The 105,474-nt window shown below is 67.6% G+C and carries 78 protein-coding genes and 1 riboswitch (1 of these 79 only partly in view); of the genes, 41 read left to right on the top strand and 37 right to left on the bottom strand.

Annotated features, from left to right (window positions below):
- Positions 1 to 374: transposase (locus C1931_RS20560; protein ID WP_234412919.1), on the bottom strand; the 374-nt coding region annotated here is incomplete at its 3' end.
- A 528-nt stretch (positions 375 to 902) separates the two neighbouring features.
- On the opposite strand from C1931_RS20560, the gene C1931_RS15310 reads away from it, so the two are divergent.
- The gene (locus C1931_RS15310) at positions 903 to 2,969 is read left to right on the top strand and encodes an ATP-dependent DNA helicase (protein ID WP_108756953.1); all 2,067 of its coding nucleotides are present in this window, start codon (positions 903 to 905) and stop codon (positions 2,967 to 2,969) included.
- Positions 2,970 to 2,978: 9 nt separating this feature from the next.
- A complete protein-coding gene (gene tsaB, locus C1931_RS15305) occupies positions 2,979 to 3,692 on the top strand; it encodes a tRNA (adenosine(37)-N6)-threonylcarbamoyltransferase complex dimerization subunit type 1 TsaB (protein WP_108756952.1) in 714 nt (237 codons plus the stop codon).
- Positions 3,693 to 4,187: 495 nt separating this feature from the next.
- Here tsaB and C1931_RS15300 read toward each other — a convergent pair whose 3' ends face one another.
- Entirely contained in the window at positions 4,188 to 5,072 is an 885-nt protein-coding gene (locus C1931_RS15300; RefSeq protein ID WP_108756951.1) for an energy transducer TonB, read from the bottom strand.
- Positions 5,072 to 6,019, bottom strand: a complete 948-nt coding sequence (gshB, locus tag C1931_RS15295) for a glutathione synthase (RefSeq protein WP_108756950.1) — start codon at positions 6,017 to 6,019, stop codon at positions 5,072 to 5,074. The genes C1931_RS15300 and gshB overlap by 1 nt, the downstream gene beginning before the upstream one ends.
- Before the next feature lie 254 nt (positions 6,020 to 6,273).
- Between gshB and pilG the strand changes: the two genes are divergently transcribed.
- From pilG to C1931_RS15260, 7 genes are all read left to right on the top strand, one after another.
- A complete protein-coding gene (gene pilG / locus C1931_RS15290; RefSeq protein WP_042614342.1) occupies positions 6,274 to 6,675 on the top strand; it encodes a twitching motility response regulator PilG in 402 nt (133 codons plus the stop codon).
- 18 nt (positions 6,676 to 6,693) lie between these two features.
- Positions 6,694 to 7,056: a response regulator gene (locus C1931_RS15285; protein ID WP_108756949.1), complete on the top strand. Its 363-nt coding sequence runs from the start codon at positions 6,694 to 6,696 to the stop codon at positions 7,054 to 7,056.
- The gene (locus tag C1931_RS15280; RefSeq protein ID WP_108756948.1) at positions 7,056 to 7,586 is read left to right on the top strand and encodes a chemotaxis protein CheW; all 531 of its coding nucleotides are present in this window, start codon (positions 7,056 to 7,058) and stop codon (positions 7,584 to 7,586) included. Before C1931_RS15285 ends, C1931_RS15280 begins: the two co-directional genes overlap by 1 nt.
- Before the next feature lie 41 nt (positions 7,587 to 7,627).
- Positions 7,628 to 9,664 carry a methyl-accepting chemotaxis protein gene (locus C1931_RS15275; protein ID WP_108750814.1) on the top strand — a complete coding sequence of 679 codons (2,037 nt, stop codon included), beginning with the start codon at positions 7,628 to 7,630 and terminating at the stop codon, positions 9,662 to 9,664.
- A gap of 100 nt (positions 9,665 to 9,764) precedes the next feature.
- Complete coding sequence (locus C1931_RS15270) at positions 9,765 to 16,388, top strand: Hpt domain-containing protein (protein WP_108756947.1); 6,624 nt, start codon at positions 9,765 to 9,767, stop codon at positions 16,386 to 16,388.
- The gene (locus C1931_RS15265) at positions 16,375 to 17,718 is read left to right on the top strand and encodes a chemotaxis protein CheB (RefSeq protein WP_108756946.1); all 1,344 of its coding nucleotides are present in this window, start codon (positions 16,375 to 16,377) and stop codon (positions 17,716 to 17,718) included. The genes C1931_RS15270 and C1931_RS15265 overlap by 14 nt, the downstream gene beginning before the upstream one ends.
- Positions 17,715 to 18,179, top strand: a complete 465-nt coding sequence (locus tag C1931_RS15260) for a chemotaxis protein CheW (RefSeq protein WP_108756945.1) — start codon at positions 17,715 to 17,717, stop codon at positions 18,177 to 18,179. Before C1931_RS15265 ends, C1931_RS15260 begins: the two co-directional genes overlap by 4 nt.
- 106 nt (positions 18,180 to 18,285) lie before the next feature.
- On the opposite strand, the gene C1931_RS15255 is transcribed toward C1931_RS15260, so the two are convergent.
- Together C1931_RS15255 and bioA are read right to left on the bottom strand one after the other, a co-directional pair.
- Positions 18,286 to 19,023, bottom strand: a complete 738-nt coding sequence (locus tag C1931_RS15255; protein WP_108756944.1) for a 16S rRNA (uracil(1498)-N(3))-methyltransferase — start codon at positions 19,021 to 19,023, stop codon at positions 18,286 to 18,288.
- Positions 19,014 to 20,405 carry an adenosylmethionine--8-amino-7-oxononanoate transaminase gene (gene bioA / locus C1931_RS15250; RefSeq protein WP_234412833.1) on the bottom strand — a complete coding sequence of 464 codons (1,392 nt, stop codon included), beginning with the start codon at positions 20,403 to 20,405 and terminating at the stop codon, positions 19,014 to 19,016. Before bioA ends, C1931_RS15255 begins: the two co-directional genes overlap by 10 nt.
- Positions 20,406 to 20,482: 77 nt before the next feature.
- Here bioA and nudE point away from each other — a divergent pair, with 77 nt between their 5' ends.
- The 4 genes from nudE to C1931_RS15230 are packed head-to-tail and all read left to right on the top strand — an operon-like array spanning position 20,483 to position 23,019.
- A complete protein-coding gene (gene nudE, locus C1931_RS15245) occupies positions 20,483 to 21,046 on the top strand; it encodes an ADP compounds hydrolase NudE (RefSeq protein ID WP_108750809.1) in 564 nt (187 codons plus the stop codon).
- On the top strand, positions 21,043 to 21,846 hold the full coding sequence (cysQ, locus tag C1931_RS15240) for a 3'(2'),5'-bisphosphate nucleotidase CysQ (protein WP_108756942.1): 804 nt from the start codon (positions 21,043 to 21,045) through the stop codon (positions 21,844 to 21,846). Before nudE ends, cysQ begins: the two co-directional genes overlap by 4 nt.
- A gap of 13 nt (positions 21,847 to 21,859) precedes the next feature.
- Positions 21,860 to 22,693: a nucleoside triphosphate pyrophosphohydrolase gene (gene mazG, locus C1931_RS15235; protein ID WP_108756941.1), complete on the top strand. Its 834-nt coding sequence runs from the start codon at positions 21,860 to 21,862 to the stop codon at positions 22,691 to 22,693.
- A complete protein-coding gene (locus C1931_RS15230; protein ID WP_108756940.1) occupies positions 22,690 to 23,019 on the top strand; it encodes a YnfA family protein in 330 nt (109 codons plus the stop codon). Before mazG ends, C1931_RS15230 begins: the two co-directional genes overlap by 4 nt.
- Before the next feature lie 204 nt (positions 23,020 to 23,223).
- Here C1931_RS15230 and C1931_RS15225 read toward each other — a convergent pair whose 3' ends face one another.
- From C1931_RS15225 to C1931_RS15205, 5 genes are read right to left on the bottom strand one after another with little or no spacing between them, the layout of a single operon-like run.
- Positions 23,224 to 24,411 (bottom strand): GDSL-type esterase/lipase family protein, encoded by a 1,188-nt coding sequence (locus tag C1931_RS15225; protein WP_108756939.1) that lies wholly within the window; start codon positions 24,409 to 24,411, stop codon positions 23,224 to 23,226.
- A gap of 18 nt (positions 24,412 to 24,429) precedes the next feature.
- On the bottom strand, positions 24,430 to 25,182 hold the full coding sequence (locus C1931_RS15220; RefSeq protein ID WP_108753884.1) for a glucose 1-dehydrogenase: 753 nt from the start codon (positions 25,180 to 25,182) through the stop codon (positions 24,430 to 24,432).
- Positions 25,183 to 25,224: 42 nt separating this feature from the next.
- On the bottom strand, positions 25,225 to 26,529 hold the full coding sequence (locus tag C1931_RS15215; protein ID WP_108756938.1) for an MFS transporter: 1,305 nt from the start codon (positions 26,527 to 26,529) through the stop codon (positions 25,225 to 25,227).
- A complete protein-coding gene (locus tag C1931_RS15210) occupies positions 26,526 to 28,754 on the bottom strand; it encodes an oligoalginate lyase (protein WP_108756937.1) in 2,229 nt (742 codons plus the stop codon). The genes C1931_RS15215 and C1931_RS15210 overlap by 4 nt, the downstream gene beginning before the upstream one ends.
- A complete protein-coding gene (locus C1931_RS15205; RefSeq protein WP_234412832.1) occupies positions 28,751 to 30,118 on the bottom strand; it encodes a polysaccharide lyase 6 family protein in 1,368 nt (455 codons plus the stop codon). Before C1931_RS15205 ends, C1931_RS15210 begins: the two co-directional genes overlap by 4 nt.
- Positions 30,119 to 30,431: 313 nt before the next feature.
- On the opposite strand from C1931_RS15205, the gene C1931_RS15200 reads away from it, so the two are divergent.
- From C1931_RS15200 to C1931_RS15180, 5 genes are all read left to right on the top strand, one after another.
- Positions 30,432 to 33,317, top strand: coding sequence for a TonB-dependent receptor (locus C1931_RS15200; RefSeq protein WP_108756935.1), 2,886 nt, complete (start codon positions 30,432 to 30,434; stop codon positions 33,315 to 33,317).
- 102 nt (positions 33,318 to 33,419) lie between these two features.
- Positions 33,420 to 34,163, top strand: a complete 744-nt coding sequence (locus C1931_RS15195) for a FadR/GntR family transcriptional regulator (RefSeq protein WP_108750799.1) — start codon at positions 33,420 to 33,422, stop codon at positions 34,161 to 34,163.
- A gap of 651 nt (positions 34,164 to 34,814) precedes the next feature.
- A complete protein-coding gene (gcvT, locus tag C1931_RS15190; protein ID WP_108756934.1) occupies positions 34,815 to 35,927 on the top strand; it encodes a glycine cleavage system aminomethyltransferase GcvT in 1,113 nt (370 codons plus the stop codon).
- A gap of 93 nt (positions 35,928 to 36,020) precedes the next feature.
- Complete coding sequence (gcvH, locus tag C1931_RS15185) at positions 36,021 to 36,416, top strand: glycine cleavage system protein GcvH (protein WP_108756933.1); 396 nt, start codon at positions 36,021 to 36,023, stop codon at positions 36,414 to 36,416.
- Between the two features lie 505 nt (positions 36,417 to 36,921).
- The gene (locus C1931_RS15180; RefSeq protein WP_234412831.1) at positions 36,922 to 37,704 is read left to right on the top strand and encodes a histone; all 783 of its coding nucleotides are present in this window, start codon (positions 36,922 to 36,924) and stop codon (positions 37,702 to 37,704) included.
- 274 nt (positions 37,705 to 37,978) lie between these two features.
- Here C1931_RS15180 and C1931_RS15175 read toward each other — a convergent pair whose 3' ends face one another.
- Entirely contained in the window at positions 37,979 to 39,367 is a 1,389-nt protein-coding gene (locus C1931_RS15175) for a serine hydrolase domain-containing protein (RefSeq protein WP_108756931.1), read from the bottom strand.
- A 284-nt stretch (positions 39,368 to 39,651) separates the two neighbouring features.
- Here C1931_RS15175 and C1931_RS15170 point away from each other — a divergent pair, with 284 nt between their 5' ends.
- Together C1931_RS15170 and C1931_RS15165 are read left to right on the top strand one after the other, a co-directional pair.
- A complete protein-coding gene (locus tag C1931_RS15170) occupies positions 39,652 to 40,980 on the top strand; it encodes an MFS transporter (protein WP_108756930.1) in 1,329 nt (442 codons plus the stop codon).
- 78 nt (positions 40,981 to 41,058) lie between these two features.
- Entirely contained in the window at positions 41,059 to 41,415 is a 357-nt protein-coding gene (locus C1931_RS15165; protein ID WP_108750793.1) for a DUF1304 domain-containing protein, read from the top strand.
- 338 nt (positions 41,416 to 41,753) lie between these two features.
- Here the strand turns inward: C1931_RS15165 and C1931_RS15160 are convergent, their stop codons facing one another.
- Together C1931_RS15160 and C1931_RS15155 are read right to left on the bottom strand one after the other, a co-directional pair.
- Positions 41,754 to 44,231, bottom strand: coding sequence for an acyl-CoA dehydrogenase (locus C1931_RS15160; RefSeq protein WP_108756929.1), 2,478 nt, complete (start codon positions 44,229 to 44,231; stop codon positions 41,754 to 41,756).
- The gene (locus C1931_RS15155; protein WP_108756928.1) at positions 44,228 to 45,145 is read right to left on the bottom strand and encodes an alpha/beta hydrolase; all 918 of its coding nucleotides are present in this window, start codon (positions 45,143 to 45,145) and stop codon (positions 44,228 to 44,230) included. The genes C1931_RS15160 and C1931_RS15155 overlap by 4 nt, the downstream gene beginning before the upstream one ends.
- 140 nt (positions 45,146 to 45,285) lie before the next feature.
- Here C1931_RS15155 and C1931_RS15150 point away from each other — a divergent pair, with 140 nt between their 5' ends.
- Positions 45,286 to 45,888 (top strand): TetR/AcrR family transcriptional regulator, encoded by a 603-nt coding sequence (locus C1931_RS15150; RefSeq protein ID WP_108756927.1) that lies wholly within the window; start codon positions 45,286 to 45,288, stop codon positions 45,886 to 45,888.
- Between the two features lie 162 nt (positions 45,889 to 46,050).
- On the opposite strand, the gene C1931_RS15145 is transcribed toward C1931_RS15150, so the two are convergent.
- From C1931_RS15145 to C1931_RS15135, 3 genes are all read right to left on the bottom strand, one after another.
- Positions 46,051 to 49,035 carry a TonB-dependent receptor gene (locus tag C1931_RS15145; protein WP_108756926.1) on the bottom strand — a complete coding sequence of 995 codons (2,985 nt, stop codon included), beginning with the start codon at positions 49,033 to 49,035 and terminating at the stop codon, positions 46,051 to 46,053.
- 377 nt (positions 49,036 to 49,412) lie between these two features.
- Positions 49,413 to 50,270 (bottom strand): hypothetical protein, encoded by an 858-nt coding sequence (locus C1931_RS15140; protein WP_108753870.1) that lies wholly within the window; start codon positions 50,268 to 50,270, stop codon positions 49,413 to 49,415.
- 120 nt (positions 50,271 to 50,390) lie between these two features.
- Positions 50,391 to 51,284, bottom strand: coding sequence for an Hsp33 family molecular chaperone HslO (locus C1931_RS15135; protein ID WP_108756925.1), 894 nt, complete (start codon positions 51,282 to 51,284; stop codon positions 50,391 to 50,393).
- Between the two features lie 77 nt (positions 51,285 to 51,361).
- On the opposite strand from C1931_RS15135, the gene mtgA reads away from it, so the two are divergent.
- The 3 genes from mtgA (at position 51,362) to C1931_RS15120 (ending at position 53,614) form a co-directional block, all read left to right on the top strand.
- Complete coding sequence (mtgA, locus tag C1931_RS15130; RefSeq protein ID WP_108756924.1) at positions 51,362 to 52,105, top strand: monofunctional biosynthetic peptidoglycan transglycosylase; 744 nt, start codon at positions 51,362 to 51,364, stop codon at positions 52,103 to 52,105.
- Between the two features lie 98 nt (positions 52,106 to 52,203).
- Positions 52,204 to 53,223 (top strand): glycosyltransferase family 2 protein, encoded by a 1,020-nt coding sequence (locus C1931_RS15125; protein ID WP_108756923.1) that lies wholly within the window; start codon positions 52,204 to 52,206, stop codon positions 53,221 to 53,223.
- Positions 53,183 to 53,614 (top strand): CBS domain-containing protein, encoded by a 432-nt coding sequence (locus C1931_RS15120; RefSeq protein WP_108753866.1) that lies wholly within the window; start codon positions 53,183 to 53,185, stop codon positions 53,612 to 53,614. Before C1931_RS15125 ends, C1931_RS15120 begins: the two co-directional genes overlap by 41 nt.
- Positions 53,615 to 54,178: 564 nt before the next feature.
- Here the strand turns inward: C1931_RS15120 and C1931_RS15115 are convergent.
- The 4 genes from C1931_RS15115 to C1931_RS15100 all read right to left on the bottom strand — a co-directional run bounded on the left by C1931_RS15115 (position 54,179) and on the right by C1931_RS15100 (position 59,661).
- Complete coding sequence (locus tag C1931_RS15115; RefSeq protein WP_108756922.1) at positions 54,179 to 56,152, bottom strand: AsmA family protein; 1,974 nt, start codon at positions 56,150 to 56,152, stop codon at positions 54,179 to 54,181.
- Between the two features lie 82 nt (positions 56,153 to 56,234).
- Positions 56,235 to 56,873, bottom strand: a complete 639-nt coding sequence (locus C1931_RS15110; RefSeq protein WP_108756921.1) for a hemolysin III family protein — start codon at positions 56,871 to 56,873, stop codon at positions 56,235 to 56,237.
- 232 nt (positions 56,874 to 57,105) lie between these two features.
- Positions 57,106 to 58,710 (bottom strand): peptide chain release factor 3, encoded by a 1,605-nt coding sequence (locus C1931_RS15105; RefSeq protein ID WP_108750781.1) that lies wholly within the window; start codon positions 58,708 to 58,710, stop codon positions 57,106 to 57,108.
- A 66-nt stretch (positions 58,711 to 58,776) separates the two neighbouring features.
- Positions 58,777 to 59,661, bottom strand: coding sequence for a M23 family metallopeptidase (locus C1931_RS15100; protein ID WP_108756920.1), 885 nt, complete (start codon positions 59,659 to 59,661; stop codon positions 58,777 to 58,779).
- Positions 59,662 to 59,811: 150 nt separating this feature from the next.
- Positions 59,812 to 59,930: riboswitch (SAM riboswitch) on the top strand.
- A gap of 75 nt (positions 59,931 to 60,005) precedes the next feature.
- On the opposite strand from C1931_RS15100, the gene C1931_RS15095 reads away from it, so the two are divergent.
- Genes C1931_RS15095 through C1931_RS15085 form a run of 3 tightly spaced genes read left to right on the top strand, consistent with a single transcriptional unit; the run spans position 60,006 to position 63,333 of the window.
- The gene (locus C1931_RS15095) at positions 60,006 to 61,037 is read left to right on the top strand and encodes a homoserine O-succinyltransferase (RefSeq protein WP_108754858.1); all 1,032 of its coding nucleotides are present in this window, start codon (positions 60,006 to 60,008) and stop codon (positions 61,035 to 61,037) included.
- On the top strand, positions 61,034 to 62,269 hold the full coding sequence (locus C1931_RS15090; protein WP_108756919.1) for an O-succinylhomoserine (thiol)-lyase: 1,236 nt from the start codon (positions 61,034 to 61,036) through the stop codon (positions 62,267 to 62,269). The genes C1931_RS15095 and C1931_RS15090 overlap by 4 nt, the downstream gene beginning before the upstream one ends.
- A complete protein-coding gene (locus tag C1931_RS15085; protein ID WP_108756918.1) occupies positions 62,266 to 63,333 on the top strand; it encodes a homoserine dehydrogenase in 1,068 nt (355 codons plus the stop codon). The genes C1931_RS15090 and C1931_RS15085 overlap by 4 nt, the downstream gene beginning before the upstream one ends.
- Before the next feature lie 74 nt (positions 63,334 to 63,407).
- Here the strand turns inward: C1931_RS15085 and C1931_RS15080 are convergent, their stop codons facing one another.
- On the bottom strand, positions 63,408 to 64,409 hold the full coding sequence (locus C1931_RS15080) for an alpha/beta hydrolase (protein ID WP_108756917.1): 1,002 nt from the start codon (positions 64,407 to 64,409) through the stop codon (positions 63,408 to 63,410).
- A gap of 179 nt (positions 64,410 to 64,588) precedes the next feature.
- Positions 64,589 to 65,971 (bottom strand): L-serine ammonia-lyase, encoded by a 1,383-nt coding sequence (locus C1931_RS15075; protein WP_108750776.1) that lies wholly within the window; start codon positions 65,969 to 65,971, stop codon positions 64,589 to 64,591.
- A gap of 100 nt (positions 65,972 to 66,071) precedes the next feature.
- Here C1931_RS15075 and C1931_RS15070 point away from each other — a divergent pair, with 100 nt between their 5' ends.
- A complete protein-coding gene (locus tag C1931_RS15070; protein WP_108756916.1) occupies positions 66,072 to 66,299 on the top strand; it encodes a glutaredoxin family protein in 228 nt (75 codons plus the stop codon).
- A gap of 79 nt (positions 66,300 to 66,378) precedes the next feature.
- Here C1931_RS15070 and C1931_RS15065 read toward each other — a convergent pair whose 3' ends face one another.
- Genes C1931_RS15065 through C1931_RS15055 form a run of 3 tightly spaced genes read right to left on the bottom strand, consistent with a single transcriptional unit; the run spans position 66,379 to position 68,168 of the window.
- Positions 66,379 to 66,951, bottom strand: a complete 573-nt coding sequence (locus C1931_RS15065; protein WP_108750774.1) for a YceI family protein — start codon at positions 66,949 to 66,951, stop codon at positions 66,379 to 66,381.
- 3 nt (positions 66,952 to 66,954) lie between these two features.
- Positions 66,955 to 67,527 (bottom strand): cytochrome b, encoded by a 573-nt coding sequence (locus tag C1931_RS15060; protein ID WP_108756915.1) that lies wholly within the window; start codon positions 67,525 to 67,527, stop codon positions 66,955 to 66,957.
- Positions 67,524 to 68,168, bottom strand: a complete 645-nt coding sequence (locus C1931_RS15055; protein WP_108756914.1) for a YceI family protein — start codon at positions 68,166 to 68,168, stop codon at positions 67,524 to 67,526. Before C1931_RS15055 ends, C1931_RS15060 begins: the two co-directional genes overlap by 4 nt.
- Before the next feature lie 165 nt (positions 68,169 to 68,333).
- On the opposite strand from C1931_RS15055, the gene C1931_RS15050 reads away from it, so the two are divergent.
- Both C1931_RS15050 and C1931_RS15045 read left to right on the top strand, forming a co-directional pair.
- The gene (locus C1931_RS15050; protein WP_108756913.1) at positions 68,334 to 71,882 is read left to right on the top strand and encodes an ATP-binding protein; all 3,549 of its coding nucleotides are present in this window, start codon (positions 68,334 to 68,336) and stop codon (positions 71,880 to 71,882) included.
- 96 nt (positions 71,883 to 71,978) lie between these two features.
- Positions 71,979 to 75,500 carry a hybrid sensor histidine kinase/response regulator gene (locus tag C1931_RS15045; RefSeq protein ID WP_108756912.1) on the top strand — a complete coding sequence of 1,174 codons (3,522 nt, stop codon included), beginning with the start codon at positions 71,979 to 71,981 and terminating at the stop codon, positions 75,498 to 75,500.
- A 688-nt stretch (positions 75,501 to 76,188) separates the two neighbouring features.
- On the opposite strand, the gene mdtD is transcribed toward C1931_RS15045, so the two are convergent.
- The 6 genes from mdtD to C1931_RS15015 form a co-directional block, all read right to left on the bottom strand.
- The gene (gene mdtD / locus C1931_RS15040; protein ID WP_108753854.1) at positions 76,189 to 77,613 is read right to left on the bottom strand and encodes a multidrug transporter subunit MdtD; all 1,425 of its coding nucleotides are present in this window, start codon (positions 77,611 to 77,613) and stop codon (positions 76,189 to 76,191) included.
- Between the two features lie 90 nt (positions 77,614 to 77,703).
- Positions 77,704 to 78,786: a uroporphyrinogen decarboxylase gene (gene hemE, locus C1931_RS15035; protein WP_108750768.1), complete on the bottom strand. Its 1,083-nt coding sequence runs from the start codon at positions 78,784 to 78,786 to the stop codon at positions 77,704 to 77,706.
- A 25-nt stretch (positions 78,787 to 78,811) separates the two neighbouring features.
- Positions 78,812 to 79,051 carry a WGR domain-containing protein gene (locus C1931_RS15030; RefSeq protein ID WP_108753853.1) on the bottom strand — a complete coding sequence of 80 codons (240 nt, stop codon included), beginning with the start codon at positions 79,049 to 79,051 and terminating at the stop codon, positions 78,812 to 78,814.
- An 85-nt stretch (positions 79,052 to 79,136) separates the two neighbouring features.
- Positions 79,137 to 80,249: a 3-dehydroquinate synthase gene (gene aroB / locus C1931_RS15025; protein WP_108756911.1), complete on the bottom strand. Its 1,113-nt coding sequence runs from the start codon at positions 80,247 to 80,249 to the stop codon at positions 79,137 to 79,139.
- Entirely contained in the window at positions 80,246 to 80,788 is a 543-nt protein-coding gene (locus tag C1931_RS15020; protein WP_108756910.1) for a shikimate kinase, read from the bottom strand. The genes aroB and C1931_RS15020 overlap by 4 nt, the downstream gene beginning before the upstream one ends.
- 74 nt (positions 80,789 to 80,862) lie before the next feature.
- Positions 80,863 to 81,690, bottom strand: coding sequence for a kinase (locus tag C1931_RS15015; RefSeq protein WP_108756909.1), 828 nt, complete (start codon positions 81,688 to 81,690; stop codon positions 80,863 to 80,865).
- 40 nt (positions 81,691 to 81,730) lie between these two features.
- Between C1931_RS15015 and pdxH the strand changes: the two genes are divergently transcribed.
- Positions 81,731 to 82,330 carry a pyridoxamine 5'-phosphate oxidase gene (gene pdxH / locus C1931_RS15010; RefSeq protein WP_108756908.1) on the top strand — a complete coding sequence of 200 codons (600 nt, stop codon included), beginning with the start codon at positions 81,731 to 81,733 and terminating at the stop codon, positions 82,328 to 82,330.
- A gap of 75 nt (positions 82,331 to 82,405) precedes the next feature.
- Here the strand turns inward: pdxH and C1931_RS15005 are convergent, their stop codons facing one another.
- Together C1931_RS15005 and C1931_RS15000 are read right to left on the bottom strand one after the other, a co-directional pair.
- A complete protein-coding gene (locus tag C1931_RS15005; protein WP_108756907.1) occupies positions 82,406 to 85,195 on the bottom strand; it encodes an HD domain-containing phosphohydrolase in 2,790 nt (929 codons plus the stop codon).
- Positions 85,196 to 85,315: 120 nt separating this feature from the next.
- Positions 85,316 to 86,062 carry a hypothetical protein gene (locus tag C1931_RS15000; protein WP_159095508.1) on the bottom strand — a complete coding sequence of 249 codons (747 nt, stop codon included), beginning with the start codon at positions 86,060 to 86,062 and terminating at the stop codon, positions 85,316 to 85,318.
- A gap of 411 nt (positions 86,063 to 86,473) precedes the next feature.
- On the opposite strand from C1931_RS15000, the gene C1931_RS14995 reads away from it, so the two are divergent.
- Entirely contained in the window at positions 86,474 to 86,959 is a 486-nt protein-coding gene (locus C1931_RS14995) for a DoxX family protein (protein ID WP_108756905.1), read from the top strand.
- 17 nt (positions 86,960 to 86,976) lie between these two features.
- On the opposite strand, the gene prpR is transcribed toward C1931_RS14995, so the two are convergent.
- Positions 86,977 to 88,554 carry a propionate catabolism operon regulatory protein PrpR gene (prpR, locus tag C1931_RS14990; RefSeq protein ID WP_108756904.1) on the bottom strand — a complete coding sequence of 526 codons (1,578 nt, stop codon included), beginning with the start codon at positions 88,552 to 88,554 and terminating at the stop codon, positions 86,977 to 86,979.
- A gap of 153 nt (positions 88,555 to 88,707) precedes the next feature.
- Here prpR and prpB point away from each other — a divergent pair, with 153 nt between their 5' ends.
- The 8 genes from prpB to pbpC all read left to right on the top strand — a co-directional run bounded on the left by prpB (position 88,708) and on the right by pbpC (position 102,890).
- The gene (gene prpB / locus C1931_RS14985; RefSeq protein WP_108756903.1) at positions 88,708 to 89,601 is read left to right on the top strand and encodes a methylisocitrate lyase; all 894 of its coding nucleotides are present in this window, start codon (positions 88,708 to 88,710) and stop codon (positions 89,599 to 89,601) included.
- Between the two features lie 36 nt (positions 89,602 to 89,637).
- Complete coding sequence (prpC, locus tag C1931_RS14980) at positions 89,638 to 90,795, top strand: 2-methylcitrate synthase (protein ID WP_108753844.1); 1,158 nt, start codon at positions 89,638 to 89,640, stop codon at positions 90,793 to 90,795.
- Between the two features lie 97 nt (positions 90,796 to 90,892).
- Positions 90,893 to 93,511 (top strand): Fe/S-dependent 2-methylisocitrate dehydratase AcnD, encoded by a 2,619-nt coding sequence (gene acnD / locus C1931_RS14975; RefSeq protein ID WP_108756902.1) that lies wholly within the window; start codon positions 90,893 to 90,895, stop codon positions 93,509 to 93,511.
- Positions 93,512 to 93,611: 100 nt separating this feature from the next.
- A complete protein-coding gene (locus C1931_RS14970) occupies positions 93,612 to 93,869 on the top strand; it encodes a type II toxin-antitoxin system ParD family antitoxin (RefSeq protein ID WP_108753842.1) in 258 nt (85 codons plus the stop codon).
- Positions 93,856 to 94,182 (top strand): type II toxin-antitoxin system RelE/ParE family toxin, encoded by a 327-nt coding sequence (locus tag C1931_RS14965; RefSeq protein WP_108756901.1) that lies wholly within the window; start codon positions 93,856 to 93,858, stop codon positions 94,180 to 94,182. Before C1931_RS14970 ends, C1931_RS14965 begins: the two co-directional genes overlap by 14 nt.
- A gap of 23 nt (positions 94,183 to 94,205) precedes the next feature.
- Positions 94,206 to 95,384, top strand: a complete 1,179-nt coding sequence (gene prpF / locus C1931_RS14960) for a 2-methylaconitate cis-trans isomerase PrpF (RefSeq protein WP_108756900.1) — start codon at positions 94,206 to 94,208, stop codon at positions 95,382 to 95,384.
- 167 nt (positions 95,385 to 95,551) lie between these two features.
- Positions 95,552 to 100,459: an alpha-2-macroglobulin gene (locus C1931_RS14955; RefSeq protein WP_108756899.1), complete on the top strand. Its 4,908-nt coding sequence runs from the start codon at positions 95,552 to 95,554 to the stop codon at positions 100,457 to 100,459.
- A gap of 49 nt (positions 100,460 to 100,508) precedes the next feature.
- Positions 100,509 to 102,890: a penicillin-binding protein 1C gene (gene pbpC, locus C1931_RS14950; RefSeq protein WP_108756898.1), complete on the top strand. Its 2,382-nt coding sequence runs from the start codon at positions 100,509 to 100,511 to the stop codon at positions 102,888 to 102,890.
- Positions 102,891 to 103,047: 157 nt separating this feature from the next.
- Here pbpC and C1931_RS14945 read toward each other — a convergent pair whose 3' ends face one another.
- Both C1931_RS14945 and C1931_RS14940 read right to left on the bottom strand, forming a co-directional pair.
- The gene (locus C1931_RS14945) at positions 103,048 to 103,623 is read right to left on the bottom strand and encodes a ferritin-like domain-containing protein (protein ID WP_108753837.1); all 576 of its coding nucleotides are present in this window, start codon (positions 103,621 to 103,623) and stop codon (positions 103,048 to 103,050) included.
- Between the two features lie 26 nt (positions 103,624 to 103,649).
- Entirely contained in the window at positions 103,650 to 104,132 is a 483-nt protein-coding gene (locus C1931_RS14940) for a peroxiredoxin (protein WP_108756897.1), read from the bottom strand.
- 260 nt (positions 104,133 to 104,392) lie between these two features.
- Here C1931_RS14940 and C1931_RS14935 point away from each other — a divergent pair, with 260 nt between their 5' ends.
- Positions 104,393 to 105,286 carry a DnaJ C-terminal domain-containing protein gene (locus tag C1931_RS14935; protein WP_108756896.1) on the top strand — a complete coding sequence of 298 codons (894 nt, stop codon included), beginning with the start codon at positions 104,393 to 104,395 and terminating at the stop codon, positions 105,284 to 105,286.
- A 137-nt stretch (positions 105,287 to 105,423) separates the two neighbouring features.
- Here the strand turns inward: C1931_RS14935 and pilH are convergent, their stop codons facing one another.
- Positions 105,424 to 105,474, bottom strand: partial view of a twitching motility response regulator PilH gene (gene pilH, locus C1931_RS14930; RefSeq protein WP_005410644.1) — the 3' end only. The gene runs 321 nt beyond the window's last position; only the last 51 of its 372 coding nucleotides appear in the window; the start codon falls outside the window, past its right edge; it ends in the stop codon at positions 105,424 to 105,426.

Below are 105,474 nucleotides of genomic sequence, written 5' to 3'. Positions count from 1 at the left end.
GACGAGCGGGTCTTTTTCATCGGCTTTTGAGGCGGTAATGGTGGCAGTGCCAACGCTTGGGCACCCCCGTCAGCATACAACCGCCGCCATTCACCCACCGCGCCGGCGCTGCCGATCTGGAAGAAAGTGGTGGCCTCACGCGCGGACATGCCGTCCTGACTCATCTTCTCCAAGACGGCCAGCTTGAACTGGAGATCGTAGGACCGGGGTTTGCGCTCAAACCCCGGTCGCCCATGCAGCCGGTAGGTCGCTGCCCAGCGCCTCACCGTGGAGAACTCCAGGCCATGGCGGCGGGCAACGGCCTTGACCGATGTGGAGGTGTTACAGGCCTCTTCGGCGACCTGCAATTTGAAACAAACCTCATATCTATTCATGCAAACCTCGGGGTCGGATTAGGTGTCCAACTCCCGGGGGTCACTTCACCATGGGGGCTCGTAGGCGCCATCCATGGCGCCTGCGGTCCTGCACGCCCCACCCACCCGGCCCGCCACACATTGCGCGGGCCGCAGGCAAGAACAAAATCAGAATCAAAAGCGGGTCGCGCGCTGCGCGCACTCGCCAGGGGGTCGGATCCGTTTTCCGCAGGAAAACGGATCCGACCCCTTCTTGTTCCGTTACTCACACCGCTACTGGATCCAGTCGAGCAAGCTTGACTCTACGAAGCCTGTCCGTCCGTCACCAGGAACCCGTCGAGGGCGGGGGGCTGTGGGTTTGCGGGGTGTGAGCCGCATGGATGCGGCGACCAAGCCCCCATGGACGGGTTTACGGCGTCCCCGCAAATCCACAGCCCCCCGCCATCCCTCGGTGAAACCCTGAGCCATGAACGCACGTCGTTGCTGTTGCCGTTGCCCTGGCTTGAAACGGGTGCCGGGCAGCGCCCGGCCCGGTATCCTTTCCCTCTGATGTCCGACCTTGTCCACGCCAGCCGCGAGGCCCTCAGCGACGGCGGCGCGCTCGCCTCGCACCTGGATGCGTTCGTGCCGCGCCCTGCGCAGCTGCGCCTGACCGAGGCCATCGCCGATGCGCTGCAGCAGCGCGATCTGCTGCTGGCCGAGGCGGGTACCGGCACCGGCAAGACCTTCGCCTATCTGGTGCCGGTGCTGCTGTCCGGGCTGCGCACCATCATTTCCACCGGTACCCGCGCGCTGCAGGACCAGCTCTACCACCGCGATCTGCCGCGCGTGCGCCAGGCGCTGGGCGTGGGCCTGCGCAGTGCGCTGCTGAAGGGGCGTGCCAATTACCTGTGCCGCTACCGCCTGCAGCAGGCGCGCGGCGAGCCGCGCTTTTCCAGCCCGGAACAGGCCGCGCAGTTCCAGCGCATCCTGGCCTGGTCCGGTCGCTCGGAATTCGGCGATATCGCCGAGCTGGATGGCCTGGCCGACGATTCACCGCTGTTGCCCATGGTCACCTCCACCGTGGACAACTGCCTGGGCACCGACTGCCCGTTCTGGGAGGACTGTTTCGTGGTGCGCGCGCGGCAACGCGCGCAGGCCGCCGATGTGGTGGTGGTCAACCATCATCTGCTGCTGGCCGACCTTGCGCTGAAGCAGGATGGTTTCGGCGAGCTGCTGCCGGGGGCGCAGGCCTTCGTCATTGATGAGGCCCATCAGTTGCCTGAACTGGCTGCGCAGTTCTTCGGCGAAGGCTTCGGCATGCGCCCCTGGCAGGAACTGGGGCGCGATTGTCTGGCCGAAGCGCGCGGTGTGGGCGGGGCGCAGGCCAGCCTGCAGGACGGCGTCGATCAGTTGCAGCAGGCACTGCTGGCCCTGCGCCTGGCCATGGAAGGGTTGCCGCAACGGGGCACGCAGTGGCGCGCGCTGGCGATGCCGCAGGTGCGCGACGGCTTCGACACCGTGATGCGCTGCCTGGTGGCCCTGGAGCAGACGCTGCAGCCGTTGCGCGATGCCGCGGCGGGCCTGGATGCCTGCCATGCACGGGCACGTGAAGCGGTTTCGCGTCTGGCGCGCTGGCTGGGCGAGGACGAGCCGGTGCTCGATTTCGACGCGGACCCGAACGATGCACCGGCGGCGGCCGATGTGCTCTGGTACGAGCTGACCCCGCGCGGCTTCCGCTGCCAGCGCACGCCGATGGATGTGTCCGGCCCGTTGCGCGAGCACCGCGAGCGCAGCCGTGCCGCGTGGATCTTCACCTCGGCCACGCTGACCGTGGGCGGGGGCTTCGACCATATCGCCACGCGGCTGGGGCTGGATGATCCGCATACGCTGGTCCAGCCCAGTCCGTTCAACTGGCCCGAGCAGGCGCTGTGCTACCTGCCCGAGGGCCTGCCCGATCCGGCCGCGCGGGGCTTCGGTACCGCCTTGATCCAGGCCCTGCAGCCGGTCCTGCGCGCTTCGCAGGGCAGGGCCTTCCTGTTGTTTGCGTCGCACCGCGCGTTGCGCGAGGCCGCCGAAGCGCTGCGCGATGGGCCGTGGCCGCTGTTCGTGCAGGGCGAGGCACCGCGTGCGACCCTGCTGCAGCGCTTCCGCGAATCGGGCAACGGCGTGCTGCTGGGCTCGGCCAGTTTCCGCGAAGGCGTGGATGTGGTGGGCGAGGCGCTGAGCGTGGTGGTGATCGACAAGCTCCCCTTCGCCGCCCCCGATGACCCGGTGTACGAGGCCCGCCTGGAAGCGATCCGCAGCCAGGGGGGCAATCCGTTCCGCGACGAGCAGTTGCCGCAGGCGGTGATCGCGTTGAAGCAGGGCGTGGGCCGGCTGATCCGCAGCGAGACCGATCGCGGCGTGCTGGTGCTGTGCGACCCGCGCCTGCTGAACCGGGGCTACGGCCGCGTGTTCCTGTCTTCGCTGCCGCCGTTCCGGCAGACCCGCGCGCTGGCCGATGTCCAAGCCTTCTTTGCGCCACAATGGACGCCCGTGGCCGAGGACGTTGCCCCGCCGGCGCCAAGCGCAGCGGCGCCCGAGCCTGCTGCGGGCCCACTGCCGGCCCCCGGTGCCACGTTCCCCTTGTTCTGACCTGACCCGATGAAACTGCTCGCCTTTGAAACCGCCACCGAAGCCTGTTCCGTTGCCCTGCATGTGGATGGGCAGGTGCTGGAACGCTTCGAGATCGCCCCGCGCCGGCATGCCGAGCTGAGCCTGCCCTGGGCCGAGGCACTGCTGGCCGAGGCGGGCATCAGCCGCCGCCAGCTGGATGGCATCGCGCTCAGTCGCGGTCCTGGCGCCTTCACCGGTGTGCGCCTGGCCATCGCCATTGCGCAGGGCATTGCGTTGGCGCTGGACCGCCCGTTGCTGCCGGTATCGACGCTGCAGGTGCTGGCGCTGCGCGCGCCGGCCGATGAAGCGCAGATTCTGTCGGTGATCGATGCACGGATGGGCGAGGTGTACGCCGCACGCTTCGAGCGCGTGGATGGTCTGCCGGTGGCCTGCGACGCCGAGCGCGTGTGCGCGCCGGCTGCCGTGGTGCTGCCGGATGGGCTGCAGGCGTACGGTGTGGGCAGTGGTTTCGCTGCTGCCGACGGGGCGCTGGTGGCGCAGCTGGGAGCTGGCTTGCGCGGATTCGATGCAACGGCATTGCCGCGTGCGTCCGATGTGCTGACCCTGGCGGTCCCCGCCTTCGCGCGTGGCGAAGCGATTGCCGCCGAACGCGTTGAACCGGCGTACCTGCGCGACAACGTAGCGCTGACCCTGGTCGAGCAGCAGGCCGTCCGCGAGGCGAAGGCGAAAGCCAACGGCTGAGCCCCTCGTGGCGGGGGCGTGGCGCGCAAATCCAATGCCGTGCTTGGCCGGGCGGGTGGGTTGCGCAGGGGACGCTGCAAGTACGTCCATGTAAGCTCGTAGGCGCCATCCATGGCGCCTGCGCCCCTGCGCAACCCACCCGCCCGGCCTTTGACAGTTTCCGTGCGTGTCCGCCACGGGAAATCAAAAAAAAATCAAAGTCAAAAGCGGATCGCTTCGCTCGCATCCACGCATGGCGTGGATCTACCGTGTCGACCAAGGTCGACACCCACCCACAGCAATGAGGCGCCGCGATCTGTCAGAGGTGGGGCGGTGTGGGCTTGCAGGACCGCAGGCGCCATGGATGGCGCCTACGAGCCTCCAGGGATGGATTTACGGCGTGTCCTGCACGCCCACACCGCCCCGCCAAGCCCAGGCCCTCTACCGCTGCTCTGGCTGTTGCCGTTGCCCTGGCTCTGCAGCGGGTCCCGGGCCGCAGGCCCGGGCAACAAAACCCTACCGGTCGTCGCGCAGTTCGCCGCCGGGCAGGAACACCCACGTGCGGGTTACCTGCAGGATATCCACGCCGTCATCGGTCTTCGGCAACGCGGGGAACGGCTGCGCCAGCTTCACCACCCGCAATGCCGCCTCATCCAGCAACTGCGTGCCGCTGGATTTGAGGATGCGGCTGCTTTCCACGCTGCCGTCGCGGCGCACGCCCACGCTGATCACCACCTGGCCACCCAGCCGACGCTGCCGCGCCTCGTCGGGATAATTCAGGTTGCCGACCTGCTCGGCCCGGTCCACCCAGGCGCGCAGGTAATTGGCGTAGGCGTACTCGCGGGTGCTGGCCGAAACGAACTTGCGGTTCGGCCGCTTCGCATACTGCGCCGAGCGCAGATGGACCTCGGCAGCCAGCCGGGCCATTTCCGCATCGCGCTGCTCGCGCGCGGTCATCGGCGCGTCCGGGGTCGGTTCCAGTGGGGTGGGGCGGGCCTGCGCCTGCGCCACCTGGTCCTGGCCGTTGCGGCTGCTGACCACCCGCGCCTGCGGCGGCGGCACCGCTGCGGCCGATTGCTGCTGCTGCGGCACCGGGCTCACGCCCGCCTGCGCCTGCGGCACCACGCCGGTCTGGTTATCGCGCGGGCGCTGGGCGCGGTCATGCTCGCCGCCCCCCTCCTGGTTGGCGGCGGCCAGGAAATCGGCCTGCTTGGGCGTCAGTGCCGTGCGGGTCTGGCTGAAGATCACTTCCAGGGTGGGCACCAGCGGTGCATCCCCCTTCACCGCAAAGCCCACGCCCAGGACCAGCAGCACGTGCAGCAGCACCGACAGGGCCAGGGTGGCGGCTAGCCGCTGTGCTTCGCGCGGCGGCGGGGGCAGCACGGCGGATACGGCTTCCATCAGCGCAGGCCGGCCTCGATCGCATCAAACAGGGTGCCGGCGATGTTCAGCCCGTACTGCGCATCCAGTTCACGCACGCAGGTCGGGCTGGTCACGTTCACTTCGGTCAGGTAGTCGCCAATCACGTCCAGGCCGACGAAACGCATGCCGCGGCGCTTCATTTCCGGGCCCACCTGGGCAGCGATCCAGCGGTCGCGTTCGCTCAGCGGGCGGCCTTCGCCACGACCACCGGCGGCCAGGTTGCCGCGGAACTCATCGCCCTGCGGAATGCGCGCCAGGCAGTAATCCACCGGCTCGCCGTCGACCAGCAGGATGCGCTTGTCGCCGGCGGTGATGTCGGGAATGAACTTCTGGGCCAGCGCCAGCTTGCGGCCGCCATCGGTCAGGGTTTCCAGAATCACGTTCAGGTTGGGGTCGCCCTGGCCGCTGCGGAAGATCGAGCGGCCGCCCATGCCGTCCAGCGGCTTCAGCACGGCCTGGCCATGCTCCAGCGCAAACGCCTTCAGCGCCTTGGCATCGCGGCTGACCAGGGTCGGCGGGCAGCACTGCGGGAACAGCAGGGCGGCCAGCTTTTCGTTGTAGTCGCGCAGGCCCTGCGGGTTGTTCACCACGCAGGCGCCGGCGGCGGCGGCCAGGTCCAGCACCTGGGTGTCGTAGATGAATTCGGCATCGACCGGCGGGTCCTTGCGCATCAGCACCACCTGGCCGGGGCCGAACACGGTGCGGCTGAATGCGCCCAGCTCGTACCAGCCGGCCGGATCGTCGCGCACCTGCAGCGGGGCAGTAAGGGCCACCGCCACGCCGCCTTCCAGGGCCAGCCCGCCCGGCTGCACGTAGTGCAGGGCGTGGCCACGGCGCTGGGCTTCCAGCAGCATGGCAAACGTCGTGTCCTTGGCGATCTTGATGTGGGCGATGGGATCCATCACCACGATGACATTCAACGGCATGGGCGCACCTTCAAGGCAAGGCGCTGATGGTAGCGGCAACGCCCGCCCCGTGCCTGCCCCGTGGCCTGCAACGCTGCGTCCCCGAAGCGGCGGCCGGGCCCGGTTCTGCGCAATGTCTGCCAAACCGGTCACGTTCAGCCGGGCGCCACGCCAAGCCCGGTGGGACGGCCTTGAAGCGGGCGCGGAAAGTGCGATATAGATACGCTTTCGCAGCGGCACCCAACCTAGAAGGGCCGCGCGCTTGGGGAATGGCAATGACTGAAAACATGACTGCGGGCGGGGAACTCGCAGGACTCCGGGTGATGGTCATCGATGACTCGAAGACCATCCGCCGGACCGCGGAAACACTGCTCAAGCGCGAAGGCTGCGAGGTGGTGACGGCGACCGATGGCTTCGAAGCACTGGCCAAGATCGCCGACCAGCAGCCGCAGATCATCTTCGTCGACATCATGATGCCGCGGCTGGATGGCTACCAGACCTGTGCCCTGATCAAGGGCAACCAGCTGTTCAAGTCCACCCCGGTCATCATGCTGTCCTCCAAGGATGGCCTGTTCGACAAGGCGCGCGGGCGCATCGTCGGCTCGGAGCAGTACCTGACCAAGCCTTTCACGCGTGAAGAACTGCTGGGTGCCATCCGCACATACGTCAACGCCTGACCAGGGGGGAAAGGCACAATGGCTCGTATCGTTCTGATCGAGGATTCACCGACCGACCGCGCGGTGTTCACCCAGTGGCTGCGCCGTGCCGGCCACGAGGTGCTGGAAGCGGACAACGCCGAAGATGGCCTGCAGCTGGTCCGCGACCAGGTGCCGCAGCTGGTGCTGATGGACGTGGTGCTGCCGGGCATGAGTGGTTTCCAGGCAACCCGGGCGATGGCCCGTGATGCGGCGACCAAGCACATCCCGGTGATCATCGTCAGCACCAAGGCGATGGAAACCGACAAGGCCTGGGGCCTGCGCCAGGGCGCAGCCGATTACATCGTCAAGCCGCCGCGCGAAGAAGAACTGATCGCGCGGATCAACGAACTGGTGGCCTGATGCGTTCGCCTTTCGACATTCTTGAAGCCTACGAACGGCGCAGCCTGGCCCATGCGGTGCAGCTGCCCGAACGCCGGTTCGCCCAGGACCTGTGGCGCGGCGTGGGCTACCGGGTCGGCCAGCGCCGGCTGGTGTCCGATTTCCGCGAAGTGGTGGAAATCGTGCCGATGCCGCCGGTCACCCCGGTGCCATGCGCACAGCCGTGGCTGCTGGGCGTGGGCAACCTGCGCGGCAACCTGTTCCCGGTGGTCGATCTGAAGTACTTCCTGGAAGGTGCGCGCACCGTGCAGCAGGAAGGCCAGCGCGTGCTGATCATGCGCCAGGCCGGCGGCGACGTGGCCCTGACCATCGATGAACTGTTCGGCCAGCGCAGCTTCGAGCTGGCCCAGCAGATCGATGCCGGTCGCCTAGCCGAGGGCCGCTATGGCCACTTCGTAGATCGCGCCTTCCACGCCGACGGCCACGAATGGGGCGTGTTCTCGCTCTCGTTGCTGTCGCGCACTCCTGAATTCCGGCAAGCCGCGGCCTGAGGCCGGGCAACGCCCCCTGTATTGAACCTCGAGGTTGAACGATGAGTACTGCTTCGGACGCCACCAAGACCGGCAAGCTGCGGCTGGGCGGCAGCAACCTGTGGCTGGCCCTGCTGTTGCTGTCCATGGTCCTGTTCGGCCTGAACACGGGTGTGGCCACCTGGCAGGGCAGCCGCCTGGCCGATGCCGGCTCCAAGGCCGCCGACCTGCAGGTGCTGTCACAGCAGCTGGCCAACCAGGGACGTGATGCCGTGGGCGGCAACGCCCAGGCGTTCACCGCCTTCAAGGCCACCCGCAACGCGATCGAACAGAACGTGTCCACCCTTCAGGGCCGCTACGGCAGCGAGCCGGGCGTGTCCAAGGCCATCGGCACCCTGGCCGAGACGTGGGCGCCGCTGGGCAAGCAGGCCGGCCAGCTGGTGGCCAGCGAACCGGCGGTGCTGGCCCTGGCCGGCAACGCCAACAACTTCACCGGCGCCGTGCCGGGCCTGCAGGCGCAGCTGAATGAACTGGTGCGGGCGATGTCCGCCTCGGGCGCACCGGCTTCGCAGGTGTACAGCGCCCTGCAGCAGGTGGTGGTGGCCGGCACCATGGCCCGCCGCGTGACCGAAATGCGCGCCGGTGGCAGTGGCGCAGCCACGGCCGGCGATGCGCTGGCCCGCGATATCACCGTGTTCTCGCAGGTGCTCGACGGCCTGCGCAACGGCAACGAAGAACTGGGAATCACCGCTGTGCGCGGCGCCGGCGCGGTGGCTGCGCTGGAACAGTCGCAGCAGAAGTGGGAGGCGATGAAGCAGGACGCCGACGCGATCCTGGCCAGCTCGCGCCAGCTGTTCGCCGCGCAGTCGGCCGCCACGGCCCTGGGCCAGGGCTCGGTGCGCATGCTCGACGACAGCCGCAAGCTGTTCGAAGCGTTCTCCTCGTTCGGCTCGGTGTCCGACACCCGCCTGTTCCCGAATTTCTGGATCGGCGTGGTATCCGGTGCGCTGTCGCTGATCGCGATCATCGGCTTCGTCTCCACCAACGTGCGCAGCCGTTCGCGTGAACAGGAACTGCGCTACCAGACCCAGGTGGAGTTCAACAGCCGCAACCAGCAGGCGATCATGCGGCTGCTGGACGAAATCAGTTCGCTCGGTGAGGGCGACCTGACCGTGAAGGCGTCGGTGACCGAAGACATGACCGGCGCGATTGCAGACGCAATCAACTACGCCGTGGATGAACTGCGCCACCTGGTGACCACCATCAACGACACCTCGGCCAAGGTGGCCGTGTCCACCCAGGAAACCCAGGCCACGGCCATGCAGCTGGCCGAAGCGGCCGGCCACCAGGCCAACCAGATCACCTCGGCCTCGGACCGCATTGGCGAAATCGCTGCCAGCATCGAGCAGGTGTCGCGCAACTCGGCCGAGTCGGCCGACGTGGCACAGCGCTCGGTGGTGATCGCCGCCGAAGGTGCCGGCGTGGTGCGCGAAACCATCCAGGGCATGGACCAGATCCGCGACCAGATCCAGGAAACGTCCAAGCGCATCAAGCGCCTGGGCGAGTCGTCGCAGGAAATCGGCTCGATCGTGGAACTGATCAACGACATTTCCGAACAGACCAACATCCTGGCGTTGAATGCCGCCGTGCAGGCTGCGTCGGCCGGTGAAGCCGGCCGCGGTTTCGCGGTCGTGGCCGACGAAGTGCAGCGCCTGGCAGAACGTACCTCGGGCGCGACCCGACGCATCGAAAACCTGGTGCAGGCCATTCAGGCCGATACCAACGAAGCGGTCACCTCGATGGAACAGACCACCGCTGAGGTGGTGTCCGGTGCGCGCCTGGCCGAAGACGCCGGTACGGCCCTGACCGAAATCGAGCGCGTGTCCAACGCGCTGAACACCCTGATCAAGAACATCTCGATCGCCGCCCAGCAGCAGTCCGCTGCGGCCTCGGACATCACCCGCACCATGGGCGTGATCCGGCAGATTACCGGCCAGACCTCGCAGGGCGCCGGCCAGACCGCCGAATCGATCGGCCACCTGGCACAGCTGGCCGCCGATCTGCGTCGTTCGGTGGCCGACTTCAAGCTGCCGGCGTGACCGCGGCAGGGCGGCGAGCAAGGAACCAGTCGATGAAGCATTTCCATTCCCCAGGCCACGGTCCGCGCGGTAAGCGCGCGGCGGCGACCGGAGCGCACCGATGAGCAGCAGTCTGCGCGACGCCATGAGCCATGCAGCCCTGGGCTGGGTCAAGCCCGAGCTGGACGAGACCCTGCGCCTGGTGCGCAACGAGGTCGAGTACTTCGTGGAAGACCCGGCCGATGGCAGCCGCATGCGCATCTGCGCCGGTTACCTGCACCAGGTGCAGGGCACCCTGCGCATGGTCGAACTGTATGCACCGGCGATGGTGGCCGAGGAACTGGAGCAGCTGGCCGTGGCCGTGGGCGAAGGCCGCGTTGCCGACCGCGACGAAGCCTGCGCCACCCTGATGCGTGGCAGCGTACTGCTGCCCGACTACCTGGAGCGCCTGCAGAACGGCCATCGCGATATTCCGATCGTGCTGATGCCGCTGCTGAACGAAATCCGCGCTGCACGTGGCGAAGAAGGCGTCAATGACAGCGTGCTGTTCGCCTTCGCGCCCGAGAGCGTGACCGCCACCGAGGCCGAGCTGGACCACGCCCGCGGCAGCCTGAGCGGGCGCAACCGCGAACTGCTGGATACGGTGGGCAGCGCGGTGAAGGAAGAGCTGCTGCAGGTGAAGGATGCACTGGACCTGCACCTGCGCACCGGCGGCGCGCCGCAGCAGTTGCAGGAACAGGTGACCAAGCTGGGTGCCGTGGCCGATACCCTGGGCATGATGGGCCTGGGCGCCGCGCGTGGCGTGGTCGTGCAGCAGCGCGATGCGCTGCTGGGCGTGGTTGAAGGCCGCCAGCAGATCGATGAAGACCTGCTGCTGGATATTGCCGGTGCCCTGCTGTACGTGGATGCATCGCTGGACGACCAGGTCGCCCATCTGGGCGCCGGTGGCAGTGGCGAAGACGATCCCAGCGCCGTGGAAAACCGCCGCACGGTGGAAATCCTGGCGCACGAAGCCATCGCCAACTTCGCGGCCGCGCGCGAGCATTTCGTTGCCTTCATCGAGACCAGCTGGAACCACGGCGAACTGCAGGACGTGCCGCGCCTGCTGGGCGACGTGTCCGGTGCGCTGCGCATGCTCGACCTGGGCACTGCCGCCGACTACCTGCGCGGTGTGCAGCAGTACATCGAAGCCGAACTGATCGGCCGCCAGCGCGTGCCCAGCGGGCGCCAGCTGGACACCCTGGCCGATGCCATGGCCAGCCTGGAGTACTACCTGGAAGCGCTGCGCGACCGCCGTCCGGGCCGCGAAGACATCCTGGACATCACCCGCAGCAGCCTGGAGGCGCTGCGTTACTGGCCGCTGCCCGAGCGCACTGCGCCGGCCGCTGCCGAGGCCGCTGACGCCCAGCCCGACCCGGTGCTGCGCGAGGCGGTCGCGCTGCCCGCGGCCGCCCTGCAGGTCGAGCCGGTGCAGATTCCGGTGCAGCCCGCCGCACCGGCACCGGGCGACGTGCCGGTGCCGTTGCCTGATTTCACCTTCGATCCGCCGCCGGCGCAGCCGGTTGCGGAAGCCGATGCGCAGTCGCTGGTATTCGGCGCGCTGGAACTGGCCGATACCGATGCCGTGCCTGCCGCTGCGCCTGCCGACAGCGCCCCGCTGCTGTTCGCCGCATCCAGCGCACCGCCGCCGGCAGTGCCGCAGTGGGAGCTGGGCAGCCTGGACCACGCAGCGGACAGCGTGCCCGCCGAGCCGATGGTCGAAGAGGACGCGCGTGCGCCGACCTTCGCCAGCTTCGATCCGGTCAGCTATGAAGCCGATGCGGATGCAGGCGATGCATCCATCGCGTCGCACTGGTCGCTGACGGCCGCATCGCTGCAGGTGGCCGACGGCGCTGCGCACGTCCACGGTGATGCCGAGGACAGCGTGGCCGTGGCCGAGTGGGACGACGCCCCGGCGGTGTCGTCCTCGGTGGCGTCGTCGTTCGACCCGGTGGCCGCAGAACAGGACGGCCTGGCCGTGGCAGGCGACGACGTGGTGTTCCACTTCGACGCCAGCGAACTGGACAATGCCGAGCACGTGCTGTCGCTGGATGCGATGGAGACGCTGTCGCTGGACGAAGCGCCCCGCCTGGACGCAACGCTGGACATCGTCGATGCCGAGCCGCTGGCCGACGCCACCGTGCAGGCCGAGGAAGCCGAACCGGCGATTGTCGAAGCCCTGATCGAAGCCGAAGCCGAAGCACCGGTGCTCGCCGACGCTGAACCGGTCGCCGTGGCCACCATCGACGTGGACACCATTGCGCCGATCGATTTCAGCGAGGCCGATGCGCAGTTCCTGGCCGAACTGAGTGCGGCGGCGGCGGAGTTCAATCCGCACCCGGAAGCGGCCCCGGCCGTTGAACCGGTGGCCGTTGCCACCGGCGCTGCCGAGGTCGGCATCGAAGCCGGCTTCGAAGACGATGCCGAGAACATCGACCAGGACATCCGCGAGGTGTTCCTGGAAGAGTTCGACGATGAACTGCAGAACCTGGGCACGCTGCTGCCGCCCTGGCGCATGCAGCCGGACAACATGGACCGGCTGCGGCCGATCCGCCGCATCTTCCACACGCTCAAGGGCAGCGGCCGTCTGGTCGGTGCACGTACGCTGGGCGAATTCGCCTGGAAGATCGAGAGCCTGCTCAACCGCGTACTGGACGGCACCCGCCCGGCCACGCCGGCGGTGCTGGCCATGATCGACCACGCGCACGCCGCACTGCCGCAGTTGAACGCCGCGCTGCGCCACGGCCAGCGCATCACCGTCGATCTGCAGGCCATGCAGGCCATCGCCGACCGCGTCGGCGCCGGTGAGGAAACCTTCTACGTGCCGCTGCCGGGCGCAGCGGCCCCGGTCGCCGAAGCGCCGGTGGTGGACGTGGCCAGCGAAGACACCGCCGTGCCGGTGGACGCGCTCCACAGCGACGTTGCCGAGCAGGCCGCTGAACCGGTCGCCGAGGTGGTCGAGCCGGTGGGCACCCCCGCGCAGATCGACAGCGTGCTGCAGGAAATCCTGGAAGCGGAAGTGGAGCTGCACCTGGCCACGTTGCAGGCGTGGTTGCAGGACGCGCAGCAGGCACCGCACGCGGTGACCGACGCGCTGCTTCGCGCGGTGCACACCATGAACGGTGCGTTCGCGATGACCGAGGTGCCGGAAATCACCGCCGTCACCGGGGCGGCCGAGTCGTACATCAAGCGCGCCCTGGCCGCGCAGGCCGTGCCGGCGGACGAGGGCGTGTCGGCGCTGCTGGACACCGCGTCGGCCATTGCCGGCACCATGACCGCGCTGCAGGCCGAGCAGCCGCGCATCGCGCCGCACGATGACCTGGCGCAGCGCCTGCAGGCGCTGGCTGCCGCGCTGCCCGAAGCGCGCTGGCCGGTGCTGGAAATGGAGGATGACGACGCCGACGATCTGGCCATCGATGCAGACGAAGCGGCAACCGTGCACGCCGACGCCGCGTCGGCCGATGCGCTGGGCGACATCGAACCGGTACCGCCGGTCGAAAGCGAGCTGGAACGCGTTGAACTGACCGGTGGCGAAGATCTTTCGCCGTTCTTCGATGCCGGCTGGCCCGCGCTGCCGCAGGGCGGGGAAGGCACCGATGTGGTCGAACCCGAGCGCGAAGCCCGCACGGAAGCCGACGCTGCGCTGCCAGCGGAAGCGGAGGCGGAGGCGGAAGCCGCGGTTGGTTCAGAAGTAACCGAAACGCTGCCCGATGTCCCGGCCGACGCCGAGGACGCCGATCTGACCGGTGCCGATGATCTGTCGCCCTATCTGGACGCCAGCGCGTTGCCGGTGGACGACAGCGATGTTGAAGACGTGGTCGAACCGGCGTCGATTGACGCGATCGACACGCCGGTAGCGGCGCAGGCGCACGACGACACCGCGCTGTACGACGAAGAAGATGAACAGGCGCTCGACAGCACGCTGGCGAGCCTGCACGATGATATGGCTGCGCCCGGCTTTGCCGAGCCGGTCACCCTGGAGGCGGCGCTTGAAGCCGGCCTGCATGTGATCGAGCCGGAACCGGCGCAGGACGAGCAGGCCGACTGGCCCGTGCTCGGCCTGCAGGCCAGCGAACTCGCGCCTGGTGAGGCAGATGCCTTCGCCGAGGCTGCGGACGTCGGCGGGGAGGCGGCGGTCGGTGAAGGAGAGAGCGCCGACCTGCCGTCCCCGGCGACGGTGGATGCAGACGTGACCGAAGCAGTTTCGGTCGCACCGGCACCGTTGTTCGAGCTGGAAGACGCACCGGGGCAGGGCGCGTACGTGGCTTCGGCCGTTGAAGCCGTTGCCGAGACCGGCGCAGATGTCACCGCTGCCGTGGCTGCCGCCGACGGCAACGGGCAGGAAGACGCCCCCAGCGACCAGCTCGACTTCAGCGTGTACGACCGCGAGCTGGTCGATATCTTCGTGGAAGAAGGCAACGACCTGCTCGACCATTGCGACGGGCTGATCAGCGAGCTGCGCGAAGCGCCGCAGGACCGCGAGGCTCTGGCCGGCCTGCAGCGCGATCTGCACACGCTCAAGGGCGGCGCACGCATGGCCGGCATCAACGCGATCGGCGATCTCGGCCACAGCATCGAATCGCTGCTGGAAGCCGTGGCCGCCGGCCGCACCGAGATCGAACGCCCCGACGTCCACCTGCTGGAGCGTGGCTTCGACCGCCTGCACCAGCTGCTGACCCGTACCGGCGAACACCGCACGGTGGAGCCGGCGCAGGACCTGCTGGACGCGTTCGAAGCCCGCACCCGCGTGGATGCCGGCAGCGCCGTTGTTGCTGCCAGCAACGACGCGGAATCGACCGTCGTACCCGTGGCGCCGCTCGCCCTGGCCGATGCACCGCTGTCGGCACCGCTGCCGCTGGAAGGCACGCCGGACGAAGATCCGCTCGCCCGCCCGCAGCAGGAGCAGGTGCGCGTACGCGCCGATCTGCTGGACCGCCTGGTCAACCATGCCGGTGAAGTGGCGATCTACCGTTCGCGCCTGGAGCAGCAGCTCGGGGCGTTCCGCGGTGCGATGGGCGAACTGGAGCGCACCAATGCGCGACTGCGCGACCAGCTGCGCCGACTGGACCTGGAAACCGAAGCGCAGATCGTCGCGCGTTACCAGCGTGAACAGGACCAGGCCGATCAGAAGTTCGATCCGCTGGAACTGGACCGCTTCTCCACCCTGCAGCAGCTCAGCCGCGCGCTGAACGAATCGGCAGCCGACCTTGGCGGCCTGCAGGGCGTGCTGGACGATCTGTCGCGCCAGTACGATTCGCTGCTGCAGCAGCAGTCGCGCGTCAGCTCGGAACTGCAGGATGGCCTGATGCGCGCGCGCATGGTGCCGTTCGACGGCCTGGTGCCACGCCTGCGCCGTGTGGTGCGCCAGGCCGGCATCGATACCGGCAAGCAGGTGCACCTGACCCTGGAAGGCACCCACGGCGAACTGGACCGCAACGTGCTCGACCGCATGGTCGCGCCTCTGGAACACATGTTGCGCAATTCGGTGGCCCACGGCCTGGAAGCGCCGGAGCAGCGCCGCAGCGCCGGCAAGCCGGAGGAGGGCGAGGTTGCCATCCGCCTGCACCGCGAAGGTTCGGAAATCGTGCTGGAAGTGGCCGATGACGGTGCCGGCCTGGACCGCGAAGCGATCCGCCGCCGCGCCATCGACCGTGGCCTGCTGGGCGCCGATGCGCAGCCCAACGAGCAGGAACTGGACAACCTGATCTTTGCCTCCGGCTTCTCCACCGCCGACCAGGTCAGCCAGCTGGCCGGCCGTGGCGTGGGCATGGACGTGGTGCGCAACGAAGTGCGCCAGCTCGGCGGCTCGGTCGACATCCAGTCGGTGCGTGGCCAGGGCGTGCGCTTCACCCTGCGCCTGCCGCAGACGCTGGCCGTCACCCAGGCGGTGTTCGTGCAGATCGGCGAAACCACCTTCGCCGTGCCGGTGGCTTCGGTCAGTGGTATCGGCCGCCTGTCGCGCGATCGTTTCGAAGCGGCCGACAGCAGCTACCGCTACAGCGGCGAAGAATTCCCGCTGTACGACCTGGGCAGCCTGGTCGGCCAGGCACCGGCCCGTGCAGATGGCCAGGACCAGGTGCCGCTGCTGCTGGTGCGCGCCGGCGACCTGCGCGCGGCCGTGGCGATCGACCAGGTGCTGGGCAACCGCGAAATCGTGGTCAAGCCGGTGGGCCTGCAGATCGCCTCGGTACCGGGCATCTACGGTGCAACCATCACCGGCGATGGCCGCGTGGTGGTCATCCTGGACGTGGCGCCGCTGGTGCGCCGTTACCTGGCCAACCCGATCGTGCCGGTGCAGGACAACGCACCGCGCCAGGAACGGCAGGTGCCGCTGGTGATGGTGGTCGACGACTCGCTGACCATGCGCAAGGTGACCGGCCGCATCCTGGAACGCCACAACTTCGAAGTAAGCGTGGCCCGCGACGGCGTGGAAGCACTGGAGCAGCTGGAAGAGCGCGTGCCCGACCTGATGCTGCTGGACATCGAAATGCCGCGCATGGATGGCTACGAGCTGGCCACCGCGATGCGTGCCGACCCGCGCTACAAGGACGTGCCGATCGTGATGATCACCTCGCGCAGCGGTGACAAGCATCGCCAGCGCGCCTTCGAGATCGGCGTGCAGCGCTACCTGGGTAAGCCGTACCAGGAGCTGGACCTGATGCGCAACGTGTATGACCTGCTGGGGATCGCCCGTGTCCGTGAGTGATGTGAATCCGGTTCCGGCCGTTGCCCTGCTGGCCCGTCCGGGCGCGGCGCGCGAACGCCTGCGCGAAGCCCTGGCCCATGCCGATGTGCAGATCGTGCTGGAAGATGATCCCAGCGGCCTGGAACCGCAGGCGCTGGCCGATGCACAGCCGCAGTTCGTGGTGATCGCCCTTGAGGCGGCCATCGAGGACGCCCTGGAGCGCCTGGAGCCGGCCTTGTCCGCGCCGGGGCTGACCCTGGTGTTCGACGAGGCCGAACTGGCCGCGCGCCGTGACGGCTGGGAAGCTCAGCGCTGGGGCCGCCACCTGGCGGCCAAGCTGCACGGCCACCAGCAGGTATTGCCGCCCGGTGCCGAAGACGAGCCCAGCCTGCAGCTGCAACCAGGCCTGCCGTCCACGCCGCCGCAGCCGCAGGATGCCGCGCTGCAGCCGCACCTGGACCAGGCGCTGTCGTGGGCCGACGACGTGCCGGCCGATGGCCTGTACTCGCCTCCGGCCGACCTGCATGAACCCATCGCGCTGGAACAGGCGCTGGCCGCGCTGCAGCCGGTGCTGCCCGAGCCGCCGCCGTCGGCCGAGGCTGTAGAAGACATCGCTGCGCCGGTGATCGAACCGCCGCCGGTGCCGTCGGCTGCGCTGGGCGATCACACCGCCTGGTCGCTGGTGGATGAGCCTGCCAGCGCGCCGGCCCCGACCACTCCGGCGGCCGACGCTGCATCACCGACCACCTTCGATACCGACCACCTGAGCCTGGTGGACCTGGATGCAGCACTGCCCGCCGGCGCCCGCGCCGGTGCGCTGCTGGTGCTGGCCGGTATCGGCGGTCCCGATGCGCTGCGTCGCCTGCTGGGCGCGCTGCCGGCCGACCTGAGCGTGCCGGTGCTGGTACACATGCGCCTGGACGGTGGCCGCTACGGCAACCTGGTCAAGCAGATGGCGCGCGTTTCGCCGCTGCCGGTGCAACTGGCCGAACCGGGCCAGCGCGCCGTACCCGGTGAAGTGCACGTGCTGGCTGATGATCTGGGCGTGCAGGCGGCCACGGACGGGCTGTACTTCCAGACCCGTGCGCAGGGCATCGCGATCGACGCCCTGCCGCCGGCGCACACCGCGGTGGTGCTGCTCAGCGGCGCCGACCTGGCCCATGTGGGGCCGGCGCTGGACCTGGCCGCCGCCGGCGCCTGGGTGGCAGGGCAGGTGGGCGAAGGCTGTTACGACCCGGCTGCGGCCACGGCCGTGGTGGCCGCCGGCATGGTCGCCGGTGAACCGCAGGAGCTGGCGCAGGCGATTGCCGCGCGCTGGGGCCGGCACGAAGATGACGGAGACGCAGCATGAGTTACGCCAGCAATGACGAGATCCGCGGCGTCCTGATCCAGGCCGGTGGCGAGCGCGTGCTGCTGCCCAACGCCACCGTGGCCGAAATGATGTCGCGCGTGGCGATCGAACCGGTTGCCGACGCACCGCGCTGGCTGCTGGGGCAGATTGCCTGGCACGGCTGGCAGGTGCCGCTGCTGTCGTTCGCGCGCCTGACCGGCCTGGGCGATGAAGTGGTGGGTGCGCACAACAAGGTGGTGGTGCTGAAGGCACTGAGCGGCAACGCCCAGCGCCCGTACTACGCGCTGCTGACCCAGAACTTCCCGCAGCTGATCTCGGTGCCGCGCGACGGTCTGCTGGCCGACGCCTCGGAAGAAACGCTGCCCGACATCGTGCACATGCGGGTGCTGCTGGGCGAAAAGAGCGCCCTGCTGCCGAACCTGGATGCGCTGGAAAGCGCGCTGGATTCGCTGGCCGCCTGATCCGGCGGCTGCGCGCGCTCGGTAGGTGCCGACCTTGGTCGGCACTGCTTCGCCGCCCTTGGTAGGTGCCGACCTTGGTCGGCACTTCGCTCGCGGAACGCGCCCCTTACCCCAGATCCCCCAACCGCGCCTGCAATGCCGCAATCGCGGCCAGGCCGGCGGTTTCCGTGCGCAGGATCCGCGGCCCCAGCTGCAGACCCTGGAAACCGGCCTGGGCCAGCTGATCGCGGTCACGCGGCGACCAGCCGCCTTCGGGCCCGATGGCGATCACCACGCCCCCCGCCGGTGCGGCCTGCAGCGTGGACAGGCGGTGGCTGCCCAGCGGGTCCAGGGTCAAGCGCAGGGTGTCGGTCGGCAACGCTGCCGTTGCCTGTGCCAGCGACAGCGGCGTGCCCACCGCCGGAATGCGTGCACGCCCGGACTGGCCACAGGCCGAGGTCACCACGTTGTTCCAGTGCGCCACGCGCTTTTCCGCGCGGGCGGCGTCCAGCTTCACCTCGGTCCGCTCGGCATTGACCGGCACGATGGCGGCCACGCCCAGTTCGGTGGCCTTCTGCAGGATCAGGTCCATCTTCTCGCCGCGCGCCACGCCCTGCAGCAGGGTGATGGCCAGCGGCGATTCGTTGCCGACGGCCTGCACGCTGTCGATGCGCACCTGCACCTCACGCTTGCCGGCCACGGTCAGCACGGCGCTGTAGTCGTGGCCATCGCCATTGAACAGCACGCAGGTATCGCCTTCGTGCAGTCGCATCACCCGTACCAGGTGGTTGGCGGTGTCTTCGGGCAGCGTCAGGGTCTGGCCGCTGTGCAGCGGCAGGTCGATGGGACAGCGGGTCACGCGCATGCAATTGCCTCGTCGATGGCTGCCAGCGTGGTGTGGGCCAGCAGTTCCAGTTGTTCGTCGTCCACACAATACGGTGGCATCCAGTACAGCACATCGCCCAGCGGGCGCAGCACCACGCCGCGCTTCAGCGCCGCCTTGTAGGCGTGCAGGCCCAGCCGCAATGCCGGCTCGAACGGCGTGCGGCGATCGCCGTTGCGCGACAGTTCAAACGCCACCACCATGCCGGCCTGGCGTACGTCGGCCACGTGCGCATGGTCGGCCAGCGGCGCGGCCAGGGCGCCCATCACCGAGGCGATGCCGCGGTTGCGCGCAATCACGTCCTCGTCGCGGAAGATGTCCAGCGTGGCCAGGGCGGCCGCGCAGGCCAGCGGGTTGCCGGTATAGCTGTGCGAGTGCAGGAACGCGCGCTCGCGTGAATCGTCCAGGAAGGCGTCGTACAGCGCCTGCGTGGCCAGCACCGCGGCCAGCGGCAGGAAGCCGCCGGTCAGGCCCTTGGACAGGCACATCAGGTCGGGCATCACCCCGGCCTGTTCGCAGGCGAACAGGGTGCCGGTGCGGCCAAAGCCGGTGGCGATCTCATCGGCGATCATGAACGCACCGTGCGCGTCGCACAGCTCGCGCACCCGTTTCAGATAGATCGGGTCGTGCATGCGCATGCCGCCGGCGCACTGCAGGCGCGGTTCCAGGATCACCGCGCAGATTTCGCCCGGGTGCTGGTCGAACAGCGTGGCCAGGCCGTCGGCGGCCTGCAGGGCGCGCTCAGTGGCGCTCTGCCCGGGCTCGGCCAGGTAGGCATCGGGCGAGGGCGCGAACAGGCCCTCGGCCAGCAGCGGCGCATACACGCGGCGGTACAGCGGGATATCGCCCAGCGCCAGTGCGCCCAGGGTTTCGCCGTGGTAGCCGTTCTCCAGCGCGATGAAGCGCGTGCGCCGGCGCTCGCCGCGGTTCTGGAAATACTGGAAGGCCATCTTCAGCGCCACTTCCACCCCGGCCGAGCCGTTGTCGGCGAAGAACACCTTGGCGAGCGGGTCGCGCCCGGCCTGGCGCGGCGCCAGCGCCAGCAGGCGCTCGGCCAGGGTGATCGCCGGTTCATGGCTGAACCCGGCCAGCATCACCTGTTCCAGCTGCCCGGCCTGGGCGGCAATGGCGCCGCCGATGCGCGGTTCGGCGTGACCGAACAGGTTTGTCCACCAGCTGCTGACCGCATCCAGGTAGCGGTTGCCGTCGTGATCGATCAGCCAGGCGCCCTGGCCGCGCGCGATCGGCACCAGCGGCAGGGTGTCCGGGTGCTCGCGCATCTGCGTGCAGGGGTGCCAGAGCACCTGCAGGTCGCGTTGCCGCCACTGCCGGGCCAGCGGGGAAGGGGTTGGGTCTGCTAGCATTTCGGGCTCATGAACATGTTGCTGCCTGCCCATTCTATCGGCCCCGGCGCGCGCGCCGCCCGCCGTGGAGAGTCCGAATGACCGATGACCGCGCCAGCCGTCGCCTGCCGATCATCCATCGGATCACCGACGAGGAAAACGGCCCGTTCCAGCGCCAGCACCTGGACCTGGAGTTTTCCAATGGCGAACACCGGCGCTTCGAGCGCCTGGTCAGCCGCGGCCATGGCGCGGTGGTGGTGGTGCCGATGCTGGATGACCAGACCGTACTGCTGGTGCGTGAATACGCCGCCGGCGTACACCGCTACGAGCTGGGCCTGGTGAAGGGCCGCATCGATGCGGGCGAAACCCCGGAACAGGCTGCCGACCGCGAGCTGAAGGAAGAGGCCGGTTACGGTGCGCGGCGCGTGGATGTGCTGCGCGCGATGACCCTGGCGCCGACCTACATGAGCCACCAGTCCTGGCTGGTGGTGGCACGCGATCTGTACCCGGAAAAGCTGGCCGGTGATGAGCCCGAAGAGCTGGAAGTGGTGCCGTGGAAGCTGGCCGAGCTGGACCAGTTGATGCTGCGCGAAGACTTTTCCGAAGGCCGTTCGCTGGCCGCGCTGTTCATCGCGCGGCAGTGGCTGCAGGCGGCGCGATGATCAAGCTGACCACCGAACTGCGCGAGACCGCCATTGCCATTGCCCAGGAAGCCGGGCAGGCGATCATGCAGGTCTACAGCAGCGGTTTCGACGTGACCCTGAAGGCCGACGACAGCCCGGTCACCGCGGCCGACCTGGCCGCCGACCGTGTCATCCAGCAGGGCCTGCGCCAGCTCACCCCGGATCTGCCCATCCTTTCCGAAGAATCGGCGCTGGTGCCCTGGGAACAACGCCAGCACTGGGGCGCTTACTGGCTGGTCGATCCGCTGGACGGCACCCGCGATTTCGTCAAGCGCAACGGCGAGTTCAGCGTCAACATCGCGCTGATCTACCAGGGTGCACCGGCGTTCGGCGTGGTGCAGGCGCCGGTGACCGGCATCGTCTGGCACGCCATGCGCGGCGAACTGGCCTACCGCCGCCAGGGCCTGCACGACACCGTGCTGCGCACGCGCAGCCCGGCGACCACGCCGCTGCGGGTGGCGGCCAGCCGTTCGCACCGCTCGCCGGAAACCCTTGCGCTGCTGCAGCGCATGGGCGACATCGAAACCGTGGTGCAGGGCTCGTCGCTGAAATTCTGCCGCATTGCCGAAGGCGGGCTCGACGTCTACCCGCGGCTGGGGCCCACCTCGGAATGGGACACCGCCGCCGGCCAGTGCGTGCTGCACGCCGCCGGCGGTGCCGTGCTGTCGGCGCGTACCGGCAAGCCCTTCCGCTACAACCGCCGCAGCACGCTGCTCAATGGCGATTTCATCGCCCTGGGCGACACCAGCCTGCCGTGGCGCGACTGGTTGACCGACTGAACCTGGAGGCTGCATGAGCGATACCCCCACCGTCGGCAGTGCCGCCAGCACCGAACTGGAGCGCCTGCTGGGCATCATGGCGCGCCTGCGCGATCCGCAGGGCGGCTGCCCGTGGGATCTGCAGCAGGATTTCAGCACCATTGCGCCGTACACCATCGAAGAGGCCTATGAAGTAGCCGATGCCATCGATCGCGGCGACTTCGATGATCTGTGCGATGAACTGGGCGACCTGCTGCTGCAGGTGGTGTTCCATGCGCGCATGGCCGAAGAGCAGGGCAGCTTCGCCTTCGCCGATGTCGCCCGCGCGATCAGTGACAAGATGCAGCGCCGCCACCCGCACGTGTTCGCCGATGTGGACGTGGACGACGCCGATGGCGTGATGCGCAACTGGGACGCGATCAAGCGTGCCGAACGTGCGGCCAAGGGTGACCAGGATGGCTCGGCCCTGGCCGGCATCTCGCGCGGCCTGCCCGAATGGCAGCGTGCGGTGAAACTGCAGGCACGTGCCGCGCGGGTCGGCTTCGATTGGCCGGGCCCGTTGCCGGTGCTGGACAAGGCCGCCGAGGAACTGCAGGAACTGCGCGAGGAATTCGAGCGCGGCGATGTTGCCGGCAACAAGGCACGGCTGCAGGAGGAACTGGGCGACCTGCTGTTCGTCTGCGCCAACCTGGCCCGCCATGCCGACATCGACCTGGGCGCGGCACTGCGTGGGGCCAACCACAAGTTCGAGCGACGCTTCCGCGCCATGGAAGCGCAGGCCGAGGCACAGGGGGAAGCGCTGGCGGGGTTGGACCTGGATGCGCAGGAAGCCCTCTGGCAGCACGCCAAGGCCGCGGAAAAAGCGTGAAAACGCTGGGTCTGTTCCTGCTGACCGCGCTGGCCGAGATTGTCGGCTGCTATCTGCCGTGGCTGTGGCTGCGCAAGGGCGGCAGCGCATGGCTGCTGCTGCCGGCGGCGGCCAGCCTGGCCCTGTTCGCCTGGCTGCTGACCCTGCACCCCACCGCCAGCGGGCGCGTGTACGCCGCCTATGGTGGCGTGTACATCGGCACCGCGCTGTTCTGGCTGTGGCTGGTCGACGGCATCCGCCCCAGCCGCTGGGATCTGCTGGGCGCCGCCCTGTGCCTGGCCGGCATGGCCGTGATCATGTTCGGCCCGCGCGCCGCCGCCCCGTGAACGGTAGAGTCGAGCCATGCTCGACTTTTTTTTGCTGCGGCCTCGAACCCTGCTCGGCCGCTTCTGCTCTTCCGTAGAGTCGAGCTTGCTCGACTGCTTCTGCTCTTCTGTAGAGCCGAGCCATGCTCGGCTGCTTCCAGCAAGAGCAGTCGAGCAAGCTCGACTCTACCGAAGCGTTGAAGCAGTCGAGCAGGCAACAGCGGTTCAGCGCGGGGGCTGGCAGCCCAGCATGCCCAGGTCGATTGCTTCGGCCATGCGCCGGTAGCCCTCATCATTGGGATGCAGGTGGTCGCGGGTGATGTTGGCCGGCAAGGCTTCCGGCGCCGCCGGATCACGCAGCGCCGCATCGAAATCGACCACGCCATCGAAGCCGGTGTCCTTGCCACGCGCCCACTGGTTGATGGCCGTGCGCGTCGCTGCCGATACCGGCTCGTAGCGCTCGGAACCGCCAAACGGGGTGAGCGTGCCCAGCCACGCGCGGATGCCATGCGCCTGCACCCGCGCCGCCACCTGCCGGTAGCCCAGCAGCATGTCCGCTGCGTTGCGCCCCGGCAGGGGTTTGGCGCCCCCGCCGTTGCGGATGTCATTGATGCCTTCGAACAGGATGACCTGATCGGCATCGGCCACCGCGATCACGTCGCGATCCAGTCGCGACAGCGCGCTGTGGCTGCGGCCGTGGTCCAGCAGTTTGTTGCCGCTGATGCCCTGGTTGAGCACCACGAAACGGTCCGGACAGGCCTGTTGCAGGCGCTCGCCCAGCCGCTCGGGCCATTGGTTGAACGAGCCGCGCCGGGCGGTGGCCCCTTCGGTGATCGAATCGCCCAGGGCCACGATGACCTGCGGTCGGTCGGCGCGTTGCACCAGTACGGCGGAAAACACGTTCTGCTGGTAACTCACCTTCACCGTGTCGGCCACGCGATCCTGCTTGCCATCCACCACCCGCACCACCGTGCGGCGCACCGCCGGCCGTGTCGGCTGCGGGAACCACGCAGTCACGCTGATCTCCTGCAACGCCCCCAGCCGCAGCGGCAGCGTATCGCTCAGCAGCGCTGCGCCCACCGGCACCTCGATCGCGCTGCGTCCATCCACCGTCACCGCCAGTGGCGAGGCCTTTCCACCCTTCACCTGCACGCGTACATCTTCCACGCGCAGCGGCGTGGTGCCCAGTTCATTGCTGATGCGCAGCCGCAGTGCTTCGCCACGGCTGCCCACGCGCATGTCCTGGCGCACCGTCTGCGCGGCGAACTGCACCGGCGCCTCGGCCGTGCCGTCCTTGCGGTCCGGTGCCGGTGAAGCGGTCCAGGCGGTCACCCAGACCGGTGCGGCCTGGGCGACGGGGGTGGCCACGGCAGCGCCGAGAGCCAGCGAAAGCAGGGTGATCCAGCGCTGCATGGGAAGGGTCCGCTCAGGTCAGGAGAAGTAGGTGCCGCCGTTGACGTCCAGGTTTGCACCGGTGATGAAGGCCGCTGCGTCCGAGGCCAGGAACACCGCCGCATCCGCCGCCTCTTCCGGCACGCCCTGGCGGCGCAGCGGGGTCGCACCGGCGACCGCCGTGCGCACTTCCGGCTTGGTGAATTCATCGTGGAAGCGGGTGGCGATCATGCCGCAGCACAGTGCATTCACGCGGATGCCCTTCGGCCCCAGTTCCTTGGCCATGGCGCGGGTGAAGGTCATCACCGCGGCCTTGGCCGTGGCATAGATCGAAGCGCCCGGGCCGCCGCCATCGCGCCCTGCCTGCGAGGCAAAGTTCACGATGGCCGCGCCTTCGCCCATGTGCGGCACCACCGCGTGGGTGGTCAGGTAGGTGGAGGTGAGGTTCAGGTCCATCACGGTGTGGAAGAACGCCGGGTCGATGTCGGCCAGCGGGCGGCGCTGCACCATGCCGCCGGCCACGTTCACCAGCAGGTCGATGCGCTCACCGAACGCGGCCTGGGTGGCGGCCACCAGGCCGGCCACCGCAGCGGCGTCGGTCACGTCGGCGCGGTGCACGATGGCCTGGCCACCGGCGGCCTGGATGGCGGCCAGCGTGTCCTGCGCGCTGGCTTCGTCGTTGGCGTAGTTGATGCACACGCGTGCACCGGCGGCGGCCAGCTTGATCGAGACGGCGCGACCGATATCACGGCCACCACCGGTGACGATGGCCACCTTGTCCTTGAACGACATGCGGGAAACTCCTTGGTTTGCGGGGGAATGAAAAACGTGGGCTCAACGGCCGGGGCGGTCGAGCTTGTGGATCGGGCCGGTCCACCACCACAGCGCAGCCAGCGACAGCGGCACCAGGGCGGCGACAAGAATGAAAATGGGCGCGTAGGAATGGCGGGTCAGCACCGGCACCAGCCAGGTGGTGATCAGGGTGCCGGCCACGGCGGCCAGCCCACCCAGGCCGGCCAGGGTGCCCACCGAACGACCATCGAACAGATCGCCCGGCAGGGTCTGGATGTTGCCGATCGCCACCTGGAAGCCGAACAGCACCGCGGCAATGGCCAGCACCGCCAGCAGCGGCTGGTTGGCCAGCACTGCGCCCAGCAGGGCCGGGGCCATGATCACGCAGCCCAGCGAGATGGACAGCTTGCGCGCGCGGTCCACGCTGTGCCCGGCGCGGATCAGGCGCCCGGACAGCCAGCCACCGCTCAGGCTGCCCAGCATGGCGCCGACGAAGGGCACCCAGGCGAACAGACCGATCTGCTTGATGTCAAAGCCGAACGTTTCGGCGAGGTAGATCGGCAGCCAGGAAACGAACAGCCACCAGATCGGGTCCAGCAGGAAGCGGCAGGCCAGCATGCCCCAGCTCTGCCGATGGGCAAGCAGCGCACGCACGCTCACCTTCGGCGCGGCCACTGCCTGCTGCCCGGCCTGGTCTTCCTGGATCAATCGGCGTTCGGCGTCGCTCACCCAGGGGTGCTTGTCCGGCCCGGCGCGGTAGACGAACAGCCACGGCAGCAGCCACAGGAAGCCGATGGCACCGACCAGCACGAAGGTGCCGCGCCAGCCCAGCCACAGGTACAGGCCGGCGATGGCCGGTGCCGAGACAATCGCGCCTACCGACGCACCGGCGTTGAACACGCCCTGCGCCAGCGCCCGTTCGCGCGCCGGGAACCATTCCGCATTGGCCTTCACCGCGCCCGGCCATGCACCGGCCTCGCTGATGCCAAGCATCGCGCGCACCAGGCTGAAGGACAGGATCGAATGGGTGACTGCATGCAGGGCAATCGAGATCGACCACACGCTGATCGACAGCGCAAAGCCCAGCCGCGTGCCGATCATGTCGAACAGGCGGCCGAACAGGAACTGGCCGGCCGCGTAGAACAGCATGAACACCGTTACCAGCAGCGCGTAATCATCCTTGGTTGCGCCCACTTCCTTGGCGATCTCTGGCCACATCACCGCCAAGGCGTTGCGGTCGATGTAGTTGATCACCGTGGCCACGGCAATCAGGCCGACGATCAGCCAGCGCACCGCCGAACGTACCGGCACCTTGCGCAGGGTGGATACCACCGCCGGGCCGTTCATCGCGCGTCACCCTTGCTGCGGTCCATGCGCGCGTGGCTGCCGCTCCAGCGGTAGGCGTGGCCATCAACGGTCACGCTGTGCTCGCCCTTGGCGGTGCTGTCGTCGGCCACGCCCAGGGCGATGCGGGCGCCGCTGGCCAGGCGCAGTTCAATCACCTCGGCATCGCTGCCACGGCTGCGCACGATCTCCTTGATGCGGCTGTCGGCGCCGTGCACGTATTCGGCGGTGCCGTTGTACTCGCCATGCGGCTCCAGCACGCTGTAGAAGGTCACGTCCTTCTGCCCTTCCACGCGTTGCAGCAGGGCCGGTTCGCGGCGCAGGTTGAACTCCGGATCGTTGGCGCCGCTTTCCACCAGCAGGGCTTGTGCTGGCGCACTGCTGCCGAAGCGATAGGTGTAGAAGCGCCCATCGAGCAGCCAGGCCAGCGTGCGCGGTTCGCTGCCGGCCTTGCTGCGCGCATCCAGCCACAGGTGCTGGTAGCCGTTGTCGCTGCCCAGCACCGGGCGCTGCGCCGGGAAATGCTCGGCCTCGAAGCCGGTGGTGACGATGTGGCCGTTGAAGTGCAGCGGCAGGTCGTAGCGCGCGGCCTTGTCGCCGTGCACCTGCAGCAGGTCCAGCACCACCGGCAGGCCCAGTTCAGGATGGCGCAGCAGCGCCTGGGTGCGGGTGAACACCACGCCGGGGTAGGCATCGCGCATGCTGGCCGAGGCAATCTGCGTGTCGGCGTCGGCCTGGAAGAAGCGCACCTGCGGTGCAAGCTCTTCGCCGCGCTTCCAGTCGCCCTTGAAGTGGCTGGTCTCGTTCACCACCAGGGTGTTGTGGGCCACGGTCTGCTTGGCCCAGCTGCGGTTCTCGGCCAGGTAGATGCCGCCGCGCTTGGCTTCCACGTTCAGGAAGCGGGCCGCGCCGTAGTCGGTCACCACCGGGTTGCCGTTGTCGTAGAACAGCCAGTTGAGCTTGTCGAAATGCCCATGGCCCATGCCCTGCATGGTGTCCTTCTGCACCAGCGCCTGGCCGCGCTCACCGTTCATGCGCAGGATCGCCAGGCCACCGCGGTCGCCGGCCGGGCCATCGCGCAACAACAGGGGCCGGAAGTCGAAGGGCTTGGCCTTGTTGGCCGCCAAGGCCTGCGCCACCTGCAGGCCCTCGGGCGAAAGCAGCAGCCGTTTCTGTTTCTGCGCTACCGACAACAGGCGATCATCGCCGCTGCGCGCATAGGCAATGCCGATGCCGGCCACCAGTTCTTCGGTGTCGATGCCCTTGTCCAGGATCGCATCGTTGATCGGGAAGAACAGGCCGTCATAGCTGGTCTGCACCAGCACATCGACCGCCTTCAGCAGCACGCCATCGCGGCGCTGGAAGATCTTCCGCTGCGGTTCGTTGCGTTCGATGGCATTGGCGAACAGCAGGAACGGCGCCAATGCATAGCGCTGGTAGTACGGGCCTTCTTCGTAATAGCCATCGGGCGAGAACAGCAGGTCGACCTGGCGCAGGAAGCCGAACTGGTCATTCTTCTGGCTGCCGCGCAGCGATTTCTCCACCAGTTCCTGGTCACGCAGCACATAGCCGGTCATGCCGGTGGCCGCGACCGCCCAGGTCGCATGGTTGTGGATCTGGTCGTAGTTCTTCGGCTCGCTTACCAGGAACTCGGCCATCGGCCGGAACACCTGCGATTCGATGGTCTGGCGGTCGGCGGCGGGCAGCGCATCGCGGATCGCGTCGTAGCCCTGGATCGCGTTCACCAGCCACACCGAATCGTTCAGCACCTGCCAGAACACGCGGCCGGGAATCTGTCCGCGGCCTTCGGGGTGCGGGCCCAGGGTGGGGTAGAGCTTGGCGTACTGCAGCAGCATGTCGCGCGCGTAGTCGACATAGGCCTTGTCACCGGTCAGCCGGTACAGCGTGCCGGCCGCCAGCAGTGCCTGGTAATTGCGCTTGTGCTGTTCGTGGGTGCGGCCGCCGCCCTTGTCCTTCGGCACCGGCACGTCGATGCCGGCCTTCATCATCTTCTTCAGCGTTTTTTCCGCACGCGCCTGCTCCTTGGCGAACCAGGGGTAGCGGCTGCCCTCGCTGGCCATCTGCTGCCATTGCGCAGCGGTCACCAGCACCGGTGGGGTGTCGGCTTGGCGTGCGCTGGCCGCCGGTGCCGCCTGCAGCGGCAGGGCCGGCATCACGGCAGCGGGCAGGGCCAGGGCCAGGGAAACGAACAGCGGCTGCAACCTCATCGATCAACTCCGGTGTTGGTGCGTGACAGGGCAACCTCGCCCACCTTGGGGTACCAGTCCACCCCGGTTGCTTCGCGCGCGGTCATCGTCAGTGCCGCCTCGGCACCCACGGCCGGCAGGGCAGGGCTGGGCGCCCACAGGCCGCCGGCGGCCTGTTGCAGGGTGACGGTGGCGCTGGCCACCCCGCCGGGAAACACCGTGCTGGCCTGCGGTGACTGCACGTTGCCGGCGAAGGTGATGCCCGCCAGCGAACTGGCGGCGGTGGGCGGATTTTTGCTGTTGCGGTTGACGATCAGGTTGGCGCTGAAGCGGCTGTTGCTGGCGGCCACGTCCAGGCCCTTGGCCGGATCGTGGCCGACGCCGAAGCTGATTCTGGCCACATCGACGAAGGTGTTGCGGCTGATCGTGGCGTTCACTACCGGCGCGTAGCCGGACAGTGGCGGGTTGGCCTGGGCGTCCATCACCGCCAGCGCGGCGCGGTTGCTGGAACCGGCCAGGCGCTCGAAGTAGTTGTTGCTGACGGTCTGGTCGGCGTTGATCACGCGCACGCCGCCGGTACCGGCCTTGTCATCGCCCAGGAACACGTTGTCCAGTACACGGTTGCCGTTGCCATGGCGCAGGGTGAGCGCACCGGCCGAACGGTAGAACACGTTGCCGCGATAGGTATTGCCGCCGGACTTGTTGCTGATGATCTCGGTTTCGCCGTCGCAGCCTTCGAACCAGTTGTTCTCGATGGTGCTGTTGGAATCGCTCAGCGAGGTATCGCTGGTGCCCACGCGTATCGTCTCGCCACCGTTCACGCCCAGCGCCGGGCGCGGCCCGAACCAGGTGTGGTCGATGCGGTGCTGGTTGTCCAGGCCCTGGGTGGCATCGCGCACCACCACCACGGTCGGGCCGGCATTGGTCTTGCCGCGCAACTGGCTGTGGTCCAGGCGGTTGTGGCTGCCGTACAGCGATACCCAGTAGTCCTGGTCGCTGGCATCGGGGTTGCTGTAATCGTCGATCACCAGCCCGGTCACCCGGCTGTGGGTGGCCACGGCCTTGCTCGATTCGCGGAAGGCCACCACCGAATCCCCGGGGGTGTAGCCATCGCGGAACACCAGGTTGGACACCTGCAGGTAGCTGCCCGCCAGGCGAAGGTCGGAGCGGCCGCTCAGGATCACCTTGCCCGGGGTCTGTGCGCGCAGCACGATCGGCGCCGCCGCCGTGCCCTGTCCCTTCAGCAACAACCGGGTATCGGTCCAGGTGCCATCGGCCAGCACGATCTCGTCACCGGGCTGCAGCGCTGCGGCCGCGGTGGTGAACTCGGCGGCGTCGTGCACCAGCCAGCTGGCGGCCTGCGCCGAAAAAGTGGACAGGCACATTGCCAGTCCAGTGGTCAGGCAGGAAACCGAAAATGGTTTGGAACGGCGGTGCGGTAGCGATAAGAGGCGCATGCGAACCTTCCAGGGACAGTGTGAGTGTCGTTTCGGGGCGGGTATGTATACCACTTCGAGGTCTTTTGTAAGCCAGATTTCGCGCAAAGTCATGCTGCATCAGCACATAAGTTGACCGTGAATTGGTCTGAAACAAAGGTATTAAGAAAAACCCAGTCCAATTGGTTGACAACTTGCCATCGGCGTGCCGAAGCTGCGTCCCACGCCTGCCATCCAGGCGATCCTTTGGGAGGAGGAGACCATGCGGCGAACCGCCGGAGCAGTACGCAACACCTCGTTGTGCCCCACGCCACTGATCGTGGCACTGCTGGCAGCGCTGGCGGCCGTGCCCACCGTACAGGCGCAGTCGGCCGCGCAGGACCAGGATGCGACCACGCTGGACCAGGTGCAGGTCACCGGCATCCGCGAATCCATGCAGAGTTCGATCAACAAGAAGCGCGACGACACGGTCATTGCCGATGTGCTGTCGGCCGATGACATCGGCGATCTGCCGGCACCGTCGTTGGCCGATGCCATCGAAACCCTGACCGGCGCCGCGTCCACCCGTGACAAGACCGGCGCTTCTGAAATTTCGATCCGCGGCCTCGGCGCGTTCCTCAGCAGCACCAATTTCAACGGTCGCGAGATCACCAACGGCAGTGGCGATCGTTCGGTGAACTTCAACATGTTCCCGGCCGAGCTGGTCAACACGGTGGCCATCTACAAGACCCAGCGTGCGGACATCATCGAGGGCGGCGTGGCCGGCACCATCGGCCTGGAGACCGTACGTCCGCTGGAATATGGCAAGCGCGCGGCGCAGATCGACCTGCGCGGCAGCTGGGCCGAGTATGACAAGAAGTACCGCGACGACGATGGCATCGGCTACCGCGGCACCGCCAGCTATATCGATCAGTTCGAATTCGGCGATGGCCAGAAGCTGGGCATCTCGCTGGGCTTCCAGCGGCTGGACGGCACCGACCCGGAAGAAAGCATCACCAGCGGCTCCACCTGGTACGCCTGCAACGGCGCGCAGAACGTGGCCAACGCCAACTGCAACGAAGTGAGCGCGCAGGCCATCGCCAACGGGGCGCCGTACTACCTGGTGCCCAGCAGCCGCATCTATCGCTTGAAACAGGAACGCAACGATCGCCAGAGCGAGTTCGCCGCGATCCAGTGGCGGCCCAACGATGTGGTCGAGCTGAACGTGGACTTCGAGCATACCGACCGCAACTGGTATGAAAACCGCAGCGACCTCAGCCTGTCCAACGCCCGCCGCGGCATCACCCAGCGCGAGGTGGACGAGAACGGCATCGTGCGCCACCTGCACGGCAGCACCTCCATCGATTCCACGTCCAACCGCTACTGGCGCGGCGAGGAGTACACCGGTGGCGGCCTGAACCTGATCCTGCGCCCCAGCCCCGCCTGGGAACTGACCACCGATCTTTCCTACTCGCACACCAACCGCCTGGACAGCGAGCGCATGACCCGCCTGCGCGCCAACCAGCGCGACGTCAACAACGCCGTGGTGCCGGGTATCAGCAGCGGCGCCACCGGCTACGTGGACTACGACTGGGATTGGCACGGCGAGGTGCCCAGCATCGCGCTGGCGCCCAACTTCGATGTGAACAACTGGGATGCGTATTCGGGTGCGGCGCGGGTGACCTCCAGCGCCACCGAGAACGATCACAAGATCAAGGCCGGCCGCTTCGATACCAGCTTCACGCCCGAGTCGGGCTTCTTCACCCGCATCAAGGGCGGGCTGCGCGCCAGCCAGGCCGACTACCGCCTGCGCGACAACACCTTGGTCACCGACTACGACCAGCGCGTGGCCGCCGACAAGGCGAAGATCATCGCGGCGAACAAGGCGTGTCGTGCGCCGTTCCCGCAGGACGACTTCATGGACGCCTCCAGTGGCAACACGATCTCGTCGTGGGCGTACTTCGATCCGGACTGCCTGTACCAGTCGTTCCGTGGCAGCCTGGCCAGCGGCCTCGATCCGGATTTCCAGGATCCCAACAACGTCGATGTCACTGAAAAGACCCGCGCGCTGTACCTGATGGGCGAATTCAGCAGCACCCTGCTGGGCCTGCCGGTCAGCGGCAACGTCGGCCTGCGCTGGGTGAAGACCGATGTGCGTTCCGAAGGCGTGCGCACCGATCTTGTGGTGCTGGACAACGGCGATGGCACCCTTCGCCTGCAGCCCACCGGCAACTACACCACGCAGGTGTTCAAGGCCGGCAATGACAAGCTGCTGCCCAGCCTGAATGCCGCTTTCGAACTGCAGCCGGACCTGCTGCTGCGGGTGGGCGCCTACCGGGCGATGTCGCGTCCGGATATCGCCGCGCTGGGGGCAGGGCGCACCATCAATGTCAGCAGCGATGCCACCTACAGCGACCTGGCCGACGCGCTGGATGACATCAGTGCCAGCGGCAACCCGGCCGCGCAGCCGTTGATGTCCTGGAACGGCGATCTGTCGCTGGAGTGGTACCCGAACCCGGACACGATGCTGGCCGGTGCGGTGTACTGGAAGCAGTTCAACGGCGGCACCGCCACCGCGCTGGTGCCGGAAACCTACACCCTCAACGGGCAGACGGTGACCGTACCGGTGCGCCAGCAGGTCACCACCGATGAGGACAGCACGCTGACCGGCTTCGAGCTGACTGCCACCCACCGCCTGTCCTATCTGCCCAAGCCGTTCGACGGGCTGGGTTTCAAGGTCAGCTACAACTACGCCGATGCCGATTACCAGACCCAGGATTCGCGGTTGGGCGAGCAGGTAGCCGCCGATGGCAGCATCATTCCCGCCATCGTGCCGCCGGCCGGGCTGAGCGGTTTCTCGCGGCACGTGCTGTCCGGCTCGATCTACTGGGACGTCGGCCGCTTCAACATCCAGGCCATCGGCAAGTTCCGCTCGCACTACTACCAGGATTTCACCGGCAACACCGCGCAGCAGAACCGCTACTACGATGACAACACCAGCGTGGACCTGCGCATGCGCTACCGGGTCAGCAAACAGCTGTCGCTGTCGTTGGAGCTGATGAACCTGACCAACGAACCGCGCGTGGCCTACCAGCCGCTTTACGGCAACTTCCGTGAAGTGGTGAGCTACGGGCGACGCGCGTATTTCGGTGTACGATACAAGTTCTGAACAGGGCGGCGCGGCCACAGGTCGCGCCGTCGCTCCAACCGGACCCGCACCGCGCACGGTGGCCCGGGACGGGCCCGGAGGGAACCGCCAAGGGTCAGCCGCATGTCCGCCAACCGTCTCTACCAGACCATCGCCGCCAAGCTCCGCTCGTTGATCGAGGGCGGTGAATTCCCGCCGGGTTCGCGCCTGCCGGGCGAGCGTGAGCTGGCCGAGCGTTTCGGCGTCAGCCGGGTGACCATCCGCGAAGCCGAGATCGCCCTGGAAGCGCAGGGCTGGATCGCCATCCGCATCGGTTCGGGCGTCTACGTGAAGCCGCGCCCGGCGCAGGCCAGCGGCGGCCTGCCCGATGTCAGTGCTTTCGACCTTACCGCCGCGCGTGCCGTGTTCGAGGCCGAAGCAGCGGCGCTGGCGGCCGGCAACATCGATGACGCCGGCATCGCCGAACTGCAGGTCCTGGCCGAAGCACTGTGCCGGCGCGACCTGACCGATGCCGAGGCGGGCGACTTCGATCGCCGTTTCCACCTGACCATCGCGCGGCTGTCCGGCAATCCGGTGGTCGAGTATTTCGTGCAGCAGATCTGGCGCATGCGCAGCGAGCTGCCGCGGGTGACCGAGGTCTACGCGCGGGTCTGCCATGACGACGGCGCCAGCCGCGCCGACGAGCACATGGCCATTTTCGAAGCACTGCGCAGCCGCGATCCGGTGGCCGCGCGCAATGCCATGCGCCACCACTTCCAGCGCCTGTTCGAGGCGATGCTGGCGGCGACCGAAAGCCAGGCCCTGGAAGAAATCCGCCGCCGCACCCAGCAGGACCGCGAACGGTTCCTGGCCACCACCCGCATCTGAGGGTTCCAGCCAACGGCGCAGCCCCTCGTGGGGTGGCCGGCGGTGGAGTCGACTGGCATTGCGAGCCGGGTCGGGCGGGTTGGGTTCGCGGGCGACGCCGTGAATCCGTCCCTGGAGGCTTGGCCGCGGCATCCATGCCGCGGACACCCCCGCGAACCCAACCCGCCCGACCCCCGACAGTTTCCGTGCGCGTCCAGCCCACGGAAAAGAAATAAAGAGCGAAAAGCAAAAGCCGGCTCCCCGGGGTCGGATCCCTTTCCGCAGGAAAGGGCTCCGACCCCTCTCCATATATATATCGACATCCAAATCCGCCCTTGCCCCTGCCTTTGCCGTCCGTCACCGGTGAACCCGGAAGGGTGGGGTGGTGTGGGGTGGCGGGACCGCAGGCGCCATGGATGGCGCCTACGAGCCCCCATGGACGGGTTTACGGCGTGTCCCGCCACCCCACACCGCCCCGCCCACGCCGAATCAACCCAGAGCCGAAGTGCTCTGGCTGTGGCTCTGGCTCTGCGCTCTGGCGTATAGAAAGCGCCGCCGGCCGCAGGCCGGCCCAACACACACACACACGCCCCCCGCTGCGCTGCGGCACGCCTGCCGCCGACCGATCTGGGATAATGCGCGTTCTTGTTTCCTCTGCTGCCGGACCCGGTCATGACCCAGAAGACGCTGCTCAACGATACCCACCGCGCCCTCGGCGCCAAGATGGTCGATTTCGGGGGTTGGGACATGCCCATCCACTACGGCTCGCAGCTGGACGAACACCACCTGGTGCGTCGCCAAGCCGGCGTGTTCGACGTCAGCCACATGACCGTGGTCGACCTGCGCGGCGAGCAGGCCAAGCCGTTCCTGCGCCGCCTGCTGGCCAACTCCATCGACAAGCTGAAGGTGCCGGGCAAGGCCCTGTACTCGTGCATGCTCAATGCCCGCGGCGGCGTCATCGACGACCTGATCGTCTACTACCTGGCCGACGATTTCTTCCGCATGGTGGTCAACGCCTCCACCCGCGAAAAGGATCTGGCCTGGCTGCGCGAACAGGCCGCACCGTTCGGCGTAAGCGTGGAGCAGCGCCCGGACCTGGCCATCCTGGCCGTGCAGGGCCCGCAGGCCCGCGACAGCGTCGCTGGCCTGGTCGGCGGCGCCGACCGCGAGGCGCTGGCCAAGCTCACCCGTTTCGCCGCCCTGCAGGTCAAGGCCAACGACGGCGTTGAACTGTTCGTTGCCCGCACCGGTTACACCGGCGAAGACGGCTTCGAGATCCTGCTGCCGCAGGACGCGGTGGTCGCGTTCTGGAACCGCCTGATCGACGCCGGGGTGAAGCCGGCTGGCCTGGGCGCGCGTGACACGCTGCGTCTGGAAGCGGGCATGAACCTCTACGGCCAGGACATGGACGAAGAGATCAGCCCGTATGAAGCCGCGCTGGCCTGGACCGTGTCGCTGGACGAAGGCCGCGACTTCATCGGCCGCGATGTGCTGGAGGCGCAGAAGGCCGCCGGCACCGCGCGCCAGATGATCGGCCTGGTGATGGACGAGAAGGGCGTGCTGCGCCACGGCCAGGCGGTCACCACCGCCAGCGGCCAGGGCGAGATCCTGTCCGGCACCTTCTCGCCCAGCCTGGCCAAGGGCATCGCGTTTGCCCGCGTGCCGGCAGGCGAACTGGGCCAGGTGACCGTGGACATCCGCGGCCGCCAGGTACCGGTGCGCGTGGTCAAGTTCCCGTTCGTGCGCGAAGGCCAGGCCCAACCGGGCGTGCTTGTCGACGCGTGATGCGAACGTGCCGGTCGTCACTGACAGCAGTGGCGGCCGGTTGGTTACACTAGCCCCGTTCTTTCCACACCCCTGTATTCCTGGAGCAGTTCCATGAGCGAGATCCCCGGCGACCTCAAGTTCCTCAAGTCCCACGAGTGGGCCCGCGTCGAAGGCAATGGCCGCGTTACCGTTGGTATTTCCGACCACGCCCAGGGCCTGCTGGGTGACCTGGTCTATGTCGAACTGCCCGACGTCGGCGCCGACGCCAAGGCCGGCGAGCAGATCGCCGTGGTCGAATCGGTGAAGGCGGCTTCGGACGTCTACAGCCCGATCAGCGGCAAGGTGGTCGAGGTCAACTCGGCGCTGGCCGACAAGCCGGAAACCATCAACGAAGATGCCTACGGCGAAGGCTGGATGTTCGTGGTCGAGCTGTCCAACGCCGAAGAGCTCAACGAGCTGCTGGATCCGGACGCCTACGCCGAAGCACTGGAAGACGAGGACCACTGAGTCCTGGTTTCCGGCGAACACCAGCGGCCACCTTCGGGTGGCCGTTTTCGTTTCTGCACCCGCGTCAGCCAGGACCGAAGGTGCGTGTGCCGGGTGCGCGTGGCGGCCATCGCTGCGCGCGAACGATGCGTTCGGGCTTGCGCAGTTTTGCGCAAATCCGTGTTTCGGCACCCGCGGAACTGCACCCGGATGTGAAAAGTTTTTACCCCCGTTGCGGGTCCGTTTCGAGAGCGGCTTCCGCCATCGTGCGGTAGCGACGACGACCGCACGTGCGTGCTGCGCCAGCCACTGCCTATCAACGCAGAGTGCTTATTTCAAGTGTTTTTTATTCAACGTGTTGGTCGGCACGTGCGCCGTCGCACCGCCTTGCAGCGCTCGAACCGGCGCGCGGCGGGTGCTGCCGGGCCCGCAGCGGGCGCGCCGCCAAGGCGCCGCGATGTGAAAATTTTTCGCGGGGGTTGTTGACAGTAAAAAAAACCGTGATTAGGTTTCGCCTCAGCAGACCTTGCCTGCCCAACCGAGTGCGCCGAATCAATCGTCCGATGCGAAGCAATCCCTCCAAGACCACCGCGATCCTCAAGACGGTGGACAGGGCCCTGCTTCCCCCGGAGAAACGCACGGCACTTTCCTTTCCGATGTCCGTCCCGCCGACCGGGGCCGACATTGCCGCATCCGTAACGGCGCGCCTGACGCGCCGGCGGTCCCCGCACGCAGCATCGGCGGGTTTGATCCACCTGGGCGTTTCAACTCCCTATCACTGACGAGGAGCCATCCCATGGCAACCAAGAAAGCTGCGAAAAAGAAGCCCGCCGCCAAGAAAGCGGTGAAGAAGGTCGCGAAGAAGGTCGCTGCCAAGAAGGCAGTGAAGAAGGTCGCGAAGAAGGCAACGGCAAAGAAGGCGGTGAAGAAGGTCGCCAAGAAGGTCGCCAAGAAGACCACTGCGAAGAAGGCAGTGAAGAAGGCGGCGAAGAAGGTAGCCAAGAAGCCGGCAAAGAAGACCGCGAAGAAGGCCGTCAAGAAGGTCGCCAAGAAGGCAGTGAAGAAGACTGCCAAGAAGGCCGCCAAGAAGACCACCGCCCGCAAGCCGGCCAAGAAGGTCGCCAAGAAGGCAGTGAAGAAGGCCGTCAAGAAGACTGCCAAGAAGGCCGTAAAGAAGACCGCGAAGAAGGCCACCAAGAAGGCTGCCCCGAAGAAGGCAGCGAAGAAGGTTGCCAAGCGCAAGCCGGCCGCCCGCAAGAAGAAGGCCGCTCCGGTCGCTCTGCCGGCCACCCCGGCACCGCTGATCTAAGTTCCATCCCGATCGCCGTACCCTGAAACCCCTTCCCTGTTGCCCAGCAGGGAAGGGGTTTTTTTATGCCCGCGCGCCGTGCGACGCCCTTGTAGAGTCGAGCTTGCTCGACTGCTCCACCGCCTTTGTAGAGTCGAGCTTGCTCGACTGCTTGGCTGGGCAGTCGAGCAAGCTCGACTCTACGAAGCCCGAGCAGTCGAGCAAGCTCGACTCTACGAAAGCAAAAAGGGCGACCCGCAGGCCGCCCTTTCCAGGTTTACCGGCGTGTGCCGGCTCAGCGCGGCGAGGCCACCGCGCGGTTGCTCGAAGCACCCTTGCCCTTGCGCTTGTCCTGCGCCGGAGCAGCACCGTCGGCCATCAGGCTGTCGCTGCCGAAGTCGGTATCCACGTCCAACCAGCGCTGTGCGGGCAGGCCCAGGGCCGAATCGAGCACGGTCGGCAGCAGGCCGCTGGGCAGGCTGCTTTCACCGTTCCACATGATCGCAATGCCCAGGTCGCGTTCGGGCACCAGCGCCACCAGGCCGCGGTAACCCTGCACGGCGCCGGCATGGAAGACCACGTCGTGGCCGGCGTAATCGAACGTGCGCCAGCCCAGCGCGTAGCCGGCCGAATGCAGGCGCTCGCGGCGCCAGCCCGAACGCATCTCGCCCGGGGTGTTGATCAGGCTCGAATGCAGGGTGGCCAGCAGCGGTGCCGGCAGTACGTCGGGGCGGTGGCCGGTGTGGGCCAGCAGCCACTGCGCCATGTCGCTGGCGCTGGCGTTCACGCCTGCCGCCGGGGCGACGCGGTAGTAGGTCGGCTTCGGGGTCAGCGACACCCAGCCGTTGCGGCTGCGCACGTGCGGACGCGCCCAGCGCGAGCTGGCCTGGATGCCGGCCAGGCCCATGCTGGCATCGTTCATGCCCAGCGGCTTGAAGATGCGCCGTTCCACGGATTGTTCATAGAAGCTGCCCGAAGCGGCATAGACCACATCGCCAATCAGGCTGAAGGCCACGTTCTGGTACGCGTAGCAGTCACCCGGCAGGCACTTCAGGCTGGTATTGGCCAGCTTCTGGGTCAGCGTGTAGTACTCGGCGTTGCCTTCGATGTCGCGGTCGTAGGCGTTGTAGGGCAGGCCCACGCGGTGGCTCAGCACGTCGGCCACCGTCAGGCGGTCGGTTGCTTCGGGCGAGTTGAGGCGGAAGCCGGGCACGTAGTCGGTCACCTTGCTGTCCCAGCGCAGCGTGCCATCGTTCACCAGCAGGCCGGCCATGGTGCCGGCGAACGCCTTGGACAGCGATGCCAGGCGGAACACGGTGTGGGCATCGACCGGCAGCGGGTTGTTGACATCGGTCACGCCATAACCGCGCGCGCTGATCACCCGGCCGCCCTGCACGATGGCCACGGCCATGCCCGGCACGCGCTCGCCGTAGGTCAGCTGCTGCGCCATCGATTCGATGTTGGCCACGTTGAACCCGGCCGCCGGCAACTGCACCTGCGGCACCAGCCCGGTACGGTAGGCGGCCGGCTGGGTGTGGGCCACGCCGTGGGATTCGATGTTGGCCGGCAGCGGCGGCAGCGGCGGCGGCGTCTGCGCGGTGGTGGACAAGGCAACGGGCATGAGCATGCCCAGCAAACCAGTGGTCGCCGATCGGATCGGACGACGCAGGCTGTTCTTTTTCATCGAGGTGACCCGTGCGCGACTGCTGGAGTCGATTCTAGCGCCGCTTTTCGCCTGTGCACAAACAAAGCGAAGATGAATGCGCATCTCGTTGAAAAAGTTGGATTTTTGACGCTTGTTCTGCACGCTGCGACGCGCCTTGGCAGGGCGGCTGCAACGCTCGGTTCTGCTGGCCCTGCAGCAGCCGGCTGGCGATGTTGCAGTGCATTGGCTAACGTACGCGCTTCATCGCCCCCGGAGCCTGCCATGCTGCTGTCCAACCGCCGTTCGCAGGCGAGGGGAACCGCGTGAGCGCGGCACGCAACAACGGTGCACTGCGCGGCCTGGTCGCGGCCCTGCGCGAATCGCCGGCGCTGTGGTGGTCGTTCCTGTACTTCTTCTGCCTGCTCAGTGGCTATTACGTGCTGCGCCCGGTGCGCGAGGCGATGGCCGCCTCGGCCGATCTGGAAACGGTGTTCCCGCCGCTGCTGATCAGCTGGTTCGCCAGCCATGGCATCGCCCTGAAGGACTTCGTCCTGCAATTCCTGTTCACCTGCGTGTTCCTGATCATGCTGGTGCTGCAGCCGGTCTATGGCTGGCTGGTCAGCCGTTTTCCGCGCCGGGTGTTCCTGCCGGTGGTGTACGGCTTCTTCATCGTCACCCTGCTGGGTTTCTACGCGCTGTTCGACAGTGGCGTGCCGGGGCGGGGCATGGCCTTCTTCCTGTGGGTGATGGTGTTCAACCTGTTCGCGGTAGCGGTGTTCTGGAGCTTCATGGCCGATGTGTTCAGCAACGCCCAGGCGCGCGCCTGGTACGGCTACATCGGCGCGGCCGGCACCGTGGGCGCGTTCCTGGGCCCGATCATCACCAGTGCGCTGGCCCAGCGGGTGGGCATCGCCAACCTGATGCTGGTGTCGGCCGGGTTCCTGGTGGTCTGCCTGTTCTGCATCTGGCGGCTGCGCCACTGGGCGGTGCTGCGCGAGCGCGAACAGCAGCTGGTGTCGGGTGAACAGCCGATGGGCGGCAGCGTGCTGGATGGCCTGAAGCTGATCGTGCGCGAACCGCTGCTGCGCTGGCTGGCGGTGCTGGTGGTGTTCGGCGTGGGCGTGGGCACCCTGCTGTACAACCAGCAGGCCAGCATCGTGCGCGCCGCCTTCACCGATCCGGCGGCCAGCACGGCGTTCTTCTCGCGCATCGACCTGGCCGTGAACGCCCTGACCCTGCTGCTGCAGCTCAGCCTGACCCGCTGGCTGCTGTCACGCCACGGCATTGCGCCGGCGCTGCTGATTCCCGCATTCGCCATCCTGATCGGGTTTTCGGTGCTGGCCGCCTCGCCACTGCCGATGATGGTGGCGGTGGTGCAGGTGATGACCCGCGCCAGCGAGTTCTCGCTGTTCAAGCCCGCGCGCGAGACGATCTACACCCGCGTGGACCGCCAGTGGCGCTACAAGGCCGGCGCGGCCATCGACACCGTGGTGTACCGCGGCGCCGACCTCAGCTTCACCTGGGTGCACAAGGCGCTGTCGCTGTTCGGTTCGCACGTGGTATTCGTGGGCGGCATCCTGGCAGCGGCCTGCATGACCGCCGCCGCGTTCGGCGTGCTGCGCGAAGAGAAGAAGCTGCCGCGCGACCGCTGAGCCGCGCGGGGTCGGATCCCTCTCCCACGGAGAGGGCTCTGACCCCATCACCCCATCCATCCATCCAAGGAACCGCCCATGTACTGGATCGCACTCGCCCTGACCCTGCTGGTCGCCCTGCTGCACGTCTATTTCCTGGTGCTGGAAATGTTCCTGTGGACCCGTCCGCTGGGCCTGAAGACGTTCCGCAACACGCCGGAAAAGGCCGAGATCACCCGCGTGCTGGCGGCCAACCAGGGGCTGTACAACGGCTTCCTGGCTGCCGGGCTGTTCTGGGGCCTGTTCGACCACCTGCCGATGCTGGTGAATTTCTCGCTGGGCTGCGTGATCGTGGCCGGCTGCTACGGCGCCTGGAGCGTGAACAAGCGGATCTTCTTCATCCAGGCGCTGCCGGCGGTGCTGGCTGCCGTGGCATGGTGGTTCGTGCCGGCGTGATCGCGTGATGGCGGTGCGCGTATCCACCCATGGGGTGGATCTACTGCGGTAGCGCCACGCCATGCGTGGCCCCGCCAGGACGACAGCGGTAGCGCCACGCCATGCGTGGCCCCACCAGGACGACAGCGGTAGCGCCACGCCATGCGTGGCCCCACCAGGACGACAGCGGTAGCGCCACGCCATGCGTGGCCCCACCAGGACGACAGCGGTAGCGCCACGCCATGCGTGGCCCCGCCAGGACGACAGCGGTAGCGCCACGCCATGCGTGGCTCCGCACCATCCACAAAAAAAACGGCGGGCCGAAGCCCGCCGCTTTCATCTCCGCGAATTCCAGGCGATCACGCTGCCTGCGAATGCGGGTCCTTGTGCTGGCGGTCGTAGTAGCTGGCTGCACGCAGTTCGTGGGTGTCGAAGTCGTCCACGGTGATGGTGTCCAGGGTCAGCGTGCGCAGTTCTTCCAGCAGGCTGCGCTCGTCCTGGGTGATCACGCCTTCGGCCACGGCCTCGTCCAGCTGCGCCTTGAAGTCCAGCGCCTCGATACCCTTGCTCTTCAGCGCCTTCAGGAACTTGCGCTCCACCGGCTCGGCCATGATCGCCTTGCTCAGGTAGCTGTTGATGCGGCCGCCCGGGTTGTTCTCGCACGGGGTCAGGAACACGCCACTGGCCAGGCGGTCGCGGGCTTCGTTGGGGGCCATCAGCAGGGCGGCCACGCGGCGGCTCAGGCGATCGCCCGGCGCTTCGGCACGACGGCCCAGCGGGAAGATCAGCGCCCACATCAGCCAGCCGATCGGACGGATCGGGAAGTTGCGCAGGGCCGCCGACAGCGACTCTTCGATCTTGTGCACGCTGTCATGGAAGGCCCAGGCCAGCAGCGGCTGGTCGGCCTGCGGTGCGCCTTCGTCGTGGTAACGCTTGAGCATGGCGCTGGTCATGTAGACATGGCTCAGCACGTCGCCCAAGCGGCCGGACAGCGATTCCTTGAACTTCAGCTTGCCGCCGAGGGTCATCATCGAAATGTCGGCCATCAGCGCCAGGTTGGCCGAGTAACGGTCCAGCTTGCGGAAGTAGCGGCGGGTGTAAGCGTCGCCCGGGGCGGCACCGAAGCGCGCGCCGGTCAGGCCGAACCAGAACGAGCGCACCGCATTGGAAATGCCGTAGCGGATGTGGCCGAACAGGCTGCGGTCGAAGTCCTGCAGACCGGCGCGGGTGTCCGGATCCTGCGCGGCCTTCATTTCCTTCAGCACCCACGGGTGGCAGAGGATCGCACCCTGACCGAAGATCAGCAGGCTGCGGGTCATGATGTTGGCGCCTTCCACGGTGATCGCGATCGGCGCGGCCTGCCAGCTGCGGCCGGCGAAGTTGCGCGGCCCCAGGATGATGCCCTTGCCGCCGATCACGTCCATCATGTCCGAGATCACTTCGCGGCTCATGTTGGTGCAGTGGTACTTGGCGATGGCCGACGGCACCGACGGCACGTCGCCACGGTCCACCGCGGCAGCGGTGGCCTGCGACAGCGCGCTGATCTTGTAGGCCTTGCCGCCGATGCGGGCCAGCGCTTCTTCCACGCCTTCGAAGCGGCCGACCGACAGGCCGAACTGCTTGCGGATGCGTGCGTACGCGCCGGTGACGGCCGCGCCGGCCTTGGCACCGCCGCTGGCGGTGGAGGGCAGGGTGATCGAGCGGCCCACGGCCAGGCACTCGTTGAGCATGTTCCAGCCCTTGCCGGCCATGGCCGCACCGCCAATCAGCTGGGTGAGCGGAATGAACACGTCCTTGCCCTTGATCGGACCGTTCTGGAAGGTCGAGTTCAGCGGGAAGTGGCGACGGCCGATCTCAACACCGGCGGTGTCGCGCGGCAGCAGGCCCAGGGTGATGCCGATATCGCGGGTGTCGCCGATCAGGCCGTCCGGGTCGTACATGCGGAAGGCCAGGCCGATCAGCGACGCGACCGGGGCCAGGGTGATGTAACGCTTGTCGAAGGTCAGCTTGACGCCCAGCACCTGCTCGCCGTTCCACTCGCCCTTGCAGACGATGCCGTAGTCGGGAATCGAGGTGGCGTCGGAGCCGGCGAACGGACCGGTCAGGCCGAAGCAGGGCACTTCGCGGCCATCGGCCAGGCGCGGCAGGTACTGGTCCTTCTGTTCCTGGGTGCCGTAATGCACCAGCAGTTCACCCGGGCCCAGCGAGTTCGGCACGCCCACGGTGGAGCTGACCACCGAAGACACCGAGGCCAGCTTCTGGATCACCTTGTGGTGGGCCAGTGCGGAGAAGCCCAAGCCGCCGTATTCCTTCGGAATGATCATGCCGAAGAACTTGTTCTTCTTGATGAAGGCCCACAGTTCCGGCGGCAGGTCGGCGTGGACATGGGTGATTTCCCAGTCGTTGACCATGGTGCACAGCTCTTCGACCGGGCCATCCAGGAAGGCCTGTTCTTCGGCGGTCAGCTGCGGCTTGGGGTAGTTCAGCAGGATGTTCCAGTCCGGATCACCGGTGAACAGCTCGCCCTCGAAACCGACCGAGCCGGTTTCCAGCGCGATGCGCTCGGTCTGCGACAGCGGCGGCAGCACCTTGCGGAACACCTTCATCATCGGGCCGGTCAGCAGCGGCTTGCGGATGAACGGCAGCAGCAGCGGCACGGCGATCACGGCCAGCACGGCGGCGGCCACGATCGTGGCGGTCTGGTTCACATACGGCACGAACCAGCAGATGGCCAGCAGGGCCACGCTGATCAGCGTCCAGGTAACCAGCCGCATGCGGTGGTAGGCGACGAACGCGCCTGCCAGCAGCAGGGCGAGGAAGGGAAGAACGATGCTCATGAGCGTGCTCCGGTGACGTGCTCGTTTGTGGCGGACGAAGCCGCAGCATCCGCTGCGGGCAACACGTCCAGATAGTCCAACACAGTAGCGGTAAAGGCGTCGTTGTCATCACCGGCGACCATGTGCGTGGCCTGCGGCAACTGTACGTGGCGCGCATGCGGCGCCAATGCCAGGAATTCGGCCACGGTCTGCGGCGTGACCAGATCGCTGCGGCCGCCACTGACCAGCAGCAGCGGGCACTTCACCTGGCGCGCGGCCTCGGCCAGTGCGCCCTGGTGCTGCTCGCTGTCGCGTGCCAGTTCGGTCACCAGGCGCGGGTCCCAGTGCCAGCGCCAGCGGCCGTGGCCGTCCTCACGCAGCAGCGCCTGCAGGGACGCTTCGGATTTGCGCGGGCGGTGCGGCAGGTAGGCGGAAATCACATCGGCCGCGTGCGCCAGCGAAGTGAAGCCCTCGGGGTGGGCGGTCATGAAGGCCAGGATGCGTTCCACCCCGGCGGTGTCCCAGCGCGGGGTGATGTCCACCAGCACCATCGCCGAGAACAACCCCGGCCAGCGCGCTTCGGCCAGCAGGCCGAACAGGCCGCCCATGGAGGCGGCCACCAGCACCGGCGGTCGCGGCTGTTCGCCAGCCAGCACGATCAGGTCATCGGCGAACTGCTCGCCGTGGTAGGGCAGTTCGGCCGCATTCCAGTCCGAATCGCCATGGCCGCGCGCATCGTAGGCCAGGGTCTGCAGGCCGGCGGCGGACAGGGCGCGGGCGGTCGCATTCCAGGCGTGCCGGGTCTGGCCAAAGCCGTGCGCGAACAGCACGTGTCCGCGTCGCCCGGCCTGGTTGGCCGTGGCAGCCAGGTGCGCGCCATGGGCCGCTTCCAGGCGCAGATCGGTGAATACAGCAGCGGCAGCAGGGGTAACCATACTTGATAGTATGGATGGGCCGTGGAGGAAGTCAATACTGCCCGGTATGGTGCACTGCGGAAGCCGCGCCGCAAGGGTTACGACGGTTTCCAGCGCAACGGCATACTGCAACGAACCCCGGCGTATGGTTAAATCAGCCCATGAATCAACCTGACACTTCCGCCGGCGAATCGCGCGCCGGCCGCAACAGCCGCCTGAGTGCCGAAGACTGGGCCCAGGCGGCCCTCGACCTGATTGCTGAACAAGGGGTGGGCGCCGTCGCGGTCGAACCGCTGGCGCGCCGCCTGGGTGTCACCAAGGGCAGTTTCTACTGGCACTTCCCTTCGCGCGATGCGCTGCTGCAGGCCGCGCTGGAACGCTGGGAACTGTTCGAGCAGGAACAGGTGTTCGGCAGCCTGGAAGACGTGCCCGATCCGCGTGCACGCCTGCGCCAGCTGTTCCAGATGGTGGCCCATGAAGTGCAGCCGCACATCATCTACAGCGAGCTGCTGAAGGCACTGGACCACCCGATGGTGCGACCGGTGATCGACCGCGTTTCGCAGCGTCGCCTGGATTACCTGGTCGCTTCGTTCCGCCAGGCCGGGCTGAGCTCCACCGATGCCCGCCACCGTGCGCGGCTGGCGTATGCGGCCTATGTCGGTTTCCTGCAGTTGTCGTTGCAGCTGCAGCAGCCCAAGCAGGCACGCGAAGATTTTGAAGCCTATGTCGAACACCTGATCGAGACGCTGATTCCGAACGGTTGATCAGCACCAGCGACGAACGCAACGCCAAAAGGCCGCAGCACTGCTGCGGCCTTTTTCATTGCGCGGGCGTTCGTGCGCAAAACGGAAGCGAAGAGGCGCAGAAACAGAAACGGGGCCCCGAAGGGCCCCGTCCTGGTGTTTTACGCTACGAACAGGCCTCGATCAGAAGCGCTGCGTGTACTGCATGAACACGTAGCGGTCGAAGTCCAGCATCGGGTCGATCGAACCGGAGCTGTTGTTGGTCTGCGAGTAGCTCTGCGGCGGGGTCTTGTTCCAGATGTTGCGCGCGCCGACGGTGACGGTGCCGTTCCACGGCGCCGCCCAGCTGACCGACACGTCCTGGTACGAGATCGAGCCCTTCTTGTTGGCGCCTTCACCGCCGCCCCAGCCGCCGTTCGGGGTCAGGTAGGTCGGGTCGTTGCACTCTTCGGCCGAACCGTCGAAGCAGAAGTCACGGTAGCCGCCGTAGTAGCGCAGGTTCCACTGCGCCGACAGGTCACCCTTGGCCCAGTTCACGCCCAGGGTGCCGCGCACGCGCGGGAAGTTCCAGTAGCCGGCGTAGTTGTCCCAATCGGCAGTGGAATCGCTCTTGGAACGGTAGGCCGACAGGTAGTTGGCGTCCAGGTGCACCGAGAACTGGCCGATGCTCATTTCCGGCAGGCGGTAGTTGGCGCCGAAGTTGTAGCCTTCGGTTTCCAGCACACCCAGGTTGGCGTTACCGCGGCTCAGTGCCACGACCTGGCCCGATGCAGCGTCGCGGGTGTAGTTACAGAACGAATCCACACCGTTGTAGCACTGCTGCAGGACGTAGGTGGCCGACACGGCGGTGATCACGTTGTTGATGGTGATCTTGTACCAGTCCAGCGAGAAGTCCAGGCCCTGCACCCAGCGCGGGCTGAACACGAAGCCCACGGTGCGGGTCTTGCTGTATTCCGGTTCCAGCTCGGCGTTACCCACACCGGCCTGGAACGGCGCGATGCTCTGGCTTTCGCGGGCTTCGACCGGTGCGCCGGCGCTGTCCTGCTGGCGGAAGTTGGCGCCCAGCCCTTCGGCGTTGCAGCGTGCCGCGGCCGTGGCGTTGCCGGTACGGATACCCAGCAGGGCATCGCACGGATCGGTGAAGTAGTCGAAGGTCTGCGAGCCGCCACCGAAGGTGTCGTCCAGGGTCGGGGCGCGGAAGCCCTTGCCATAGGTCGCGCGGACCAGCAGGTCTTCAACCGGCTTCCAGGTCAGGCTGAACTTGCTGTTGGTGGTGTCGCCGAAGCGGTCGTAATCGGAGTAGCGGCTGGCGATGTCGAACGACAGCTCCTTCGCACCCGGCACGTCCTTCAGCACCGGAATCATCAGCTCCAGATACACTTCGTCGGTCTTGTACTTGCCGCGGGTTGCGCCGGCAGCCAGATCGGTGGTGTAGCCGGCAGCGGACAGCTGGTCCGGATAGTCGTAGCCATCAACGGTACGGTGTTCGATACCGGCCGCGAAAGCGAACTCGCCCGCGTCGCCCGGCATGTTGAACAGGCCGCCGGTGATGTTGGCGAAGTACTGCTTGCTGACGCTCTGCTGGGTGGCCTGGCTGATGGTGTTGATGTACTGCAGGGCATCAGCAGTGGAGGCCGACGGGCCGCCCAGGATGTTGAACGGGGTGCACTGGCCAGCGGCCAGGCTGGTGCCCAGCGCGATCGGGTTGGCAGCGGTACCGCACTGCACGACGCCCTGCGAGTTCAGGAACGACGGGCCCAGGGCCTTTTCCAGTGCCAGCAGGTTGACGTTGCCGGTGCCGATCTGGGTGACATCGAACTTGTTGTAGTTCATGCCCACGTCCCAGTTCCAGCCGTGGTCGCCGACGTCGAAGGCACCTTCCAGCGCGCCGTCGAAGTGGTACGACTTCACGTTGTTCTGCGAAATACGCGGGATTTCAATCGTGCGGCGGAACCAGTTGTCCAGCGCCAGGCCGGCACCCGGATTGGCCTGGTTGCCGAACGGGTTGTAGTAGCTGTCGGCGCTGATCGACACCGGGTAGGTCGGCTGTGCACCGGTGCTCAGCGGGTAGCCGGCAACCTGGCGGACCGAGTCACGCTCGGAGTACATCACGGTCGACTTGAAGCTGATGTTCGGATTGAAGTCGTAGGACACCGAGGTGAAGATCGACTTCGTTTCCGATTCCTGCTGCAGCATCATCTGCTGGCTGGAATTGAAGCGGTCATTGGCGGTGACGCCAACGTGGTAGTTGCCCAGGCTGTTGGAAGCCGCGCCAACGCCCACGCCGTCGTAGGTGCCGGTGTGGTTCAGCACGTACATGTTCGGCGTCCAGTTGCCGTCGGCAGCGGAGACGATGTTGCCGTCTTCGTCCAGGTAGTTGCCCGCACCCGGGGTACCGGCGGCGCGCGGATCGGTGAAACGACCCCACGGACCGGTGGCGCTCAGGCCGGCACCGATGTGGCGCGGACCGTAGGTGTAGCGGGTCAGCTCGCGGTCCTTGGCCCACACCGGATCTTCCTTGGTGTAGCTGGCGCCGAAGATGATCGAGCTGTTCTCACCGGTGGTGCCGGCGGTGAACGAGTACGACTGCTTCTGGCCATCGCCGCGGCCGTTCTGGCCGATCAGGCCGGAGAACTCAGCGCCTTCAAAGTTCGAACGCATGATGATGTTGACTACACCGGCCACGGCGTCGGAGCCGTAGATGGCCGAGGCGCCGTCCTTCAGCACTTCGATGCGCTCGATCAGCGCGCTCGGGATGGTCGACAGGTCGGTGTAACCGGCCAGGCTGGTGGTCCAGCGCTTGCCGTTGACCAGCACCAGGGTGCGGTTTTCGTTGAGGTTGTACAGGTTGACGTACTGGCCACCCTGTTCCGGGTTGGACGTCAGCACGGCGGCCTTGCTGAAGTTCTGCGTACCGGCAACCGACAGGTTCTGCAGGATGTCGCCGACGCTGACCAGGCCCGACTTCTTGATGTCCTCGGAGGACACGGTGAAGATCGGCTGGGCGGTTTCAACGTCGACCGAACGGATGCGCGAACCGGTGACCTGGATGCGATCCAGGTTGGTGGCGCCGCTGGTGGCTTCCTGCGCATGGGCGGTCGCGGTGGAAGCACCGGCGACCAGCGCGATGACAACGGCATCGCGCAGCTTGTTGGACTTGAAATTCATTGGCTCTCTCTCTCCAAGGAAATCTTGGCTGGGGTAGTGCCTGGCGACGGGACCCAATAGGGGCCCCAAAAACGCAAGGCTGAACCGATAGTAACGAGCCTCGTTGGAAAATTAAAGGTGTGTTAATTCATGTCTCACTTTCCTCGGAATTCAAGGAAAGTCTTTTTATTTCAATGGGTTGAAGTTTAACTGCGCAACCGCTGACGGTTTATGACAGGCGGTGGGGGCGTAAAAAGTTTCAATTGATGCATGTCGCGACGTGTCGTTGTGTAACCGCTGTGCCCGGCAGAGGCGCGACACGATGCGAGCGGAAACAGAAAAGGGCGCCCCGAGGCGCCCTTGTCGTGACATGGCCGGATTACCGGCCAGGAGTGGAATCAGAGATCCTGCTCGTAGCGCACGTACGGCACGGTGCCGTCGTCGTTGCTTTCGTTGCGCGGGGAGAACGGATTCTTGCCGCGGCTGATGACGTTTTCCGCGCCGACGGTCAGCTGGCCCGACCACGGGGTGCGCCAGGTCAGGCCGATGCCCAGGCCTTCCCACTTGCCCGGCTTGCCGGGTACATCGACCACGCGGCCGATGATGCTGCCGCTGAAATTGCCGTAGCCGGCACCCAGGCTCAGGCTCTTGCTGTCCCAGCGGTCGACGATGGCCGGTGCGGCGTCGGCCAGCGGCACAAGGCGGGCCTTGGCATAGGTGCCGGCAATGGAGACGAAGCCCTCGCGGCCGATGTTGCGCTGGGCGAACACGGTCAGATCGTTCTGCTCGGCGCGCAGGGCAGGGGTCTTGTTCGGCGAGGCCAGCCATGCCGGCAGGGTTTCACGGCCGGTACCGGCGGTGATGCCCAGGCGGTTGCTGCCACGGTTGAGTGCGGCGGTGCCGGTGAAGCGGCGGTTGTTGGCACCGATCGCGTCATCTTCATCGCCCAGGCTGGCCAGCATGCAATGGCTGGCCAGACCGCTGATGCTGGTGCCACTGCTGCTGTTGCACAGCAGGCCCAGCGAGTCGCCCGAGGACAGACCGAAGGCGGCATCCAGCGAGTTGCGGCCGAAGTGCCAGCGAGCGCCCGCGGCCTGTTCGCCGGTGGGTTCCAGGTACAGCAGGGCTTCGACCTTGCCGCTGCCCTTGTTCCAGACCGGAATGACGGTGCGGGTGTCCTTGCTCTGCGCATGCGCGCCCGTGATCGCGCCAAGGGCGATCAGCAGGGCCAGCGGTAGACGCAGGAAGGTACGCATCGGACCAGTTCAGACAGGGGCGGACGACGAAAGTTCCCGCTGGGGCGGGAACTCGATCCTAGGGTGTTTATGAATTCTTAACAAGCCTTGATCCTCCCCAGAACACAAGACCTGTCTGTTTTACTGAAGCCGTTCAGGTGCCGGTGCATTCCCCTCGGCACCGTGGAACAGTATGCCGAACTCCGTCAACGGAAAGTGATACTCCTGTCCGCAGAATTCGCATCGCACTTCCACCGCGCCGGTGTCCTCGGCGGCCGCGCGGGCTTCTTCTTCACCCAGCGATTCGAGCATGGCCGCGACCCGCTCGCGCGAGCAGGAGCAGGCGAAGGACAGCGGCTTGTCGCCCACCAGCACCGGTTTTTCCTCGTGGAACAGGCGGTGCAGCAGGTCTTCGGCCGGGGTCGCCAGCAGCTCGGCCTTGCCCAGGGTCTCGAACAGCGCACTGGTGCGCACCCAGCCATCATCGTCGCCCTCGTCGCCGGGCAGCTTCTGCAGCAGCAGGCCGCTGGCGCCATTACGGTCGGCGGCCAGCAGCAGGCGGGTCGGCAGCTGTTCGGACTGCTGGAAGTAGTCCTCGAAGGCTTCGTCCAGCTCGGCCGCGCTCAGGCCAACCAGGCTCTGGTAACGCTGCGGTTCGCGCGGGTCCAGGCCCGGGTTCTCGATGGTGATGGCCAGCAGCGCGCCCTCGCCCAGGGTGGACAGGTCACGCGGCGCGTCGCCGCCGTCGGCCAGCTGGGCGATGCCGCGCAGGGTGCCGGCGGCGGTGCATTCGGCGAACAGGGCGCGCAGGGCGGTATTGCTGCGCAGCTGGATCGACAGACGCCCATCGACCTTGGTGTGGCCGGTAAACAAGGCCGAGGCGACGCTGGCCTGGCCCAGCAGTTCGGCGGCGTTGTCCGGGTAGACCGCGTGGGACAGGATCTTCTGCCAGGTGGCGTGCAGGTGCACGTGGACACCGCGGACGCCGGCGTCGGGCAGCAGGAAACGGATCAGGGAATCGGATTGGGCGGTCATCGGCTCACATCGCGCGGAAACAGGGGCGGTTGCCGGATAATGCGCCGACAACCGGACAGAAGAAGGATGCACCAGTAATGGGGGCAGGGGGAGAGCAGGACAAGGTGGCGGCCGCCCCGGTCGCGCAGCGTCGGCGCTGGCGCTGGCGGCAGCTGCTGTGGCTGCCGGTGCTGTTCGTGGCGTTCAGCTGCCTGCAGGTGCTGGTGCTGCGGTTCATCGATCCGCCGCTGTCCACGGTGATGCTGTGGCGCTATGGCGAAGCCCTGGGCCAGGCTGACTGGTCCTACCGGTTGCATTACCAGTGGCGTGACCTGGACGAGATGGCCCCCAGCCTGCCCATTTCGCTGGTGGCCGCCGAAGACCAGCGCTTCCCCGACCACAATGGCTTCGACCTGCAGGCCATCGAGAAGGCGCGTGACCACAACGCGCGTGGTGGGCGCCTGCGTGGCGCCAGCACGATCAGCCAGCAGGTGGCCAAGAACCTGTTCCTGTGGCAGGGCCGCAGCTGGGTGCGCAAGGGCCTGGAGGTCTGGTACACGGTGCTGATCGAAGCGTTCTGGCCCAAGCAGCGCATTCTGGAGATGTACGCCAACATTGCCGAGTTCGGCGACGGCGTCTACGGCGCGCAGGCGGCGGCGCAGACCTTCTGGCGCAAGGATGCCGCGCGCCTCAGCCCGGCCGAGAGTGCGCGCCTGGCGGCAGTGCTGCCGGCGCCGCGCCGTTACAACGCGGCCAAGCCGGGCCCGTACGTGCAGCGGCGTGCCGCATGGATCCAGCGCCAGGCCCGGCAGCTGGGCGGGTCGGGGTACCTACAGGAATAGGGCAGCGGCGCATCGCGCTGCAACCCGGCCTGGTATCCACCTTGCCCGGAGCGTTGGCGCGGTGGGCCGCAGGTGCGCCTGCAACGTACAATCCGGGCATGAATCGTGAACGCCTGACATTCGTCATCGCCGCCCACAACGAAGCGCTGGCGCTGCCGCAGCTGCATCCGCGCCTGTGCGCGGTGCTGGATGGCCTGGCCGACATCGACGGTCACGTGCTGTACGTGGACGACGGAAGCAGCGATGAGACCTGGGCGGTGATCAGTAGCCTGGCCGCCGTGGACCCCCGGATTTCGGCACTGCGCCTGTCGCGCAACTTCGGCAAGGAAGCTGCCCTGACCGCCGGCCTGGATCAGGTGCGCGAAGGCGCGGCGATGATCCTGGACGCCGACGGGCAGGACCCGCCGGAACTGGTGCCGCAGTTCGTCGCGCGCTGGCGCGAAGGCTTCGACAACGTCTATGGCACCCGCCTGGTGCGCGATGGCGAAAGCTGGAGCAAGCGCACCACCGCCGCATTGTTCTATCGGGTGATCGGCCGCCTGTCGCCTACGCCGATTCCGGCCGATACCGGGGATTTCCGCCTGCTGTCGCCACGCGCGCTGCAGGCGCTGCGCGAGCTGCGCGAACGCCATCGGTTCATGAAGGGGCTTTTCAGCTGGGTTGGGTTCCGCCGGGTGGCGGTGCCCTACCACCGCCACGCGCGGATGGCCGGTACCAGCAAGTTCGGCCTCTGGCGTCTGTGGAACTTCGCGCTGGAAGGCATCACCAGTTTCTCCACGGTGCCGCTGCGCGCGGCCACCTATCTGGGGCTGGCGACGGCGGCAGTGGCCTTCGTGTTCGGCCTGTGGGTGATCGTGAAGGCGGCGATGTACGGCGACCGTGTGGCTGGCTGGCCGACGATGATGGCGGTGATCCTGTTCCTGGGCGGGGTGCAGTTGATCGCCCTGGGGCTGATCGGCGAGTACCTGGGCCGGCTGTATGAAGAGTCCAAGCAGCGGCCGCTGTACCTGGTTGACGCGTGGTTGGCACCGGGCGTGGCAGAATCGGCCCTGCAACCCACCCTGGGAGGGCAGGCAGATGACGTCGGTACGGCAACTGTTGGACGGCAAGTCCCCTGAAGTGCACGCGGTGGCCCCTGGCGCCGCGGTGATCGATGCGATCCGGCTGATGGCCGAAAAGGGCATCGGTGCGGTGCTGGTGATGGACGGCCCGCGCCTGGTCGGCATCCTTTCCGAGCGCGACTACGCACGCAAGATCGTGCTGCGCGACCGCTCCTCGCGCGATACCGCGGTGGCGGAAATCATGACCGCGCAGGTGGTGACCGTGGCGCCGGGTGAGCAGGTGGAGCATTGCCTGCAGCTGGTGACCGATTACCGCATCCGCCATCTGCCGGTGGTGGAAGGCGGGCAGGTGCTGGGGGTGATTTCCATCGGCGATCTGGTGAAGTCGGTGATCGATGCGCAGCGGCGCGAGCTGGATCATCTGCAGCAGTACATCGTGGCCGGGTAGTTTTTCGCTGGCGGGCTTGCAGCCCGCCGGCCCGGCCTTTGAAGCCAGAGCCAGAGCCAGAGCCAGAGCGCAAGAGCAGCGCCTTCCTGATGCGTGGGGAGGCGGAGGGCATGGCCGTGCAGGACGCGCGGTAAATACGTCCATGTAGCTCGTAGGCGCCGTCCTTGGCGCCTACGGTCCTGCACGGCCATGCCCTCCGCCTCAGGACACATTCCTGCGAGCGCGGTGCATTTCAGTGCCGACCAACCGCTTCTGCCGTCCTCCGCTTCCGCCGACCAACCGCTTCCGCCGACCAACCGCTGCTGCCGACCATCCGCTTCCGCCGACCAACCGCTTCTGGTAGGTGCCAACCTTGGTTGGCACAGCTCTTGATCTTGATCTTGAATTTCCGCTCTCGTTCCGCGCGCAGGAAACTGTCGAGAGTGGGGCGGGTGGGCCAGGCAGGACCGCAGGCGCCATGGATGGCGCCTACGAGCCCCCATGGATGGGTTTTACGGCGTGTCCTGACTGGCCCACCCGCCCCACTCAAACCAAGATCCATAGAGGCGCCGCGAACAACCGCTCTTACTTCGCATACTGCCCACCGCAGTTGGCGTCCTTGCCCGGGCCGGTCTCGATCGTTGCCAGCAGCGCGGCCGGCGGGGCGATGCTGCCCAGCGCCAGGGCAACTGCGCCGCGCAGGCCCAGCGCCTTGAAGTCCGGGCGGAACGAGGGGTCCTTGAAGGTGCCGCCGATGCGCAGTGGCGAGCGCAGTACCAGGATGCTCTTGTCCTTCGGCCGTGGCCGCAGCAGCAGGTCCAGCGATTCGTCGCGCAGGTTCACCGTTCCCTCGCCAATGACGATGGTGTCGGTGGTGTCCACCGCCAGTGCGCGGCTGGTCATCACGCCATCGCGCACGCCGAAATCGGCGAAGGCGCAGCGCAGGGGAATCTGCCGGTCACCGGTGAACAGGAACTTCACCGATTCGGTGATGTCCAGCCCGGCCAGCTCCATCACCAGGTTGCCCACGTGGCCGCGGCCCATCGCCACGCCCACGTCGCCGCTGCTGCCACCCAGCATCGCGGCGATCGAATTGCCGCGACCGCTCAGGTCGATCTGTCCGCTGATGCCGCCCTTGGCCTGCTCGGCCAGCTTCGCATCGGGGAACAGCTGCCCCAGCTGTACGCCGCGAACGCTGGCCTTCAGCGTGGTGGCAATCTGCGGCTGCCGCGCATCCATGCGGATCGTGCTGCGGATATCACCACCGGCCACACCGAAATTCAGGGGATCCAGGCGCAGCACGCCGTCGTCCAGCAGCAGGTGCGCGTCCATGTCGTCCAGCGGCAGCGAGGGCGCATTGATGCGGTGCGCTTTCCAGCGCACGTCGGCGTCCATCGCGCGCAGCTTGCCCAGGTTGTACGGCGTGTCCGGCAGCACACGGCTGCTGGCCGCCACCTGCGCTGCTTCGGCTTTCTGCTCGGCATTGGCGGTCTCGCCGCTGCCGGTCCTGGGCGGAGCGCCGACGAAGCCGGCCAGATCATCGAAATCCAGTCGGCGCGATTCCAGCGTGGCGGTCAGGCGTGGCCGGTCACGGCCCACTTCGAACTGCAGGTTGCCGCCCAGGTCGCTGTCGCCGACCTTGCCGGTGAAGCGCTCGTAGCGCCACACGTTGTGGTCGCGCTTAAGGCGGCCGTTCAGGGCATACGGCGGCGATGGGGGAATGGCGATGCCCAGCAGCGGGTAGAGGTCGGCCAGGTCCTGGCCACTGAGGGCGAACTGCAGGTCGAACAGCTGCAGTGCGAAGGGATTGGTCAGCGTGCCGCTGGCCACGGCATGGGTGCCGCCGGCACGGCCGTCCAGGTGGATGCGGAACGGATGGGCGCTGTCGGTCAGTTGCAGGGGCGATTCGGTGCCGCCGCTGAGGGTGAATGCATTGCCCTGCCAGCGGCCCTTGCCGGCCACCCGCAGGGGCGGCGCGGCGTCGCCCTGGCGCGGCTGGCCACTGCGCACGTTCAGGCGGATATCGGTGCGGCCGCGCGCATCGGAAAACTGCAGGCGTCCGTCGTCGATGAACAGGCGTTTCAGTTGCGGCGTGGTGCCACCGCTGCTGTCGCCGAGGAAATCCCAGTTGCCGGCCTCGCCTTCACGCGGCGCGGTCTGCAGCAGCACGTCGGGGCGGGTCAGGCGCACCTCGGGCAGCTGCACGCTGCCGCGCAGCAGCGGCCAGACCCGCACGTCGATCTCCACCCGGTCGGCGCTGGCCATGTTCGGCTGTTTGGCCCAGGTCGCATTGGCGAACGAGATCGTGTCCGCGCGCACGGTGGTGACGCGCCCCAGGTCCACGTCCAGGTTGCCGATATGCAGGGCGCGCCCGGTACGGGCCTGCACGGCACGCTCCACCGGGCCCTTGAACCAGTTCCAGTCCCACAGGGCGATGAGGACCAGGATCGCGGCCAGCACGAAGACCAGGGCGGCCAGCCAACGCTGGCCCCGGCGGCCGGGGCGGCGGAGGCGCCAGCGCGAAGCGCGCGGCGTCGCAGGGGAAGGGGCAGCATTCACACTGCCATCGTTGCCCTACCGGAGTGGACGGGGCGCGAAGCGCTCATGTGCGTGGTGTGCACAGGAGCGCGGTGCAGCTGGGCTACAGCACCTGCCTGGTGACGGCCACGAAGTGGCAGACACTGCCGCCGATCACGAACAGGTGCCAGATCGCATGCGAATAGGGAATCGATTCGCGGTGGTAGAAGTAGGTGCCCAGGGTGTACGACAGGCCGCCACCGAACAGCCAGGCCAGGGTGCTGCCGTCGATGGAGGCCCACATCGGCTTGATCGCCACGATCACCAGCCAGCCCATGGCGATGTAGATGGCGGTGGACAGCGCCTTGAAGCGGCCGGTGTAGAACAGCTTGAACACCACCCCGCCCAGCGCCAGCGCCCAGATGGCCGTGAACAACCCCCAGCCCCAGGGACCGCGCAGGCCGATCAGGGTGAACGGGGTATACGTGCCGGCGATCAGCACGTAGATCGCGCAGTGGTCGAACACCTTCAGGCGGCCCTTGGCCGTGGGGTGCTGGATGGCGTGGTACAGCGTGGAGGCGGTGTACAGCAGCAGCAGGGCGATACCGAACACGATGGCGCTGGCCAGCTGCCAGCCGTCGCCGTAGATGGCGGCCAGGGTGATCAGTACGGCGCCGGCGGCCAACGCGAATACGGCGCCGAGCCCGTGGGTCAGGGCGCTGGCGATTTCTTCGCGGATGGAAGCAACAGTCGTGGTGGACATGGCGATGAGGTGGTTCGCGGGGAGGGGGACCCGCAGCCCCCCTATCATCGCCGCGATGGCGGTTGCTTGCACCCCCGCCACCGTATGGTGGGGGAATCGGCGCCCATCCACGCATGGCGTGGATGAACGGACGATCACGTCTCCACAGTAGATCCACGCCATGCGTGGATGAACGGAGGTGCCGCCGGGGTCGGAGCCCTTTCCTGGCGGAAAGGGATCCGACCCCGGCCGGTCAGGCCACCGAGACGGTGTGGGCGGCTTCGCGGGTGGCCGAGAAGCGCACGTCCGGCGCGCGTTCCTGCGCCAGCTGCAGGTTCACCCGGGTCGGGGCCAGATAGACCAGCTGGCCGGCCGCATCCAGGGCCAGGTTCAGCGCGTTCTTCTCGCGGAACTCCTCCAGCTTCTTTTCGTTGCTGCAGGTGACCCAGCGTGCGGTGGTCACGCTGACCGGCTCGAAGGTCGCTTCCACGCCGTACTCATCCTTCAGGCGGTAGGCGGCCACGTCGAACTGCAGCACACCCACCGCGCCCAGGATCAGGTCGTTGCTGGTCAGCGGGCGGAAGAACTGGGTCGCGCCTTCTTCGGACAGCTGGGCCAGGCCCTTCTGCAGCTGCTTCAGCTTGAGCGGATCGCGCAGGCGCGCGCGGCGGAACAGTTCCGGGGCGAAGTTCGGAATACCGGTGAAGGTGACCGCTTCGCCTTCGGTGAAGGTATCGCCGATGGAAATGGTGCCGTGGTTGTGGATGCCGATCACATCGCCCGGCCAGGCTTCGGCGGCGATTTCACGGTCACTGGCCATGAAGGTCAGCGCGTTGGCCAGCTTCATCTCCTTGCCGGTGCGCACGTGGAAGGTCTTCATGCCGGCGTTGAAACGGCCCGAGCAGATGCGCATGAAGGCCACGCGGTCGCGGTGCTGCGGGTCCATGTTGGCCTGGATCTTGAACACGAAGCCGGTCAGCTTGTTTTCCTGCGGGGCGATCTCGCGGCCGGTGGTGGCGCGCGCCTGCGGGGCAGGGGCGTGTTCGACGAAGAAGTCCAGCAGCGGCTGCACGCCGAAGTTGTTCACGCCCGAACCGAAGAACACCGGGGTCTGCTTGCCGGCGCGGTAGGCGTCCAGGTCGAACGGGTGGCTGGCGCCCTGCACCAGTTCCAGTTCGTCGCGCAGCTCGGCCAGCATCTGCGCGCCGATCTTCTCGGCCAGGCCCGGCGCATCGATGGACGGGAAGATGGTCGAATCCTGGCGGGTGAAGTTGCGGCCCGGTTCGTACAGATGCACTTCGCCGGTCAGCAGGTGCACCACGCCCTTCAGGCGCTGGCCCATGCCGATCGGCCAGGTGACCGGGGCGCACTGGATGCCCAGCACGGTTTCCACTTCATCCAGCAGCTCGATCGGGTCCTTGCCCTCGCGGTCGAGCTTGTTGATGAAGGTCATGATGGGGGTGTCGCGCAGGCGGCACACTTCCATCAGCTTGATGGTGCGCTCTTCCACGCCCTTGGCCACGTCGATCACCATCAGCGCCGAGTCCACCGCGGTCAGCACGCGGTAGGTGTCCTCGCCGAAGTCGGCGTGGCCGGGGGTGTCGAGCAGGTTGACGATCTTGCCCTCGTAGGGGAACTGCATCACCGACGACGTAACGGAGATGCCGCGTTCCTTTTCCAGTGCCATCCAGTCGGAGGTGGCATGGCGGGCGGCCTTGCGGCCCTTCACCGAGCCGGCCATCTGGATCGCGCCCCCGAACAGCAGCAGCTTTTCGGTCAGCGTGGTCTTGCCGGCGTCAGGGTGGGAAATGATGGCGAAGGTGCGGCGGCGCGACGCTTCGGTGGCGACTTCGGACATGGCAGTGGCGCCCGCCCGGGGCGCTTTTCAAAGAGATAAGCGGCCGATTATACCGGCCGGGGCCGGTCAGCGCCCGGCACTGCCTTCGGCGCTGCTGTCACGGGCGAACTGCAGCTGCCCCTGCGCGGTGAAAATGCGCACCGGCACCGAGCGCAGGCCCATGCCGCGGTTCACCTGGACCACGAAGTGCAGGTGCGGGGCAGTGCTGAAGCCGCTGTTGCCCGACAAGCCGAGCGGCTGCCCGGCCTGCACCGCCTGGCCGGGCCGCACCCGCATGCCGCCGGCCTGCAGGTGCGCGTACAGCCCCATGCTGCCGTCGCTGTGCAGCACACGGATGAAGTTGGCCCGGGCGCCATCGCGCTGGCGGTCCTGGCCATTGGCCTGGAAGCCGTCCTGCACCTGCATCACCGTGCCCTCGCGCGCGGCCATGACCAGGGTGCCTTCGGCCAGGGCGAAATCCACCGCATCGCGGTTCTCTTCGTCCTGGTGGCTGAAGCGGCCATTGGGCGCCTGGTCCACGCGCAGGTGCGTGGCTTCGAAGGGCAGGCGATAGGCCACGTCCTCGGCCTGCGCCGTTGGCGCGCCGGGCACCGCGTTCATGCGCACTTCCAGGGCGCGCCCATCGGCCGGGGCCGGCAGATGGCCGACCACCAGGGTGCCGCCGCCCTGCACCAGCGACTGCACGGGCAGCCCTTCGATGGCTTGGCCGGGCGCGGCGCGCAGTTCGATCTGCAGCGGACCGGCCAGCGGATTGTCGATGCGTGCCTGCCATTGCTCGCCCACGGGCTGCAGGCGCAACTGTGCCAGCGGTGCGGCCGAGGGCGCCGCCGCGGGTGCTGCGCGGGTCGGGCCCGCCGGCACCAGTCCCCAGCCTTGCCGCCAATCGCTGGCGTCGGCGATGGGAGCGCCCAGCAGGGCAAACATCAGGCAGCACAGGGCCGGGCGTGGCATCGGCGGTTCCAGCGGGAGAGGGGCGGCGGGACTGTAGCTGATCCTGAACAGCGGTGACGGTACTGCTTCCCGGTTCGTCGCTGGGGATTCATTCATCGCTTTATCCGCATGAAGGGATTGACACGCCCGGAATCCGCTGGCATCGTGGTTCCACCATCGAGACCGGCAGAGGGACAGGCCCTTTGAAGCCGGGGCAGCCCGCAGGCATGCAAATGCCGGCGTAGGTGCCAAATCCTGCGGGGACCGTGGCGTCCACCGAAAGATGGTTCGAGCGTGCACCGCCGGTGCATCTTGAACGCGAGCCCCGCGAAGGCTCGATGGCCGATTCCCAACTGGATCCCGCCATGAGCTTCGCCCCCAGCACCGTGCTTCGCCCCGAATCCTTTGCCCCCGTCAGCGTGCCGGTCGATGACCGCGTGCACGCCGAGCGCGGCGAGTTCGCCGCGGTGCTGTCGATGCGCCACGCCGGCCCGTGCCCGGTGCGCCTGCGCTACGAGTGGGTCGGCCCGGCCACTGCGCCGGTAGTGGTGCTGGCCGGTGGCATTTCCGCCCACCGCCATGTGGCCAGCAACCCTCAGTTCAGCGAAAAGGGCTGGGCCGAAGGCCTGGTCGGCGCCGGGCGCGCGCTGGACCCGCAGCAGCTGCGGGTGCTGGCCTTCGATTTCATCGGCGCCGACGGCGCACTGGATGTGCCGATCGACACGGCCGACCAGGCCGACGCCCTGGCCCTGCTGCTCGACCACCTGGGTGTGCGCACGCTGAAGGCCTTCGTCGGTTATTCCTATGGCGCGCTGGTGGGCCAGCAGTTCGCCGTGCGCCACCGTGCGCGGGTGCGCCAGCTGGTGCTGGCCAGCGGTGCGCACCGCCCGCATCCCTATGCCGCCGCCTGGCGCGCGCTGCAGCGCCGTGCCGTTGCGCTGGGCCAGCTGCAGTGTGGCGAAGACCACGGCCTGGCCCTGGCCCGTCAGTTCGCGATGCTCAGCTACCGCACCCCGGAAGAGTTTGGCGAGCGCTTCGACGCGGCGCCGGAAGTGGTCAACGGGCGCGTGCGGGTCGCGGCCGAAGACTATCTGGACGCGGCCGGTGCGCAGTACGTGGCGCGCACGCCGGTGACCGCGTACCTGCGCCTGTCCGAATCGATCGACCTGCATCGGGTGGACCCCGCCGCCATCCTGCCGCCCACCGTGGTGGTGGCCGTGGAAGGCGACCGCCTGGTGCCGCTGGCCGACCTGGTCGGCCTGGTCGAGGGCCTGGGCCCGCGCGGCAGCCTGCGCGTGCTGCGCTCGCCCTATGGCCACGATGCCTTCCTGAAAGAAACCGATCGCATCGACGCGATCCTCGCTACCGCCTTCCGCACTTCTGGAGAGACCGCATGAGCCTGCACGCCACCGAGCCGTCCTGTAGCCGCACCACTGCCGCGGTCCGCGCCGGCATCGACCGCGACACCGCCCACGGTGCGGTCACCCCGCCGATCGTGCTGTCCTCGAACTTCAGCTTCGAAGGCTTCGGCAACAAGCGCCAGTACGACTACACCCGCAGCGGCAACCCCACCCGCGATCTGCTGGGCGAAGCCCTGGCCGAACTGGAAGGCGGCGTGGGTGGCGTGGTCACCGCCACGGGCATGGGCGCCATCAACCTGGTGTTGAACGCGCTGCTGCAACCTGGCGATACGCTGGTGGTGCCGCACGATGCCTACGGCGGCAGCTGGCGCCTGTTCAACGCGCTGGCCAAGAAGGGCCACTTCGAACTGGTCACCGCTGACCTGACCGATCCGCGCGCGCTGGCCCAGGCCCTGGCCACCCAGCCGAAGCTGGTGCTGGTGGAAACGCCGTCCAACCCGCTGCTGCGCATCACCGACCTGCGCTTCGTGATCGAAGCCGCGCACAAGGCTGGCGCACTGGTGGTGGTGGACAACACCTTCCTGTCGCCGGCACTGCAGCAGCCGCTGGCCTTCGGCGCCGATCTGGTGCTGCATTCCACCACCAAGTACATCAATGGCCACAGCGATGTGGTGGGTGGCGCGGTGATCGCGCGCGATCCGGCCGTGCATGAACAGCTGGTGTGGTGGGGCAATGCGCTGGGCCTGACCGGTTCGCCGTTTGACGCGTTCCTGACCCTGCGCGGCCTGCGCACGCTGGATGCGCGCCTGCGCGTACACCAGGAAAACACCGCGTCCATCGTCGCGCTGCTGGATGCACACCCGGCGGTGGCGCGGGTCTACTACCCGGGCCTGGCCGATCATCCCGGCCATGCCATCGCCGCGCGCCAGCAGAGTGGCTTCGGCGCGATGCTATCCTTCGAACTGGCCGACTGCGAAGGCGACGATCCGCACGCGGCGGTACGCGCCTTCGTTGATGGCCTGCGCTGTTTCACCCTGGCCGAATCGCTGGGCGGTGTCGAAAGCCTGGTCGCGCACCCGGCCACCATGACCCATGCGGCGATGACCGCCGAAGCCCGTGCCGCGGCTGGGATCAGCGAGGGCTTGCTGCGTCTGTCGGTCGGCATCGAGGCCGAACGGGACCTGCTGGCCGACCTGGACGCGGCGCTGCAGCGCGCCGAAGCGGCGATCGACCATGCCGCACGCCGCAAACAGGTGGTGGATGCATGAGCGCATTGGCCGCTGAAGTTTCCGCCGTTGCCACGGGCCGGTTGGCACTGCTGGGTACCGGCACGGTGGGCACGGCCTTCGTGCAGCGCTACCAGGCCCTGCAGGCGCGCGGGCTGACACTGCCGGGCGTGCAGTGGCTGGCCAATTCGCGCACCGCGCTGGCCATCGATCGCGATCTGGCGGTGCCGCTGGAACTGGCGCGGCGTGCCCCGCGCGACGGCCAGGGCGCGCCGCGCTGGGCCGGTACCGAAGGCCTGGAACGCGGCGACGTGGTGGTGGATGCAACGGCCAGCGAAGAGGTGGCCGCACGCCATGTGCAGTGGCTGGCGCGTGGCGTGCACGTGGTCACCGCCAACAAGCTGGGCCGGGGTGCACAGCTGGCGCGTGCGCAGGCCATCGCCCACAGCTGCGCCGACAGCGGTGCGCGCTACGGCGACAGCGCCACGGTCGGTGCCGGCCTGCCGCTGCTCAGCAGCCTGCGCGCGCTGGTGGCCGGCGGTGACCACATCCATGCCATCGAGGGCGTGCTGTCCGGGTCACTTGCCTGGCTGTTCCATCGCTACGACGGCCAATCGCCGTTCTCGGCCGCCGTACGCGAAGCGCTGGCGGCCGGCTACACCGAGCCGGACCCGCGGGTGGATCTGTCCGGTGAGGATGTGCGGCGAAAGCTGCTGATCCTGGCGCGCAGCAGCGGTCTGGCGCTGGACGCCGCACAGGTGCAGGTGGAATCGCTGGTGCCTGAAGCGCTGGCCGCGTTGCCGCTGGAACAGGCACTGGCTGCACTGGAACAGTTGGATGCGCCGCTGCAGGCGCGTTGGCAGCAGGCGCACGCGCAGGGCCGCGTGCTGCGCTTCGTCGGTCGCGTGGATGCGCAGGGCGCACAGGTGGGCCTGCGCGAGCTGGCCGCCGATCATCCGCTGGCACAGGGCGCTGGCACCGACAACCGCGTGGCCATCCACAGTGATCGTTACCGCCAGCAGCCCCTGCTGATCCAGGGGCCCGGGGCCGGTGCCGAAGTGACGGCGGCCGCCTTGTTGGATGATGTGCTGCGCATCGTGGGCTGACGCATCGCCGGGCATGGCCCGGCGCTACCCCGATCTTGCAAGGGTAGCGCCGGGCCATGCCCGGCGGAGCGCCATCAACGCGTCTTCAACGCCTTCAGCAACGCGGCATTGAACTGCTTCGGGTCCTGCACCTGCGGCGAATGCCCCAGCGCGGCGAATTCCACCAGCGTTGCCCCGGGAATGGCGGCGGCCGCCGCCTTGCCCAGTGCGGGGTAATTGCCCAGCGTCGCTTTCAGTTCCGCCGGTGCCTGGTCGCGGCCGATGGCGGTGCGGTCCTTCTGCCCGATGAACAGCGTGGTGGGCACCTGCAGGTTCTTCAGTTCGTAGACCACCGGTTGGTTGAACACCATGTCCGAGGTCAGCGCCTGGCTCCAGGCCACCGCCTGCTTGCCCGGGCCGGCGTACATGCCCGACTGCATGCGTGCCCAGGTTTCGTAGGCCGGTTTCCATTTGCCGTCGTAATAGACGTCCAGCTGGTATCGGCGGATGCTGTCGTAGCTGATGTTCATTTCACCGGCGTACCACGCATCCACGCTGCGCCACGGCACGCCCAGCGCCTTCCAGTCTTCCAGCCCGATCGGGTTGACCAGCGACAGGCTGCGCAGGTCCTGCGGATAGGTAAGCGCATAGCGCACGCCCAGCATGCCGCCCATCGAATGGCCGACCAGGTGTACCGGCAGGTCGCCCAGTTGCAGGTGCTGCAGCAGGGCGTGGGTGTTGGCTGCCAGCTGCCCGAACGAATACTGGTAGCGCTCGGGCTTGCTGGATTTGCAGAAGCCGACCTGGTCGGGGGCAATGACCCGGTAGCCGGCGGCCACCAGCGGCTTGATGGTTTCCTTCCAGGTGGCGGCGCAGAAGTTCTTGCCATGCAGCAGCACGACCACGCCGATGGGAGACTTCTTCGGCGCGACGTCCAGGTAGGCCATCTCCAGCGGTTGCTGCTGCGATTCCAGGCTGAAGGTCTTCACCGGGTAGCCGTAGTCGAAGCCCTCCAGCCGCGCACCGTAGGTCGGGGGCGGCGCGGCCAGCGCGGACAGGGGCAGGCAGGAAAGCAGGGCGGCAGCGACCAGACGCATGGGGTTCTCCGTGGCAGGGAACCCCGAGCCTAACCGCAAAACGTTGCCGCCGCCGCCGCCTCCGGTAGAGTCGAGCTTGCTCGACTATCGCGCGCAGCGCGGGTTCACGCAGCCTGCCGGTAGAGTCGAGCTTGCTCGACTATCGCGCGCAGCGCGCGCCCCCACCCCCACACACGCGATCAGCATTCGATCACATTCACCGCCAGGCCACCGCGGCTGGTTTCCTTGTACTTGTCCTGCATGTCGCGGCCGGTATCCCGCATGGTCTTGATCACCTTGTCCAGCGACACCTTGTGCTTGCCGTCGCCACGCATGGCCATGCGCGAGGCATTGATCGCCTTCACCGCACCCATGGCGTTGCGTTCAATGCACGGAATCTGCACCAGCCCGCCAATCGGGTCGCAGGTCAGGCCCAGGTTGTGTTCCATGCCGATTTCAGCGGCGTTCTCGATCTGGCTGGGGTTGCCGCCCAGCGCAGCGACCAGGCCGCCGGCGGCCATCGAACACGCAACGCCCACCTCGCCCTGGCAGCCCACTTCGGCACCGGAAATCGAGGCGTTTTCCTTGTACAGAATGCCGATCGCTGCGGAAGTAAGCAGGAAATCGAACACGCGCTGTTCGTTCGCGCCCGGGCAGAAGCGGTCGAAATAATGCAGCACGGCAGGCAGCACGCCGGCGGCGCCGTTGGTCGGCGCGGTCACCACGCGGCCACCGGCAGCGTTCTCCTCGTTCACCGCCAGCGCGTACAGGTTCACCCAGTCCAGCGTGGTCAGCGGGTCGCGCATGGCGGCCTCGGGCTTGGAGGACAGCTCGCGGTACAGCGCCGGCGCGCGGCGGCCCACCTTCAGGCCGCCGGGCAGCACGCCTTCCTCGCGGATGCCGCGCGCCACGCACGACTGCATCGCACTCCAGATCTCGCGCAGCTTCTCGCGGATCTCCTCTTCGCTGCGCCAGCACTTCTCGTTCTCGAACATCAGCTGGGCAATGCTCAGGCCGCTGCGCGCGGTCTGCGCCAGCAGTTCGTCGCCGCTCTTGAACGGGTAGGGCAGCGGCGTTTCGTCGGGCACGATGCGGTCGTCGGCGGCATCGTCCTGGTTGACCACGAAGCCGCCGCCCACCGAGTAATAGTCGCGGGTGGCGATCACTTCATCGTCGGCGTTGTAGGCGGTGAAGCGCATGCCGTTGGTGTGGTAGGGCAGCTTCTGCCGCTTGTTCATGCCCAGGTCGCGCTTCTCGTCGAAGGCGATCTCGTGCTGGCCCATCAGCAGGATGCGCTTGCTGCTGCGGATGCGTTCCAGCGTGGCGGGAATGATGTCCGGGTCGATCAGGTTCGGGCGCTGGCCTTCCAGGCCCAGCAGGATCGCCTTGTCGGTGCCGTGGCCGCGCCCGGTCAGGGCCAGCGAGCCGTAGACGTCGGCGCGGATGCGCGCCACTTCGTGCAGGCGGCCCGGGTCCAGCAGCCAGCGGTGGATGAAGCGTTCGGCGGCCTTCATCGGCCCGACGGTGTGGGAGGAGCTCGGGCCAATGCCGATCTTGAAAACGTCGAACGTGCTGACAGCCATGGTTGCCGTACTGCGGGTACCGGAAGAGGCCGCTATTCTAGCCGTTCGTGCTGCAGGGCCATGCCTGCGGCGCAGCATTTCCGCCGGCGGAGCCTGAACCGTGCTGACCCTGTTCCAGCGAGACGATTGCCACCTGTGTGACCTGGCCCTGGCCGAACTGGCCAAGGCACGGGCGCCGGAGTTCGATTCGGTGTTCCTGGATGACCAGCCGGCGCTGGAAAGCCGCTACGGCACGCGGGTGCCGGTGCTGCGGCATGAGGCCAGCGGCCGCGAACTGGATTGGCCGTTCGATGCCGTGACCGTGCAGGCCTGGCTGGCCGCAGGTTGAATCCGCCGGGCATGGCCCGGCGCTACCCTGTGTCTCCGTTCCACGGTAGCGCCGGGCCATGCCCGGCGGCGGTCCCACATTATTTCGCGTCGAACTTGACGATGGTGCTGATCGCGGTCTCGTCCGGGATGGTCTTGGTATCGGCCCAGTCGCCGCCACCCACGCCGAAGTCCAGGCGCTTCACGGTGGCCTTGCCGGTCAGCACCGGCTGGGTGCCCGGCTTCCAGCTGAAAGTGAACGTGACCGGCTTGCTCACCCCGCGCAGCTCCAGCGTACCGTCGGCGGCGAACTGGTCGTTGCCCACTGCACGGAAACCCTTGGCGGTGAAGTGGGCGGTGGCGAACTTGCCGACGTCGAAGAAGTCCGCGCCCTGCAGAGTGGAATCACGGTCGCTGTTGCCACTCTTGGCCCCGGCCAGCGGAATGGTCACGTCCAGCGAGCCTGCGGCCGGATTGGCCGGGTCGAAGCTGAGCTTGGTGCTGAACCCCGGGAAGGTGCCGGTGAACACTTCACCGTCGTACTTGCTGGCAAACACCAGGATGGAGCCGGCGCCGGCGGCCTGGGTGTAATCGGCGGCCAGCACCGGGGCAGTGGCCAGCAGGCCGGCCAGGGCAGCGGCCACGGCGGCCGGGGTGGTCAGTTTCAGGGTCATCGGTCAGTCCTTCTGTGGGGTGGCGAGCCAGCCACGCGGCAGCATCCGCGACAAGGTGGCATCACGCTGGAACAGGTGGTGGTAGAAGGCAGCGCCGGCATGGGCCAGCACCACCGCGATCAACAGCCAGAAGCCATATTCGTGCAGGGCGTGGGAGACGGCCACCACCTGCGGATCGGGCCCGCTCAGCTTGGGCACATCCACCAGGCCGAACCAGCGGAACGGGCGCAGGCCGCTGGCCGAGTCGTACAGCCAGCCCGACAGCGGAATGGCGAACATCAGTACATACAGCAGCACGTGGGTGGCGCTGGCGATGCGCTCCTGCCAGCTGGGCGTGCCCGGCACCGGCTTGGGCGCGCCGGCGTACAGGCGCCAGACCAGGCGCAGCAGCACCAGGGCCAGCACGGTGATGCCGATGGATTTGTGCGCGGTGTAGACCCAGAAATACTTCGGTGTCTTCGGCAGTTCGCCCATGGTCAGGCCGACGATGCCCAAGGCGAGGATCAGCAGGGCGATCAACCAGTGCAGGGTCTGGCTGACGCTGCCCCAGGCAGCGGGCGTGTTCTTGGCGGTCATGGCGTGTCCTTCGGGGCCGTCGGGCTGTCGGAGTGGCTGTCGGGGTCAGGAGTTCCCGGGCGCGCGCTGCGGTCCAGCGCCGCTTCGGCTTCGATTCTGATCTGTACGCTGTCGCCGATCACGCCCGGCCAGGCGGTGATGCCGAAGGCGCGGCGGCTGAGCGTGGTGGTGGCCGAGAAGCCGGCGGTGCGGCGGAACGGCGGCAGCGGGTAGCGCTTGACCGCGTTGAGGGTCACATCCAGCACCACTTCCTGGCTGACCCCGCGCAGGGTCAGGGTGCCGACCACGCGCGCATGGGTGGGATCGATCGGTTCCACCCGGGTCGATACGAAGCGCGCACTGGGGAAGCGTTCGCCATCCAGCAGGCTGCTGGCCAGGGTGGCCTGGTTCCACTTGGCATCACCCAGGTCAAGCCGCGCCACGGGAATGTCGACCTCCAGCGTGGCATCGCGCCAGCTGTCGCCATCGAACTGCACGCTGCCCTGGCTGCCGGAAATGGTGCCCAGTGCCTGCGAGTAGCCGGCGTGATCGATGGCGAACAGCACGCGGGTGTGCACCGGGTCGATGCGCCAGACGTCGGGTGCGGCCCAGGCCGGTGCAACCACAAGCAGCAGGGGCAGCAGGGCCAGGCGTAAACGCATCGGGCACGTACTCGGTTGGAAGAGGCCTCGATCATACGCACAGCACCGCGCTCTGGACGTGTGCACGGCTGCAACAGTTCGTGGTGGCAATGCGGCTGGAAACAGGCTGTTGCAGCAGTGCCGCCGGTGCTGTGTGACAATCGGGGCCAGGACAGGGGGTTCAGGATGAAGACCGGTTGGCACAGGTGGTGCCGTGGCTTGGCCGCACTGGCACTGGTGGTGTCGCTCGCGGCGGCGGCCACACCACAGGAGATGGCAGGGGAAACGCCGCGACTGCGCCGCTTCGGTGCGGCCGAAGGCTTGCCCTCGCGCATGGTGTTGGCACTGGCTGAAGACCGCCAGGGACACATCTGGGCGGCCACCGACGGCGGCTTGGCCCGTTACGACGGCAGCGCCCTGCGGGTCTGGCAGCATGACCCCGAACAGACCGGGTCGTTGCCGGGCAACGAAATCGAAACCCTGTTGATCGATCCGCGCGACCGCGTCTGGCTTGGCATCAACGGCAAGGGCCTGGCCCGCCTGGATGCCGACCGTGATCGCTTCCGTACCTTCGATGGCATTGATGCGCAGTGCCAGGGGCAGTTCTGGACCCTGGCCTATGCCGGCGACGCATTGTGGATCGGCACCAGCACCCACGGTGTCTGCCGGCTGGCCGAGGATGGCCAGCTGCAGGTGTTCCGCCACGATGCGTCCGATCCTTCCGGCCTGCCCAGCGACACCATCTACAGCAGCCTGGTGGATGCGCAGGGGCGGCTGTGGATCGGCACCGAAGCGGGCGTGGCGCGCTGGGATGGCACCCGCTTCAAGGCCATCGCGGCGGGCGCGTTGGGCCACGTGAGCGTGCTGCGGCTCAGCCGCGATACCGATGGCGCGGTCTGGATCGGCAGCCAGAACGATGGGCTCTACCGTGTGGACGCCAACGACGCGGTCAGCCGGCCGGCGTGGCCTGACAGCCCGGCCCTGCGCGCGGCCCTGGTCATCCCGGATCGCCAGGGCGGCTACTGGGCCGGTACCGCAGATGGCCTGCTGCGCGGTGATGCCGATGCGCTGTGGCGCCTGCAGGGCGACCGCGGCAGTGGTTTCCTGACCGGTCACAGCGGCGTGCTGGACATGCTGCAGGACCACGAAGGCGGGCTCTGGGTGGGCCTGCTGACTCAGGGACTGGCTTATCTGCCCCCCGACTGGCGGCGCTTTTCCACCTGGTACCAGCTGGACGGCAAGCCGTTGGACAGCCAGTACCTGCTGAGCGCCGCCAGTGATGGCAACAACTACTACGTGGGCTCGGCCCATGGCGTCTACCGCATCGATGCGCAGGGCACCTTGAGCCTGCTGGCCAGCGACAAGGAACTGGGCAGCGGCGCGGTCTGGTCGGTGCTGCCGCGCCCGCAGGGGCGCCTGTGGCTGGGGCGCGCCGGGCGCCTGAGCGTGTACGACCCGGCCAGCGGCGCACTGCGCAACCTGCCGATCGGCGGCGGCGCGGACCTGCGCCAGCGCATCGATCTGATGCGGCAGGCGCCGGACGGGTCGGTGTGGATTTCGGTGATGAACCTGGGGATGCAGCAGCGCGCCGCTGACGGCCGCCTGCTGCGCACCGTTCCGCTGTCGGCCCTGCACGGCGCCTCGGATGTGCCGATCGAACAGATCCGCTTCGATGCGCGCGGCCGGGTCTGGGCCATGGGCGAAATGGGGCTGTGGCGCGAGCAGGCCGACCGTTTCGAAGCCGTGCCGGGGGTATCCAGCGGCGCCATCTACGATCTGGTGTGGGTCGATCCGCAGCAGCTGTGGCTGGCCCGGCAGGGCGCGTTCGAGCGCTATCAGTGGGACGGGCTGACCCTGCGCCTGATCCAGCGCATCGACGCCAGCCACGGCATGCCGCCGGTCAGCATGGGCGGCCTGGCCCTGGCCGAGGATGGGCGCGTGTGGGCCACCTCGCCACGCGGCCTGCTGCGCTGGGACCCCAAACAGTGGCGCCTGCAGCAGATCAACGAACGCGACGGCCTGCCCGATGCCGAATTCACCGGGCGGCCGCCGGCGGTAGGGGCCGACGGTCGTGTGCTGGCCGTCACCCAGACCGGCATGGTCGGTTTCGACCCGAACGCGGCTGACGTCGCGCTGCCCGCATCGCAGCTGGTGATCGCGCAGGTGCGCGTGCGCCGCGACGATGCGCGCGGGTGGCAACCGCTGCCGACAGGCGGCGAGCTGCTGTTGGGCCCGGATGACCGTGACCTGCAGATCGATGCGCGACTGCTGTCGTACGCGAACCCGCAGGGCAACCGCTACCGCTTCCGCGTGGGTGGTTACGACCAGAACTGGGTGGAGCAGGGCAGCGACGGCCAGCGCACATTGTCGCGGCTGCCACCCGGGCCGTACCTGATCGAAGTGCAGGCGGCCAGCAGCAGTGGTGCATGGAGCCCCTCGCAACAGCTGCAGGTGAAGGTGCTGCCGCCGTGGTGGCGAAGCGGCATGGCCATCTTCGGCTACGTGATGCTGGGCTCGCTGCTGCTGTTGGCCCTTGTCTGGTCGATCCGGCGCCGGCTGCGGCGGCGGCAGCAATGGCAGTTGACCGTGCACAAGCAGCAGCTGGCCGAGCAGGCGTCGCAGGCCAAGAGCCGCTTCCTGGCCACCCTGGGCCATGAAGTGCGCACGCCGATGACCGGTGTGCTGGGCATGAGCGAACTGCTGCTGGCCACCGAACTGGACCCGGTGCAGCGCAGTTATGCCGGGTCCATCCAGCAGGCCGGCAGCCATCTGCTGCGGCTGGTGAACGACGCCTTGGACCTGGCCCGCATCGAAGCCGGCCGCCTTGAGCTGGATATCCGCCCGTTCGATCTGACCGGACTGCTGGACCAGGTGCAGGCCCTGATGCAGCCGATGGCCCACCAGCGCCAACTCGGCTTCCTGCGCGAAGACCGCCTGCCCGGGCCGGTGAGTGTGAGTGGCGATGAAATGCGGGTGCGGCAGATCCTGCTGAACCTGCTGGGCAATGCGATCAAGTTCACCGAGCGCGGCCACGTCGCGCTCGGCGTGCAGCTGCAGGACGAGGGTGGCGTGCTGGTGTTCGAAGTAAGCGACACCGGGCCCGGCATCAGCACCGAGCAGCAGCAGCGTCTGTTCCACCGCTTCGAACAGGCCGATGGGCCGCGCACGGCGTCGCGCTATGGCGGCAGTGGGCTGGGCCTGGCCATCTGCCAGGAGCTGGCGGTGGCGATGGGCGGTCGCATCGACGTGGACAGCCAGTTGGGGCGCGGTGCACGCTTCCGCGTCCGCCTGCCGTTGCCGTGGGCGCCGCAGGCGTCGCCACCGGCCGGCGAATCCGTTGCCGTCGTTCCGGTGCTGCCGGCGTTGCGCATCCTGCTGGTGGAAGACGACACGACCGTGGCCGAGGTGATTGCCGGCTTGCTGCGCGCACGTGGTCACCAGGTCGTGCATGTGCTGCATGGCCTGGGCGCGCTGGCCGAAATCGCCACCGGCGGCTTCGATGTGGGGTTGCTGGATCTGGACCTGCCGGCCCTGGATGGCACCGCCATTGCGCGTCAGCTGCGCGCGATGGGCTACGAATTGCCACTGGTGGCAGTCACGGCGCGTTCGGACGCCTATGCCGAAACACAGGTGCTGGCCGCCGGTTTCGATGGCTTCCTGCGCAAGCCGGTGACCGGCGATCTGCTGGTGTCGGCCATCGCCCATGCACGCAACAAACGTCAGATCACGGCGTAGTTGCGCAGCTTAATGGCGTGAATTGCGCGCCTTTCGGTTTACCATGCCGACGCCCGCCCTGCGGGCACCATCCATGGACGCGTGAGGAGGCAATCGGTGGCGTATCTGCGGGCGGCGACGCTGCTGCTGATCCTGTTCGCCCTGGTGCCCGCGCTGGCCCAGCCGGTGGCACCCACGCCCCGCCAGGTGACGGTGTTCGATGGTCTGCCATCGAACACAGTCAATCGCATGGCCGAAGATCGCTACGGTTATCTGTGGATCGCCACCAACGATGGCCTGGCACGCTATGACGGCCGCAACTATCGGATCTGGCGCTCCGAGGATGGCCTGCGCGACAACCGTATCTGGAGCGTGCTGGTCGACGCCCACAATGAACTGTGGATCGGTACCGAGAACGCCGGGCTGGTGCGCATGTCGGCCGATCGCCGGCAACTGCGCTTCTACGACCGCAGCAGCCAGCCGCTGATGGGCAGCAACACGGTGTGGAGCCTGGCGACCACGCCCGATGGCGCGATCTGGTTCGGCACCCATGAAGGCGGACTGTACCGGCTGGATCGCAATGAACGGCTGCAGCGCTTCCTGCCCGAAGCGAACAACCCGCGCAGCGTGCCGGCCGTTTCCGTGCCGTACCTGGCCACGCTGGCCGACGGCAGCCTGTGGGTGGGCACCAAGCACGGCGTGGCGCGCTGGACCGGCACCGACTTCGAGCGGATCGGCAGCGATGTGATTCCCGGGTCGATGATCAACGGGCTCAGTACCGAACCTGATGGCAGTCTGTGGATCAGTACGCTGGCCGGCGCCATCGTGCGGCGGCCCGACGGCCGCTTCGATGCACCGCCATGGGCGCTGCCGGCCGGCGACCAGGTACTGGGCATGATGCTGCGCGACGAACAGGGCGGGCACTGGCTGGACACCCGCAGTGGCCTGGGCCGGGGCGTGGATGGCAAGTTCCAGAACGTGCCGCTGTACAGCGCCATTGCCCGCGGCCGGGTACGGCCGAACTGGACCGGCGCGTATGAAGACCGCGAAGGCGGCATCTGGCTGGCCAGTACCAATGCCGGCCTGTGGCACCTGCTGCCGCGCTGGTGGCAGTTCTCGGTGTTTTCGCGGCTGGAAGACGACCCTGCGTCGCTGCGCAATGCCTTCGTGCTGGGCACCAGTCCGTCCAGCAATGGCGGAGTGTGGACGGTGGGCAGCCATGGCGCGCTGGACCGGTTCGACCCGTTGACCGGGCAGATCGAGCAGCACCGCACCTTCGTCAATGGCATGCATTGGCTGACCTCGGTACGCGAGGATCGACGTGGCCAGGTCTGGATCGGGTCCAGCGATGCGGTGATGCGTTATGACCCGCGCACCCGCGAACTGCGCCGCTGGGGACGTGATGCGGCCACCGACGCGCCCATGGAGGGCACGGTCGAGGCGATGATGACCTGCGATGGCGACAGCCTGTGGCTGATGCTGCCGTCGGGGCTGCAGCAGCGCGATCTGGATGGCCATGTACGGCGCGAACTGGAAAGTGGTCGCGATGGCCTGCAGCTGGGGCAGTTGAACCTGGACGTGGAATGCGGCCCGCAGGACCACATCTGGCTGGCCAGCAGCCGCGGTCTGCTGCAATGGCTGCCCGAGACCGGCCGCTTCCAGCCCGTGCCCGGCGCGCCTGCGTCGGCGGTCTACGCCATGCATGTGGGCCACGATGGCCAGGTCTGGCTGTCCGAAGATGGTCGACTGGCCCGCTACCATTGGCGCCAGGGGAGGCTGGAGCGGCAGGCGGTGATCGGCGCCGAGCAGGGCTATCCGGCCATCTCCGCCACCGGCGTGGTGGTCGACGCGCAGGGCGTGGTCTGGGCCAGCAGCGCCCGCGGTCTGGTGCGCGTAGGCGCCGACGGGCAAAGCGTGCGCCTGTATGGCGTACACGACGGCCTGCCCAGCCAGGAGTTCCGCGAACATACGCTGATCAGCACCGCGTCCGGGCGCATGGTGGCAGGCACCCCGGCAGGCGTGGTGGTGTATGACCCCGAACAGGTACGCCCGTCCACGCGCCGCGCGCCGCTGGTGATCGAGCGGGTGGAGGTGCGCCGCAACGAACAGGTGCTGGACCTGACCCACGACACGCCACTGCAGATTGCCGACGGTGACCGCGACCTGCGCATCGTGGCGCGCCTGCTGTCCTTCGCCGATTCGGCCTCCAATACCTACCGCTACCGCTTGGCTGGCTACGATCCGGACTGGGTGGAAGTGGGCCCGGCCGGTGAGCGTCTGTTCTCGCGCCTGCCGCCGGGCAGCTATCGCCTGGAAGTGCAGGCGCGCTCGGCCGACCATGTCTGGTCGCGGGTGCAGAGCCTGGAATTCCATGTGCAGCCGCCATGGTGGCGCAGCCTGTCCGGGCTGCTGGTGCTGGCCTCGATCGCGCTGCTGCTGACCAGCTGGTTCGCCTGGCTGTACCGGCGCCGCCTGCAGCGCCGCCACGCCTACCAGCTGGCGCTGCACAAGCAGGAGCTGGCCGAGCAGGCATCGGCGGCCAAGACCCGCTTCCTGGCCAACCTGGGCCATGAGATCCGCACTCCGATGACCGGTGTGCTGGGCATGAGCGAACTGCTGCTGTCATCGCCGCTGGACCCGCAGCAGCGCGGCTATACCCAATCCATCCGGCACGCCGGCGAGCACCTGCTGCACCTGGTGAACGACGCGCTGGACCTGGCGCGGATTGAATCGGGGCGATTGGAACTGCAGTCGCGTCCGTTCGCATTGAACGCCCTGTTGCAGGACCTGGCGGCGCTGATGGGGCCGCTGGCCGCACAGAAGGGCCTGCGCTTCAGCCTGGACAACGCCCTGCCGCCAGGGTTGCAGGCCACCGGCGATGCCATGCGCGTGCGTCAGATTCTGTTGAACCTGTTGTCCAACGCGGTGAAGTTCACCTCGCGCGGCGGCATTACCCTGCACGCGCGCTGCGACGATGATGGCCTGTACTTCGACGTGCGCGATACCGGTCCGGGCATCAGCCAGGAGCAGCAGCAGCGTCTGTTCCGGCGTTTCGAACAGGCCGATGGCGCACGCACCGCCGCCCAGTACGGCGGCAGCGGGTTGGGCCTGGCGATCTGCCGCGAACTGGCGCTGGCCATGCAGGGCCGCATCCGGGTGGAGAGCCAGCTGGGAACGGGAACCGCGTTCGCGGTCTGGCTGCCGTTGCCACTGGCCCTGGAGGAGGGCAGTGACCCCGCTGCCGGTCTGCAGGGTGATGGCACGGCCAGCCCACTGCCGGCGCTGCGCGTGCTGCTGGTGGAGGACGATGGCACCGTGGCGGACGTGGTGACGGGCCTGCTGACCGCGCGCGGGCACGAGGTGGTGCATGCCGAGCATGCGCTGGCGGCATTGCGCGAGATCAGCGCGGGCGAATTCGATGTGGGCCTGCTGGACCTGGACCTGCCCGGCCTGAGTGGTTTCGAACTGGCCCAGCACCTGCGCAACCACGGTTACACCCTGCCGCTGCTGGCGGTGACCGCACGCACCGATCCGGATCTGCAGCAGCAGGTGGAAGCGGCCGGCATTGAAGGCTTCCTGCGCAAACCCGTGACCGGTGAGCTGCTGGTGGAAGCCATCGCCCGCGTGCTGGGGCGCTAGGGCGTGCTGGCAGGGCTTGCAGCCCTGCACCTGCCGTAGGGTCGAGCCATGCTCGACTGAAGCAACGTCAAAAGCTGGCTATCCGTGGGGAGGCGAGGTGGGTCCGCTTGCGGGGGACGGCGCAAGTACGTCCTTGTAGCCTCGGTCGCGCCATCCATGGCGCTCACGCCCCCGCAACCGGACCCACCCCGCCTTCGACAGTTTCCAGCAATCTGTCGGAACGGCACGGGGTCGGATCCCGTTGCTACGCAACGGGCTCTGACCCCGAATCTATTTCGTTGTCTGACAGATTCACTGCTGTTGGTAGGTGTCGACCTTGGTCGACACAATCTGTCAGATAGCGAATTTTCTCTGGGGTCAGAGCCCGTTGCGAAGCAACGGGATCCGACCCCGTGCCATCCGACAAATCGCAGGAAATTGTCAGAGGCGGGGTGGTGTGGGCTTGCAGTACCGCAGGCGCCATGGGCCCGAGGCATGCCTCGGGCGGGTTGGGCAGGACGCCCAACCCCGGTCTTGCCGTGTGCGCAGGATTGCGCACACGAGCAAGGCGCCTACGAGCCTCCATGGATGGATTTACGGCGTGTACTGCAAGCCCACACCACCCCGCCATCCCACGGATACCCAGCTCTTGCCGTTGCCGTCGCTGTTGCTCCAAGCAGGTGCAGGGCTGCAAGCCCTGCCGAAAACACTACTCCGCGACCGATTCGACCTGGCGCGGTTCGGGCTTGGTGTCGGGCAGCTGCCAGAAGATCATCGTCGAGGTGAGGGTGATCGCACCCACGCAGATGAAGGTGGCATGCAGCGCCGCGGTGGCGCCATGGCCTTCCAGGTGCGTGCCGAACGCTGCCAGCAGACTGCCTGCCGCCGCCGCACCGAAACCGGCTGCCAGCATCATCACCATCGACAGCAGGCTGTTGCCGGAACTGGCGAACTCGCGGTCCAGGTCGCGCAGGGTCACGGTGTTCATCACGGTGAACTGCAGCGAATTGACCGCGCCGAAGAACGCCAGCTGCAACAGGCGCCAACCCAGGTGCTGGCCCGGCGTCATCAGGATGAAGCTGGCCATCGCCAGGCCCACCAGCACGGTGTTCACCATCAGCACGCGACGGTAGCCGTACTGCTCCACCAGCTTCACCGCCAGCTTCTTCGACACCATGCCCGCGGCGGCCACCGGCACCATCATCAGGCCGGCGTGCATCGGGCCCAGCCCCAGGCCTACCTGCAGCAGCAGCGGAATCAGCATCGGCATGGCGCTGCTGCCGATGCGCGAAAACAGATTGCCGAGGATGCCGATGCGGTAGCTGGGTACGCGGAACAGCGCCAGTGAGAACAGCGGCGCAGTGGAATTGGCCGCGTGCAGCCAGTAGCCCACCAGCGCCGCCAGGCCGGCCACGGTCATCAGCATCACCAGTGCGTGCGGCGTGCCCAGTCCGGAAATGCCATCCAGTGCCAGCGACAGCACCACCATGGCGAAGGCCAGCATGATGTAGCCGCGCAGGTCGAAGCGCACGCGGTGGCTGGCGTAGTGATCGGGCATGATCTTCATGGCGGCGATGAAGCCGATCACACCGATGGGAAGATTGATCAGGAACACCCAGTGCCACGAGGCGATTTCCACCAGCCAACCGCCCAGGGTCGGGCCGATCAGCGGGCCGATCAGCGCGGGAATGGCGATGAAGCTCATCGCGCGCAGGAAATCCTCGCGCGGCACCGAGCGCATCACCGCCAGGCGGCCCACCGGCAGCAGCATGGCGCCGCCGATGCCCTGCAGTACGCGGGCACCGACCAGTTGATGCAGGTGCTGGGCCAGCGCGCAGGCCAGCGAGCCCAGGGTGAACAGGATGATCGCCACCAGGAAGGTGCGGCGCGTGCCGTAACGGTCGGCGATCCAGCCGGAGGCCGGAATGAACGTGGCCACCGCCAGCGCGTAGCTGAACACCACCGACTGCATCTGCAGCGGGCTTTCGCCCAGGCTGGCGGCCATGGCCGGCAGCGCGGTGTTGACGATGGTCGAGTCCAGCATCTGCATGAAGATGGCCAGTGAAACCAGCCACAGCAGGGGACGGAAACGGGCGTAGTCGGACGGCGAAGCCGGCACAGACGGGTCGGACATGGCGTGGGGAGCCGGTGGAGCGGGGCGGCCATGATCGCCCATGTGAAGTCACGGCGCGATAAACGTCGCACCGTGACGTATTTGACACGATCAGCGGCGGCTGTGGCTGTGTACCGCGTCCACCAGCACCTGCACGTGCGCCGGATCCATGTCCGGCGACATGCCATGGCCCAGGTTGAACACGTGGCCCTCGCGCGAACCGCCGTTGCCGGCGGCGTAGGTGTCCAGCACGCGCGCGGCCGCGGCAGCGATCGCATCGGGCGAGGCGTACAGCGTGGTCGGGTCCAGGTTGCCCTGCAGGGCAACCCGGCCGCCGGTGCGGCGCAGGGCCTCGTCCAGGTCCAGCGTCCAGTCCAGCCCCAGTGCATCGGCACCGGTCTGCGACAGCGCCTCCAGATGCAGGCCGGTGCCCTTGCCGAACAGGATCAGCGGCGTGCGCTCGCTGCCTTCGCCGCGCTCCAGGCCTTCGGCAATGCGCTGCAGGTAGCGCAGCGAGAATTCGCGGTACATGGCCGGCGAAAGCACGCCGCCCCAGGTGTCGAACACCTGCAGGGCCTGCGCACCGGCGGCACGCTGCGCGCCCAGGTAGGCGATCACCGCCTCGGTGGTCACCTCCAGCAGGCGGTGCAGGGCCTGCGGGTGGTTCAGCGCCATCGCCTTGATGCGCGCGAAATCCTTGCTGCCGCCGCCTTCCACCATGTAACAGGCCAACGTCCACGGGCTGCCGGAGAAGCCGATCAGCGGCACCTGGCCGTCCAGTTCGCGGCGGATCAGGCGCACCGCATCCATCACGTAGCCCAGGTCCTGTTCCATGTCCGGCACGGCCAGCTTGGCAATGGCGGCCTCGTCACGCACCGGATGGCGGAACTTCGGGCCTTCGCCCTCGACGAAGTACAGCTCCAGGCCCATCGCATCGGGAATGGTCAGGATGTCCGAGAACAGGATGGCCGCATCCAGCGGGAAGCGGCGCAGCGGCTGCAGGGTCACTTCGCAGGCGATTTCCGGGTTCTTGGCCATGCCCAGGAAGCTGCCGGCCTTGGCCCGGGTCGCGCGGTATTCCGGCAGGTAGCGGCCGGCCTGGCGCATCAGCCAGACGGGGGTGCAGTCCACCGGTTCACGGCGAAGGGCGCGCAGCAGGCGATCGTTGCGAAGGGGGCTGGTCACGATGGGCATTCCTTGGGCGAAGAGGGGCAGCGGCTCAATCGCCGTGCGAAAGAATCTGGAAGCCGCGATGCAGTTCGGCATCGCGGGCCTTGTCGAAGGCATGGCGGGCTTCATCGGCCTGCAGGAACAGCTCGCGCCGCAGCTGCGAGCGCGCACCGACGCGGCCGCTCTCACGCAGCAGTTCCCAGCCGCCGAACAGGTCCGGCAGCAGGGTCAGGCGCAGGAAACGCGGTGCCTGCGCACCGGCATCGGGATGTTGCAGGTAGACATGCATGGGCCGATTGTAGCGGGGCAGGGGTGAGCCCTGCCGCAACGCCCGCTGGGCAGCGCCGGGCCATGCCCGGTGAACATGGACCCGCTCAGCCCGCGCCCAGCACCTTCAGCACCGCCGCTTCATCCACGTCCGGCACCACTTCGGCGCGGCCCATGCCCCGCCACAGCACCAGACGCAGGCGGCCGGCCACGTTCTTCTTGTCCAGCCGCATGCGGCCCAGCAGGGCCTGCGGGTCCAGCCCGGCGGGAATGGCCACCGGAAGCCCCAGCCGTTCCAGCAGCGCCTGCAGGCGCACGCGGTCGGCATCGTCGGCCAGGCCCAGGTCGGCGGAAAGCCGCGCGGCCAGCACCATGCCCACTGCCACCGCCTCACCGTGGTTCAGGGCGTCGCGGCCGGGCGCCGAGTAGCCCTGCTCGGTCTCGATGGCGTGGCCGAAGGTGTGGCCCAGGTTCAACAGCGCACGCTCGCCCTTCTCGAAGGGGTCGCGTTCGACGATGGCGGCCTTGTGCCGGCAGCTGCGTGCGATGGCCTCGGCCAGCACGCCCTGCTCACCGGCCACCAGCGCCTCGGCGTGCTGCTGAAGCCATTCAAAGAACACCGCATCGCCCAGCGCACCGTACTTCACCACTTCGGCCAGGCCCGCGCGCAGTTCGCGCGGCGGCAGCGTGGCCAGCACGCGGGTATCGGCAATCACTGCGCGCGGCGGGTGGAAGGCGCCGACCAGGTTCTTGCCGGCCGGAATATCCACCGCGGTCTTGCCGCCCACCGACGAATCGACCATCGCCAGCAGGGTGGTGGGCAGCTGCACGCAGTCCACGCCCCGCATCCAGCAGGCCGCGGCGAAGCCGGCCAGGTCGCCGACCACGCCGCCGCCCAGGGCAAACACGCAGGCATCGCGGGTGGCACCCAGCGCGGCCAGTGCTTCGATGGCGCGGCCGAATTCGGCCAGGGTCTTGGATGCTTCGCCGGCGGCCAGCACGTGTTCGCCCACGATCAGGTCCGGGCGCGCGGCCAGCAGGGCCTCGCGCAGGGCAGCCAGGTACAGCGGGGCCACCTCGCTGTCGCTGAGCAGCAGCACGTGGCGGCCGCGCACGTGCGAGGCCAGCGCAGCGCCGTCGGCCTGGGCGCCGGCGCCGATGGTGATGGTGTAGGGACGGTCGCCGGCAACGGCAACCTGCAGCAGGGAAGGGGTGGTCATGCGTTCAGGTCCTGGCGCTGCCATTGCGCGGCCAGCTTGACGACAAGCTGGGCGGTCGCATCGGCGGCGGTGTACGGGTCGGTGTCAAGCGTGATGTCGGCCAGCGCGTGGTACAGCGGGTCGCGCACGGCGGCCAGGTCGTGCAGTACCTGTTCACGGTCCGGGCGCTGCAGCAGCGGGCGCCCCTTGTCGCGGGCCAGCCGTTCCAGCTGGGCCGCCACGCTCACATGCAGGTGCACCACGAAGCCGCGCTGGGCGATCAGGGCGCGGTTGTCCGGGTCCAGCACGGCGCCGCCGCCGGTGGATACCAGCTGGCCCTGGCCAGCCAGTACCTGGGCCAGGGCCTGGCGTTCATGGGCGCGGAAGCCGGCTTCGCCGGAGTGCTCGAAAATGGTCGGAATGCTGGCGCCGGCGGTATCGACGATGGCCTGGTCCACGTCCACGAAGTGCAGCGTGAAGCGTTCGGCCAGGCGGCGGCCGATGCAGGTTTTGCCGGCGCCCATCGGGCCGATCAGGATCAGGTTCGGAGCAGGATTCATGCCCTGTGATGCTAACACCTTCACGCCCCGGGCCCGGCACGATGGTTGCGGTTGGAAGCATCCGCGCGGCGCTGTCAGCGCACGGCCTGCACCTGCCGTTGCCCGTCCAGCTGCACCACGTGGTCGGCCAGCGCGGGCAGGGCGCGCAGCGCCTGGCGGCTGACCCGCTCGTAGTACTGCACGAAGCGCTCCAGCTGCGGGCGGGTCATGCCATGGCGACCGGGCTGCGCCGCCTGCAGGTTCTGCTCCTGCTGCCAGCGCCAGCGCGGAACCACCGAGAAATCCGGCGGCTGCAGGAACCACAGGCGGTCACAGCGCTGCCACAGCGCGGGGTAGTGGTCGGCCAGGGCCTGGTTGCACCAGCGCCGCCAGCGCCCGTCGGGGTCGGCCTCCTGCTCCAGCGCGTTCAAGGGGCGGTCCAGCTCGGCTTCGGTCTGCGCGGGCGTGCCCAGGAACCAGCCTTCGAACACCAGCAGGTCCAGCGGTGCGTCCAGCGCCGACCACTGCGCTTCGGGCAGGCGCTCATCGGCCAGCTTGTCGAAGCGCGGCAGCGCCAGCGGCTGGCGCGCGGCCACCGCATCGAGCACTGCGTGCGCCAGCGGCAGGTCGTGGGTGCCGGGCGGGCCGCGGGTGATCAGCAGCGGATGCACCTGGCGGGCCAGGCGCTGGCGCTGCGCGCGGGTCAGGTAGACATCGTCGATGGACAGGGCCGCCGCGTTCAGGCCGCGTGACCGGGCGCGCGCCACCACCTGTGCGGCCAGCGTCGATTTGCCGCTCCCCTGCACGCCACTGATGGCCAATACTGGCACCGTGGCAGTACTGGCCAGCGCGTCATCCAGCGCCTGCTCGGCAAGCGTTTCGGGGAATCCTTTCACCACGGGCATGTACGCAGCAGCAACCATGCCGCCACAATAGCCCAATCCGAGTGAGAAGAAGCGAACCATGAGCGACCTTTACGCCGAAGCCCTGTCCACCTTTGCCGCTCTGTTCGAGGAGGCCAAGCAGAGCCGTGAGGTCGAGCCCAATGCGATGACCGTGGCCACCGCCGATGCGCAGGGCCGCCCGTCGGCGCGCACCGTGCTGCTGAAGGCCTTCGATGAGCGCGGCTTCGTGTTCTATACGCATCTGGACAGCCACAAGGGCCGCGAGCTGCAGGCCAACCCGCAGGCGGCGCTGCTGTTGCTGTGGCGCAGCCTGCGCGAGGCCGGCATCCAGGTGCGCATTGAAGGGCGCGTGGAGCCGGTGGCCGATGCCGAGGCCGATGCCTATTTCGCCAGCCGCCCACGCATGAGCCAGATCGGCGCCTGGGCGTCACTGCAGTCCAGGACGTTGGCCAGCCGCGAGGAATTCGATGCGCGCGTGGCCGAGGTGGAGGCACGCTTCGAAGGCCAGGACGTGCCGCGCCCGGATGGCTGGAGCGGCCTGCGCGTGGTGCCCGACCGCATCGAGTTCTGGTACGGCGCGCAGTTCCGCCTGCACGAGCGCTGGTGCTACGAAGTGGGTGCCGAAGGGCGCTGGAGCAAGCGGCTGCTGTACCCGTGAGCGACGCTGGGACGACGCTGTTCTGGTAGTGGCCAACCTTGGTTGGCGTTCTGTTGTGTCGACCCAGGTCGACACCTACCGCGGGGCTGTCAGCAGTCCCTCCAGCGCCTCCAAGTCCACACGGTCGCGCTGTGCTGCCGTCATGAAACGCTCGGCAAATACATCCCACAGCCGGCTGCGCAGGAAGTAGCGGAACAGTTCCGCATCCAGATGCTGCTCGTTGCACATCAGGGCCATGATGCGCAGCGTTTCGCTGAGCGGCTTGGCCGGCTTGTAAGGGCGGTCAGCGGCGGTGAGTGCCTCGAACACGTCGCACAGTGCCATCACCCGGTCCAGCAACCCCAGCTGGTCGCCGGGCAGGCGCCGCGGATAACCCTTGCCGTCCAGCCGCTCATGATGGGTGGCGGCCAGCTCCGGCACCTGTTCCAGGCCCGGCGGCCAGGGCAGGGCCTTCAGCATCACGTAGGTCTGCACAATGTGGTTGTTGATGCGGAAGCGGTCTTCGTCGGTGAGCGTGCCGCGGCGGATGCCCAGGTTGTACAGCTCGCCGATGTTCTGCTGGCACGGGGGCAGTTCCATGTTGAAACCCAGCGTGTTGCGCGGGTCGCCTGCTTCCACCGCCGGGCGCTCACTGCCCCACGGCACGCGGTGCTCGGGCAGGTCCTGCAGCAGGGTGGCTGCAGCCGGCAGGGGCGGAGCCTGCGGGCGCTGGGTTTGCAGATGGCGAAGCTCGGCGGCCGACAGGCCCAGGCGGTCGTCGAAGTGGCGCTGCCAGGGTTGCTGGCCGATGGCCTGCAAGCGCGCGATGGCTTCGTCGGCCATGAACTCGCCGCCCAGGTTGCAGCCGGCCACGAATGCGAAATCATCCTGCAGCTGCTGCTTTCGGCTGGCGAGCTGGGCTGCAGTGGTTTCGCCACGTGCGGCGGAAAGTTCCGCATCGCGCCACAGGATCTCGAAGCGCAGGCGCACCTCGTGGATGCGGTTGCGGATGACCTCCAGCTTGGTCGCCTTGTCCACGATGTGCTCGGGGCTGATGACCTTGCCGCAGTCGTGCAGCCAGGCGCCAAGCCGGAACGCTTCACGCTCGCCCTCGCTCATGCGGAACGCGGCGTAGCGCCCATCATCGGCCTGGTGCAGGTGCTCGGCCAGCTCGATGGCCATCTGTGGCACGCGCTCGCAGTGGGCGCCGGTGTAGGGGCTCTTGGCATCGATCGCATCGGCCAGCAGGCGGATGAGTGCCTCGAACAACAGCCGTTGCGCCTCGGACAACTGGCGGGTCTCGATGGCCACCGCCAGCATGCCCGACAGGCGCTGGGTGAACTGCAGGAAAGCGGCGTCGTCGTGGGCGGCATCGGTGGGGTGTTCCAGGACCAGTAGTCCCTGCAGGTTGCCCTGCCGGCCGCGCAGCGGCAGCCGCAGTTGTCCGGCCGGCGGGTGGTCGTGCACGTCGTCGGTCGGCCACGCGATGTGCGCAGGCAAGGGCGTGTGCAGCGTGCCCACCTGGGCCGCGCGATGCAGGGCACTGGTGGGTGCGTCTGGAAGATAGACCGCCGCCGCGCGCGATTGGGTGGCCTTGACCATCTGCTCCAGCACCCGCTGCAGCATGCGCTCCATCTGCGGCTCGGTGGCCAGGCATTCGGTCAGGTCCAGGAAAGCGGCGATCGTGCCGCCCATATGCTGGATGGCCTGAGACAGCTCGCTCACCTCGCGCACGCGGCTGGCAGGCAGGGGCGCGCCGGTGAAATCGAAGCGGGCAATACGCAGGCTGCGTTCGCGCAGGCCGACCAGACTGCGGCCCAGGGCACGCCCGGCCAGCCAGCCCAGCGGCAACAGCAGCAGGGTCAGCAACAGCGCCAGGCCCAGCGTCTGCGCGGCACGGTGGCGCGCGTCGGCCGCCAGCTCGTCCATGGGCAGCGCTTCCAGCAGATCGAACGTCTGCCCGTGCCCGGTCTGCAGTCGCGAGCGCAACCCGATCCAGGTGCGACCTGCGGTGTTGAACTGCACGGGCAGGCCGCTGTGCGTGGCGCGTGCCTGGGCCTGCGCCAGCGGGGTGTGGCCTGCTGGCGCGGCCAACGTGCTGGCAACGATCTCGCCGTTGCCGTGCAGCAGGGCCAGCTCGGTACCCGGTGTTGCCCGCAGCGTGGCCAGCACCTGGGCCAGATCGTCCAGTGCCACATCTACGCCGACCACGGCGTCGGCGGTGGTGGCGCGTTCACTGAGCGTGACGCCCATGCGGCCGGTGGTGGCAAAGCGATACGGCACCGAGACATGCACGCTGCCCGGGCGCTGCCACGCCTGCTGGTACCAGCTGCGCTGGCGCGGATCGAAGTCATGGCTGGGCCATGGGCGTGTCGGCAGCGGCTGGCCTTGCGCATCCAGGAAGTGGAAGCGTGCCACGCGCGTGCCGTCGACCTGTTGGCTGAGCGTCTGCAGCAGCATGTCGGCAGTACTGGGCGCCGCCACGCTTTCGCGCACGGCCGGCACCGCCAGTGATCGGGCCAGCAGCAGATCGCCATTGGGGTAGGCCACGTACACCGAGGCTGCCACCGGCGCCGCGCGCAGTGCGGCCAGCAGCGGCGCGGCATGGTCCAGGCGGCTGCGTTCGTCGGCCAGGGCGGGCAGCTGGCCGGCGCCGATCTGGCCCAGCGCCACCTGTGCCGGGGCAAACTGCAGGCGCAACTGTTCGGCCAGCAGGGTGGTATCGCGCAGGGCGCGCTGCCGGGCATCCGCGCCCAGGCGCTGGTAGGTGGCAATCACGCCCCAGCCGATCAGCAGTGCGGCGACCAGGGCCATGCAGGTCATGGTCAGCGCGGTGATATGGACGCGGATGCGGAACTGGCGCGGACCCGGTACGGCGTGGCTCATCAGGCTTCCCCCCTATGCCGATAGCCCTACGCAGGTTGCGTGCGCAACCGGACAGGGGGCGGGGCCGCCTTTGTAGAGTCGAGCTTGTTCGACTGCCTGGGCAGTCGAGCAAGCTCGACTCTACGAGCCCGTCCTATCTGCCAAGAGGGCCGTGACCGGCTGTAGGGTGGGGTTCGAGTACGTCAGATTGTTGTCGCGATTCCCGGCCGTTACGATCCCCAGTTCCCGCGTGTCGTGCTCTACGACGTTGACTCCCATGGTGCAGTGATTTCTGGGGCCGCTTACCTTGGTTCCGCCAATCAGTGCCGTTGGTTGGGGTAATCCCGTTGTTTCATGGATCCTGATGAAGTCTGTTGCAGCAAGGAGGTTTGCCAGCACCTCTCTCGCTCTTCTGCCATCCAATACCCGGAGCTGGACTTCCGACATTCTGATGTCGATTCCGCTTTCGAAACGCACCCCCGATTTCGACAGCTGTTCGCCCATTTTTTCTTGTGCCGCCCGTAGCGTTTCAAGGGAGCGTGGCGCGACTCTCGCGGAATACAATCTGCTCTGCGTATACCTGGCTAGATTTCGCTCTGGAACTTTGGTGAACAGCACGACGATTTGGAATTCGGGCGAGTGCTCGATGTAGAGGCCTGCGAACGTTTCCGGGTTTTCCGTCGCGATGCGTTGCTGCAGTCGACCGGCGTCTCTCGACGCGGCGAGTCGTTGTGTCGCCTCTTCGGTGGACGTCCTGTAAGTGTCTGCGTACTTCTCAGAAACCATGTCCCTGTCCTGAGTCGCTGCGTTCAGATTGAATATCGCAGATGCTGCAAGCAGGGTGACGGTTGCAGTCAGGATGTTGCGTGATCCGGATGAGGTTTTCACTGGATTTCCTTATCGATTGTCAGGGTGTGCGTGGATATGACGTCCTTTCATCGGGATTGGCGGAGTGATTTCTTGAACGTCATGGTTCTGATTGATATCGCGTGCCGGTGCAGTCTGGTGTGAGCCATTTGGCAGTTCGTTCCATCCGCGAGCATGCGCTGGCCGCAGCTTCCATCAACGAGCAGAATTTTCGAGCATATACAGTCGTGCGGGAGTGCTGGTGGGTCTCCGTCGTGCACAGGCGCGAATGCGGAATCCTCTGGGAACGGGTACAGCATTGATCATTCGGTTCCTCTCGCACCTCTGCGGTTCTGCAGGGAACAAGATGTCGCCAATGGACCGGCCAGCTTCATCTCCGAGATGGCCGCGACTCGGCACACTCGGGATGATGTTCCCTGCTCCGGAGTTGCCATGCCGTCCTGGCGCTGTCTGTTTGCCGTGCCGTCCCCGCGCGGTGGTATTGAAGGTCTGCTGCTGCTTTCAGCACGCATCGTGGCGGGGGTGATGTTCAGCGTGTCCGGCTGGAACAAGGTGTTCACCGACGAGGGGCGCGAGCGTATGGTGCATACGCTGGTCGAGGCAGGTATTCCGTTTCCGGTGTTCAGTGCGCCAGTGCTGGGCACAGGTGAATGGATTGCTGGCGGTCTGCTGGTACTGGGGGTTCTGAGCCGCCCCTCGGCCCTGATGCTCGCGGCGATATGCGCGGTGGCGGCGCTGACCGATGGCATTGCACGGATTCCGGCGGGGATGGGCGTGCTGGATTGGTTGAGCTGGTTCTTCTATCTGAGCGAAGTTGCGTTGGGTATGTTGCTGTTGTGGATTGCCTCGGCCGGCAGTGGCCGGTTGGCCGTCGAAGCGCGGTGGGGACGGCAAAGGAGCGTCTCGGGTCTTCGATAAGTCGAGCAAGCTCGACTCTACAAACCCTCTGCGCGCAGCCAGCGCCACAGCGTGGTGCGCGATACACCCAGTGCCTGGGCCAGGCCTTCGCGGTCGTTGCGGTGTTCCTGCAGCAGGCCTTCCAGCTGGGCGCGGGGCGGGCGCTTGCCGTTGCTTTCCAGTGGCAGCGCCGGTATGCCTTCGTGCACCAGCTCCGGCGCCAGCTGCAGCAGGCGCGTAGCGTCGATCAGCCCTTCGCCCGGCTGCCAGTGGATGCGCAGGCGATCCACCAGGTTGCGAAGCTCGCGCACGTTGCCGGGCCAGCCGGCGGTGGTAAGCACGGTCATGGCGTCCTCGGCCAACGGCGCATCGATGCCGCGCAACTGGCGGAAGAAGTGCTGGACCAGCAGTGGCACATCGCTGCGGCGCGCGCGCAGGGGGGGCAGGGCAATGCGCAGTGCGGCCAGGCGGTAATAGAGATCACGACGGAAGCTGCCTGCGGCCGCGCGCTGTTCCAGCGACTGCAGGGTGGCGGCCACCACGCGCAGGTCAACCGAGGTGGGCTCGGTGGCGCCCACGCGCAGCACTTCGCGTTCTTCCAGCACCCGCAGCAGCCGCGTCTGCAGGGGCAGCGGCAGTTCCCCGATTTCATCCAGGAACAAGGTGCCACCATCGGCCGCTTCCACCAGGCCCACGCGGCCGCCCCGGCGTGCGCCGGTGAACGCACCATCGCTGTAACCGAACAGTTCCGACTCCAGCAGTGATTCGCTGATGGCTCCGCAGTTCAGTGCTACGAAACGACCGCGGCGGCCGCTGGCGGCGTGCAGCTGGCGCGCCACCAGTTCCTTGCCGGTGCCGGTCTCGCCGGTCACCAGTACGGTGCTGTCGTGGGGCGCATACAGCGCAATCTGTGCACGTACCTGTGCCATCGCATCGCTGTCACCCAGCAGCTCGTGCGCCTCGCTGCGCGCCGTTGCACGCCGGCGCGGCGCGGGGCGGGCGCCACCGGAACGGGCCAGGGCCTGGGTCAGTTCCAGCGCATGCTCGAAGGCCTGCCGCACCGAGTCGGCCGAGTACAGCAGCACGCCGGGCAGGCCCATCTGTTCGGCGTGGTCGATGGCCATGCCGGTGCCCACGATCACCTCGATGCCGTTGGCGCGCAGATCGGCGATGCAGTCGCGCGCGTCCTCGCGGGTGACGAAGCGGCGGTGCTCGATGTCCAGCCCGAAGCTGTGCTGGAAGTTGCTGAACACCGGCACGTCGCTGGCGTGGGTGACCAGCCCGATGCGGCTGGCGATGCGCCGCGCCCGCGCCAGCGCTTCCATCAGGTCGAAGCCGTTGGCCTGGATCGGCACCAGCGGCAGATCCAGGCGGCCGCGCAGCCAGGCCGCGTTCGAGCCACCGGCAATGACCACGTCGCAATGCTCGCGGCGCAGGCGCTGGCCGATCACCTCCACCGCCTCCTCGAAGCCGAGGTTGATCTGTTCGATGCGCGCGCGGCGGTCGAATTCGGGAATGACATCGCCGAGCAGGCCGGTCAGGCGCGAAACGCTGACGGTCCAGATCACCGGGCGGTCGGCATCGACAGGGGGCAGGGGCGAGCGGGGCAGGTACATGGCGCGGCCGTCACGGTGGATGTTTCATGATACCCCCGTTTCAATGTTTCATATGTTTCATCTTGCGGCCGCAGTCACCCGTTTGAAATCAATGGCTTGCACCTTGGCACGGTGTTTGCGCCTGTACCCTCGACTTATCTACTGGACTGCCGCATGACTGCTTCCACCCCTGCTTCCGCCGGTGCCCGCTTCCGCCAGGCCCTGGCTGCCGAATCGCCGCTGCAGGTGATCGGCGCGATCAACGCCAACCATGCGCTGCTGGCCAAGCGCGCCGGCTTCCGCGCCATCTACCTGTCCGGCGGCGGCGTGGCCGCCGGCTCGCTGGGCCTGCCGGACCTGGGCATCAATACCCTGGAAGACGTGCTGATCGACGTGCGCCGCATCACCGATGTCTGCGACCTGCCGCTGATGGTGGATATCGATACCGGCTTCGGCCCGAGCGCCTTCAACATCGCGCGCACGGTGAAGTCGTTGATCAAGGCTGGTGCGGCCGCCTGCCATATCGAAGACCAGGTCGGTGCCAAGCGCTGCGGCCACCGCCCGGGCAAGGAAATCGTCTCGCAGGGTGAAATGGTCGACCGGGTGAAGGCCGCCGCCGATGCCAAGACCGATCCGGATTTCTTCCTGATCGCGCGTACCGACGCCATCCAGGTGGACGGCGTGGACAAGGCCATCGAACGCGCCATCGCCTGCGTCGAGGCCGGCGCCGACGGCATCTTCGCCGAGGCCGCCTACGACTTGGACACCTACCGCCGCTTCGTCGATGCGGTGAAGGTGCCGGTGCTGGCCAACATCACTGAATTCGGGGCCACCCCGCTGTTCAGCCGCGACGAACTGGCCTCGGCCGGCGTGGCCATCCAGCTGTTCCCGCTGTCGGCCTTCCGTGCCGCCAACAAGGCTGCCGAGAACGTCTATGAGTCGGTGCGCCGCGATGGCCACCAGCGCAACGTGGTCGACGCCATGCAGACCCGTGAAGAGCTGTATGACCGCATCGGTTACCACGCCTTCGAACAGCAGCTCGACGCCCTGTTCGCCGCCAAGAAATAAGCAGTACCCTGCACCATCAGTTTTCGGAGGGAAAACATGAACGATACGACCGCAACCCCGACCTTCAAGCCGAAGAAGTCCGTCGCCCTGTCCGGCACCGCCGCCGGCAACACCGCGCTGTGCAGCGTGGGCCGCAGTGGCAACGACCTGCACTACCGCGGCTATGACATCCTGGACCTGGCCAACACCAGCGAGTTCGAGGAAATCGCCTACCTGCTGGTGCACGGCAAGCTGCCGACCCGCGCCGAACTGGTCTCGTACAAGGCCAAGCTGAAGTCGCTGCGCGGCATTCCGGCCGCGGTGAAGGCCGCGCTGGAAGAACTGCCGCCGTCGGCCCACCCGATGGACGTGATGCGCACCGGTGTATCGGTGCTTGGCTGCGTGGCGCCGGAAAAGGATGACCACAACCATCCGGGCGCGCGTGACATCGCCGACAAGCTGATGGCCTGCCTGGGCTCGATGCTGCTGTACTGGTACCACTGGAGCCACAACGGCCGCGCCATCGACGTGGAAACCGACGACGACTCCATCGGTGGCCACTTCCTGCACCTGCTGCACGGCGAGAAGCCGCAGGATTCGTGGGTGCGTGCGATGCACACCTCGCTGATCCTGTACGCCGAGCACGAGTTCAACGCCTCCACCTTCACCTGCCGTGTCATCGCCGGTACCGGCAGCGACATGTACAGCGCGATCTGCGGTGGCATCGGCGCGCTGCGCGGCCCCAAGCATGGCGGCGCCAATGAAGTGGCCTTCGAAGTGCAGAAGCGCTACGACAGCCCGGATGAAGCCGAGGAAGACATCAAGGCCCGCGTCGAGCGCAAGGAAGTGGTGATCGGTTTCGGCCACCCGGTCTACACCGTGTCCGACCCGCGCAACAAGGTCATCAAGGACGTGGCCCGCGAGCTGTCCGAAGAGCAGTCCAGCATGAAGATGTACGACATCGCCGAGCGCCTGGAATCGGTGATGTGGGACATCAAGAAGATGTTCCCGAACCTGGACTGGTTCAGCGCGGTCAGCTACCACATGATGGGCGTGCCGACGGCCATGTTCACCCCCCTGTTCGTGATCGCCCGCACCGCCGGCTGGAGCGCGCACATCGTCGAACAGCGCATCGACGGCAAGATCATCCGCCCGAGTGCCAACTACATCGGCCCGGAAGACCGCGAGTTCGTCGCCATCGACAAGCGCGCCTGATCCACCTGCTGTCTGCACCCGGCCGGCCCGTTGCCGGCCGGGTGATTTCGCCGCCGCATCGCCGGCACCCGGCCCGCCCCAAGCATTCCGCCAGCCCATGAATACCGACTACCGCAAGAACCTTCCCGGCAGCACGCTGGACTATTTCGACGCGCGCGCCGCCGTCGATGCCATCCAGCCCGGCGCCTACGCCACGCTGCCGTACACCTCGCGTGTGCTGGCTGAAAACCTGGTGCGCCGCTGCGAGCCGGCCACCCTGGTCGATTCGCTGAAGCAGCTGATCGAACGCCGCCGCGATCTGGATTTCCCGTGGTTCCCGGCGCGCGTGGTCTGCCATGACATCCTGGGGCAGACCGCCCTGGTCGATCTGGCCGGCCTGCGCGATGCGATCGCCGACAAGGGCGGCGATCCGGCCAAGGTGAATCCGGTGGTGCCGGTGCAGCTGATCGTCGATCACTCGCTGGCGGTGGAGTGTGGTGGGTTCGATCCGCAGGCGTTCGAGAAGAACCGCGCCATCGAAGACCGCCGCAACGAAGACCGCTTCCACTTCATCGACTGGACCAAGCTGGCGTTCCAGAACGTGGACGTGATTCCGCCGGGCAATGGCATCATGCACCAGATCAACCTGGAGAAGATGTCGCCGGTGGTCTATGTGCAGGACGGCGTGGCCTTCCCCGATACCTGCGTGGGCACCGACAGCCACACCCCGCACGTGGACGCGCTGGGCGTGATCGCCATTGGCGTAGGCGGCCTGGAAGCGGAGAACGTGATGCTGGGCCGCGCCTCGTGGATGCGCCTGCCGGACATCATCGGCGTGGAACTGACCGGCAAGCCGCAGCCGGGCATCACCGCTACCGACGTGGTGCTGGCACTGACCGAGTTCCTGCGCAAGGAACGCGTGGTCGGCGCCTGGCTTGAATTCTATGGCGAAGGCGCTGCGGCACTGACCATCGGTGACCGCGCCACCATTTCCAACATGTGCCCCGAGTATGGTGCCACCGCGGCGATGTTCTACATCGATGCGCAGACCACCGACTACCTGCGCCTGACCGGTCGCGAGGAGTCGCAGGTAGCGCTGGTGGAGAATTACGCGCGCACCACCGGCCTGTGGGCCGACGACCTGGTCACTGCCCAGTACGAGCGCGTGCTGCGTTTCGACCTGTCCAGCGTGGTGCGCAACATGGCCGGGCCGAGCAACCCGCACAAGCGTGTGGCCACCGCCGAGCTGGCCGAGCGCGGCATCGCCGATGAAGCCAAGCTGGCGGCGGGCCGTGGCGAACAGGCGCAGGGCCTGATGCCCGATGGCGCGGTGATCATCGCGGCCATCACCAGCTGCACCAATACCTCCAACCCGCGCAACGTGATCGCCGCGGCGCTGCTGGCGCGCAACGCCAATGCACGCGGCCTGCAGCGCAAGCCGTGGGTGAAGTCGTCGCTGGCACCGGGGTCGAAGGCGGTGCAGCTGTACCTGGAAGAATCCGGCCTGCTGCCCGACCTGGAACAGCTGGGCTTCGGCATCGTGGCCTTCGCCTGCACCACCTGCAACGGCATGAGTGGCGCGCTGGACCCGAAGATCCAGCAGGAAATCATCGATCGCGACCTGTACGCGACCGCTGTGCTGTCGGGCAACCGCAACTTCGATGGCCGCATCCACCCGTATGCCAAGCAGGCCTTCCTGGCCTCGCCACCGCTGGTGATCGCCTACGCCATCGCCGGCACCGTGCGCTTCGATATCGAAAAGGATGTGCTGGGCGTGGATGCCGAAGGCAACGAAGTCCGCCTGAAGGACATCTGGCCGAGCGATGCCGAGATCGATGCCGTGGTGAAGGCCTCGGTGAAGCCCGAGCAGTTCCGCAAGGTCTACAACCCGATGTTCAACGTGCGCGTGGAGCATGGCGCGGCGGTCAGCCCGCTGTACGACTGGCGCCCGCAGAGCACCTACATCCGCCGCCCGCCGTACTGGGAGGGCGCGCTGGCTGGTGAGCGCACGCTGGCGGGCATGCGCGCGCTGGCTGTGCTGCCGGACAACATCACCACCGACCACCTGTCGCCGTCCAATGCGATCCTGGCCTCCAGCGCCGCCGGCGAATACCTGGCGAAGATGGGCCTGCCGGAAGAGGACTTCAATTCCTACGCCACCCACCGTGGCGACCATCTGACCGCACAGCGCGCCACCTTCGCCAACCCGAAGCTGTTCAACGAAATGGTGCGCAACGACGACGGCAGCGTGAAGCAGGGTTCGCTGGCGCGGGTGGAGCCGGAAGGCAAGGTGATGCGCATGTGGGAGGCCATTGAAACCTACATGGACCGCAAGCAGCCGCTGATCATCATCGCCGGTGCCGACTACGGCCAGGGCAGCTCGCGTGACTGGGCCGCCAAGGGCGTGCGCCTGGCCGGCGTGGAAGCGATCGTGGCCGAGGGCTTCGAGCGGATTCACCGTACCAACCTGATCGGCATGGGCGTGCTGCCGCTGGAGTTCAAGCCGGGCACCACCCGCCTGACCCTGGGCATCGACGGCACCGAGACCTTCGACGTGGTGGGCGAGCGCACCCCGCGCGCCGACCTGACCCTGGTCATCCACCGCCGCGACGGCCAGGACGTGGTGGTGCCGGTTACGTGCCGCCTGGACAGCGACGAGGAAGTGGCGATCTACGAGGCCGGTGGCGTGCTGCAGCGCTTCGCACAGGACTTCCTGGAAGGCGCCAAGGTGGCGTGAGGCCGGGCTGAATGCCTGCCCCCGCCGGTCGGGGGCGGGCTTGTCCGACACCAGGGTGGGGCGCACACTGACTTGGCAAAAACTGCCAAAGGAGAGTCTGATGGCCACCATGAACATTTCGCTGACCGATCCGCTCAAGCAGTTCGTGGACGAGGAAGTACGCGAAGGCGGTTACTCCAGCACCTCCGACTACGTGCGCGACCTGATCCGCCAGCGCCAGCGCAGCAAGGCGGAAGCATTGCTTCGACAGTTGATCGCCGAGGGCTTGGCCTCAGGGCCTGCCACGCCGGTGACGGCTGACACGTTCGAGCGGATGCGTCGCGAACTGACCGAAAGGATGGAGCGTGAAGGCGATTGACTGGAGGCCGAGGGCAGAGACCGACGCGGCCGATGCTGCGCTGTGGTTCGCGCGGCAGGGAGGAGTCGCACTAGGCACGCGTTTCCTGGCCGAGTTGCAGGCCACCCTGCAGCGCATTGCCTTGTTTCCAGCTTCGGGCTCCAGCAGACACGCCGAACCCGCCGCGCAGTTGCCTGGCACGTTGCGTTTCATGCCGGTTTCCTCCTTTGAACGCTATCTCGTTTACTACATTGACCAGCCTGCGCGCGTGCACGTCATACGCGTGTGGTGTGTTGACCGTGGCCTTGATGGGCTGATGCAAGACATCTCCTGACGTTCAAACGCTTGGATCCGACGATGACCTTCCTCCCGCAACTCCGTATTCCCGCCACCTACATGCGCGGTGGCACCAGCAAGGGCGTGTTCTTCCGCCTGCAGGACCTGCCCGAAGCGGCGCAGGTGCCGGGCCCCGCCCGTGATGCGCTGCTGATGCGGGTGATCGGTTCGCCCGATCCGTATGGCAAGCACACCGATGGCATGGGCGGGGCAACGTCGAGCACCAGCAAGTGCGTGATCATTTCCGCCGCCTCGGTGCCGGATCACGACGTGGATTACCTGTATGGCCAGGTCTCCATCGATACCGCCTTCGTCGACTGGAGCGGCAACTGCGGCAACCTGAGCACGGCGGTGGGCCCGTTCGCCATTGCCAATGGCCTGGTCGACCCGGCCCGTGTGCCGCGCGACGGCCTGTGCACGGTGCGCATCTGGCAGGCCAACATCGGCAAGACCATCATCGCCCACGTGCCGATGTGCAACGGCGAAGTGCAGGAAACCGGTGATTTCGAGCTGGATGGCGTGACCTTCCCGGCGGCCGAGATCCAGCTGGAGTTCATTGATCCGTCCGATGACGGCGATGCCGGGGCGATGTTCCCCACCGGCAACCTGGTGGACACCCTGGACGTGCCGGGTGTGGGGAGCTTCGAGGTGACGATGATCACCGCCGGCATCCCGACCATCTTCCTCAACGCCGCCGACCTGGGCTACACCGGCACCGAACTGCAGCCGGCCATCAACGAAGACAAGGCGGCCCTGCAGAAGTTCGAGACTATCCGCGCCCACGGCGCATTGCGCATGGGCCTGATTTCGAAGCTGGAAGACGCGGCGACCCGCCAGCACACGCCGAAGGTGGCCTTCGTGGCGCCGGCACAGGATTACGTGTCGTCCAGCGGCAAAGCCATCCCGGCCTCGGCCATCGATCTGCATGCGCGCGCGCTGTCGATGGGCAAGCTGCACCACGCGATGATGGGTACCGCGGCAGTGGCCATTGGCACCGCCGCGGCGATTCCGGGCACCCTGGTCAACCGCGCGGCCGGTGGCGGCCAGCGTGAGGCAGTCACCTTCGGCCATCCCTCCGGCACCCTGCGGGTCGGCGCCCAGGCCGGGCAGGTGGGCGGCCAGTGGACGGTGACCAAGGCGATCATGAGTCGCAGCGCCCGGGTGCTGATGGAAGGCAAGGTGCGGGTGCCGGCCGAATAAGGCCGGTAGCTGCACGGGGCCTGGTAGCTGCCCACCTTGGTGGGCAGGCGCGCGCCAGCGCGTGCGTGGGGCCCAGCGCCAACCAAGGTTGGCGACTACCGGCCACCCGCCGTCAACACCTTGACGCGGCGGCCCTATAATGGCCGCCTCGATCAAGGAGTGACGACATGAGCGGTCCGGCACGGCGGAAGCGGTGGGGTTGGGCGGCGGCTGTTCTGGCAGGAGGCCTGTTGCTGGGCCTGGCCGGTTGCCGCAACGACAGTGGGCAGCTGCCCAAGGCCAGTGGTGAAGCGATCACCACCCAGGCCGAGCAGGTGAAGGACTTCACCCTGCTGCGCGCCTATCCGGACCAGAAGAATGACGGCCTGTCGCTGGCACTGGAGTTCTCGCGCCCGCTGGTCGGCACCCAGGATTTCGACAAGCTGGTGCGCTTCGAAGAGAAGGTCGGCACCGAAGACAGCAGCTGGACCCTGTCCGATGACGGCCTGACCCTGCGCTACCCGTTCGTGGAGGCCGGCAAGGAATACAGCCTGGTCGTGTCCCCGGACCTGCTGGCCGCCGATGGCAATCGCCTGGGCAAGGAACTGAAGCAGAAGGTGTTCAGTGGGGAACTGAAGCCGGTGGCCGGGTTCGCCTCGCAGGGCAGCGTGCTGCCGGCCAAGGAAAGCCGCGGCCTGCCGGTGGTGTCGGTGAACGTGCCGGAAGTGGACGTCGAATTCCTGCGCGTGCGCGAAAAGGACCTGCCCACGTTCTTCAGCCAGTACCAGCGCGGCGGTCGTCGCGGCAGCTGGGAACTGAGCAGCGATTACGAGCGCAGCCCGATCAACAAGCTGGCCGAGCCGGTCTACGTCAACCGCTTCATCCTGGGCGGCAAGCAGAACGAGCGCGTTCTGACGTATCTGCCAACCCAGGACATCAAGGAGCTGCAGGAACCGGGCCTGTACTTCGCCCTGCTCAAGCGCACCGGTGATTACGAAGGCGAATTCGACACCGCGTTCTTCTCGGTCAGCGACATCGGCCTGCATACCCGCGCCTACAAGGACAAGCTGTTCGTCCACACCGCCTCGTTGAAGGATGGCGCCGCGCTGAAGAGCGTGGACCTGCGCGTGCTGGACGCCAAGGGCGAAGTGGTGCTGAAGGGCAGCACCGACGGCAATGGCAACGCCCTGCTGAACTACACCCTGGATGCGGCCCATGTGCTGGTGGCCAGCAGTGGCAAGGACACCAGCTTCCTGCCGTTCAACCAGCCCGCGCTGGACCTGAGCGAGTTCGCCGTGGCCGGCCGTGACAACGCCTGGTTCGATGTCTACGCCTGGTCCGGGCGCGATCTGTACCGCCCGGGGGAAACCGTGCGCCTGTCGGCGCTGCTGCGCGACAACGACGGCAAGCCGGTGAAGCCGCAGCCGGTGTTCCTGCGCCTGAAGCAGCCCGACGGCAAGACCTTCCGCGAAACCCGCCTGCAGCCGGGCGAGCAGGGCTACATCAACTTCGAACAGACCATTCCCGCCGAGGCGCCGACCGGGCGCTGGCAGGTCGAGTTCCGTACCGACCCGGCCAGCAAGGAAGCGATCCAGGGCATGACCCTGCGCATCGAGGAGTTCCTGCCCGAGCGCATGAAGCTGGACCTGGACAGCGCGCAGAAGACGCTGAAGCCGGGCGAGGAACTGCGCCTGCAGGCCAACGGCGCCTATCTGTATGGTGCGCCGGCCGATGGCAACCGCTTCACCGCGCGCATGGCCGTGGCCGCCGAGCAGAAGCCGGTGGAGGGCCTGCCGGGCTACTTCTTCGGCGACCCGACCCTGCAGCTGCCGCGTGATGCCAAGGACGTGATCGATACCACGCTGCCGGCCAACGGCCAGCTGCGCCAGGACGTTGCACTGCCCGAAGAGGCGGCCAAGGCCAAGGCGCCGATTGCCGTGGTGCTGTCGGGCAGCCTGTACGAGACCGGTGGCCGCACGGTCACCCGCACCCTGAAGCGGGTGATGTGGCCGGCCGATGCACTGGTCGGCGTGCGCCCGCTGTTCAACCCCGATGATGGCGCCGATTCCAATGGCAATGCGCGCTTCGAGCTGCTGCGTGTGGATGCGGCGGGTACGCCGAAGCCGGCCAAGGGCCTGAAGGTGACCCTGGTGCGCGAGCTGCGCGACTACCACTGGACCTTCAACGACAACCGTTGGGACTACGATTTCACCCGCCGCTTCGAGAACAAGGAAACGCGCACCGTCGATGCCGGCAGCAGCGCGGTGGCCTTCGATTTCCCGGTGGAGTGGGGCGAGTACCGGGTGGACGTGTTCGATCCGTCCACCGGCCTGACCAGTCGCTATCCGTTCCGCGCCGGCTGGAGCTGGGGCGATGACAACCGCGGCCTGGACGCCCGCCCGGACAAGGTCAAGCTGGGCCTGGACAAGACCGGTTACAAGGCCGGTGACACCCTGCAGGTGACGGTCACCCCGCCGCACGCCGGCAAGGGCCTGCTGATGGTCGAATCCGATCGCATGCTGTACGTGCAGGAGATCGACGCCAAGCCGGGCGCCACCTTCAAGATTCCGGTCACGGCCGACTGGGAACGCCACGACGTCTACATCACCGCGCTGGTATTCCGTGGCGGTACCGCGCCCAGCAAGATCACCCCGGCGCGCGCGGTGGGCGTGGTGCACGTGCCGATGGACCGCAAGGGCCGCACCGTGGCCGTGGGCCTGGTGGCGCCCAAGCAGATGCGTCCGGAGCAGGAGCTGCCGGTCACCGTCAGCGCACCGCAGCTGGCCGGCAAGACCGCGCATGTCACGGTCTCGGCCGTCGACGTGGGCATCCTCAACATCACCCGCTTCCCGGTGCCCGACGCCGGTGCGCACTTCTTCGCCCAGCGCCGCCTGGGCATCGATGCCTACGACATCTATAGCCGGGTGATCGAAAGCTTCGACGGCGGCAGTGGCAAGCTGAAGTTCGGCGGCGACATGGGCCTGCAGGCACTGCCGCAGGCCAAGCGGCCGACCGCACGCGTGCAGACCGTGGACCTGTTCTCCGGCCCGGTGCAACTGGATGCCAAGGGTATCGCCCGCATCCGCCTGAAGGTGCCCGATTTCAACGGCACCCTGCGCGTGTCGGCGGTGGTCTACAGCGACGACCAGTACGGCAAGCGCGATGTGGAAACCGTGGTGCGCGCACCGATCCTGGCCGAAGCCAGCATGCCGCGCGTGCTCGCCCCGGGCGACCGCAGCACGGTCACTCTGGACGTGCAGAACTTCACCGGCAAGCCGGGCGCGTTCAACGTGCGGGTGGAAACCGAAGGTCCGCTTTCGCTGGCCGAAGGCACGCGCAGCGTGCAGTTGAATGCCGATGCCAAGAGCACGCTCAGCTTCCCGCTGTCGGCGCGCGAAGGGCACAGCGTGGCCAAGGTGCGGGTGCGGGTGGACGGCAACGGCTTCAAGGCCGACCGCCGCTATGAACTGCCGGTGCGTGCGGCGTGGCCGCAGGTGTTGCGTTCGCAGGTGCGCACGCTCGATCCGCTGGCCGCGGTCAGCCTGGATGGCAGCCTGACCGAGGGGCTGATGGCCGAATCGGTGAACGCGCGTCTGCTGGTCAGCCCGCTGCCGCCCATTCCGTTCGCCAGTGCGCTGCAGGGCGCGTTGAACTATCCGTATGGCTGCGCCGAACAGACCACCAGCAAGGGCTACGCCGCGTTGATTCTGGACCAGGCCACCTCGTCGATGCTGGGGGCCGATGGCCTGGATGCCAAGACCCGTCGCGAGCGCATGGAAGGCGCGTTCGGCCGACTGGCATCGATGCAGGTGGCCAACGGCAACTTCTCCATGTGGGGTGACGATGGCTACGTGAACCCGTGGCTGACCCCGTACATCACCGAGTTCCTGCTCGATGCCAAGGACGCCGGCTTCGCCGTGCCGGACAACGTGCTGCAGAAGGCGCTGAACCGGCTGAGCGAGGACCTGCTGTCCGGGGGCAACCAGTTCTATGGCCAGGACGAACGCGAAAAGCTGAAGTTTGCCAATCAGGCCTATTCGGGCTACGTGCTGGCGCGGGTCAACCGTGCCCCGCTGGGCACCCTGCGCACGCTGTACGACAACGAGCGCAGCAAGGCGGTCGGTGGCCTGTCGCTGGTCCACCTGGGCGTGGCGCTGTCGCTGCAGGGCGATGCCAAGCGTGGCCAGGCGGCCCTGGCCGCGGCGTTCGCCAAGTCCAGCAGCGAACGGCCGTCGTACTTCGGCGACTACGGCAGTGCCATCCGTGACGACGCGCTGATGATCGCGCTGACCCATGAAAACAAGCTGGCCAAGCCGGCCTGGGATGCCCGCGCCGTTGATCTGGGCCGTGGCCTGGATGCGCGCCGCAATGCCGGTTGGATGTGGCTGAGCACCCAGGAACAGGTCGCCATCGCGCGCCTGGGCAAGGCGCTGTCGGCCAACCAGAAGGCGCTGGTCGCCGGTGAACTGGTGATCGGTGGCAACACCGAAGCGATTGGCGAGCGCAAGCTGTTCGGCCGCAACTTCAGCGCTGGCGAACTGGCCAGCGGCGTGCGCTTCAGCCCGCAGGGGCAGCCGCCGATGTTCGCCAGCATCGACGTGGCCGGCATTCCGCGCACGGCACCGGCACCGGACAACAGCGTGCTGGGCGTGGAGCGCAGCTACTACGGCACCGATGGCAAGCCGTGGACGCCGCGCCCGCTGAAGGAAGGCGAGGCACTGATCGTGCGCGTCACCGTCACCGCCGATACCACCATGCCCGATGCACTGCTGACCGACCTGTTGCCGGCCGGCCTGGAAATCGAGAACTTCAACCTGGGCGATGCCAAGCAGTGGGCCGACGTGGTGGTCGATGGCATCACCATCAGCGACCGTGGCGAAGCGGCCGATACCAAGCACGAGGAGTTCCGCGACGACCGCTACGTGGCGGCGCTGAAGCTGTCCCGTGGCAGCAAGGCGAACGTCTTCTATCTGGTGCGCGCGGTCACCCCGGGTACCTACACGGTGCCGCCGCCGCTGGTGGAAGACATGTACCGCCCGCAGCTGCGTGGCGTTGGTCGCAGCAACCCGACCACGATCACGGTGGTGCAGCCGTGATTGCGCGGACGGGCCGCGATGGCGCGGCCCGTCCTGCTGACCGCACACCATGAAGCGATCGATCAGAACGCGGCTGGCGGCCCTGCGCCCCCAGCTGCAACCGCTATGGCCCTGGCTGCGCTGGGGTACCGCTGCCGCACTGGCGTTGCTGCTGGTGCTGGATTGGGCATTCCCACCGCCGCTGCCGAAACAGCGCGACACCAGCACGCTGGTGGTGGCCGCCGATGGCAGTCCGCTGCGGGCCTTCGCCGATGCCGAAGGCGTGTGGCGCTACCCGGCCACGGTGGACAGCGTGTCGCCGCTGTACCTGCAGGCCCTGTTGACCTACGAAGACCGCTGGTTCTGGAAGCACCCCGGCATCAATCCGCTGGCGATCCTGCGCGCCGGTGGCCAGCTGCTGCGCGGCGGCCACATCGTCTCCGGCGGTTCCACCCTGACCATGCAGGTGGCGCGCATCCTCGACCCGCACTCGCGTACGCCGTGGGGCAAGCTGAAACAGATGCTGCGCGCGGTGCAGCTGGAAGTGCACCTGTCCAAGGCGCAGATCCTGGCCTTGTACCTGGAACGGGCACCCTACGGCGGCACCATCGAAGGCGTGGAGGCGGCCAGCTGGGCGTACCTGGGCAAGTCGGCGGCGCAGCTTTCGCATGCCGAGGCCGCCCTGTTGGCGGTGCTGCCGCAGGCACCAAGCCGCCTGCGCCCGGACCGGCACCCGGAAGCGGCGCAGAAAGCACGTGACAAGGTGCTGGCGCGCATGGCCCAGCAGCGCGTGTGGTCGGCCGACGAGGTGTCGGATGCGCGCATCGAAAACGTGGTGGCGCGCTCGCTGCGGCCCCCCATGCATGCGGCCCTGCTGGCGCAGCGGCTGCGCGCCACCTATCCCGGCCAGGCGCGCATTGAAAGTGGCATCGACATCGGCCTGCAGCGCACCCTGGAAGAGCGCGTGGCCAGCTATTTTTCGGGCCTGCCCGAGCGCACCTCCGCCGCGCTGCTGGTGGTGGACAACCAGACCCTGCAGGCGCGCGCCTACGTGGGCACGCTGTCCTTCGGTGATCGGCAGCGGCTGGGCCACGTGGACATGGTGCAGGCCTGGCGCTCGCCCGGTTCCACCCTCAAGCCCTTCCTGTATGGCATGGCGCTGGACGATGGGCTGATCCATTCGGAAAGCCTGCTGGTGGATGCACCGCAGAGCTTTGGCAGTTACCGACCCGGCAATTTCGACATGGCCTTCAATGGCCCGGTAGGTGCGGCCACCGCGCTGCGCCTGTCGCTGAACGTGCCTTCGGTGGACCTGCTGCAGCGGGTGGGGGCCGCGCGCTTCGCCGCCCGCCTGTCCCACGCCGGCATCCAGCTGCGCTTCCCGCCGGGCGCGCAACCCAATCTGTCGTTGATTCTCGGCGGCACCGGCGCGCGTCTGGAAGACCTGGTGGGCGCGTTCGCCGCCTTGAATCGCAATGGCATTGCCGGTCGCGTGCGCTATACCGCCGACGAGCCGATGGTGGAGCGCCGACTGGTCTCGCCGGGCGCGGCGTGGATCGTGCGCGAGATGCTCGAATCCAATCCACGGCCAGGCTATGGCGTGGGCACCTTCGATATCGGTGGGCGCCCGCGCGTGGCGTGGAAGACCGGCACCAGTTACGGTTTCCGCGATGCCTGGGCGATCGGCAGCACCCGCCACTACACCGTGGGCGTGTGGGTGGGGCGGCCCGACGGCACGCCGCTGCCCGGCCAGTACGGTGCGGTGACCGCCTTGCCGCTGATGTTCGAAGTGGTGGACAGCCTGCCGCGCCAGCGCGGTGATTCGGCGGCCGCGCCGATGCCGGCCAGTGTCAGCGAAGCGGACGTGTGCTGGCCCACCGGTGAGCGCGCCGTGGGGCTGCCGGCGTCGCTGTGCCAGCGGCGCATGCCAGCCTTCCTGCTGGACGGTGCGGCGCCGCTGACCTTCCCCGAGCGCGACGCGCGGCGCTGGCAACCGGGGCGGCAGCGCTACGTGGCCGACGCGCGCAGCGGCTTGCGCCTGTCTGCCGATTGCAGCGCGCCGCATGTGGAAGTGCCGGGCGAGATCGCGCGCTGGCCTGCGTTGCTGTCACCATGGCTGGCCAAGGCCACGCGCGAGGCCTCGCAGTTGCCCGCGCTCTCCCCGGATTGTCGCGACGATGGCCGCGAGGCCAGCGTGGCCCTGCACATCGATGGACTGAACGACGGCGCCGCACTGGCGCGTGCGCCCAATGCCGAACATGGCGTGCGCCTGCAGCTGCGCGCACTGGGCAGCGAACAGCGCGTGGACTGGCTGCTGGATGGCCGCTGGATCGCGCAGACGCAGGGCGCACAGCTGATGCAGCGCGAATTTGCCGAGCCCGGCGCGCATACCTTGACCGCGCTGGCGTCCGACGGCGCCTGGACCCAGGTGCGGTTCAACGTCATCCGTTGACGCTGCTCCCTGCTTTGGTAGGTGCCAACCTTGGTTGGCACGCGACTGAACAACTGCCCACCAAGGTGGGCAGCTACGGTAGGTGCCAACCTTGGTTGGCATACGTCGGAACAACTGCCCACCAAGGTGGGCAGCTACCAAGGCGTGCGCCGGGCCGCTATTTCCCGATCCAGCCATCCAGCAGATCGGCGAACTCATCGGCGTGTTCTTCTTCCTGCGCCAGGATCTCTTCCAGGATGCGCTTGGTGGTGGTGTCGCGGTCGCCGACGAAGTTGATCATCTCGCGGTAACTGTCGATTGCGATGCGCTCGGCCACCAGGTTTTCCCGCACCATGTCGCGCAGGTCGCTGCCTTCCTTGTACTCGGCATGCGAGCGCGCCGAGAACGTGTCCGGGTTGAGGTCGGGTTCACCGCCCAGCTGCACGATGCGCTCGGCCAGCTTGCCGGCATGGGCCTGTTCCTGCTGGGCGTGCTCCAGGAATTCGGCCTTCACCGCATCGGCCAGCATGCCCTTGGCCATGAAGTAGTGGCGGTAATAACGCAGCACGCACACATATTCGGTGGCCAATGCATCGTTGAGCAGCTTGATGACCGCCTTGCGGTCGGCGCTGTAGCTGTCGGTGATGGCACCGTCTTCGATGTTGCGGCGCGCCCGTTCGCGCAGCGCCTTGCGGTCGCTGATGGCGGTGACGGTGGCACTGGGCTTGCTGGTCTTGGCTGGCTTGGTGGACATGGCTGGCCGTTTCCTCTGGTGTGGGGCTAGGTGGGCAGGTGCTCCAGCACGTACTGCGCCGAAGACACTTCGAATTGACCGGGTTCCTCGATCCACAGCGCCTGCACCACGCCGTCGTCGGCGTACAGGGCGAAGCGGCGCGCACGGATGCCCATGCCCGAGGCACTGGCATCCAGCTCCAGGCCCAGGGCGCGGGTCAGTCCGCCATTGCCGTCGGACAGCATCAGCAGGCCGTCGGGCACGTGCTGGTCGGCCGCCCAGGCCTTCATCACGAACGGATCGTTGACCGCCATGCAGTAGACCTCGATGCCGCGCTGGCGGAAGGCATCGAACGCCTCCACGTAGCCGGGCAGGTGGCGCGCCGAACAGGTGGGGGTGAAGGCACCGGGCACGGCGAACAGCACGACCTTGCGGCCGTCGAACAGGGCGTGGGTATCGAGGGTCTCGACGCCTTCGCGGATGCGCTTGAGGGTGACTTCCGGAATGCGGTCGCCGACGTGGATGGTCATGGGAACTCCTTGCGGGGGCAGGCTAGAAGGGTGGGTGGGATGAACGCGTCAAGACATTGGAAACCCGGCGTGCACGCCCCATCTTGGAACGTTGCGGCGGGGGCCGCCAGCCTCAGCCTGCCGCACCGGCAGGGCGGCTGCATTGCGCAGGATCAGTCGGCCTCACCAGGGCCGCACGGTGCGCGGCGTAGCATCGCCGGCGCGTAGAATGAACCCGGGGCGGCGCCACCGGCGCGGCCGAAGCAGATCGAGGTAGCTGGATGGAATTCAAGGATTACTACGCCACCCTGGGGGTGGAGCCGAGCGCGGGCGATGCGGAAATCAAGACCGCCTATCGCCGCCTGGCACGCAAGTACCACCCGGACGTCAGCAAGGAGGCCGGGGCGGAAGACAAGTTCAAGGCGGTGAACGAGGCCTACGAGGCGCTGCGCGACCCCGAAAAGCGCGCGGCCTATGATCAGTTGCGTGCGCAGGGCTACCGCCCGGGCGAAGAGTTCAACGTTCCGCCCAACTACGGCGGCGGCGGCTTCAACTTCGAGGAAGTGTTCGGCGGCGGCGGTGGTGCCGGCGGCGGCTTCAGCGATTTCTTCGAAAGCCTGTTCGCACGCCAGCGCGGCGGCCAGGGGCCGGGGGCCGGCCCGGGCTTCAGCAGCCAGGGCCACGCGCCCAACCGCGATACCCGGGCCAAGCTGTCGGTACCGCTGGAAGCGGCCTACAAGGGCGACAGCCTGCGCATCACCGTCAATGGCCGGCAGCTGGATGTGCGCGTGCCCAAGGGTATCCGGCCGGGGCAGGTGATCCGCCTGGCCGGGCAGGGCAACCACGGCGGCAACCTGTTGCTGGAAGTGGAATATGCCGCGCATCCGCAGTTCGAGGTGGACGGGCGCAACATCCTCTACACCCTGCAGGTGACGCCCTGGCAGGCGGCGCTGGGCACCAGCATCAGCGTGCCCACCCTGGGCGGTAGCGTGGAGCTGAAGATCCCGGCCGATTCAGATGCCGGTCGCAAGCTGCGCCTGCGCGGTCGCGGGCTGCCGGGCAACCCCGACGGCGACCAGATCGTGGAGCTGGAGATCGTGGCCCCGGCCGCGACCGACGATGCGCAGAAGAAGGCGTACCGCAACCTGGCCAAGGCCTTCGGCGAAACGATCTGAGATCGATTTTGGTAGGTGCGGACCTTGGTCCGCACAATGTGCCAACCAAGGTTGGCACCTACCAAGGCGGCGTGCCAACCAAGGTTGGCACCTACCAAGGCGGCGTGCCAACCAAGGTTGGCACCTACCGCAATGGTTCAGCCCTGGCCGGCGAAAACGCGCTCCAGCACTTCGGACAGTTCGTCTTC

This window comes from Stenotrophomonas sp. YAU14A_MKIMI4_1 (genome assembly GCF_003086855.1).
Classification (GTDB): domain Bacteria; phylum Pseudomonadota; class Gammaproteobacteria; order Xanthomonadales; family Xanthomonadaceae; genus Stenotrophomonas.
Note: the sequence above shows the minus strand (reverse complement) of the source record. Positions and strands in the feature narration are given on the sequence as shown.

What these genes read in the sequence shown, in the direction of transcription:
- C1931_RS15310 (WP_108756953.1), top strand. Translation starts at nt 903, where the DNA reads ATGTCCGACCTTGTCCACGCCAGCCGCGAGGCCCTCAGCGACGGCGGC.
- tsaB (WP_108756952.1), top strand. Translation starts at nt 2,979, where the DNA reads ATGAAACTGCTCGCCTTTGAAACCGCCACCGAAGCCTGTTCCGTTGCC.
- C1931_RS15300 (WP_108756951.1), bottom strand. Translation starts at nt 5,072, where the DNA reads ATGGAAGCCGTATCCGCCGTGCTGCCCCCGCCGCCGCGCGAAGCACAG.
- gshB (WP_108756950.1), bottom strand. Translation starts at nt 6,019, where the DNA reads ATGCCGTTGAATGTCATCGTGGTGATGGATCCCATCGCCCACATCAAG.
- pilG (WP_042614342.1), top strand. Translation starts at nt 6,274, where the DNA reads ATGACTGAAAACATGACTGCGGGCGGGGAACTCGCAGGACTCCGGGTG.
- C1931_RS15285 (WP_108756949.1), top strand. Translation starts at nt 6,694, where the DNA reads ATGGCTCGTATCGTTCTGATCGAGGATTCACCGACCGACCGCGCGGTG.
- C1931_RS15280 (WP_108756948.1), top strand. Translation starts at nt 7,056, where the DNA reads ATGCGTTCGCCTTTCGACATTCTTGAAGCCTACGAACGGCGCAGCCTG.
- C1931_RS15275 (WP_108750814.1), top strand. Translation starts at nt 7,628, where the DNA reads ATGAGTACTGCTTCGGACGCCACCAAGACCGGCAAGCTGCGGCTGGGC.
- C1931_RS15270 (WP_108756947.1), top strand. Translation starts at nt 9,765, where the DNA reads ATGAGCAGCAGTCTGCGCGACGCCATGAGCCATGCAGCCCTGGGCTGG.
- C1931_RS15260 (WP_108756945.1), top strand. Translation starts at nt 17,715, where the DNA reads ATGAGTTACGCCAGCAATGACGAGATCCGCGGCGTCCTGATCCAGGCC.
- C1931_RS15255 (WP_108756944.1), bottom strand. Translation starts at nt 19,023, where the DNA reads ATGCGCGTGACCCGCTGTCCCATCGACCTGCCGCTGCACAGCGGCCAG.
- bioA (WP_234412833.1), bottom strand. Translation starts at nt 20,405, where the DNA reads ATGCTAGCAGACCCAACCCCTTCCCCGCTGGCCCGGCAGTGGCGGCAA.
- nudE (WP_108750809.1), top strand. Translation starts at nt 20,483, where the DNA reads ATGACCGATGACCGCGCCAGCCGTCGCCTGCCGATCATCCATCGGATC.
- cysQ (WP_108756942.1), top strand. Translation starts at nt 21,043, where the DNA reads ATGATCAAGCTGACCACCGAACTGCGCGAGACCGCCATTGCCATTGCC.
- mazG (WP_108756941.1), top strand. Translation starts at nt 21,860, where the DNA reads ATGAGCGATACCCCCACCGTCGGCAGTGCCGCCAGCACCGAACTGGAG.
- C1931_RS15225 (WP_108756939.1), bottom strand. Translation starts at nt 24,411, where the DNA reads ATGCAGCGCTGGATCACCCTGCTTTCGCTGGCTCTCGGCGCTGCCGTG.
- C1931_RS15220 (WP_108753884.1), bottom strand. Translation starts at nt 25,182, where the DNA reads ATGTCGTTCAAGGACAAGGTGGCCATCGTCACCGGTGGTGGCCGTGAT.
- C1931_RS15215 (WP_108756938.1), bottom strand. Translation starts at nt 26,529, where the DNA reads ATGAACGGCCCGGCGGTGGTATCCACCCTGCGCAAGGTGCCGGTACGT.
- C1931_RS15210 (WP_108756937.1), bottom strand. Translation starts at nt 28,754, where the DNA reads ATGAGGTTGCAGCCGCTGTTCGTTTCCCTGGCCCTGGCCCTGCCCGCT.
- C1931_RS15205 (WP_234412832.1), bottom strand. Translation starts at nt 30,118, where the DNA reads ATGTGCCTGTCCACTTTTTCGGCGCAGGCCGCCAGCTGGCTGGTGCAC.
- C1931_RS15200 (WP_108756935.1), top strand. Translation starts at nt 30,432, where the DNA reads ATGCGGCGAACCGCCGGAGCAGTACGCAACACCTCGTTGTGCCCCACG.
- C1931_RS15195 (WP_108750799.1), top strand. Translation starts at nt 33,420, where the DNA reads ATGTCCGCCAACCGTCTCTACCAGACCATCGCCGCCAAGCTCCGCTCG.
- gcvT (WP_108756934.1), top strand. Translation starts at nt 34,815, where the DNA reads ATGACCCAGAAGACGCTGCTCAACGATACCCACCGCGCCCTCGGCGCC.
- gcvH (WP_108756933.1), top strand. Translation starts at nt 36,021, where the DNA reads ATGAGCGAGATCCCCGGCGACCTCAAGTTCCTCAAGTCCCACGAGTGG.
- C1931_RS15175 (WP_108756931.1), bottom strand. Translation starts at nt 39,367, where the DNA reads ATGAAAAAGAACAGCCTGCGTCGTCCGATCCGATCGGCGACCACTGGT.
- C1931_RS15165 (WP_108750793.1), top strand. Translation starts at nt 41,059, where the DNA reads ATGTACTGGATCGCACTCGCCCTGACCCTGCTGGTCGCCCTGCTGCAC.
- C1931_RS15160 (WP_108756929.1), bottom strand. Translation starts at nt 44,231, where the DNA reads ATGAGCATCGTTCTTCCCTTCCTCGCCCTGCTGCTGGCAGGCGCGTTC.
- C1931_RS15155 (WP_108756928.1), bottom strand. Translation starts at nt 45,145, where the DNA reads ATGGTTACCCCTGCTGCCGCTGCTGTATTCACCGATCTGCGCCTGGAA.
- C1931_RS15150 (WP_108756927.1), top strand. Translation starts at nt 45,286, where the DNA reads ATGAATCAACCTGACACTTCCGCCGGCGAATCGCGCGCCGGCCGCAAC.
- C1931_RS15145 (WP_108756926.1), bottom strand. Translation starts at nt 49,035, where the DNA reads ATGAATTTCAAGTCCAACAAGCTGCGCGATGCCGTTGTCATCGCGCTG.
- C1931_RS15140 (WP_108753870.1), bottom strand. Translation starts at nt 50,270, where the DNA reads ATGCGTACCTTCCTGCGTCTACCGCTGGCCCTGCTGATCGCCCTTGGC.
- C1931_RS15135 (WP_108756925.1), bottom strand. Translation starts at nt 51,284, where the DNA reads ATGACCGCCCAATCCGATTCCCTGATCCGTTTCCTGCTGCCCGACGCC.
- mtgA (WP_108756924.1), top strand. Translation starts at nt 51,362, where the DNA reads ATGGGGGCAGGGGGAGAGCAGGACAAGGTGGCGGCCGCCCCGGTCGCG.
- C1931_RS15125 (WP_108756923.1), top strand. Translation starts at nt 52,204, where the DNA reads ATGAATCGTGAACGCCTGACATTCGTCATCGCCGCCCACAACGAAGCG.
- C1931_RS15120 (WP_108753866.1), top strand. Translation starts at nt 53,183, where the DNA reads ATGACGTCGGTACGGCAACTGTTGGACGGCAAGTCCCCTGAAGTGCAC.
- C1931_RS15110 (WP_108756921.1), bottom strand. Translation starts at nt 56,873, where the DNA reads ATGTCCACCACGACTGTTGCTTCCATCCGCGAAGAAATCGCCAGCGCC.
- C1931_RS15105 (WP_108750781.1), bottom strand. Translation starts at nt 58,710, where the DNA reads ATGTCCGAAGTCGCCACCGAAGCGTCGCGCCGCCGCACCTTCGCCATC.
- C1931_RS15100 (WP_108756920.1), bottom strand. Translation starts at nt 59,661, where the DNA reads ATGCCACGCCCGGCCCTGTGCTGCCTGATGTTTGCCCTGCTGGGCGCT.
- C1931_RS15095 (WP_108754858.1), top strand. Translation starts at nt 60,006, where the DNA reads ATGAGCTTCGCCCCCAGCACCGTGCTTCGCCCCGAATCCTTTGCCCCC.
- C1931_RS15090 (WP_108756919.1), top strand. Translation starts at nt 61,034, where the DNA reads ATGAGCCTGCACGCCACCGAGCCGTCCTGTAGCCGCACCACTGCCGCG.
- C1931_RS15085 (WP_108756918.1), top strand. Translation starts at nt 62,266, where the DNA reads ATGAGCGCATTGGCCGCTGAAGTTTCCGCCGTTGCCACGGGCCGGTTG.
- C1931_RS15080 (WP_108756917.1), bottom strand. Translation starts at nt 64,409, where the DNA reads ATGCGTCTGGTCGCTGCCGCCCTGCTTTCCTGCCTGCCCCTGTCCGCG.
- C1931_RS15075 (WP_108750776.1), bottom strand. Translation starts at nt 65,971, where the DNA reads ATGGCTGTCAGCACGTTCGACGTTTTCAAGATCGGCATTGGCCCGAGC.
- C1931_RS15065 (WP_108750774.1), bottom strand. Translation starts at nt 66,951, where the DNA reads ATGACCCTGAAACTGACCACCCCGGCCGCCGTGGCCGCTGCCCTGGCC.
- C1931_RS15060 (WP_108756915.1), bottom strand. Translation starts at nt 67,527, where the DNA reads ATGACCGCCAAGAACACGCCCGCTGCCTGGGGCAGCGTCAGCCAGACC.
- C1931_RS15055 (WP_108756914.1), bottom strand. Translation starts at nt 68,168, where the DNA reads ATGCGTTTACGCCTGGCCCTGCTGCCCCTGCTGCTTGTGGTTGCACCG.
- C1931_RS15050 (WP_108756913.1), top strand. Translation starts at nt 68,334, where the DNA reads ATGAAGACCGGTTGGCACAGGTGGTGCCGTGGCTTGGCCGCACTGGCA.
- mdtD (WP_108753854.1), bottom strand. Translation starts at nt 77,613, where the DNA reads ATGTCCGACCCGTCTGTGCCGGCTTCGCCGTCCGACTACGCCCGTTTC.
- hemE (WP_108750768.1), bottom strand. Translation starts at nt 78,786, where the DNA reads ATGCCCATCGTGACCAGCCCCCTTCGCAACGATCGCCTGCTGCGCGCC.
- C1931_RS15030 (WP_108753853.1), bottom strand. Translation starts at nt 79,051, where the DNA reads ATGCATGTCTACCTGCAACATCCCGATGCCGGTGCGCAGGCACCGCGT.
- aroB (WP_108756911.1), bottom strand. Translation starts at nt 80,249, where the DNA reads ATGACCACCCCTTCCCTGCTGCAGGTTGCCGTTGCCGGCGACCGTCCC.
- C1931_RS15020 (WP_108756910.1), bottom strand. Translation starts at nt 80,788, where the DNA reads ATGAATCCTGCTCCGAACCTGATCCTGATCGGCCCGATGGGCGCCGGC.
- C1931_RS15015 (WP_108756909.1), bottom strand. Translation starts at nt 81,690, where the DNA reads ATGGTTGCTGCTGCGTACATGCCCGTGGTGAAAGGATTCCCCGAAACG.
- pdxH (WP_108756908.1), top strand. Translation starts at nt 81,731, where the DNA reads ATGAGCGACCTTTACGCCGAAGCCCTGTCCACCTTTGCCGCTCTGTTC.
- C1931_RS15005 (WP_108756907.1), bottom strand. Translation starts at nt 85,195, where the DNA reads ATGAGCCACGCCGTACCGGGTCCGCGCCAGTTCCGCATCCGCGTCCAT.
- C1931_RS14995 (WP_108756905.1), top strand. Translation starts at nt 86,474, where the DNA reads ATGCCGTCCTGGCGCTGTCTGTTTGCCGTGCCGTCCCCGCGCGGTGGT.
- prpR (WP_108756904.1), bottom strand. Translation starts at nt 88,554, where the DNA reads ATGTACCTGCCCCGCTCGCCCCTGCCCCCTGTCGATGCCGACCGCCCG.
- prpB (WP_108756903.1), top strand. Translation starts at nt 88,708, where the DNA reads ATGACTGCTTCCACCCCTGCTTCCGCCGGTGCCCGCTTCCGCCAGGCC.
- prpC (WP_108753844.1), top strand. Translation starts at nt 89,638, where the DNA reads ATGAACGATACGACCGCAACCCCGACCTTCAAGCCGAAGAAGTCCGTC.
- acnD (WP_108756902.1), top strand. Translation starts at nt 90,893, where the DNA reads ATGAATACCGACTACCGCAAGAACCTTCCCGGCAGCACGCTGGACTAT.
- C1931_RS14970 (WP_108753842.1), top strand. Translation starts at nt 93,612, where the DNA reads ATGGCCACCATGAACATTTCGCTGACCGATCCGCTCAAGCAGTTCGTG.
- prpF (WP_108756900.1), top strand. Translation starts at nt 94,206, where the DNA reads ATGACCTTCCTCCCGCAACTCCGTATTCCCGCCACCTACATGCGCGGT.
- C1931_RS14955 (WP_108756899.1), top strand. Translation starts at nt 95,552, where the DNA reads ATGAGCGGTCCGGCACGGCGGAAGCGGTGGGGTTGGGCGGCGGCTGTT.
- pbpC (WP_108756898.1), top strand. Translation starts at nt 100,509, where the DNA reads ATGAAGCGATCGATCAGAACGCGGCTGGCGGCCCTGCGCCCCCAGCTG.
- C1931_RS14945 (WP_108753837.1), bottom strand. Translation starts at nt 103,623, where the DNA reads ATGTCCACCAAGCCAGCCAAGACCAGCAAGCCCAGTGCCACCGTCACC.
- C1931_RS14940 (WP_108756897.1), bottom strand. Translation starts at nt 104,132, where the DNA reads ATGACCATCCACGTCGGCGACCGCATTCCGGAAGTCACCCTCAAGCGC.
- C1931_RS14935 (WP_108756896.1), top strand. Translation starts at nt 104,393, where the DNA reads ATGGAATTCAAGGATTACTACGCCACCCTGGGGGTGGAGCCGAGCGCG.